Raw genomic sequence first — 115,343 nt, 5'->3', positions numbered from 1 at the left:
CTTGAAAGAGTTTATGAAAAACTTATCGAATTTAAAAAAGCAAAAAATAGTAAACTTGTTATTATAAAAGATGGTAAAATAGTAAAAGTAAGTCCCGAGTAGCACTATGCCCAACATCGTTTAACAGCAAATAGCGGACATTGTGCTGAAAAGTGTTATTTTAGAGATTAATTAAAAAACAACAAAGCCGACAAGAACGCGTCCCCATTCCACGCCACTTGCCTTAACCAAGACCGTCAGACTGTCTAATAACCCCCTTCGCTTTTAATAACTTTGTTAATTTCTTCTATTATTGTTTTATAGCACAATGAGCTACTGTTGTATCTTCATGCCATGAGATTTATAGAAGGAAAAAATCGCAAACAATCCTCGTTGTTCCCTGTGTCCCTAGAGGACGCCATTAATCAGGAAAACGAGGTCAGGGCCGTAGATATCTTTGTAGATAGCTTGGATTTAGAAGACATGGGGTTTCGAGTAAATTTCCCAGAAGGAGGTCGTCCTGCTTACCACCCAGGTGTGTTGCTCAAGTTATTTATCTATGGATATTTGAACCGACTGCGTTCCTCCCGAAATTTGGAGCGCGAATGCAAACGAAATATCGAATTGATGTGGCTCCTTGGGCAACTCTCCCCAGACCATAACACCATTGCCAACTTTAGAAAGGACAATCCTGAGGCTATAAAGAAAGTTTTTCGTGCCACAGTAGCACTGGCCAAACACTTCAATCTCATTGGAGGGAAACTTATTGCAGGGGATGGCACCAAGCTAAGAGCCCAGAACAGCAAAAAGAACAACTTCAATAAAAAGAAGATCGACCGTCACCTTCGATATATCGATAACAAGCTTCAGGAATATAACCAAGCGCTAGAACAAGCCGATGGTACTGTAGAAAAAGAAAATATCCATGAGCAGATGGATACCCAGAACAAGCGCAAGGATACGTATCATAAACTCGAGCAGGAATTGGATCAAACCCAAGAAGACCAGATCTCAACCTCGGACAACGAGAGCAGACATATGGTCTTGAGGGGCAACATTACAGAGGTAGTCTATAATGTCCAGTCCACCGTAGATGCCAAGCACTGCATCCCCATTGATTATGAAGTCACCAACAATAATGATAAAAAAGCGATGGGAGCCATGATCAGAAGAGCAAAATCCATTATAGGGAACAATGATTTCACCGCTCTTTTTGACAAAGGATATCATACTGGATCTGAATTGGAAATTGCCCAGGGTTTAGGGATCAAAACCCTGGTTGCTATTCCTGCCCCCGGTTCCAATGCACCGGATCCCCTGTACAATGTTAAAAATTTTACCTACGATACGGGGAACGATCACTACATATGTCCCCAAGGTAATTTTCTGAAAACCAACGGCACCTTTTACGTCAACCACCGAGGGAAATCAAACGAGTCAAGGTTCAAACAGTATAAAACAAGAGCTTGTAAGGGATGCCCGGTGCGGGAGTTATGCACCACGGCCAAAAACGGGAGGCTCCTGGCTAGGAACCTATACACTCCTGTTTATGAAGAAAACAAAAGAAATATGGAAGCTGATCCTGAATTGTACAGACGCAGGCAGGCTATTGTAGAACATCCCTTTGGAACCATGAAAAGGCAATGGGGATTTGATCATATCCTTTCTAAAAAAGGCAAGAAAAGGGCTTCTGCAGATGTTGGGTTTATTTTCATTGCCTACAATCTCAGACGAATTTTGAACTTGATTGGCAAAAAGGCATGGAAGGAGTTATTGAACACCTTATGTGCTTGTTTTTATACCTTTATAAGAGCGTATAAAGTCATATTAAAGCTAATACCCATCTTTAATTTCAACATCTCTGATTCGCGTTTTATTCCTCAGCATACCATAAAAAGCCTTATTTTAGTCACAAATCGGTAAATAACCTAAGTTATTAGACAGACTGCCGTTGGCAGTAATCCCCCTACTAAAAAATCGAGTTGAGTTTTTCTGCTAACGGGCGTATCTTTGTTTCGGCTCCTTGTTAAGGCCGGTTTCAGCATTGGTGTTTAAAAAGCCCGACCGCAATCAAGGTTTGAATGTAAAAAGTAATAGGTCATCATTACTTGCGTTTGAGTTTAGTGGCGATACTTTCATAGTAATCCCGATTGGAATAATTTCAAAATCAGTAGTTACATTTCTTGGAGCTTATTTTATAATCTTTAAAAACAAACTATTATGAAAAAAAAGCAGATTTCACTAGAAGTGGTCAATCCCAATGCGGCAGGTATTGATATTGGAAGTAGAAGCCATTGGGTTGCTGTTGGCCAAAATGCCCAGGACGTAAAAGAATTTGGTGTTTACAGCCAAGACCATCAAGAGCTTTGTGAGTGGCTCAAAAAGCACAAGGTCACGACCATTGCCATGGAAAGCACTGGAACTTACTGGCAAAATTTATTTTCTTCATTAGTCGTCTTTGGTTTTGATGTCATTTTGGTGAATGGCCGTCAAACAAAAAACATAAAAGGAAAAAAAACAGATATTTTAGATTGCCAATGGATACAAAAACTGCACACTCTAGGATTGCTCAGCAGTAGTTTTTTGCCCGATAGCACAACAGCAGTTATCAGGACCTACTCTCGCCATAGACAAAACATTTTAAAACAATCTGCCAGTGCGATCTTAAAAATGCAAAAATACCTGAGATTGATGAACATGAGACTGGATGTGGTGGTAAAAGACATCGTAGGGCTTACGGGAACAAAAATTATCACGGCATTTATCGGTGGCGAAAAATCAGGAAAAGTATTGGCTCAGAACAGACATTATAATTGCCGAAAATCGGAAGATGAAATTTCCAGAGCATTACAATATAATGGCCGTGAAGATTATTACTTTGCCCTAAAACAAGAATGGGAAACCTATTTGCACCTTCAAAAACAAATAGACCAAGTAGATATTCAAATTAAAAAACACCTCGAAGAAGTCATCAATAATGACGATGATAAAAAACAGCACATTGCAAGTAAAAAACCATACAAAAGAAAAAACAAGAACACCATTAGAAATGCCGATATGAACCAGCTCTCCTATCAGTATTTTGAAGGAGTGGATTTAATGGCAATTGAAGGTGTGAACGACGCAACACTAATGGCCTTTATAAGCGAAATAGGTTTAGAGGGAATCAACAAATTTGAATCAGCAAAGCAATTTACCTCCTGGCTCAGGCTTGCCCCAAACAATAAAATCAGTGGAGGAAGGGTATTGAGCCATCACTTGCCAAAAGGAAGCAATCGTTTAAAAGTAGCCCTCAGGCAAGCCGCAAATACAATTGGAAATTTAAAGGATGGGCATTTATCCGATTTTTTCAGAAGAATAAACTACAAAAAAGGACGGGCAACCGCCATAAGTGCCACAGCACGAAAACTAGCAGTCATTATTTGGAATATGCTCACAAGAGGAATTCCTTATCACCCACCAACAGAATATCTGTTCCTTGACCAAAAAAGAAAACTAAAACTGGTCAATAGAATTAAAAGGAATATTGCTAAATTTGACATTAAACCCGAAGATATCGGATTAACTAAAATACTGAATATCAGTACTTAATATTTGACGTTAGTTGGAAGCAAAATTTAGAAAAATTCGTTTTTTACGTAATTAATTAATATATTTGTACGTAAAACAAATGTGATGGATAAAAAATTGACATTAAGTTTAAATGACAATATTATAGAAACTGCAAAACATTACGCAAAATCTCATAATATTAGCCTATCAAAATTAATCGAATCCTATTTAGGTTCTCTGACTAAAAAAGAAAATAAAAAAGAAACCCAAATAACACCGCTGGTTAAAAGTCTTAGTGGAGTTATTTCAATTGATGATGATTTTGATGTGAAAGATGACTACACTCAATATTTAATGGAAAAATATAAATGAAAAGAATATTGATTGATACAAACATCGTAATAGATCTACTTTCAAAAAGAAAGGAATTTTATGATGATGCTGCAACTTTATTTTCTCTAGCGGATAAAAAAGAACTTAAACTGACAATTTCTTCCTTAACATTTGCAAATACCAATTATATTCTCACGAAATTAAACTCAGCCAAAGAAGCTAGAGAGATTTTGAGAAAATTTAAGGTTCTTGTTGAGTTATTGAGTTTAGATGATAAAATTACAGAATTAGCATTAAGTGATGAAAGTTTTCCAGATTTTGAAGATGGATTACAATACTATTCTGCGATTGAAAATGAAATTGATATTATAATTACACGAAATAAAAAAGATTTTAAAAATTCGAAATTACCAATATTAACAACAAAAGAATATTTAGCTACGATATAATTTTGCCAGTGGCTAACATCGTTTACCAGCAAATAGCGGGCATTCTGGTGAAAAGTGTTATTTTAGAGACCAAGTAAAATAAAATAAAAAAAACCGACAAGAAAGCGTCCCTACTCCACGCTACTTGCATTAAACAAGACCGTCAGACTGTCTAATAACCTACCAAAATACAGAAAGTATTCGGGTAGGTATCTTTAAAAAAAATGAAATACGCCGTTCTACGGTAAGTGAATTTAGTTTTTAGGCAGACTGCCGTTACCTGCAAGCTTTCAACAAAAATTCCAGTATGAAGAATATTTTTTTTGCCCTCTTATTTATAATTCTGACAGTAAGCTATAAAGAAGAAAAAACAAATTCAATAGTCGTAAAAGAAGAAAAGAAGTTCAACCAAGATTTGGCTAATGAATTAGAAGAAATACGTCAAACTGACCAATTTGCAGCTGACATAGCTCGTGATGAATATGAAAATTTATCTGAACAAGAGTGGAAAACAATGCAGGATAGCATTCACCTTGAAAATCAAAAACGCATAAAATAAATTTCTGACCAATATGGTTTCGTAGGATATGATTTGGTGGGAGAACGTGGTTCTCAAAGTTTTTGGTTAGTCGTTCAACACGCTGATAATAATCCAGAATTTCAGAAAAAGGTCTTGGAAAAAATGAAAATCCAAGTTTTAAATGAAAATGCGGATCCAGTTAGTTTCGGACTGTTAACTGATAGAGTAAAATTAAATACCGGACAAAAACAAGTCTATGGAAGTCAGGTTACTTATAATTGGGAAATTTGTCAAGCAATACCGAGGGATTTGGCCGATAGGGAAAATGTTAATAAAAGGAGAAGCGAGATTGGTTTAGAACCTATTGAAGAGTATCTAAACAGATTGTCTGAAATGCATTACAAAATGAATGAAACGATATTTAAAAAAAATGGTTTGAACGGACCTACACTTTATAAAACGGAATAATTTTATAATTTTAGTATAACGCCACCAGGTAACATCGGTTAAGCGCAAATAGCGGTCATTCCAGTGAAAAGTGTTATTTTAGAGACCAAGTAACAAACAACAAAGCCGACAAAGACGTGTCCCTACCCCACGCCACTTGCGTTAAACAAGACCGTCAGACTGTCTAAAAACCCCTTGCTTTCTTAATAACTATGTTGATTTCTTATTTGCTGAGCTGTTTCCTATTGTTAGGCTTAACCGTATCTTTTAGGTATGAAATTCATTATACCCAAAGACCGTAAACAAGCCAGCCTGTTCCCAGTTTCCCTGGATGAAGCCATTGACCAAGAAAACGAAGTCCGAGCCATTGATGTGTTCGTTGATGGCCTCGATCTTGAAAAGATGGGCTTCAAGGTACATTTCCCCGAAGGCGGAAGGCCGGCCTATCATCCAGCAACGCTCCTGAAATTGTTCCTATATGGATATATGAACCGCCTGCGTTCTTCCAGGATCCTCGAGCGCGAGTGCAAACGAAATATGGAGATGATGTGGCTCCTTGGCCAACTTGCCCCCGACCACAACACCATTGCCAATTTCAGAAAAAACAACCCCAAGGCCATCAAACACGTGTTCCGCGCCACGGTGGAACTGGCCATGAACTTCAAACTGATCGGCGGTAGGATCATTGCCGGGGACAGTACCAAACTGCGTGCACAGAACAGTAAAAAGAACAATTTCAACGAAAAGAAGATAAAACGCCACCTGGAATATATCGACAACAAACTCGATCAGTACAACCAGGACCTGGCAAAGGCCGATGGGGAGACTGAAAAACAAGAGGTCCAAAAAGAAATACGAAAGCATGCCCAGCGAAGGGAAAATTATACAAAGCTCAAAAAACAACTGGAGCAGACCGGGGAAGAACAAATTTCAACTTCCGATGGGGAAAGCCGCCATATGGTCCTGCGGGGGAACATTACCGAGGTGGCCTATAACGTACAGTCCACTGTGGACGGCCTGCACTGCATCCCTATTGATTACCAGGTCACCAACCGAAATGACTCCAAGGCCATGGGCGATATGATAAGAAGGTCCAAGGCCATACTCAGGAACAATACCTTTACAGCACTCTTTGACAAAGGCTACCACACAGGATCGGAACTCGAAACCGCTCAAAAGCTCGGTATCAAAACAATGGTGGCCATTCCCGCGCCCGCATCCACGGCACCACACCCGGATTACAACCTACAGAATTTCATTTACGACCAACAACAGGACCAGTATACCTGCCCACAGGGACACGCCCTGAAGACCAACGGCAACTTTTATACAAACCATCAAGGCAAGCCCAACCAAAGTAAGTTCAAACAATACAAAACAAAGGCCTGTAAGGGGTGCCCCGTGCGAGACCTGTGCACCAGGGCAAAAAATGGAAGGCTCCTTGCCCGGAATGTCTTTGCGCCATTCTACGAGGAGAACCGAAAAAACATGGAACAAGAAAAAGAACTCTACCGCCGCAGGCAGGCCATTGTGGAACACCCATTTGGAACCATGAAAAGGCAATGGGGGTTTGACCATATCCTTACCAAAAAAGGAAAGAAAAGGGCCTCTGCAGATGTAGGCTTCATCTTTATTGCCTACAACCTCAAAAGGATCATTAACCTGATAGGCCATAAAGCCCTACAAGAAGGTAGCAATACCTTGTTTGATAAAATTTTGGGCTTAATAGCGCGATTTTACCGCTTTTTAAGAACTAGTTTCCTTTTCCAATATAACGCAAAGTTTTGCTGGCACCATGCCATACAGCCTTAAAAAACGTATTTTAGGACAATAAAACCATTGTCAACCATGTTTTTAGACAGACTGCCGTTGCCCACAAGCAAACTATTAGATAAAATAAAATTTCTAGTCTGAGGCAACCTTTTCTTAATTTATAACGTCTTTATTAAAAAGAAGCATTCAATTTTAAATAAGCCCCATTTACAATGAAATTTTATCATTCCATTTTATTTTTTCTTTCTGTAGTTTATTTACAAGCTCAGGAATTAAAAACCCTTCCGCTATCTGCACCTGAAACTGAGAATCTAGATGATCTTAAATTCTTGGATGAAGAACTGAAAGATAAGCGTTTGGTGTCGCTCGGAGAACTAACGCATATGTATGGGAATATCTTCGAAATGAAAATACGAGTTATAAAGTATTTACATCAAGAATTAGGTTATTCAACCATAGCAATAGAAGCTCCAATCTACGATCTTTACAAGCTTAATTTAAACACCAGATTTGATCCAATCACTTTTAATGAATCCATATTTGGGGTATGGTCTAATTCTTCTGAGTTTCAAGAGCTTGTTTCATATATCGAAAAAAATGATATTAATGTGATTGGGTTTGACTCCCAAGTAATGAATACTGAGTCTTTTCTTACAGACTTATTTGATTACTGTGAAGATAAAAATATAAAGATTCAGTTGGACGAAGAAGATTTTGCCATTGTTACAGAAAACCTTCTCGATAATTATACTTATGAATCATTTGATATAAAGTTCCCTGAATTTGAGAAGGAATTAAAAACAATTCAGAAAAAAATTAATAAACTAAAGGATTCAGAGGAAAATTACTACTGGGCTCAGTTTATGAAAGGACTTTTATCTTCTGCAAGAGATGCATACCACAATGAAAAAGAAATTTTAAGTACCTATTTTGTTGACAAAAGTCTTAATTATAGAGATGAGCAGATGGCTGATAATTTACTAAGTTATATGTCTAGAAATCCTTCAGAGAAAATTATAGCTTGGGCAGACAATATCCATATTATAAATAACATGAAAAGTGAAACAAATTCTATTATGAAGGAGTTTGTGCCGATGGGTTCAATATTAAAAAAACACCTTAAAGATGATGTATATAGTCTTGCAACCGTTCATGCAAATGACTCAATTTTTCAACAAAAAGAATGGCATAAGACACCGATTCAAAAACCCTCATTCGAACATGATTTAGATTCTTTGAATTCACCCTTTCTATTCGTAAGTTCTAACCAAGAAGCAATGAAAACAATTAAATCTCATAGATTATTGAGTTTTATTGACTTTACAGAAAGCAGATTAGATGAGCTTCATGATGGTTACATTTTTATTAAGAATGCAACCATATCCAATTCAAAATTTATTAATAGAATAGAAGAAAAAAAGAGCACGCCCAAAGACACAGTACTAGCAACTATTAAACTAAAAAAAGATCTATTTTTTCTATCTGGAAAAATTATTGATACCCAGACAAACATTTCTATACCGTATGCGAATTTGATCATGAAGAAGGAAGAAATCTATCGAGTTTCAGGTGAAGATGGAGCATTTAACATACCTGTATTAAATAAAGATGTTCTTAATAATTCTTCTATTTCAATTTCTTCTATGGGTTATGAAACTCAAGTAATACCATTAAAAGATTTACCTTCTAAAATCTATTTAAGGCCAAGTATGGATGAGCTTGAGTCGGTTGTTATAATTGCAAATAGAACAGCCAAATCGGTTTTAAAACAAGCAGTTAAGCAATTAGAAAACAACCACCCAATCGTTCCTTTCAATTATTATAGATATTCTAATTATTTACTAAACAAGGATGATGAGTATTTAATTGATCTAGATATAATTACCAAGGAATACGACCAAGGTTATCGCCAACAAAATAGACTGACCCAACGAGTGGAGCAAATTAAATGGAATAAACAATCTAAAAGAACAAATTTAAAATCAGTAAGACGAATATATCAATATCGCCAAAATCCTATAAGATATTCCAACATTTTACATCGTAGAAAATATAAAAAGTTTAATTTGAGTTTCAATAAATCCAATAAACTAGAAGATGAAGGATTATATATAATATCCTTCAATACAGATAGAAATAATTGGAATTATACCAATCGTGGATATCCTACAACTTATTCTGGTAAAGTTTATATAGATAAAGTTGATTTTGCAATTGTAAAAGTTGTAGAAAATTGGGAAACTACTTTAAACAACGATGATATTGAAAAACATTATAGATTGAAGCAATATGAAAACAAAAATCAGTTAGTAATTAAAGAAGAATACATAGCAAATTTTGCTAAAGATAGTGACCAAAAATATTACGCAACCAACTATTTTCAACGCAAATTTATTGAAACCAAAGATTCTGAAAACCTTAGAGAAAATGTAGTTATAGAATTAAAGTCCTCCATATTTGACCTAAAAAAAGAAAATATAGAAATTATAGATTACGATCATTATCAAAATAACGAAGTATTACTTAATCGAGTAAAATTTAATGAAACGTTCTGGAGAACATTTAAAAATGAATTTTATCAGAATTAAATAAAGACTAAAAATAATGATCCTTAGATTTTAAGAGTCGAGTAGGTAAAGGGGAATTGCACCCCTAAACCTCTCTCAGAACCGTACGTGATGCTCTCACATCATACGGCTCTTCTTAACAAGTCTAAGGCGTAAAACCATATTGCCAATGCACAAATAGATTGGGAAACTGCTTGGCAGTCTCCTGTAACCATTTGTAGGCAAAGAACCAATGTTTACGCCTAAATCGCCGATATTTGTTGCGTACCCATTTAGCCAGTCGCATATTCAAAAAGCGGAACACATAATGTAGTTCGCTCATTCGCACCTTGCCGTAATAATGAATCCACCCTCGTACTTTGTTCGCTATAATGCCTGCCAAATCGGGCAGGCGCAAGTGAACCATACGGTGCAGTTTCATCTTGAACAAGGTTTGATTGATTCGCTTTTGACTTTGGCGGCTGATGGCGGGCGTGAAACCCAAATGAAAGTTCCCGTAGTAGCCCTTTACCATTCTTGGTTTGAATGTAAAACCTAAAAAACTGAAGGTTACATAGTGGACCTTGAACGGTGGGTGCTTCTTTTGGTTGCGCTTGCAATAAACAATATTGCTCTTGCCTTTCTTTATCTGCAACTTGCATTGCTCAAATCTGGCTTTTACCGCTTCCAAAGTCCGCAGGGCTTGTTTGAAGTTTGCACAATGGATGATAATATCATCTGCATATCGTTCAAACTTTACTTCGGGATGGTGCTGTTCAATCCATTTGTCAAAAACAACGTCTAGGAAAATGTTTGCCAATAATGGGCTTATAACACCTCCCTGTGGTGTGCCTTTGCTACGGGGATGAACACTCCCATCTTTCTTTTGGACACTGGCTTTTAACCAACGTGTCACGTACAAGTGAATGTGCTTCTCTTTGGTAAAGTGACCCAATGCTTTGAGCATTAAATCGTGGTCTATCTCATCAAAAAAACTCTTGATGTCCAAATCTATTGCCCAATCCATCGCCATACAGTTTTCCCTGCATTGCTTTATGGCTTGGTGCGCCGATTTGTTCGGTCGATAGCCAAAGGAACTTTTGCTGAACCGCTTATCTGCAAGCTGCTCCAGCTCCTCTCTAATTACCATTTGAGCCGTTCGGTCTTGTACCGTCGGGATGCCCAGTTTCCGTATCCTGCCATCTGCTTTGGGTATTTCTACTTCGCGAACGGGCTTGGGAAAGTAACTTCCACTCGCTAACCTGTTCCATACGGGATAAAGGTATTTCATAGGGCGAGCGGACACTTCGGAAATCGATACTTTATCGACACCCGATGCACCCTTGTTACTGCGTACCTTCTTAAAGGCTTCCATTACCTGTCGCTTATCTATCGGTTGCGACTTTTGTTTCTCTTTGAAAATCATCCTAATCTACATTAGTTGTAATACAAGTTAAAACTGTTAAGTCAGCCCCTTCGCTCCCATCCCATTACAGGATGCTCATCGCTACTACGGGATAATCCGTCACTAATGGCACGTATGGCTAATTTCTTCCTTGCCCTTCGGGGTTGTGGAATTTTCGCACCTGCCATTAGCTTCTCCTGTTCCGTAATTGAGCCGTAAGTAAAGCTCCTGCCCTCTTTATGCCGATTGCCACTTGACCAGTAAATAGGTTACTCCCGTCAAGTCCTGTCTCTCGGGACCGCCCATCCCTCGATTTTGACAATACTAAAGTTGTTTACGACACTTCTACAAGGGTTCACTCACATCTCGTTCAGCTTCTTTACCCCCACCATAGCAAACTACATTACCCTACAAGTGGCAGTAGCGCCTTTGACCTTATCGCTCAAGACCAACCCGTGAAAGGTAAGCCCCATAAGGCGGTTTGACCGGTATGCCTAAACATCCCAGCCGAGAGACCAATCCCCAAAATCTTCTTGCGTGTTTCCACCCGAAACAAATGCCGGGGTCGTTTCCAGAAAATTATGAGACTCTCATCTCAATTACAGTTTTGTTGCTCCTCAATTTTACTTAAATTGTATCCCGAAGCAACACAGGACACACAACCTCTCTACAACATCGTTTAACAGCAAATAGCGGGCATTCTGCTGAAAAGTGTTATTTTAGAGACCAAGTAAAAAGCAACAAAGCCGACAAATTCGCGTCCTTACTCCACGCCACTTGCGTTAAACAAGACCGTTGTAATGCATTAAACAAAAAAACTTAATAGCTATGAAAAATTTAATAAAATCATATCCAATTAAGCTATTTAATTCTCACATTTAGTATCAGCTGGTTTTGTTGGTTTTTTCCTATGATTTTTGACATTTTAAAAGATATGTTTTTTGGTATTATTTTAGTTGGCTTACTTGGACCTCCCATCTCCTCCTTTATAGCATTACACAGTATCTCCCGTGCAAAAATTAAAATTAATTCTAAAAGATTATTTTGGTTTTTTCATTCTAACGGTTAGCCTGCTAATTTGGAAATTTAATATCGTGGGAAATGGTGGAAATGATTTCAACGGCTTCTACCCAAAATTAAGCGATTTCGGTTTTCTCGGCATACTATTGCCACTATTGTGCTGTCTGTTTTTAGCGCTCAATGCCAGTAATGCGCTTAATAAAAATTTTAAAGAAAATTACATAAAAATATTACTTTTCGAAAAAGCGAAAATCAAATGGTATGTTATTGCTCTCTTATTTTTTCCGCTCTTATATAGTTCAAGTTTTATCATTGGAAAATTACTGGAATTTGAAACAACAGAAAACTTATTCACTTTTAATATTACCATGGTTAATAGTTTCCTATTAGTCTTATTAGTTGCGGGTGGTTCCGCAGAATTTGGCTGGAGAGGTTTTTTACAAAAGGAACTTCAAAAAAAATATAACCCACTATTGACCGCATCGGAAATTGCCTTTTTTTGGGCTCTTTGGAATTTACCTTTGCATTATAATGGTATATATTCTACTGAAGGCTTCTTCCATTTCTTGCCCAGATTTATAACTACGTTCCAACTGTCTATCTTGTTCACGTGGTTATATAACAAATATGGATTTTCCATTTTGGCGGCTATGATTTTATACAGTATGACATATACTGCCCTTGATACTATCGGAAGGTCACATATACCTGTAATCGTATTAGGAATTCTGATGATGTTCATTTTCATATTTGATAATAAAATGTGGAAACGAAAAAATTATGCTGATGAAATTTATTCGAATGATTTCAAAAAGTCGAGTAGGTAAAGGGGATTTCACCCCTAGACCTCTCACATTTCAGGATGAAAAAATTCCTGTTCAGGTTTATGATATTACCAAGCAATTGGGCAACAGCGAGCCGACAAAGAATATTGCCCGTCTATGGCCCCATACATTATAAAACCAAGTACAACAAACCACGTTCAACAAATTTAAAAAACAAAAAAAACCTAAGGACCAAGGGATCCCTATGTCTAAAAAGTTAAAAACAGGGACTCTGAACAGTTGAAGGCCAAAATCTTTTAATTGAAAATCAAGATTCCTACATGAAAAAGATCAAACTGGCAATCACAAAAATGAAATCCAACAAAATCCCAACAAAATAAACGCGATTATTCAAGACCTACGGATTTTAGGGGCTATCGGAAGACACAAAAGAAAAGGCCCTTTTTTCAAAATATTTTGTAGCAAAGCTGAAAACCAGTTTTGTTTGTAAAAATTTCTTATTTTAGAGTAACAAAATAAATTGTTTCTTGTTAACCATAAAAGTATCAACTCATGAAAAAAATCATAATTTTACTCGTTTTCATTTTCTTTTCATTAGGAATTAGCGCCCAAAATTCTATTGGAGCTTGGGAAAGGGTTCATATTTTGGAAAATGGTGAAAAAGTTAAAAGTGTCGTAATTATTTCTGAAGGATATCAGGTAATGAGCACTTTCAAAAATAACACAGGGGAATTTGTAAGCACTAACGGTGGGACATGGAGATTGATTGATGATACAATCACTGAAATTGTGGAATTCGATACAAGTAATCCTGAGAGGGTTGGAATGGAAGTGAACTTTAAGGTTTTTATAACCGACTCTCTTATGCGAATGGAAGATGGGAATATAGTTTTTAATAGAATAGATCACGGAGATCCTGGAAAATTACAAGGCGCTTGGTTAATGTCTGGTAGGATAAAAGATGGGGAAACGCAATTTCGAGATACGAGCGGGCCAAGAAAAACAATGAAAATTTTATCGGGGACTCGTTTTCAATGGATCGCCTATAACACGGAGACCAAACAGTTTATGGGAACCGGCGGGGGAACATACACTACGGTCGATGGAGAATATACTGAAAATATAGAATTCTTTTCTAGGGATAATTCTAGAGCGGGCTCCATCTTAAAGTTCAATTATAATTTAATAGATGGAAATTGGCATCACTCGGGTTTATCAAGTAAAGGAGATCCAATCCATGAAATATGGAGTCTCAGGGAATAATAATGTTGTTTTTAAGCAAAAAAACCGTAATAAAACAAACCCTTTTACTCCTAAACTCAAGGAAATTTTAACCAAGAACTCAATTAAAATGGGGTGGAATCCAGTTTGGATTTTAAGATTTGAAGGTTAAAAAGTAGAAGCTAGTTTGACTAAAATGTATTTAGAAAAATATGTAGTGTTACCAGGTCTTGCAAACAAGATTTAAAACAAAAACGGTTTAGGCACGTGCCTACACCGTTTTTGTATATGTTTAATATTATTTTACAACTATTTAGTATAGGGTATTCTTCAAGACACTTTTCTCATTAAAATATTAATAAGGTCCTGAGCATCTGAACCTAAAGTACCTTTTATTTTTTTATTGTAGTTTACTACCAATTCATTATCTGATGTATTAGTGAAATCCATGTTCATGGTAGCAGCACTAGTAGCAAACATCCCTCCCATAAACACTGCGAGCCCTATCGCCGCGGCATTGGACATTGGTTTTGAAGTTTCAAAATTTCTGGTTGTTATAGTTTCAGCCCCAAGGATTCCATAAGATATCAGAACAGATTTTTAATGATTCCAGACATCCGAATATTTATCTGGACAGAAAACCTGCTCATCTGGTCTTGGCAGATCAACCCTGAACAAGATATTAAACTAGGGAGTTTTGTTAAATGTTCTTAATTACAAATAAATTCCACAGGTATGCATCAAAAATTAACATTTATTTAATTATATTGACACAAATATAAATTTATTAACACCTGTTTGAACTATATGTATTAAAAATTCAATACATTGCTTCAACCTCTTGTGAGATTTGTTATATGAATCATTATAAAGGTTGCCCCAAACCCAATTTACCCTAGCCTATGCGAAAAAAGAATATTTCTTTTAGCACCTATAAAAAGCTTATTGTTTTAACTGTAATACTAACCGGTCTATTTTCGGTTTTATTCATTTCCCTTTATTACTATATAAATAGGCATGAATCCCAAGTTAACAATGATGCCAAAGAACAATTGGACAATCAAGTTAATATCCTTTTTGAACTTAAATCGGAACCCTTGCTTTCCACCATCATGGATTACACTTTTTGGGATGATTTTGTTGATTTTTTCAATAATCCAGATGCAGAATGGTTTGATGGATCTGTGGCTACGGTAATTGATTTTTATGATATAGATTATGTGGCAGTATATAACTTAGATAAGGAATTGATTAGAAGCCAATCTACCAGTAATATCGCTTCAGAAAACTATATTCCCCCATCTGTATTTCCATTAATTAATAAAAATAGATTCCTGAAATTCTTTATACTGCTTCCCGAAGGAGTGATGGAAGTTATGGGGGCCACGGTACATCCTTCCAACGATCCTGAAAAAACAAAAACTGAACCTTCCGGTTACTTCGTAATTAGCCGACTTTTGGATAAGGAATACCTTAAAAATTTAGAGCAAATTAGCGGTGCAACCGTATATTTATCACAAAACGACCCCGCTACCAACAAGGTTGGCCACCATGAGGCAATTACTGCTACGATCCCTTTATTTAATTGGGACCATAAACAAATTACAAGAATTGTTTTTTCGAGGCCAATCAATATCCATTCTGATATCATCAAGAACATATTATATCTTACTATTATCATATTTTTTGTCAACCTCTTAGTAATCCTATTCTTTTTTAAAAAATGGATATATAAACCCTTGTCTTTAATAAAAAGAATTCTCGGAAAAAAAGATAAAAAAGCACTTAAAGAGTTAAAGAAAATACCTGGGGAATTTGGCCATATTGGGGAGTTATTTGATAAAAACAATAAACAAAATGAAGCGCTTATAAAAGCGAAGAACAAAGCTGAGGAGGGGGACAGATTAAAAATGGCATTTTTAACCAACCTGTCCCACGAAATTAGAACTCCAATGAATGCGGTTTTAGGCTTTTCAGATTTGCTTAAAGACCCTGGTATATCTAAAAAAGAGCGCTTGGATTATATAGAAATCATAGGAAAGAGCGGGGAAAATCTAGTGCTAATTATAGACGATCTTATAGAAATGTCTAAAATTGATTCAGACCAAATAGCACCTAATTATGCTCCCGTAAATTTACAAGATACTCTTAGGGAAATTTATGATTCGGTAAAAATCACCATCGACAAAAACAAGCAGGTTGATTTTCAACTGGACCTTCCCAAAATCCCGTTTGAAAAAGAGGTGATGGTGGATATTACAAAGCTTAAACAGATTATCACCAATTTGCTTACCAATGCTATAAAATTTACAGATCATGGTTTTATAAAGTTTGGCTATACGGTTGATACTTTAAAAAATAAACTGGTTTTTACCGTAGAAGATTCAGGGCAAGGAATTCATCAAGACGATCAGAAGTTGATTTTTGATCGGTTCAGCAAGTTAGAACATAAATCTTCAGAATTTAAAAGCGGATTGGGATTGGGATTGGCCATTTCCAAAGCCTATGTGGAGATGATGGGGGGAGATTTGAGTTTACAATCCGAATTTAAAAAAGGATCCACTTTCACCTTTACATTACCGCTGCGGTTTGACAAATTAAATGGAAATGTCCCTGAAATATCCCATGTTAATTTTGTTGAAAGCAATAAAAAATCAATTGGTTCAATTCTAGTGGCTGAAGATGACAATATCAATTTTTTATTGGTTAATAAACTTATAAAATCCAAAAACCACAATGTTATTCGAGCAGCAAATGGCCTTGAGGCAGTAGAGATATGCTTGAACACACCGGAAATCGATATGGTTTTGATGGATATAAAAATGCCCGGGATGAACGGTTTTGAAGCCACAAAAAAAATTAAAACAAGTAGACCAGACTTGCCCATAATAGCCCATACTGCGTTTGTTTCTGAAGAAATAAAGGCAGAAATCAAAGAAGCAGGTTTTTATGGATATCTTAAAAAACCTTTACAAAAAGAACTCCTGTTTAATATTATAAATGAAATTTTATTGCGCATCCCCAAAAATTAAGCCCACAAATCCCTATGAAAAACACCCTGCTATTTCTAGTTACATTTAATTTTATTGAATTACTAAATGCACAAAAGCAAGAGAGTGCTATAGACACCAATAAAGTTGAAAGACAATCAAGTTTTAGCGCTCAAATAGATATCCTCAATCAATACATTTGGAGGGGGCAATCCTATGGTGGCAAGTATGTTGCTGTTCAACCTGGAGTCACTTATACAATTACCGAAAACTTGAGCATTGGAGCTTGGGCAACCACCAATTTTCAAGGTCCCTATTACGAGACTGACGAACTAACCCCACGTGCCTATCAAGAGTTTGATCTAGGAATTAGTTACGCACTAAATAATTTTATTTCTATTGAGTTTTGGGATTATTACTATCCTTCCATAGAAAAATTTGAAGGGGAAAACACCAATTTCTTTAATTTTCGTGACGATGCTGTACAAACGATCGATGCTATTTTAGTGCTGGATTTTTCTGAAATCTGGCTACCATTGGAAGCCTCCATTAGCACTTTCGTTGCCGGGAACGACTATAGATATAATGCCAATGAGGAAAATCCGAAACAAAACTTTACAACCTATGTAGAGCTAAACTATTATTTTGAGGATGTGCTGGCAGAAATTGAAGTAAACCCTTTTGCAGGAGCCGTTCTCAACAATAAAGCTGAATATTATGAATATGCAGATTTCGATAAGGTTTCTTTTATTAACCTAGGAGTCGCACTAGCAAGGGAATTCAATTTAAACAATGATTTCAACGTTCCACTCAATTTAAAATATATCTATAATGCAGCATCAGAAAACACTGAAATATTTGGGCGAAATTTTGTAGTAGCCGGAATTTCTTTAGTCTATAACTAATTTCCTGTTTGTCCAGTTTCGTGTCAGCAATTATTTTAACCAGCTATATTCCGCTTTTTCGTTAATCTGTCCCGATAACTACTTGGTTTAGTACAAGAAAATAAATAGGACCATTGATCACACATTCCCGAAACGTTGATTTCGAAAATTCCGAAAAATTATTTGTGAATTCGTGACAATGTGCCCAAAATCAATAAAACCGCGAATACTATTTACATGCTAACCTATTAGCTTATAGAATATGGCTTTCCACATTTTAAAGAATAAAATCCTTAGATTTGATTTTATAAAAGTTAAAATGCCTAATTGTTAATATTGAAATCCGATTCTTTATATTAGACACTTGCTAATTTGTATTTTTGCACAAACTCCCTTGAGAATTTATGGCCAAGAAAAAAGCCTCGACCAGAAAAACTAAAAATACGAAGATCAAAAAGCCTGGATTTAAATTTTCCAGGCAACAAAAAGTGGTTTTGGGCAGCTTTCTAATGCTATTGGGAATTGCCCTACTTATTGCGTTTATTTCCTTTTTATTTAATTGGCAGGCAGATCAAAGTACACTTCAGGATTTTAGCAATCGGGAGCTGGTAGCTAAAAATTGGATGAGCAAGTTTGGTGCAAGCATCAGTGATTTCTTTATTTTTAATGGTTTTGGACTTGCAGCATTTATACTAGCTGGTTTGGTAACACTTACCGGGGTTTATCTTTTCTTTGATTTTAAACTGAAAAATCTTTTTAAGTTTTGGTTTTGGGGATTGTTAATGATGATCTGGTGGGCAGTATTTTTCGGTTTTTTTGCTGAAAAGAACGCCATGTTGGGCGGCCGGGTTGGGTTTGAAATCAATGACTACCTACAAGATTATATAGGTTTAATAGGAACCTCCCTCTTGCTAACATTTATACTAATTGCTTATTTGGTTTTTAGGTTAAAGATTACTCCTGAATTAATAGCTTCATTCGTAAATTCGAAAAAGCAAGAAATAAAAGAAGATTTTGAAACTTCAGGTACTCCTATAAATAAGACACACGAGGAAGAAGATTGGATATCCAAAGTGATTCCGAAAAATGAAACTTCAACTATACAAGATAAATCCACTCCTACCCCATTAACTATCAATACTCCTCCTGCTTCCAAAAAAGTTGCTATAGATGAAGACGTGCAAATGGAAATTGAAACAGTGGAGGAGGAAGAAGTTGAAGACACGCTAAGCAGTAAATTGGTTAAAGATTTTGGGGAATTCGATCCAACTTTAGAGCTTAAAAATTACAAATGGCCTACCATAGATTTACTGAAAGATTACAATGCCGGAGGTGGTGGGATCACCGTAGATCAGGAAGAGCTGGAAGCTAATAAAAACACCATTGTTTCTACGCTTAAGAATTACAAGATCGAGATAGCCCACATAAAAGCAACGGTAGGGCCAACGGTTACCTTATACGAAATAGTTCCCGAAGCGGGAATTCGTATCTCCAAGATCAAAAACCTGGAAGATGATATTGCACTTTCCCTTGCGGCCCTCGGAATTCGAATTATCGCACCTATTCCAGGAAAAGGAACCATTGGTATTGAAGTACCAAATAAAAATGCCACGATTGTTTCAATGCGCTCTGTGATCGCTTCCCCTAAATTCCAAAATGCCGAAATGGAACTGCCAATGGCATTGGGAAAATCCATTTCCAATGAAACCTTTGTGGTGGATCTTGCCAAAATGCCCCACTTATTGATGGCTGGAGCCACGGGGCAAGGAAAATCTGTTGGGCTGAACGCTATTTTAACCTCCCTGCTCTACTGCAAGCATCCGGCAGAAGTGAAGTTTGTCTTGGTAGATCCAAAGAAAGTAGAACTTACCCTCTTCAATAAAATTGAACGTCATTACCTTGCAAAGCTCCCGGGATCGGAAGATGCCATTATCACAGATAATTCCAAGGTAATTGCTACGCTTAATTCGTTATGTATAGAAATGGACGATCGTTACAATCTTCTAAAAGATGCGATGGTCCGAAATATCAAAGAATACAACGTAAAATTCAAGTCACGAAAACTAAACCCGGAGAACGGACATAAATTTCTTCCATATATCGTCCTGGTTATCGATGAATTCGCCGATCTTATTATGACAGCGGGAAAAGAAGTGGAAACGCCTATCGCCAGGTTAGCACAATTGGCCCGTGCCATTGGGATCCACTTGATTATCGCTACCCAGCGACCTTCTGTAAACGTTATCACAGGGATTATAAAAGCCAATTTCCCAGCTAGAATTGCATTTAGGGTAACTTCTAAAATAGATTCCAGAACTATTTTGGATAGTCAAGGAGCCGATCAGTTAATTGGTCGGGGAGATATGTTGTTTACACAAGGGAATGATCTGGTTCGTATTCAATGTGCTTTTGTGGATACTCCAGAAGTTGATAAAATCACAGAATTTATTGGTTCTCAAAAAGCCTATCCCGATGCCCATTTACTCCCGGAATATGAGGATGCAGAGAGTGGCACAGGACTTGATATAGATGTAAGCGAGCGAGATAAATTGTTCCGGGAAGCCGCAGAAGTTATAGTAATTGCGCAACAAGGTTCTGCTTCTTTATTACAACGAAAATTGAAGCTGGGCTATAACCGTGCAGGAAGAATTATAGATCAATTAGAAGCTGCCGGGGTTGTAGGCCCTTTTGAAGGAAGTAAAGCCCGCCAGGTTTTGGTGACAGATCTCGTCTCTTTAGACCAACTATTAAACGATTGAGACACAACATTAAAAAATTAAAAATGAAAAGATTAAGTATTGTAATGATTGCCTTGTTCAGCGTTTTCGCTATGAATGCACAGGAATCTGCAAAAGCAAAAAAATTATTGAGCGAAGTATCCTCTAAGGTAAAAGCCTATGACAACATGGTGATCGACTTTAAATATTCTTTAGAAAATACCGCAGAGAGCGTAAGTCAAGAAACCCGGGGTGATGTTAGTATTAATGGCAATAAGTATGTTTTGAATTTAATGGGGACCACCCAATTATTCGATGGCAAGAAAATTTACACCATTATCCCAGAAGATCAAGAAATCAACATTTCGAATTACGTGGAGGAAGATGACAATAACATTACGCCTTCTAAAATGTTCTCTTTTTACGAAGAAGGGTATACTTACAAATGGGATATTACCCAAGATGTGAAAGGTAGGCAAATCCAATATGTTAAGTTAACCCCAATGGACAGCAAGGCCGATGTGAAGAACATTTTACTGGGTATAGATAGTCAAACCAAGCATATCTATAATTTAATTCAAACGCAGGATAACGGAACAAAGATCACCATTACAGTAAAAAGTTTCAAAACCAATCAGCCCTTGGCAAAAGGCTTGTTCACTTTTAATGAAGGACGATATAAAGATTTTTATATCAATAGATTAGATTAAGTTGAAAATACTGGACCGGTACATATTGGTAAGTTACCTAAAAACATTTTTTGTTGTTTTTATCATTCTAATGTTCATTTTTGTGCTTCAAACCATTTGGTTGTACATAGGTGAACTCGCCGGAAAAGATTTGGACGCAGGAATTATTCTAAAATTCCTGCTTTATTTTTCCCCAAAACTAGTGCCCTTGGTGCTACCGCTTACCATTTTGCTTACTTCCATTATGACCTTTGGAAGTTTTGCTGAAAATTATGAATTTGCCGCCATGAAATCTTCAGGGATCTCCCTGCAAAGAGCGATGAAAGGTCTTACCGTTTTTATTGTTTTTATAAGCTTTGTTGCGTTCTTCTTTTCCAACAATGTAATTCCTGCTGCCGAATTTAAATCCATCAATCTTAGAAAAAATATTGCGCAGTTAAAGCCAACAATGGCAATTTCTGAAGGGGTTTTTAACGACATTCAAGATTTTAACATCAAGGTAGATGAAAAAACCGGTGACAACGACCAGTATCTAAAGAATGTAATTATCCATCAAAAATCTGCAAGAGGTGGAAATCTCACAGTTATAAAAGCTACTGAAGGAGAATTGGTAGGAAGCACAAATTCTGAAGTGCTCTCCCTTATTTTAAAAGACGGCAATTATTATGATGAAATTCCGCAGAAGGATCCTTCTAAACGGAAGAACAAACCTTTCGCTAAAAGTTATTTCAAGGAATATATAATCAATATAGATCTTTCCAATTTCAATGATGTAGATCTGGATGATGAGAACTACAGAAACTCCCAAAATATGCTGAAGATCGGAGAGCTTTCACAGAGTATAGATTCCTTCTCCACTTCCTACAATCAAGAATTGAATAAGTTTGCCGAGGTTATTTATAGCCGAACTGGTGCAACCTATTTTGCATCCAATTACAAGGCTAAAGATTCCATTGCCAATTTTGATGACTCCATCCTCGAATTATACAATAACAAGAACGCATTGCAAATAGTAGATCTTTCTCTAGGATCTGTGAATGCAGCCCTCTCCAATGTTACCATTAAAAAACAGGAATTCAAGAACAGCACAAGACAACTCAATAAATTTGAGATCGCCCTGCACGAAAAATATGTACTGGGGGTAGCATGTATTGTCTTGTTCTTTGTTGGTGCCCCACTAGGTGCAATAATAAGAAAAGGTGGGATGGGACTGCCAATGGTAGTTGCCATTTTAATTTTCCTTACCTATCACTTTATCGGAATTTTTGCTAAAAACAGCGCGGAAGATGGAAGTATGAGTCCGTTTCTGGCTTCATGGCTTTCAACCTTAATCATGTTGCCATTAGGGATCTTTTTCACATATAGGGCAACTACAGATCAAGGTCTTTTAGCATTTGGCAACTTCACGGCTCCACTTAATCGACTTATTAAAAAACTCTTCAGGAGTAAGACGGAAACAAAATAGATTAAATATCTTTGCAGCCTGAACAAGAAACCAATATTATGCCGCAAGCAATCCAAAACGAACACCAATTAAAATTACATTCTATCCAAGAAGCCATAGATGACATCCGGGCGGGCAAGGTTATTATTGTTGTAGATGATATAGATAGGGAGAATGAAGGGGATTTTCTTGCCGCAACAGAAGCTGTAACGCCAGAAATGATCAATTTTATGGCCACTCATGGTCGCGGGCTTATTTGTGCTCCCATTACTGAAGAGCATTGTAAGGAATTGAAGTTGGATATGATGGTTGGGAATAATACCGACCCCTTGGAAACTGCATTTACCATTTCCGTAGATCTTAAAGGAAATGGAGTGACCACGGGAATATCTGCATCCGATAGGGCAAAAACTATTAAAGCATTGATAGATCCAGCTACCAAACCTATCGATCTTAGTAGGCCTGGACACGTTTTCCCTTTAAAAGCTAAAGAAGGTGGCGTATTAAGAAGGACGGGGCATACCGAAGCCGCTATAGATTTTGCTAGGTTAGCAGGATTTCAGCCGGCAGGAGTGATCGTGGAAATCATGAATGAAGATGGTACTATGGCTAGATTGCCCCAACTTATTGAGGTTGCCAATAAATTTGATCTTAAACTGGTTTCCATCGAGGACCTTGTGGCCTATAGGATGCAACATGATTCCTTGATAGAAAAAAAAGAGGATTTTGATATCCAGACCCGTTTTGGAACTTTTAGGTTAAGGGCCTATAAACAAACCACAAATAATCAAGTACATATTGCGCTTACCAAAGGAGTTTGGAAAACCAATGAAGAAATTTTGGTACGTGTTAACTCTACGCTAATCAATAACGACATTTTAGGCACGCTTACCAATAATGCCGATAAGAAATTGGACGATATGTTCAAGGCGGTAAATGATGAGGGGCGCGGGGCCATTGTATTTATTAATCCTGCAAACCAATCACTTAATTTATTAAATAGGCTTTCAGAGTTAAAAGACCGTCAGAAAAAAGGAGAGGTTAAAGCCCCACCGATTAAAATGGACTATAAAGATTTTGGTATAGGGGCACAAATTTTGCACGATCTGGAGATCCATAAAATCAAATTATTATCCAACTCCCAACAAACAAAACGTGTGGGGATGATAGGCTATGGATTGGAGATCATGGAATATGTAACTTATTGAATAGTTTCTTTACTGTTTAATAGAATTTCAGGAGAATCGGATTCGGGCAATGGTTTGACGCAGGTATGGTTTTTAAGAATATGTTTCTGATACTATTTTTGGCTGTTAGAACTCATTTTAAAAATAACAATAAAGGCCAGTAGATAGCTGCATAGGGTTTTTATCGTTTATTTTATTGGTTTTCAAAAAGTTATAATATCTCGCTTTGTCTGTTCGAGATCCGTGATAAAAAAATTATCCAGCGTAGGAAATTGACTTGTTTTTATATAAGCTGATGGGATGCTGAAACAAGTTCAGCATGACGACAATTCCGCATCGTTACCCTGAACTGGTTTCAGGGTCTTGGATCCACAAATAAATAAAAACACGTCAATGGTAGCGCAGTCGAGAACTTTTTAGCTTAAAAAGGAGGTTTCTCCCGAGGCATCGGGACGCTCAACCTGACATCCCTACTACACGTTATAATTTTGGCATGAACATACTTACTGACCTCTAAATAATAAATTAAATCTCATGATGTTTATTAGTTAGTTCCAGTCAAGTCTTTGTTCTTGTCTCTAGCAGAGAAGCGATCTTTAATCTTTAACCGGAATACTAAAAAATTGGTTTATTCCAGTTCTATAATAATATCTGAAATTGGTCTTCGTACCTTTTTAAATTCAGAAAACATATCATCCTTTGCCCTATATCCAACTGGCAACACCAATACCGATTTAAGGTTCAATTTATCCAAACCAAGGATTTCATCGTATTTATCAGGTTCAAAACCTTCCATTGGGCATGCATCTATAGCTTCGGTTGCAGAGACAGTAAGCAAGGTTCCCATGGCTAAAAATGCCTGATTTGTAGCCCAAGAAGTAATTTCATCTATATGTTTATTCTTGAAATCGTCTATCAAGAAATCTTTAAATGGAGAAAGGACCTCGTTAGGCGTAGCACGGACCTTCTGAACATATTTGAAGTAGTTCTCTATAAATTCCCTACCTATTTCACGTTCAATGCAAATTACCAACACATGGGAGGCAGATGCCACTTGTTGCTGGTTCATAGAATAGGACACCAGTTTTTGCTGAAGCTCTTTATTATGGACAATTACCATTTTAATAGGTTGCAAGCCGTAAGAAGTGGCAGTTAAATTAAAGGCATGCTTTAAAATCTCTATTTTATCTTCTGAAAGGAGCCTGTTTTCATCAAATTTTTTAGTGGCATACCTCCACTTTAAAGCTTCAATATTGTTCATTTCTTGTTCAACTATTAAGAATACAAATTTAGGCATAAGTATTTGCAAGAGAAAACAACTCCACTTGTAATTCATTTTCTTTAAAAAGATGCGTGGTAGAAAGCAATTCTAACTAAGTTAAAAATACTACTTTTACATACTACTGGTTATCATCAAATGCTACACACGAAATAGATGGATAGGTTTAAGAAATTTTTAATTTATTTTTTAATTGTACTGGGAGGTGGTATTGCTTTTATTTGGGGGCTTAGCACGTATGTTGTTAAAACAACATCAGATGAAATTTATTCCAATATCTCTGACCTGCCTGTTTCCAATACCATCATTGTTCTTGGAGCCAGTGTGCATTCCAATGGACAATTATCTCCAATATTAAAGGATCGTGTAGATACCGCACTAGAGATTTACAGGGCAGGTAGGGGAAGGCAGTTTCTTTTAAGTGGTGACAATAGGCGAAATGATTACGATGAAGTAAGTGCCATGAAGAATTACCTATTGGAGAGAGAAGTGCCAGAGAATTTGATATTTACAGACCCTGCAGGCTTGGACACCTATGACAGTATGTATAGATCGGACCTTATTTATAAGATTCCAAATGCTATTGTTGTTACCCAAAAATTCCATCTTCCAAGGGCGCTTTTCATTGCGGAAAGCTTGGGCTTGAATTATATTGGATTTCCTGCCAAGGAGAACCATTATGATACAGATAAAAGTTTGATACGACGCGAAAAGCTCGCCAACCTTAAAGCAGTTTTGGAAATTCTAACTAAACAAACACCTAAAAACATGGGTGAAGAAAATCCTGTAAACCGCTATTAGATCCTTCTAATTTTTTGTTATTATTGCTATAGATTTTAATCCATAATTTAAATCTTCGAATATGTTGCAATGGTTATTACATATAATTATAGATGCCGGTGTATTGTTGCTTGCCGCAAGATTTATGAGCAAGGTGGAGTTAAAAGGTTTTAAATCGGCATTGATCGTCGCATTGATTATAGGAGTATTAAGTTTTCTTTTAAGCTGGTTGCTAACTTCCATATTAAATATCGCAACCCTTGGTATATTCTATTTTTTAGGATTAGGATTTATTACCAGGGTAATTGCGTACGCTATTATTATTGAACTTGCAGATCAATTAAGCAAAGATTTTAAAACAGTAGGGTTCCTTGCTTCCCTTTGGTTAGCAATTATTCTAGCAGTAGTAGGCACTATAGTAGATGCAGTTTTATTTTAGTTGTCTATCCCTAAAGAGTTAGAATTGATCTTATCTTAGCTTTAATCACCAGTATAAAAACTATATTTGAAGTTTTTTAAAACCAACTATGATAAAATTGATTGTTACTGATATGGATGGGACTTTGCTCAACGATGAGCATCAAATACATCCAGATTTTTGGGATATTGAAAAGGAACTAACCAACAAGGGAATTATGTTCTCTGTAGCCAGTGGAAGGCAATTTTATAATCTGGAAAGTAAATTTGAAAGAATTAAGGACCGTATGCTTTTTTTTGCTGAAAATGGTACTTACGTTGTTTATAAAGGAAAAGAGATCTATTTGAATCCCTTACGAAGAGAAGATGCAAATAAATTCATTGAAATTGGCAGGAACCTTGACGATACCAATTTGGTACTTTGTGGCAAAAACTCAGCTTATATAGAAACTGAAGACGAAGATTTTTTTAAAGAGATCAATAAATATTACCAGCGTTTAGAAATTGTAGAAGATCTTGCCAAGGTAGATGATACCATTTTGAAAGTAACGCTTTGCAATTTTAATGGTGTAGAAGAAAATACATTTCCGCATTTCCAAGATTATAAAAATGATTTTAAAATAGCCATTGCGGCAAGTGTGTTTATAGACATTACTTCCCTTTCAGCAAACAAAGGCAATGCTATTAAAGGGATACAGCAAGAATTGAATATTACTCCCGCAGAAACCTTGGTCTTTGGAGATTATTTAAATGATCTGGAAATGATGCAGAATGCGACGTTTAGTTATGCCATGAAAAATGCACACCCCGAAATTAAAAATGCCAGTAAGTTTGTAACTAGCTTCGATAACAATGAAAATGGGGTGCTTCGAACTATTGAAGAATTAGGGCTTCTTAAAACTTAGATATTAAAATAGTTCCTTAATTATAAGTAACTATTGTTCCTTCCTCTAAAGACAAATCTTTTTCCAAATCATTAGGTTTAATAGATTTTATATATTCGTTGTATTTAGCCACGTAATCTTTTAGTGTATTCATCTCTTCGTCTATCAGGTTATTGTTTAGCCTGTCTATAGCCAATTGTAGCCATGGAACTTCACTCTTATAATCGTATGTGCCAAATACCATAAACGGAGTTCCCTTTTTAATAATATCTCTACCATTCGAAGTCAATTCCCACTGATCGGCCCAATCGTAAATATAATTGGCATCATCCATATACAACCTAACACAGGCATGGCTAGCAGGATATCCCGGCAACGCGTATTGATGCACTCCCACCCCTTCGAAATTCATAAAATTAAAATAATACGGCAATATCCACTCCTTATTAACGGTGCTTATTTTTCTCTTTGCTTTATAATTTCCATAATGTAATCCATTTGGGGTTGGAGTAGATTGTTTGCCAGAACTCACAGGTCCCCATTTTACAAGCGCTCCATTTTCATATAGTGCAAACCCCTGTATACGTTGAGAGATTAAAACCGTTTTCGGTATATCACAAATTAACTCAAGGTTTTTTGGAAAAGGCGAATAATTAAAAATATCTTCGAACAAGGTATCTGGAACAATAAGGTTTTTTCCTTTTCCAACTTTCCTTGCCTCAATCCTGTTAAGCGCATAAATTACTTTTAGATGAGCCTCAGAATATCTATTCTTAAAACTATCCAATTCTACCGAAGTTTTTAACGAATCTATTTTATAATTTATAACCAAAGGTGGCTCCAACTTTTCTTTGGGAAGCGCTATTGTACTATCTATTTCAGCATTTTTTTTAATATCCTTATCAAGGCTTTTACCAGATTTGTTGGTACACGAACCTGCAAAAAACATAATAGACAGTAAGGATATAAAAAATAAAAATGTGCTGTTAAATTGGGGGTTCATTGGTTTTGGATATATGGGGTTCATTAGAATTACGAAACAAATTTCGCAGTATGGAGTTAAAAAACCCTGTTGTTTTAGTATAGTTTAACAAGAATTAAACCCTAATTAATAATTGCCTGTAATTATTTAATAAAATAGGAATAGTTCAATTCAGGCAATTTTTTCTGATGCCCATTTTATGGCATTTACAACTCTTATTGGCTATTTTCAGTTTTTCGTTTTACTTAAACCTGTAATAAAAAATTACCTAATGCAGAAAATTAATATTTTCAAAAAACCCATCAAAGTAACTTAATGCAGCATTTCAACATGTCGGCAAAAAATCTTGAAACATTCTTATGCTTCACAATTCAGGGCACGATAAAAGACAGGTATATCATTGCACAAACCCCATTAAAATTAAATTTTATTAAAAAAACCTGTTAAAACGTAAATAGTCTAAAAATAATCCTATATTTGCACAAATTAAATTTATATATAATGAATAGAGGTACCGTAAAATTCTTTAACGACACTAAAGGATTTGGATTTATCACAGACGAAGAGTCAAACAAAGAATATTTTGTACATGCAAATGGTCTTGTTGATGAAATTAGAGAAAACGACGAAGTTACGTTTGATCTAGAAGAAGGAAGAAAAGGATTAAATGCAGTAAATGTAAAACAAGCTTAGGCTTCGTTTATAGTATACTATACTTATGACAATTTTAAAGCTTCGCACAATGTGCGAAGCTTTTTTATATTTTAAACTTTTCTAAAATTATTTTTGGAACGATTTTAGAACATTATCTTTAAACCACTTAAATTTATAAAATACTTTGTTCAATTTTAAAGCTAAATTCATTGGTATTGTATTCTTAACTTTCTTGCAACCCAATGCCTATAGCTTCTCCGCTCTAACTATGAAAGATCTAAATACTTTTGAAATTACCAATAAGATCATTCCTAAATCCATTGCCGACGAAGTACATGTGGCACTTTCTCACTATCCAGAATTAAAAGATACTCCAATTGAATTCAGGTTCAAAGAAAAGATAAAAAAGTCTTTTATGCAGGCACAGCCCAAGTTTTCTGGAATTTTCAAAAACAAAAAAAATAGATCTTATTTTGTTATGATAAGCGAAAATTTTCATATTGAAAATGAATCATTCGCTATTTCAGAAGTGCCTTCAGATGTTCTTATAGGTTGGATAGGTCACGAACTGGGACATATCATGGATTATCAGGAACGCAGCGGTTTTAACCTTATCCAATTCGGCATAGGCTACCTTACTTCCCATAAGTTCATTAAAGTGGCTGAAAGAGCTGCCGATACCTTTGCGGTAAGCCATGGAATGGGAAATTACATCCTTGCTACCAAAGATTTCATCCTAAACCACGCGCATCTTTCTACCGTTTACAAGGATCGCATTAGAAAGTTGTATTTATCGCCCGAAGAGATTCTCTTGCTAGTAGATGAATTAAAGGAATAGCAGGTTCTTAATTTATAAACCTCCAATAAATTCTTCCCACTGTCCAAACTTCTCTTCGTTCATTACCCGTTCCATTTTTACTTGTCCACCCTTCTTTTTATTAAGGGCGTTCCATTCGTAGAAATGATTTGGAGGGATGGTAGTCACCTTCACCCCTTTTAAGGCCTTAGATCTAGCTACTTTATAATTTTTATTGGCATTTTTAAGAGAGCTGTCCAAGGCTTCGGCCAGCTCATCATTATTTAGTTTTGCCTCTGTTCCCAAATACCAAGAATGATGAAATTCTCCATCAATTCGAACTGCTGCCAATGTAAATTCCGGGATTTCTATATCGTATTTCTTTTCCAGTTCTCGGATCGCATCGTTCATTTTATTGACAGATAATTGTGAACCAACAACATTCAAGAAAAATTTTGTTCTTCCTGTAATCTTGATTTCATGCCTACCAACATCAGTAAATTTAATGGTATCGCCAATTAAATATCTCCAAGCACCAGAAACAGTACTAATAAGCAGGATATAATCCACTTCCTCTTCTACATCTTTTAACTGAACTACAGGTGCGTTATCTGTTATAGAACCATCCTCTTTTACATATTCAGCCTTAAAAGGGACAAATTCAAAATAGATCCCATTATCCAACACCAACTTCATTGAATGGGTTTCTGGACGTTGTTGATATGCCATAAATCCTTCTGAAGCCAAATAGGTGTCTATTACAGTAACTGGATGGGCCAACAATGCATTGAAGCTTTTTTCATAGGGCTCAAAGGCTACGCCACCAGAAGTGTATACTTGAAAATTAGGCCAAATATCGTGGATGTTGTCAAGGTTATGGGTTTCTATCACTTTTTTGAACATCAATTCAATCCAAGAAGGAATACCCGAGATCGCTCCAATATCCCATGTTTTGGCATTTTTCGCAATCATTTCCACACGTTCATCCCAGTCTTCAATTTTCGCTATGTCTTCTCCAGGTTTATAGTAACCTTTAAACCAGAACGGGATATTAGCAGCAGAGATCCCACTTATCTCACCTTCTTCATGATCCCCTTCCTTTTGCAGATCTGTGGAACTCCCCAACATCATGATCTCCTTTTCAAAAAAATCTGTGGGAAGGTTAAAATTAGTTAAAGCTCCCACTTGTTTTATTCCAGAAGTTCTTATGGCTTCCACCATGTCCTCCGAAACCGGAATACGCTTGCTTGTCTTACCAGTTGTCCCAGAACTTAAAGCAAAATAGGGTGGTTTCCCCGGCCAAACCACATCGGTCTCCCCATCGCGCATTTTAGACCACCATTCTTTATTTATTTTATTATAGTCAAAATTCGGAATTTGCGCCGCATAGACAGCACGAATATCTTCTGATTCTAAAATTTCTTCGAATTTGTAATGCTTCCCAAAAGCAGTATCCTTTGCTTTGTTCAATAAACCTTTCAACACATCTAGTTGGGCTTCGTCGGCATTTGGTTCAGAAACTATTTTATCCCTTAAATCTATTAAACCCTTGATAATTGAACCTATAATTGCCATAATGCTTTATTTTTTACTTGAAATTTATAATTTTTGAAGCTAGGCAAAAGTGAAAAATAGCCTTAAAATAATAGTCATAATTATATAATTTTTAACCTTTGGAAGGGGTGTTAGCTGGAAGAACTCATTAAGGCAATACAGCTTTCTGCACATTTTTCGCCATCTATGGCAGCGGAAATTATGCCCCCGGCAAATCCTGCTCCTTCACCACAGGGAAATAAACCTTTAATCTGTATATGTTCCAAGGTTTTTGGGTCCCTTGGAATTCTTACAGGAGAAGATGTTCGTGATTCTGGGGCATGTATTATGGCCTCATTGGTATAATACCCCCGCATCGTCTTTCCAAATTCTTTAAAACCCTGTTGAAGGGTGGAATGAATGAATTCAGGGAAAACATTTTTTAGATCTGCGGAAGTAATTCCAGGTTTATAAGAAGTTTCCGGTAAATTTGATGAAATTCTACCTTCTACAAAATCCACCATTTTTTGTGCAGGAACACGTTGTGTTTCACCACCATGCAACCAAGCAGTTTGCTCTATACTTTTTTGAAACTCCATTGCGGCCAGTGGAGAACCTCCAAATTGCTTAAAATCACTTAATCTTAATTCTACAACAATTCCAGAATTTGCAGTAGCTTGATCCCGCTTACTTGGGGACCAACCATTGGTAACCACTTCCCCGGGACTTGTGGCACATGGTGCAATAACCCCACCGGGGCACATACAAAAAGAGTACATTCCTCTTCCCCCTATTTGCTTCACAATACTGTATGGGGAAGGAGGTAGAAATTCTCCTCTATCGTCACATTTATATTGAATTTTATCTATTAATTGCTGTGGATGTTCAATTCGTACTCCCAAAGCAAACGGCTTTGCTTCGATTTTAATTCCTTTTTGAAATAACAATTCAAAAATGTCCCTCGCAGAATGCCCTGTGGCTAAAATGACATTTTTGGTATTAAAATGTTCCCCTTTAAAGGTTTTAATTCCCTTTATCGAATTATTTTCAATAATAATATCGGTTACTCTTGTTTCGAAAAGCACTTCCCCGCCCATCTCGATGATCTTTTCCCGCATACCAGCGATAATTGCAGGTAGTTTATTTGTCCCGATATGTGGATGCGCATCTACCAAGATTTCCTTGGTAGCCCCGAAAGCAACTAGGAGCTTAAGAATCCTATTTACATCCCCCCTTTTTTTAGATCGGGTATATAATTTACCATCACTATAGGTTCCGGCACCACCTTCTCCAAAACAATAGTTGGAATCTTCATTGACAATATGCTCTATATTTAATGCCTTTAGGTCTCTTCTCCTACTGCGAACATCCTTTCCCCTCTCAATAATTATAGGTTTTTTACCTAATTCTATACAGCGGAGTGCAGCAAAAAGCCCTGCGGGTCCAGCGCCAATTATAAATACTTCTTCTTGATCTTTTACATTGGGATATTGGGGAAGCTCAAAAGGGTTTTCTTTTTTATCCTCATTTACATACACCTCCACTTTTAAATTGATCTTCACCGATTGCTGTCTTGCATCTATAGATCTTTTTAGTATTTCAACATGTTTGATCTTTTTAGTAGATATTCCGGAGTTTTTGGACACTTCTCTTAATAAGAGTTCTGGTTTGGCCGCTGCTTCCGGGCTTACCCGTAAATGATACTCGTATTTCATGGATTTAAATATGCCGCAAATTTAAGTATTTAAAAATTCAGAATAAGTGCTTGGCATTTTTAAGTTTTCAGCGTAGCTCCTAATATAACAAAACAGATTCAGCGCCATTTCAAATATAAATACGGCACTGAATCTGTCTAAATCAACCTATAATTAGCTAAAAATTATGAAGATATTTTTTACTGAAAAAAGAAAATAATTATTGAATTAGTGCTTATAATTATCCCATGTTTTCCTGTAACAATTCAGTCAATACCTCTTTAAAGACAGTAACTGGCTGTGCTCCGGTAACCGCACTTTTTTGATTAAAAACTATTGTGGGTACCGAGGTTACTCCTAAACTTTTCCAATACGCTTCTTTAGATTGAACCTGATTTCTTGCATCATCACTTTCTAATCGTGCCATCGCCCCATCTACATTTAGACCAACCTCTTGCAAGGCAAGCTTTAGAATTTCTTTATCGGAAACATCTTTTCGCTCACTAAAGAAGAATTCTGCTAGGCGCGTTTGTAAATCTGTTTGTTTGCCATTTTCCTTGGCATATTCCAGCAAAACATGGGCATCTCTTGTGTTTACCATTCTCATATCGTCGAAATAGTCAAATTCAAAGCCTAATTCAGCTCCAACTTTCTTCATATGCTCTTGGGATCGTTTTTGATCTTCTAGACTAGCGCCATACTTATTTGCAATATGCTCTTGCACATTCTCCCCTTCCTCCGGCATGTTTGGATTAAGTTCAAAGGGATGCCACTCGATTTCCACTTTATCTTGAATTCCCATTTCAGAAATGGCTTTTTCCAAACGTTTGTAGCCAATGGTGCACCAAGGGCAAACCACATCTGATACTATATCTATTTTGATTTTATCTTTCATATTAATCTTTTAATTTTATTTTCTTCGGAATCAAAATCACCTTACAATCTCACTAATTTGAAGCTCTGCTTCAACATTCGTATAATTAGGAACATCTGCCGAAAATTTTTCAGCATGAGGTCCAAAAGACGATTGAAATGATTCTATAGAATCAAATGTTAAATGGGCGACTGCTACATATGGAGCAAGTTCCCCCGGTTTTCTCCCACCAATACCTATGTTGAACTCAATACCTTTTAGTGCATCCCCTAAGGCTTCGGCGATCATTGGTAAATGGGATTTTTTATAATATTCTGAATCGAATTTTGTCTTTGGTCCATTAGGATACATTACGCTTACTTTAATCATATTTATTTTATTAAAAATTATGCTATTAATTATCTATTCTGAATAGTCTACCCTCACAACAATATTATAAAAGTTCTGATAAACCGCCTTTTTATTTTGTGTAGCTGTTTCATCTGGAGACTAATAAAAAGTTACAGTTTTAATAGCTATCACAAAGCCTCCCGAAAGTATTCCAGAAGGCTTATTAGTAAATTACAATTTTAATTATTAGACAGTTGCATTCTCCTTTTTCCATGCGAATTTTTGGAATGGCGCATCTATGGGCGTTTGAGCAATATGGTTTGTATAGTTACTGATTGTTTTTTGAGATAGTCCCAATATGATCTCAAGAACTTGTCTTTCACCATATCCAGCTGTATAAAATGCTTGGATATCACTGTCGTTTACATTTCCTCTATTGCGCACAATAGACAAGGTCATATCCCTTAATGCTTCTAATTTTGGGTTTTCCAGAGGCATACTATTTCGCAAAGCTTCCGTGATATTTTCCTCTACTTTCATCATTGCTGCAATACCGGTATGTGCCGGTACACAATAATGACATTCGTGTTCTACATTAATAGTTTGCCATACAACCGTTAATTCTTCATTATTAAAAGAGGAGTCAACAAATAGTTGATGTATAGTTTGGTAAGCCTCCAGTATGCCCGGAGCGCCAGCTAAAACCCCATGTAATCCTGGCACCATACCATATGCTTTTTGGGAGTTTTCTAATAATGCCTTGCTACCTTCTGGTGCAGATTCGATTGTGTGAACTTTTAATGTACTCATAGTTTTAAATATTTAATTAATACGTGTTTATAATTTCTAAGCAAAAGCTTAGTTTTGAATGAAAAAAAAGTTTATAAAATTTTTATTCTGATGCTACCAATTTTCTGCTAAGTCCTGGAAATATGAATTCAGACTTCCTTTTCGGAATTTCTCATACAACAAATGCATTTCTTTAATTGAAAGAACGCTTAGGAACTCAGGGTGGTTATTCTCAAGGAGTTTTTGAAATTCCTTATAATCCCTTGCAGTAATCGCAGCTTTTCTTAATGTTTTGGTGAGCTCCATTTTAGTGAAAGTTTTTCCGTCAAAATTAAAATCAGCCTTGGATTTCTTCGAATTCTTTAAAAAATCCCGATACTTAAACTCCTCATTTAAAATCACATCTGATGTGAAATGTGTGAGTTCACTGTAGTTTGCGGCCTTATGCGCTGTTCTTGGGTTAGAAGTCAAAACTACCGCATAGTCCTGGGCATGGAGCAATACTGAATTTACTAATAAAGTAAAAGTTAGAATTAAAGTTTTCATATCATTAAATTTTAAAATTATAGCCATCATATATCTAAGCAATCGCTTAGTTTATTGGCAAAAAAAAGTTATATCCTATTAAATGTCATTTCAATGTAATCTTCAAGCTGGGTCTCATTTTGAATTCTGGAACCTAATGAAAGCCCTAGCATAGATGTAGTTAAAAAATTAGCTTCTTTCACTATTGTTTCTTCAGATCTATTTTTATCTTGTTTTAAATTATTGATAAATAAGGATCTAATCTCCTCCGTGAATTTCATCAATTCCATCATAAGTTCTGGTTCAGCCTTAGTCGCCAATTCACTTACAGTATTACATACAAGACAGCCTTTTCTCACTTCATTTTCTTTAGTGAACTCCAAAAAGTCATAGAAGAATTGCTTAATCCCTACAATTCCATTATTGGAATTCTTCAATAAATTTCTAATATTGTTTAACTCATTCTTATATGCTTTAATGCTTTCAACAAAAACCCCATGCTTACTTCCAAAACTTGAATAAATAGAAAATTGGTTAATTCCCATTTCTTTTTCCAACATACGTACCGAAGTTGCTTCATAGCCATTCCTCCAAAAAAGCTTCATCGCCTTTTGAATAACATCTTCTTCTTTATATTGTTTGGTTCTTGCCATTGTTCTTAATTACAAAGCAAAACTAGGCAATCGCTTAGTTATAAAAAAACATTTAACTTTTATTTCTTACTAAAAAAATTCAAAAGTGAAAATGAATTAGATATTAAATGATTGTCCTGTTAAACACTTAAAGTAGGTTTTTGTCCCCTTGAGCGCAGTCGAAAGGTCAAACAAAAAGTCCCAACTGCGCTCGTCGTGACAATTTTCATTCTAATGTACTTATTAGGTCATTTACCTGATAAGCATAGATATTAGTTATTTCCAAAACAATCTACTTTTTCTTTTTAGAATTTCGATATGCTTAATTTTCTGGGAACCAATTTTGGGATGCCCTGCCACCTCTTTCAATAAAGTTCATTTCTAACTGCAATTTCTAGGCGCATGCGTAATGGAAAATTTTATTTTACACATTAAATATAGTGGCAAATTTAGTGGCTTTTAATATGGAACAATTTTGCAATCGTATTCTTATATCGATCATTCACTTTACCAAAAAATTTGAATTTAACTAAAAGTTATAAAAATAAAATGGAGCCTAATTTTATAATATTGTATATTCCTTCCCGCTAATGTATTAACCCCAAAATCTCAAATTAAAAATGAACAACACTACCTCTCGTTACCCAATGGTTTCTTACGATGATGCTTCACCAGAAGTACAGGCTATTTACGACGATACTAAGAAAACCTTACAACTCCCTTTTGTGCTAAATTGGTTTAAATGCCAAGGCGACAATGCTACTTTGTTGAATGGAAATTGGAACAAGCTAAAATCCACCCTTATGGAAGGTGAAGTTCCTAACGTGTTAAAACAGTTGATTATATATAACGTATCCAAGGAGAGAGGTTGTAATTATTGTTCCCACGCCCACGGGATTTTTGCCGATAGTATGAGTAGCATGATAAGTGAAGCTGAAGGTTTTAAAGCTACAGAAAATTTAGATTCTCCAAGTATGCCAGTTAGCTACAGAACTGCCGTAAATGTAATTACCAAAGCGGCCTTGGATCACAAGAACATAGGAGATTCAGATTTTGAAGAATTGGAAAATGCTGGTTTCAATAAAAAAGAGATTCAGGAATTAATGGCACAGGCAGATCTGGTTAATATGCTAAACACCATAGCAGATGTCTCCGGGATTAAAATTGATAATGAGTTATTGGAAACTTTGGAATAACAACTTCTATATTCATGCAAGATGTTTCTAAAAATTCCGCCCAGCTTTATAGGATCACTTATGAGGCTTACTCGAAGTTTGCTAACAAAATAAGTAGATGCCAGACTCTAAAAGAAGTTGGTGAAGTATCGAAAACTCATTTAAAATATCTTTTAAATTATCACATAATTCGTCTTTCCATAGAACAGGGGGATAAATATCTGTTTTTCTCTATAACAAAAAGTGGGGTAGATTATGATTTTGAAGAAAAATCTGAAATGTTGGGTCATGAAAAGGACTTATTGGAAAAAGAGATCCCAATATATACCAATAATGTCCCAATGGAATGGTTGAAAAGGAATATGGACACTTCCTTGCTAGAAAAACCTGAAATGTGGGCTTGGCTGTTTAATAATAACGGAAGAAAGGTTACTGTCACCTTAATTTCTGATAAAAACAAGGCCTTTACTGTTGCCGATCTTGAAATCTTAAAACTTGCGGTGGATTGTTTTGAAGCTAAATTCCATGAGATTTATTTGGCTAAAATGCTATATGCAAAGAATAAATCGCTTCTTGAGGCACTGGAAACTATAAGATCAAAAAATAGTGAGATCCAGAATATTGTCAATAATCAAAAACAAATTATTGAGCAAAGAACAAGTGAAATTGTCGAGAAAAATAAGAAATTATTGCATATTTCAGTATTAAACGCACATAATATCAGGGAGCCTTTATCCAGAATTCAAGGATTAATTGGGCTTTTTCCTCATTTCACAAATGAAGAAATTAGACAAGACTTAATTCCAAAAATTGAAACTTCAGCAGAAGAAATGGATAGAGAACTTCAAGCGGCAATAAAAATGGCAACCCAAGAATTGAAAATCTTGAAAATTGAAAACGAATGAATTCAATTATACTCGTGGACGATCAATCCATCACAAATTTCATTACTCGAAAATTATTGGAAATTGAAGATGTTCAAATTCCTGTAAAAGATTTCACTAATCCGGTAGAAGCCTTGGAACTGATTCTACAACAAAAAGAACAAAAAAACATTATTATTCTTGATCTCAACATGCCCGAGATGAGTGGGTGGGAGTTTTTAGATAAACTGGTAGAAAATAATCACACTCCCACAATTATAATTCTTACCTCTAGCACCAGCGATCTAGATCGAGATAAAGCTTCTCAATATAATTTTGTAAAAGATTATATTATTAAACCGCTCAATCAAAATAAGGTTTCCGAATTATGTGTGAAGCATTGTAAGTAAGTGATCTTTCTACTTACATTTGGAACATGGAGATAAAACCCGATAAAAAAGCACTTATAGAACTAGCCTATGCGAAAATGTATTTTGGAAAATACAAAGGCCTGTTCCTTTCGGAGATCCCAGAATATTACCTTATTTGGTACCGCCAAAAAGGTTTTCCAGAAGGAACGTTGGGAGATCAACTACAACAAGTAACCGAATTAAAGGTGAACGGGATGGAAAGCATTCTTCGCAATATTAGATTGAGATACCCTAATAACTAGTCCATTTCAGGTGTTTACCTAAGGTTTTCCGGTCTCAAATATTAGGTTTAAAATTGAATGCTTTTTTCTATTCTTCTTTGTAATTTAGCGCCCTGAATAAAGCAACACAACAAATACGTACAAAATGGCCGAAACCAAGTATATTTTTGTCACCGGCGGGGTTTCATCTTCTTTGGGAAAAGGAATTATCGCTGCTTCTTTGGCAAAACTATTACAAGCTCGTGGCTTTAAAACCACCATTCAGAAATTAGATCCTTACATAAATGTAGATCCTGGAACTTTGAACCCTTACGAACATGGCGAATGCTATGTGACAGAAGATGGTGCCGAAACCGACTTGGATCTTGGTCATTATGAGCGTTTTTTAAACGTAAAAACCTCACAGGCAAATAATGTAACTACCGGTAGAATTTACCAAAGCGTTATAGAAAAAGAACGCCGTGGCGAATTCTTGGGGAAGACGGTACAAGTTGTGCCACATATCACCAACGAAATCAAAGAACGTATCCAGATCCTTGGAAAAAGTGGGGAATATGATATTGTAATCACCGAGATAGGTGGTACGGTTGGAGATATAGAATCCTTGCCATATATAGAAGCTGTTAGACAACTTAAATGGGAGCTGGGAGATGATAATGCCTTGGTAATTCATCTAACCTTGGTGCCATACCTTGCTGCTGCCGGAGAACTTAAAACAAAGCCCACTCAACACAGTGTTAAAACCCTGATGGAGAGTGGGATAAAAGCTGATATCCTTGTGTGTAGAACAGAGCACGAGCTGTCAGACGAAATCCGAAGAAAACTTGCCATTTTCTGTAATGTTCGCCAAGAAGCGGTTATTCAATCTATAGATGCTTCAACTATTTACGACGTTCCCAACCTTATGTTGGAAGAAGGTTTGGATACGGTTGTGCTTAAAAAATTGATGTTGCCAGATGATACCATTCCAAATTTGGAACGTTGGAACCAGTTTTTACAACGCCATAAGAACCCCAAGTACGAAGTTAAAATAGGGCTTATTGGCAAGTATGTAGAACTTCAGGATTCATATAAATCCATATTGGAATCCTTTATTCACGCAGGTGCTGCAAATGAAGTGAAGGTGATCGTAGAAAGTATTCATTCAGAATTTATCAACGAGAACACCATCAAGAACAAGATCGCACATTTGGATGGAATTTTGGTAGCTCCAGGTTTCGGGGAGCGGGGAGTTGAAGGTAAAATTGATGCAGTGCGCTATGCCCGGGAAAATAATATTCCTTTCTTGGGGATTTGCCTTGGGATGCAAATGGCGGTTATAGAATTTGCGAGAAATGTGCTTCAGCTAAAAAATGCCAACTCTACAGAGATGGATCATGAAACCAAACATCCTGTTATAGATATTATGGAAGCGCAGAAACAAGTGACACATAAAGGGGGAACCATGAGATTGGGTGCTTGGAATTGTGAACTTTCTAAAGGTTCCCTTGTTAAGGATATTTACAAGTCTGATGTGATTTCAGAAAGACATAGACATAGGTATGAATACAACAACAAATACCAAAACGAATTGGAAAATGCCGGGTTAAAGAGCACAGGGATAAATCCTGAAACCGGTTTGGTGGAGATCGTGGAATTAGAAGGTCATCCTTGGTATGTTGGGGTGCAATATCACCCAGAATACAAGAGCACCGTAGCGAATCCTCATCCCCTATTTGTTGGTTTTGTGAAAGCTGCCGTAACCCATTCAAAACAAAAAAACAGTGTCAAATTGACACAAAATCAATAAACGGTCATTTTTTTGACTATCAATAACTCTAAGTGATAGAGAACGCTTGGTTTACTTTATAATTTAACATGGAAGAAAAAAAATTTGACGTACAATCCTTAATTGGGTTTTTCCTTATTGGTGGTCTTTTAATTTGGATGTTGTACAACAATTCCTTTGAAAATAGCGACACTGAAGATAAAAAGGATACCATAGAGCAGGTTGAGACTGTACCTCAAGAAGCTACTACTCCGCAAAAAGAAGTTGCTAGCCATGAGATGGATTCTATGGCACGAGCCAGAGTGCAGGAGTCATTGGGTACTTTTGGTTATTCGGCTACCTTGCCTTCAGCTACCAATAAGACTACTAAGCTTTCCAACGATATATTAGATCTAAGCATAGACAATAAAGGGGGTTATATTTCTGAAGCGAGAATTACCAAGTTTAAAACCTACGATTCTATACCGGTTTACCTAATTAAAGATGGAAATGCCTCTTTAAACTTAAGTTTCACAACTTCGGATGGACGAGTGATCAATACAAAAGACATGTATTTTGAGCCTTCCCTTACAGAAAGCGGAAACAATCAGGTGCTTTCCATGAAACTTAAGGTTTCAGAATCCGAATATCTGGAATATGTGTATGTGATGAAACCGGGAGAATATATGTTGGATTTCAGCATTCGTTCCCAAGGTTTAAGGGACGTTATAAATAGCTCCAATGATGTAAACCTTAACTGGAACTTAAAAGGATATCGCCATTCAAAAAGTATCTCTTATGAAAATAGATATACCGAGTTGGCTTGGGAATATGAAGATGGTGAGGATGATTATTTAGGTCAAGGGGAAATGAAAGATGATGAAGCAGACGATGTAACCTGGATTGCCTTTAAACAACACTTCTTTTCATCCATTTTGTTAACGGACACCCCTTTTGCCAAAGGAAAATTTGTTTCTAAGAACTTGGTAGAAGATGAAGAAATAGATACCATATATACCAAAGAATTTGCTACTAGCCTTCCCCTGGAATTAAAAGGCGGAGAGCTTAATTATAATATGAATTGGTACTACGGGCCAACAGATTATAAAATTCTAAACGATTACGATAGAAACTTAGATGAAGTTGTACCCTTGGGGTGGGGTATTTTTGGATGGATCAATAAATATGTATTTATTCCATTTTTCGCCTTTTTATCTGGGGTACTACCTAGTTACGGGCTTGCCATTATTGTGATGACCATTGTGGTAAGAATTGTGCTTTCCCCAGTGACTTATAAATCTTACCTGTCTCAGGCTAAAATGAAAATTTTACGCCCGGAAATGAACGAGATCAATGAGAAATATAAGGACAATGCCATGAAAAAGCAGCAGGAAACCATGAAACTGCAAAGTAAGGCAGGAGCGAGTCCTTTAAGCGGATGTTTGCCGGCCTTAATGCAGATTCCCGTCTTCTATGCCCTCTTTCAGTTCTTCCCGAGCGCTTTTCAATTAAGACAAAAGGGATTCCTATGGGCAGATGACCTATCTAGTTACGATACCATTGCAGAATTGCCGTTTACCATTCCATTTTATGGGGACCACGTAAGTTTGTTCCCTATATTGGCTTCTATCGCTATCTTCATCTACATGATGATGACGACTGGGCAAACCATGCAGAACAACCAGCAACCGGGAATGCCGAACATGAAATTTATCATGTACTTATCACCTATCATGATGTTGTTCTTTTTTAACAACTATGCCAGTGGACTTTCATTGTACTATTTTACATCTAATTTAATTACGATCGGGATCATGTTGGTTATTAAGTATGTAATTATAGATGAAGAAAAGATCCATGCCAAAATTCAGGAGAACAAAAAGAAACCTAAAAAGCAAGGTAAGTTTGCCAGAAAAATGCAGGAAATGATGGAGCAGGCAGAACAACAGAAAAATGCGAAGAAATAGTTTTTCAGTTGTTAGTTGACGGTTGTGAGTTTGAGTTATCAGTCCAGTTTTGAATTTTGAATTTTGGATTTTGAATTTTATCAATTATAAATGAAACCTTATATTTACAATCCAAATAAAAACCTATTTATATGAAAAAGATCTTTTTGCTATTTTTTAGCCTAGCATTATTAACATCTTGTAGCAGTGATGACGATGAACGAAACGCAGGAGACGATAAAATCCTTGGAAAGTGGTTTGTCGCTGAAATTAACAATACTGGAGCATTAAACATTGAAGAAAACGATTGCAATAGACAATCATTTATCGATTTTAAATCTAATTTTAAAGCAGATTCTGCCTTATATGCTGAAGATGGCGGGGAATGCAATGTAAATACTTCTGAAAATGACGATTGGAGTATTGTAGGTGAATCCAAATACCGCTTTGTAATTCCTTTCGAAGGAATTGGTGCTCAATCTGGAAGAGTAGATTTTAATGAAGATTTTACTAAATTTACATTCTATCCAGACTTATTTCTGGGTCAAAACACCAATATTGTTTTCGAAAAAAGATAATTTTTTCAATAGATAAAATCAAGAGAGGGTAGTTTTTACTACCCTTTTTTATTTCGTAATTTTGCCTCCGGTAATTCGACAATTCTAGGACTTAATAAATCTCGGACTTACCGAAGTGATTGATGTTATAATATGAAAAAAGTAGTTGTAGGCTTATCAGGGGGTGTAGATTCCAGTGTGACCGCATATTTGTTGCAGCAAGAGGGGTATGAAGTGATTGGTTTGTTTATGAAGAATTGGCACGATGACACCGTAACAATTTCTGATGAATGCCCATGGTTGGACGATAGCAACGATGCCATGATGGTTGCTGAAAAACTGGGAATTCCATTTCAAACGGTGGATCTAAGCGAGGAATATAAGGAACGGATTGTAGATTATATGTTTCGGGAATATGAACTGGGTAGAACCCCCAACCCCGATGTGCTTTGTAATAGGGAAATAAAATTTGATGTCTTCATGAAGATCGCGCTTTCTTTGGGAGCCGATTATGTAGCAACAGGACATTACTGTAGAAAAGGGATTATTGAGAAAGACGGGGAAACCATCTACCAGCTTTTGGCAGGAAAAGATGATAATAAAGACCAGTCTTATTTTTTGTGTCAGCTTACCCAGGAACAGCTTTCTAAAACCTTGTTCCCAATCGGGGAACTTTTAAAGCCCGAAGTTCGTAAAATTGCCGCGGAACAAGATTTGATCACTGCCGATAAAAAAGACTCTCAGGGACTTTGTTTTATTGGAAAGGTGAGATTGCCAGAATTTCTTCAGCAGAAACTGAAAGCAAAAGAAGGCGTAATTGTGGAAATAGATTCCCAGAGAGAACAATATCAAGAGCTACCAGATAACTTCAGCTCTAAAACTGAAGAATTGGAACAACTTTCAAGGAAATTCCAATATGAATTAACAGACGGAAAAGTTGTTGGAAAGCATCAGGGTGCACACTATTTCACTAAAGGACAAAGAAAAGGCCTGGCAGTTGGTGGAACCCCGGAACCTTTATTTGTGATAGATACAGATGTAGATGAGAACATCATCTATACCGGTCAAGGAAAAGAACATCCAGGATTGTTTAGAAAAGCCCTTTTTGTATCGAACAAGGAAGTTCATTGGGTGCGTAAAGATCTGGCAATTGCGCCAGATACCGAATTAAAAGTACAGGGAAGAATTAGATATAGGCAAGAATTACAGGAAGCTACTTTGCATCAAACCGAAAATGGCCTTTATGTGGTTTTCGAAAAAGCACAATCTGCTATTACCGAAGGACAATTCGTTGCTTGGTATCTGGAAGATGAGTTAGTAGGCTCTGGAGTGATTTCTTAAATTAACAAGAAATACAATCCTTTTACAGGGATTGCCACGAATGCACGAATGTAAAATTATTATATTCGTGGCTTTTAAATAAAGTCAAATGTATATCTGTAAAGTATCATAAAGTGTTATATAACGTCATTCTGAACTTGTTTCAGAATCCAACTACACTAAGAATCAATAGAGTAGCTTGAGACCCTGAAATAATCCCGAAAGCTTTCGGGACAGGGTGACGAAACAACTATAGGATAAAAAACGGATATACGAATGGTTTTAATATATATCCGTAATAAAATAATAAAATTACGTCATTCTGAACTTGTTTCAGAATCCAACTACACTAAGAATCAATAGAGTAGCTTGAGACCCTGAAATAATCCCGAAAGCTTTCGGGACAGGGTGACGAAACAACTGTAGGATAAAAAACGTATATACGAATGGTTTTAATATATATCCGTAATAAAATAATAAAATTACGTCATTCTGAACTTGTTTCAGAATCCAATTACACTAAGAATCAATAGAGTAGCTTAAGACCCTGAAATAATCCCGAAAGCTTTCGGGACAGGGTGACGAAACAACTATAGGATAAAAAACGTATATACAAATGGTTTTAATATGTATCCGTAATAAAATAATAAAATTACGTCATTCTGAACTTGTTTCAGAATCCAACTACACTAAGAATCAATAGAGTAGCTTGAGACCCTGAAATAATCCCGAAAGCTTTCGGGACAGGGTGACGAAACAACTATAGGCTAAAAAACGTATATACAAACAAAGCGAAACATAGTCTAGATATTCCTAGAATTTGAATAACATTGAACCATAAAATATGCAGAATAGAATTACCCAACTCTTCAATATAAAATACCCTTTAATTCAGGCAGGAATGATCTGGGCAAGTGGATGGAAACTGGCAAGCGCAGTAAGCAACAATGGCGGATTGGGAATAATCGGGGCAGGTTCTATGTACCCGGAAATCCTTAGAGAACATATCCAGAAATGCAAAAAAGCCACCAACAAGTCATTTGCCGTTAATGTGCCTATGTTGTACCCAGATATAGATAAGATCATCAAGATCATTATTGAAGAAGGGGTTCAAATTGTTTTTACCTCTGCAGGAAATCCTAAAACCTGGACCAAACACCTACAAGATCATGGCATCAAAGTAGTTCACGTAGTAAGCAGTGTAAAATTCGCATTAAAATCTCAAGAAGCAGGAGTAGATGCTGTAGTTGCCGAAGGTTTTGAAGCAGGAGGGCATAATGGTAGGGATGAGACCACAACTTTCACCCTGATCCCAATGGTCAAAGAGCAACTGGAAATCCCACTTATCGCCGCCGGAGGAATTGCAACTGGTAGAGGAATGCTTGCCGCAATGGTTCTAGGAGCAGATGGCGTGCAAATTGGTTCTCGCTTCGTGGCAAGTAATGAAGCGTCTTCTCATCCAAATTTCAAAAATAAAGTGGTGGAAGCCAAAGAAGGGGATACGCAATTAACTTTAAAAGAACTTGCACCCGTTCGCATGCTGAAAAACAAATTTTTTAATGAGATACAAGCTTTGTATCAGACTGCTCCCACAAAAGAAGAACTGATTAGCTTACTGGGACGCGCCCGTGCCAAAAAAGGGATGTTCGAAGGGGATCTGGATGATGGCGAATTAGAAATAGGCCAGATTTCAGGATTGATACATGATATAAAACCAGCAGGAGAAATTATTCAGGAGATTATTTCAGAATTTGAAACCGCTAAGCAAGAGGTAGCTAGCTTTTAAGAGCTAAAGTCTTCAAACTTATTCAACTCCTCTTCAACAAAATGCCGCCATCCAAGTTCTGCTTCTTCGTTTAAACTGTGATTGGTCTCCTTATCGAAGGCGTTTTGCATAGCACTACGCTCCTTATCTATTTTCTCATAGAATGTATTCAGATAATCCCGGGAATCTTTATTGAGTTTAGTTCCATCTACACTAGCCAATATTTTTCTCAATTTTCGGGCATGTAGTTCTGATATATCGAAGTGAAGCTGTTCATGCTTCAGCAAATACCCGTTTTTTGAAGCTGGCTGCACCCAACTTTGTGCTGGATAAAAAAAGGCTTCCACTTTATAGTCCAGCTCCATTCTCTGCACCGTTCCTTTTAAGCCCCACGAGTAAGAAAGACCTGTATTGGTATTAGCATGAAAAAGTGTTTTTTCAAGAGGTACTCCCTGAAAATCTTCCCATGACAAAAGAGTTGCTTCGCTCCAATAAATTTTTAAATCCCCAGTTTGTGCAAAAGCAGGTCCCGAAATAGTTAAAAACAATATGGAGTAAAAAATCTTCAACAATTAATAGTTAAAAGTGATGTTTTTAATGATATCTGGATGAATACTTTGGATCACCGGGCATGTTCTAGCAGAATTCTCCAGCAAGGTTTTATCCCTATCGGTTAATTCTCCTTTTACATTTACAAGAACATCTATTTTAGAGATTCTTCTGGGATTAGCCTCCATGTGTTTGGTAACCTCTGCAAAAGTTCCTTTTATATCCAGCTCATGCTCATTGGCTTTAATTCCCATGATTGTAAGCATGCACGAGGCCAAGGCAGTAGCTACGGTATCTGTTGGAGAAAATGCTTCTCCCTTTCCATTATTGTCCAAAGGGGCATCGGTAATAAATTTATTGCTGCTCTGGATATGCTCACATTCTGTTCGGAGATCCCCTTTATAAATCACTTTTGAAGTCATGGTTTTTTATTTGGCAATGCTAAGGCTAAGATCTTTATTCATCTGCATAATATAGATCGCATCATTATAAAAACCGCCATTGGTTTTAGGCTTATAAAGGAATTTATTCTCAACATATTCTGTGATAATATTGGCATTTACAGATTCTTCTATAGTTCCCATTGCTGCAAGTCTTAGTAAGACATCCAACGTAAGGTCATAGCCACGAACGGTATATTTATTTGGAACATATCCATATTTAGCTTTATAGGCATCTACAAAACTATCGGCTACAGATTCGTCAAATTCTTTATATTCCGAAGGAAAATGGAACGTCAGTTCTCCTAAATGTTCATTATTGACTACATCACTTTCAAAAGTGTTGTTTTTATAGGTAGTAAACAGCGTAATCCTATTATTTCTTGCCAATCTATTTAATGCTGAAGTTGCACTTCCAAGCAAAGCAATATTTTCAGATTCCAAGATCACCCAGTTTTCACGGGATTTATCCAGTACAGATGCTAAAGTACCTTCTGTAATATTATTTGATTGTGGGTTTAGGATTCGTGCACTAGGCAAGGAACCCACTAATTTTGCTTTTATAGCAGAAGAAGCTCCATCTGCCACTATAATTACATTCTTTCCTTGAGAATTATTCTGAAGGTAAACGATCATTGCCTCCCGCAACATATCATCACTTGGCCGGGATTGGTATAAATTCGGGATCGCCCTTAACTCCCTATTGGTCATCGGTGAGATCACAGGCACCCTTAATTTCATCAAACTGGATGCAGCTTCCTCTGATGTTGCTTGCAAAAGCGGGCCAATAACCGCATCTACATTTCTAAAATCGTTGGCAGCAATCGTTTGTGACACTTTTCCCGAGCTATTCTGAGTATCATAAACACGAAGGTTTGTAGAGATCCCCAATTCCTTAGCTCGTTCTATTGCCATTAAAGCACCACTATAAAAGTCTAAAGAGATACGCAATACTCGATCCTTTTTAATTAGCTCTTTAGCATTGGAAATAGAATCGTTATTAATTTTGCTGAGGTTATAAGGAAGCATCAAAACCAGGTTCTTTGTATCGTAGTTTTTGATGTTTTTGGAAAGATCCATTTTAGACATTTCTGAAGCTGGCAATGGGTTTTCGCCTAAATCCGCTATATCCTCCAATTTATTTCCTTTAGCATCTTTGGTTGGCACTTTAAGGATCATCCCCCATTTTAACCCATCTTTTAAGGCTGGATTCAAGGCGATTAAAGAATCGTCGTCTATTTGAAACCTTCTGGTAAGACCATACATGGTCTCCTGTGGTTGCACTTCGTAAAACTCATAGGCATCATTGGTTATAATTACAGGCTGATCCAGTACATCTGTATTCACCCTAATCATTGTTCCCGGCTGTAAAACTCCAGCCCTTGGATTAAGTTCATCCAATTCCTTTACGGTCATCCCATATTTGCGGGCGATCCCATATTTGGTTTCTTTGGGAAGAATAATATGTTCCCTTGTTTGCCCCGTTTGTGCAGAAGGTTTTGTTTGAGCACTAGATCTGGAATTGGTACCATCTGGATTTCTCTCCTCAATTATAACTTTCCCGGGAGCCGGTCTTTCTTTTCTTTCAGAAATTATCACTTTTCCGGGAGCAGTTTCTTCAATTACAAATACCGGAATTTGGATGGTTTCCCCATTCTGTAGTTCTTTTGAATATAATTGCTTGTTGTATTTCTTGATATCTTCCACACTCACTCCATATTGCTTGGAGAGACTATATAAAGTTTCTTTTTTCTGAACTTTATGCGAATTAAAACTCACAGCTTTTTTTACAGCGGTTTCACTTTGTTCCAAAGACATAGGAATTACCAACTTTGCATTTACTTGCAAACCTTCCTTGGCTTCAGGATTTAGTTTAAGCAGTGTTTCTTGGCTTATATCGTATTTTTTGGAGATACTGTATACGGTTTCCCCAGCGGCAACGGTATGATATTGATATGCCTGACCAAAGGCATTAGTGGTAAGAACTTGAAAGAACAAGCAAATAATAATTACAAACCTCATCTGTTATTTTTTTTCTGATATTAAATTAATGCCGAATTATTATTCCCATTCTATCGTTGCAGGCGGTTTAGAACTTATATCGTACACTACTCTATTAACGCCTTTTACCTTATTTATTATGGTATTGGATATTTTTTGTAGGAATTCATAGGGTAAATTCACCCAATCTGCTGTCATTCCATCGGTAGATTCTACCGCTCGTAAGGCTACTACTTTTTCATAGGTTCGCTCATCCCCCATTACCCCAACAGAATTCACGGGTAACAATATCGCTCCCGCTTGCCAGACCTTATCGTACAACATCCATTCTTTCAAACCATTTATAAAAATAGCATCTACTTCCTGAAGGATCTTTACTTTTTCTGCGGTTACGTCTCCTAAGATCCGTATTGCCAATCCAGGACCAGGAAACGGATGTCTTCCCAATAATTCTTTTGCAATCCCAAGTTCTGCTCCTACCCTTCTCACCTCATCCTTAAATAAAGAACGCAACGGCTCCACAATCTTAAGCTTCATAAAATCTGGTAAACCACCAACATTATGATGTGATTTTATGGTTGCTGAAGGTCCTCCGGTAGCCGAAACAGATTCTATTACATCTGGATAAATAGTTCCCTGCGCTAAAAATTTCACACCTTGGATCTGGTGTGCCTCATCATCAAAAACTTCAATAAAGGCATTCCCGATCTTTTTTCTTTTCCCTTCAGGATCACTTATCCCAGCCAAGGCATCCAAGAAACGTGCCGAAGCATCTACTCCTTTCACATTCAAGCCCATATCCTTGTACTGATGGAGAACGCTATCGAATTCATCTTTTCTTAACAAACCATTATTAACAAAGATACAATACAGGTTTTTTCCAATGGCTTTGTGCAATAACACGGCAGCAACCGAAGAATCTACTCCCCCGCTCAGGCCAAGAACCACTTTATCGTTTCCTATCTTTTCTTTTAATTCTGAAACCGTGATATCCACAAAAGCTTCAGGTGTCCAACTTTGCTCCACTCCAGCAATTTTTACCAGAAAATTCTCTAAGAGTTGCTTTCCGTCTGAGGTATGATAGACTTCGGGGTGAAATTGAATACCAAATGTTTCTTCGCCATCAATTTTATAGGCCGCATTCAGCACATCGGTAGTACTCGCCAAACGCACAGCCTTTGTGGGCAATTCTTTAATCGTATCACTATGGCTCATCCAAACTTGGGAATTCTCGGTAATGTCTTCAAACAAAACTTCCGCATCTTTAATTACAGAAAGATTTGCCCTTCCATATTCCCTGGTTTCTGAAGGCTCTACTTTTCCCCCGTGAAAATGAGCTAGATATTGAGCACCATAGCACACAGCCAATAAAGGCATTTTACCCCTGATTTCTGAAAGATCTGGGTGTGGTGCATCTTCTGCCCTTACAGAAAAAGGACTTCCAGAGAGGATAGCCGCTTTATAGCTGGAAAGGTCTTTTGGCGGCTTGTTGTATGGGTGGATTTCGCAGTAGATGTTGAGCTCTCTAACCCGTCTTGCAATTAGTTGTGTATACTGGGAACCAAAGTCTAAAATAAGTACGTTTTGTTGCATGCGCAAAAGTAAGAATTTGAACGAATAATGTCCTAGCAGAATTATTATTTTATATCTTTAAATCTATCCAATATAAACATTTATGAAATATCTGGTCGCTATCATATTCTCCATAGCCATTGTATTGGCTTCTTTCTTGTTGGGAAATGCATATATAAAGAGGGCGCAACCAGTTGGGGTGATCTCTGTGACCGGATCTGGAAGTGAGAATTTCACATCGGACCTTATCGTTTGGGAAGGGCGGTTTGTAAGGGTTTTTCCTGTTCTAAAACAAGCCTATGCCGATTTAAATTCAGATAAGGAAACCGTAAGAAAATATTTGATTGAAAAAGGGATTCCTTCAGAAAATATCGTGTTCAATTCTGTTCAGACCAATGAACAACGGGAAAATCAATATCAAAATGGAAACTATGTGGGTAGTGTTTTTAAGGGCTACGAGCTAATCCAATCTGTTAAAATTGAATCTACCAATGTGGAATTGATAGAATCTGTATCCCGGGAAATCACAGAATTGCTGAATAAAGGGGTACAATTCAACTCAACTCCCCCAAGATATTATTACACCAAATTAGCCGATCTTAAGATAGAAATGATTTCCAAAGCAACCGAAGATGCACGTTTGCGAGCAGAGAAAATTGCCGAGAACAGTGGCGGAAACCTAGGAGACCTCAATAATGCCAGTATGGGGGTTTTCCAAATCACTGGTCAAAATAGCGGAGAAGATTATAGCTGGAGCGGCGCTTATAATACTCAGGATAAAAAGAAAACCGCCTCTATTACCATGCGTTTGGAATATAAAATTGATTGATCTACTCTGGAGATGCTAGCACCTGTTCTAACGTAGCATGTAATTGGTCAAAAGGTACAAACCCTTGCGCAATCAAATAATAATTATCATCCTTCTTTAGAATTACAGAAGGAAATCCGGTAACACCAAAATTTGCAGCCAACTTAAAATCTTCCAAGGTTTTTTCCTTATAAAGCGGGTCCTCAAATTTTCTCTTGAAATCTTCAGGATCAAAATCATAGACTTTTAGATATGGAATATATGCTTCAACAGAATTCCAATCAAACCCATCAAAATAAACAGCTTCTTGGATAGTTGCAGCAAAATTGAGCGCTTCCTCGGGTTTTAGATCCTTCACTATAGACAATGCAATTGAAGGCGGGATAGAATCCAACATTCTATTGCCATCTTCCAAGACAGCCATGAATTTATCACCAAATTCAACACCGGTCCTCTCTGTAACGTTCTTATAGGCACCCTTCAAATAATCTCGAATTGCACTTACTGGTTGCTTTCTCTCACCCGATTGCATTCCTCCAGAAATCACCTGAAAATCGAACTGCTCATCATATAAGGATTTTAACTTTTTAATTACTGGAGAAAAGCCATAACACCAACTACAAAGTGGATCATATACGTAATATATTGTATCTTTAATCATCATTTTTTCTCTTTAAAAACAAAGATACATTTTCACATTTCAAATAGATTTAAGCTTATGTTAAACGACTTATTTCAAGAAGCATGGACAGCGTTAAAATTTGCTGCATCGGGGAAAGAGCATCCTTTTAATTATTGTAGCCTGGCCACAGCTGGAAAGAATGGTACTACTAGACAACGCACTGTTATTTTGCGTGGGGTTACCGAAGAGAAAAGTTTGTTGTTTTATACAGATTTTCGATCTACGAAGATCAAACAGTTAAAACAAAACCCTAAAGCCAATGGGTTGTTTTACGATCCCAAAAATCAGCTTCAACTTATAATTAAAGGGAATATTTTAATCCATACAGATGATGATGCTTGGGAAGAACATAAAGATAAAATAGACGGAAAGGCTATTAATTACTACAATACCCTATTGCCGCCAGGGAAGCCAATTAAAAATCCGTTTTCTGTTGAAAGGGGCAAAAAACTGCATTTTGGATTGTTGGAATTTAAACCAGTAAGAATGGAGTTTTTAAAAATAAAGCAAGACTCTAATCACCTACGGGCACGATTCAGGTTAGATGAAGGCATTTGGAAACAAACATTTTTGGTGCCCTAGATTTATAACATACTACACCCTGTTAAAGAGATTCCTCCTTCGTCGGAATGACAAATATGAAGGTCACTTCAAACGGAGACGAGAAGTCTTTACGATAAAAATGCAATGTCATTCTGAACGCAGTAAAGAATCTCATTGAAGCAACAAACCCTCTAATAAAACGAGATCCTTCCTTCGCCAGGATGACAGATCAATGCGATCCTGTCTCAATAGCTATCGGGATTCTCGAAAAATCTAAAAACAAAAAAAAACTCCTTAGTTTCCCAAGGAGTTAAAAAAGGGTGGAAGACCGGGTTCGAACCGGCGACCCTCGGTACCACAAACCGATGCTCTAACCAGCTGAGCTACAACCACCATTTATTCGCGGATGCAAATGTATATTTTTTCTATAATTCCTCAAAGAAAAAATGAAATTAAATTAGGTCAAAAATGGAATCTACTGCGGGATAGCGTTCTACGGTAAAACCTTCTGCATGCTCAGTTCCAATTAGACGCCCCAAGTCCCGCGCACGGTAGGTTATACTATCAAAAAAATTGTCGCTGGAGATAGGAGTATTGGGTTCTTTGCTCTCCCTATCAAAAAATTGCGTTTTATATGCTTTTACAGAATTCATCTTAACATCCATATATCCCGTAATATCTACCACAATATCTGGAGTTATATTTTTCCACTGAATATAATGATATACATGTTTTGGTCTCCATGGTTCCTGCCCTGCACCATCTTCACTTGTTTCTATTTTTCTAAGTCCGCTTAAAAAGCAAGCATCACTTACTAAACTGGAGCCTTTGCCATGGTCTATATGCCTATCGTTTATCGCATTGCAAAACACTATTTCGGGCTTATATTTTCTAAGGCTCCTTATTATTTCCAATTGGTGTGCTTCGTTATTGACAAAGAACCCATCCTTAAATTTTAAATTTTCCCTAATTTCCAAGCCTAATATTTTAGATGCATCTGCGGCCTCTTGGTCTCTGGTTTCAGCAGTACCGCGAGTACCCAATTCTCCACGCGTAAGGTCTATAACCCCAACTTTTTTTCCTCTTGCAACTTCCTTAGCAATTGTTCCGGCACAACTCAACTCAATATCATCGGGATGTGCTCCAAAAGCCAATAAATCTAATTTCATATAGTATATTCTCTAATTTATTTTTGTTTAAACTTTTACTTGTTTTAGTGAGGCAAATGCTTGCTCTAAATCGGCAATAAGATCTTCCTTTTCTTCAATCCCTACGGAAAAACGCATTAGTCCATCTTTTATTCCTTGCTTGGTACGTTCTTCAGGAGTTAATAATGCATGAGAAGTCAAGGTTGGTGAAAGGATAGTGGACTCCACTCCTGCCAAACTCATGGAAGGTTTGATCATTTTCAATTTTTTTTGAAATAAAGAAGCTTGTAAACCTTCTTTCAACTCAAAAGACAGCATTCCGCCGAAACCCCTCATTTGAGATTTTGCCAATTCATGATCTGGATGGGATTTTAATCCTGGGTAATATACGCGCTCTACATCTTCATGCTTTTCAAGATATTTAGCTATTTTTTTAGCGTTTTTATTTTGGGCTTTAACCCTCAAGCCCATGGTTTTTATGCTTCTTTCCAAAAGCCAAACAGTATAATCGCTTAAATTACCTCCCAAATTCTTGGCCAATTGAAAAATGGTGTCTATAAGCTCTTCTGAAGAAATAACAGTACCGGCCAAAATATCACTATGTCCGCCCATATATTTTGTAGCAGAATGGATAACCACATCAATCCCAAAATCGATTGGATTTTGATTTACGGGGGAAGCAAAAGTATTATCTATCATGCTCACCAAACCATGCTCCTTGGCAATTTTCGCTATTGCATTGAGATCTGTAATGGTAAGCAATGGGTTTGAAGGCGTTTCTATATAAATAACCTTTGTGTTCCCTTTGATCTCAGCTTTAAAACTTTCCGGTTTCGAATCTGTTGTAAACGAATAGGAGATTCCAAATTTTTCAAATTCTTCGACTACCAAATTACTGGTCCCGCCATAAAGGGTATTTTGCAGCACAACATGATCTCCATTATGTAAAAATGCCATTAAAGAGTTGCTCACTGCCGCCATCCCACTTCCAAAGATCAAAGCAGCTTCCCCATTTTCCAGGGCAGCCATCTTCTTGGCCAAAGCCACCTGGTTTGGAGTATTGAAATATCTTGGATATCGCTTTACCTCAACATCTTCAAAAGCATACGAGGTAGACATATACAATGGAGAAACGGCTCCTTTAAACTGAGTGTCTTCCAATTCGCCGGCATGAGTGCACCGAGTATTAATTCCGGGTTTCTTGTTGTTCATAAGCTGAGTTTGTTTTGTAAGCTAAAAATTTGCTCTAATGTAAAAAGAATTTATCTAAACTCATTTCAACAAAAGCCAATATCACCATTTATTCTTAGAAATAATAACCTGTGTTAATATATTGAGTTAAACTTAGTTTAAAGTCGTCCGTAGCCAGTATGCCACGGGTTGTATTTTGTATCTTCGAGTCCGTAAAAAATTAATGAAAAAGAAGATTATGAGCGAAGTTAAAGCATATGCAGCGTCATCTAAAACCGCAGAATTAGAGCCTTTTAGATTAAAAAGAAGGGATATCACCAAAGAAGATGTAGAAATTGATATTCTATATTGTGGGGTTTGCCATAGTGATATACATACCGTAAAAAACGATTGGAAAAACTCTCAATATCCTGTTGTTCCTGGACATGAAATTGTTGGACGTGTAACCAAAGTTGGTGAGAATGTTAAGAATTTTAAAGAAGGTGATCTTGTTGGGGTTGGTTGTATGGTAGATTCTTGCCAAACCTGTGATTCTTGTAAAGAGGATTTGGAACAATATTGTGAGAATGGCGCAACCTATACTTATAATAGTAAAGACAAGCATCTTGGGGACCATACATTTGGTGGATACTCAGAAAAGGTGGTTGTAGATAAAAAATTCGTGTTGAACGTTCCTGAAAATTTAGATATAGAAGCAGTAGCTCCACTTCTTTGTGCTGGAATTACAACCTTTAGCCCACTTAACCACTGGAATGTAAAAAAAGGAGATAAAGTTGGAGTAATTGGCCTTGGTGGATTAGGACATATGGGAATTAAGTTTGCTCATGCAATGGGCGCACATGTGACAATGATTACAACATCTCCAGGAAAAAGTGGTGATGCAAAAAAATTGGGAGCAGATGAAGTTTTGATCTCCAAAGATGAAAAGCAAATGAAAGACCACGCCAACTCGTTCGATTTTCTTTTGAACACTGTTCCCGTAGGACATGACGTAAACCCATATATTGGTTTATTAAAACGGGATGCAACCATGGTACTGGTGGGAGCGATAGAACCTTTGGATCCTATTCACGGTGGCGGACTAATTGCAAGTAGAAAAACTATTGCAGGATCGCTTATTGGAGGAATCAAGGAAACTCAGGAAATGTTGGATTTTTGTGGAAAACACAATATAGTTTCGGATGTGGAAATGATAGATATTCAGAATATAAATGAGGCTTTTGAAAGGGTTCAGAAATCTGATGTGAAATATCGATTTGTAATAGATATGAAATCGCTTAAGAGTAGTTAGATTTTCAAATAAATATTTTAAATGAGGTTGACTATTCGTTAACCTCATTTTTGTTTTTGCTAATTTTATCTACGTATTGTGTTTTATAGTTGATGCGTCACCCTGAGACCCGTGATAAAAAAATTTACCTAGAGTAGGTTTTTGACATAATTTTCGATTTTCTAATGAAATAGATGCTGAAACCCCCGAAGCTTCGGGGCAGCACGACGGCAATACCGCATCGTCACCCTGAACTTGTTTCAGGGTCTCAATTTAGAATATTGGTTTTTAGTATTAGGGTATCCTGAAATAATTCCGATAGCTATCGTAACAGGATGACCAGTTTACTACCTTTTACGCAGCCTCATTTTAATTAAACCCTGAATGAGGAGATTAAAGATCTGGATCTCAAGAGAGCAAAATCCATCTATTTCCAAAAGGTTCAATAAGTGCGTCGATATTTATGGAGCCCAAAAGATATTGGCACCACCTATTTTATAAGGTATCCTTTCAATTTCTTTAATGTAAAGCGAAAAACCTAAAGGCTTTTTTATCTTTACACTATGAAACTACTTTTTACAAACATTAAAGAACTGCTTCAGGTTAGAGAACCCTCTGTTTTAAAACTTTCCGGAAAAGAGATGAACATCCTTCCTACAATCAAGAATGCTTGGTTGTTAATAGAAGATGCTAAGATCTCCGATTATGGTAAAATGGATGATCTTTCTAACATTTCAGCAGATAAAACAATAGACCTCACCGGGAAGATGGTGATGCCTGCGTGGTGCGATTCCCATACCCATATTGTGTATGCAGGAAACAGGGAACAAGAATTTAGTCAGCGAATTAGCGGGCTTTCCTATGAAGAGATCGCCAACAATGGAGGGGGAATATTAAATTCTGCCAAAACATTGCAAAATACTTCCGAAGAGGATCTCTACGATCAATCTGCCAAAAGATTAGAGGAAGTAATTAAATTGGGTACCGGGGCCGTGGAGATTAAATCAGGATACGGACTCACAAAGGAAGCAGAATTAAAAATGCTTCGGGTAATCAAAAAATTACAGCAGCATTATAACCTACCCATAAAAGCCACTTTTTTAGGAGCTCATGCCCTACCCTTGGAATATAAAAATAAGAAGGGTGAATACATAGATTATGTGATCGATGAAATTCTTCCTGCGGTTGCAAAGGAAAATCTTGCAGACTATATCGATATTTTTTGTGAACTAGGATATTTTACGGTAGAAGACACCAATAAATTACTGAAAGCTGCTGCAAAATTCAATTTACATCCGAAAATACATGTGAATCAGTTCAACGCAATTGGAGGTGTACAGGCAGGAATTGAGAACAATGCATTAAGTGTAGACCATTTGGAAGAAATGAGAGCCGAAGATGTGGAGTCGCTAAAAAATTCCGGAACCATGCCGGTAGCTTTGCCCGGATGTTCACTATTCTTAAGTATTCCGTACACCCCGGCAAGAATGATCATAGATGCGGGACTGCCTTTGGCGCTTGCAACAGATTTTAATCCTGGAAGTGCCCCCAGCGGTAATATGAACCTGGTGGTGTCACTAGCCTGTATTAAAATGAAAATGACCCCGGAAGAAGCCATAAATGCAGCAACCATAAATGGTGCCTATGCAATGGACTTGAGTGAGAAAGTGGGAAGTATTACCAAAGGGAAGCTCGCCAATCTAATAATCACAAAGGCGATCCCATCATACACCTACATTCCGTATGCATTTGGTAGTAATCCCATTGAAGCAATTTATATTAATGGAAAATTGATGGAGTAATGGAAGGGGTTAAAATATATAATTTAAAAGACGTCCAGAAGATCATAAAAAGCCGTGAGGGTGAAATTAAATTTGGGGAGCGGGTTCAATTCATACAAGATCTCGAGGACCTAGCGACCATAGATGCCAAATATGTGCTTTTTGGCATTCCAGAAGATATTGGAATTCGGGGAAATTTAGGCAAAGCTGGAGCCGCCGGAGCATGGAAATGCTGTTTAAATTCTTTGCTTAATATTCAGGCAAATCAATATACCAAACCCGAAAAAGTGATTTTATTGGGGGAGGTGGATTGTAGCAATGCAATGCAAAAAGCTTCGAATATAGATGTTGCCGATCCTAATTATCATTTAAAATTAGGAGACCTCATTGGCAAAATAGATGAAGTAGTAAGTCGAATGGTCACTAAGATCATTTCAGCAGGAAAGATCCCTATAATAATTGGCGGTGGGCATAACAATGCCTACGGAAATATGAAAGGTACTTCTGAAGCCTTAAAAAAATCTGTGAATATTTTAAATATAGATGCCCATACCGATCTTAGAAAAACCGAATACAGGCATAGTGGAAATGGCTTTAGCTATGCCAGAAAAGAAAATTTTCTGGGGAAATATAGAATTTTTGGACTCCATCAAAATTATACACCTCAGTATATCTTTGAAAACATGCTTCATTCAGCAAATGATGGATTCCGTCTTTTTGAGCATTTAATTTTAATGCCTTCAGAAAAAATCGTGCAGGCCTTTAGAGAAGAATTGGAATTTGTTTCTCACGATAATTTTGGATTGGAACTGGATTGTGACGCGATAAAGGGCTTTCCAAGTAGTGCTCAAACCCCAAGTGGCTTTGCTATAAATATGATAAGAAATTTCATAAGCATTGCTTCCGAAGAAGAACACATCAACTATTTGCATATTTGTGAAGCTGCACCTACCGAAGCTACAGAGAATAAAGTAGGAAAGGCTTTAAGTTACTTTATAACAGATTTTATTAGATAATGGAAATTGTATCATACGCCCAAAAATACGCAGAGGACTTCAAAAATCTTAATATCGCATGGCTCGAAAAATATTTTTGGGTAGAGCCGCATGATAAAGATGTGTTGGGGAATCCCAAAAAATATATAATTGCACCGGGAGGCACTATTTTCTTTGTAAAGGAAGATGAAGAAATTATTGCAACTGTCGCTTTGATGAAAATGGAAGATGATATTTTTGAGCTTACAAAAATGGCTGTAACCCCTGCTGCCCAAGGAAAGAAAATTGGACAACAATTAATGGAACACAGCATTGATTTTGCGAAGCAGAAAAAATGGAAGAAACTTATAATCTATTCCAACAGAAAACTTGAAAATGCCATTTATATTTATAAAAAATATGGTTTTAAAGAGATTCCTATCGAAGAAAACAATCCGTATTCCAGGGGGGATATTAAGATGGAGTTGAAGCTTTCATAAATCTTTATTAATTGCTAGAGATTCACTTATAGCTTTCTTAACTTTATGGAATAATCAATATGAAAGCCCCTTTTTGGGTTTTTTTTGGTTAAAAAAACCTATAATAACCAACTAAAAACCATTTAAAATGAAAAGATCGATAATTGCCGTATTTTGTATAGGGGTTTTATTCACCTCTTGTAAAAATGAAGGGAAAAAAGAAAATTTATCTGAAAATGAAACTGAGCCTACAGCTGAAGTAGATCCAGAAATGGAAACTTCAGATCTGGCTCTAGAGATTGTACCTATTTCTCACGCCACTGCAGTTATAAAGTGGGGAGAGGTCGTGATCTATACAGATCCTGTAGGAGGTGCTGACATTTTTAAAGGAAAAGACGCTCCTAGCTTTGTTTTGGTTACAGATATCCATGGAGATCACATGGATGCCAAAACTTTGGAAACTCTTAAATTGGGGGCTACTAAGGTAATTGTTCCTCAAGCCGTTAAAGATAAATTACCAAAAGAAATGGAGGCTAATTTAGTGGTGATGAACAATGGCGACACTCAGGAAATTATGGGATTCTCCATTAAAGCCGTTCCAATGTACAATTTACCAGAGGCTGAAGATGCAAAACACACCAAGGGAAGAGGTAACGGATATATAGTTGAAAAGGATGGGCAACGTCTATACATTTCGGGGGATACTGAAGATATCCCAGAAATGAGAGCCTTGGAGAACATCGATGTGGCATTAGTTTGTATGAACTTACCGTACACAATGACAGTAGAAGATGCAGCAGATGGGGTTTTAGCTTTTGCACCTAAGAAAGTTTACCCATACCATTACAGAGGAAAAGATGGACTTTCAGACGTTTCGAAATTCAAGGAATTGGTAAACAAAGGAAACAAGGAGATTGAAGTAGTGCAATTGAACTGGTATCCAGAAATGAAGTAAGATTAACAACTAAAAATATCTGGTCTTTCCTTGAAAATAGGTGAATAGACTATAGATTATTATTGACCATAAGAAAAGGATGAAAAAAGCAACGACCCAGTTGTTCTTTTTCATCCTTTTCGGGTTTTTAAGAGCCACTAGCCTAGCTTCAAGAATTACTTGCTTTGGAATCAATTTGATGGATGCGGTTATCAAAAGTGGAACCAGAATAAGGTCATCTAAAATTCCCAAGACAGGGATGAAATCTGGAATAAGATCGATGGGACTTAATAAATACCCAACTGTTAATCCAATAAGCAATTTTGCCGTCCACGGAGTTCGAGGATCGCTATAGGCAATGGATAAAACCTGTATCTCCTGCTTAAGTTTCTCAACTTTTAATTTAAGTTTATTCAGGAAATTCAATTTTTATTCTTTGGATAATTTCTGAAAGACCCCATTGGTCCAGCCAAATCCATCTTGCGTAGGATATTCCCCTCCCCCGCTTTCCTTAGACAAATCCTCCACATTATATTTTTCGAGCATCTTAAATGTTTTTTTATATACTTCCCTGTTTAATTTAATCCATCGCCCCTTTATGTCATTTGCCAGCACAGGATAACCGTAGTTCCTTAAACCTTTAATGGCCATCCATTGCAATGGCGCCCAGCCATTGGGCGCATCCCATTGCTGTCCGGTATGGTTGGGGGTTGTAACCAATCCACCGGGTTTTAAGAAAATTTCCTTTATTTTTCCCTGCACCAGCTCCGCCTGGTTTTCTTCAGCTATATTGAAAAACAAGGGATAAACCCCCGCAAGGGAAAGAATTTCAGTTTGAGAATTCTTTTTAAAATTATAATCCATGAAAAACCCATTTTCAGTATTCCAGCAATATTTTAAGATCGCTTCTTTACGCGCATTAGCTTTAGAATTAAATATTTCAGCTTTTACAGGATCACCTCCCAATAGATAACTCTTGGATAAAGTCATCTCTAGATTGTACAACAACGAGTTTAAATCTACAGGAACGATATCTGTGGTGTGGATAGTAGCAAGTTTGTACTCCCCATCTACTTTATTAAGCCATCTGCTCGAGAAATCCCATCCCGATTCTGCTCCTGCCCGTAAATTCCTATAAATATCCTCTCGTTTAAGATTAGGAAAATCTGAAAGTGCCTTATCGGCAGTGGCAACATCTTCACGGTAACTCTCTGGGCGTGGGGTATTTTTAGTGTCCCAATACCTATTTAGGATCGATCCATCGGGCATCATAACTACTCGCAAGTAATCTTGCCTACTTGAATTAATGTCTTCCTTTCCCTTCATCCAAAAATTATATTCCTTTTCCAGAGGTTCTAAATATTCCGAATAAATAGAATCGGATTTGTTGGCCGCAAGAATTTCTACCATAAGGGAATAAAAAGGAGGTTGCGACCTGCCTAAGTAATAGGTGCGATTGCCATTGGGAATAAAGCCTTTTTCATTAATGAGATAAGAAAAATTATCTATCATGTTTTCAATGGTCTCCAGCTCATTGTCTTCAGCTAAACCGAGGATGGTAAAATAACTATCCCAGTAATATACCTCTCTAAACCTTCCACCAGGAACTATATAAGGTTCTGGCAAGGGAATAAGGGTCCCCGATATTTTTTTATCTGCCGGACGTTTTAAAACGCCCCATAGTTTTGAAATGTGGATATTTATAGAGGAAGAATCTGTTACATACGTCGATGAACCAGTAGGTAGCTCAAAATTATTTTCCACAAATTTCTTAAGGGAGGCAGAAGATTTGTCCTTTAAGGCCGCATATTTATTTCTTATTATAGCTACATCATATAAGGGAACGGCATCTACAAAAGTTTTACTGTCCTCAAAAATATTTTCATCGGTTTGTACATCATAGAAGAGTGGCCCGTAAAGTTCATCTGGGGGCAATATCGTAGGGTTTTTCTCTTCAATAATATTGCTAGCAGAGCAGCCGGAAAGCACTACAAAAATCAAAGAGGTGAAAAAAATATTGAAACAAGACAAATTGATTTTCATAATTGAGATGTTAATGACCACTAATTAATATAACAGAAGATCTTGATTAAAATGAAGCGCAGCTAATATAGCAGATTATTAGTCAACTTATAATTCCATCCCTAAAAACTGTTTTTTTTTGATCCGATGATATTTGCAGAACAATAAAGAGAACCTCCCTTTTGGGAAAATCCTATTTATAAAATAATATAACTGGAATTTATGCGAAAAGTGGAAGATCCTGCATCATATCCAGAACTTCGGCTTCAATCTTAATCAGCTCAGCTTCATCCTCAAAATTGGTGATCACACGATCTATAAGATCTACGATCTTGGCCATATCATCTTCTTTAAGTCCGCGTGTTGTTACAGCAGGAGTTCCAATACGAATCCCAGAGGTAACAAAAGGAGACTTATCATCAAAAGGCACCATATTCTTGTTCACCGTGATCTCTGCCATTCCCAAAGCTTCTTCAGCCTGTTTTCCAGTAATATTTTTATTTCTAAGATCTATTAACATCATGTGGTTATCTGTTCCGCCAGAGATCACATGATAATCTTTAGCTACAAATGCAGCTGCCAAGGCTTTTGCATTTTTCTTAACCTGTACCATATAATGAAGAAACTCATCTGTGAGGGCCTCACCGAATGCTACTGCCTTTGCTGCGATAATATGCTCTAAAGGCCCGCCTTGGTTTCCTGGAAACACTCCACTATCCAATAAAGCCGACATTTTCTTAAGATTCCCATTTTTCAATTTCAATCCAAATGGATTATCGAAGTCTTTCCCCATCATGATAATTCCACCTCGTGGTCCACGTAAGGTTTTATGGGTTGTAGAAGTTACCACATGGCAATGTGGTAAAGGATCTCCTAAAAGTCCTTTGGCTATAAGACCGGCAGGATGAGCGATATCTGCAAATAAAATTGCGCCAACACTATCGGCTATTTCACGAAATCTTTTATAATCTATTTCCCTTGAATATGCAGAAGCTCCTGCGATAATCATTTTAGGTTTTTCCCTTTCAGCGATCTCTGCAACTGCATCGTAATCTATCAATCCAGTTTCCTTTACAACTCCGTAAAACACTGGCTGGTATAGCCTCCCAGAAAAGTTTACAGGAGATCCATGCGTTAAATGTCCTCCATGAGAAAGATCGAAACCAAGAAATTTATCTCCTGGCTGCATACAAGCATGAAAAACCGCTGTATTTGCTTGAGAACCTGAATGGGGTTGCACATTGGCATACTCCGCATTAAAAAGTTCCTTTAAACGTTCTATGGCTAGTGTTTCTACCTCATCTACGATCTCACAACCTCCATAATATCTCTTTCCTGGATATCCTTCAGCATATTTATTTGTTAGTATAGAACCGGCTGCTTCAAGCACCTGATCGCTCACAAAATTCTCACTAGCAATTAGTTCTAAACCATTCAGTTGACGGTTTCTTTCAGCTTCTATCAGATCAAAAATTTGTGTATCTTGTTGCATGTTAATTTTTTACGTTAAATATTCCTCAAAAGTAATAATTCCAATCGGTTAATTGCTGGAAAATAATAACTTTGAAATTAATACATTTAAAAATAAAACAAAATAATATATGCCTATATCAGCAAATGATCCTAATAGAAAAACCTGGCTGGACATTCCAAGTAACACCGATTTTCCAATTCAAAATATTCCGTTCGGAGTTTTTTTAACAAGAGACGATATGGTTACAATTGGAACCAGAATTGGTGACTACGCCATTGATCTGGGTGCCCTACATCAATTAGGATATTTTGACGAAATCCCTCTTACCGATGATATTTTTCTTCAAGATACTTTAAACGACTTTATATCTGATGGTAAAAAAACCTGGCGTTTGGTGAGAAACCGAATCGCTGATATTTTTGATGCCAAAAATCCAAAATTAAAAGACAACCAAGATCATCGAAATACAGTGCTTTTCACTTTAGATGAAATTGAAATGCAATTACCGGTACAGGTAGGAGATTATACCGATTTCTATTCTAGTAAAGAACATGCTACCAATGTGGGGACCATGTTCCGTGACCCAGATAATGCACTTTTACCAAACTGGTTGCATATCCCTGTAGGTTACCACGGAAGAAGTTCTTCTATAATTCCCAGTGGTATCCCAGTACATAGACCGCAAGGTCAAACTTTACCGGCAGGGGCTACAGAACCCATTTTTGGCCCTTCCAGATTGGTGGATTTCGAATTGGAAATGGCATTTATTACAACAGATGGAAACCCATTGGGAGAGTCAATTCCCATAGACGAAGCTGAAGATTATATCTTTGGAATGGTCTTGTTTAATGACTGGAGTGCAAGAGACATTCAGAAATGGGAATACGTGCCGCTAGGGCCCTTCTTGGCGAAGAATTTTGCCTCTTCAATTTCACCTTGGATCGTAACCCTGGACGCCTTAGAGCCTTTTAGGACTAAAAGCCCGGAACCGGAAAAGGAATTACTTCCTTACCTTCAATTTAAAGGAAAGAAAAGTTTCAATATTCATTTAGAGGTTGCAATACAGCCTGAAGATAAAGAAGAGACAACGATCTCTAAATCCAATTTCAAATATATGTATTGGAACATGAGTCAGCAACTGGCTCATCATACTGTGAATGGATGCCCAATTAATTCTGGAGACATGATGGGTTCTGGAACTATTTCCGGGCCAACCCCCGATTCTTATGGATCCATGCTGGAACTTTCATGGAAAGGTGAAAAACCTGTGAAATTAAGTGATGGAACTGAGCGGAAATTTATTGAAGATAACGATACGGTTATTATGCGTGGGTACTGTGAAGGAAAAGACAGAAGAATAGGTTTTGGAGAGGTAAGCACTAAGCTTTTACCGGTTTACGAACCCCAAACGAAGAAAAAATAATCTCTTACAACCATAAAAAATGGCTATCCAATACTAATTGGATAGCCATTTTTCTTTCAGATCGATTAACCCTACTTACCTTTTGGTATTTTGAGAATTTTTCTTTTGTCCTCCTGTTTGAGGATTAGACTTAGTTCCCGGTTTCTGAGTTGATTTTTGATCTTTCTTTTGAGGATCTTTTTGATTTTCCATGATACTATATTTAAATGGTTAATAAATAATAGTATGAAGATACGTGTGTAAATTCTTACTTAATAAAGCTTTATAACAACTTTAACCTCCCCTATTAAATAATTACAAATAAAAATTTTAAGAAATATACGTGTTAAAATCAAAAGCCAAACAAGACCACCAGGCATGAATTAAAAAAATCGAGATAAACCTGGGAGATGTAAATCCACAAGGTCAGATTACACTGTTTTCAATTTCTCTATAGTGATCGCACTATGGGAAGCATCATAAACAGCTTTTCCATCTTTGATCATAATCAATTGTGGACTCTCATGAGGGACATTAAACCTGGAAGCAATCTTATTGGAAATATCCCTGTATCTCAAAAGATCCAAGAAATATAATTTAATTGAATCTGGATCTAGATTATAATTTTGCTCAAATTGTCTTAAAACCATTCTACTAATCCCACAAGATGTAGAATGTTTTAAAATTGCAATTGGCTGGTTAAAAGAATCTTTGGCTATTTCCTCTAAGGTCTCAATTTGAGTTAGTTGAATCCAAGGCACAGATTTATTCTCTGGATTATTGTCATTATTTTCAGACTTGAACATTCTATCAAAAAATCCCATATATTATAATTTTAGTGTGCAAAAATAGGATTTCAGGCAATAAAACCATCTATCCCGGAATAAAAGTTTAGATAAAAGAACTTAAAAATAAAAATCTAAATGCGTAACTTATAGTTTAGCACAACAGGCAAAATGTCTGCCCAAACTCAATGATAACAGTCATTTTGACAGCTCCATTCTGTTGGTATATGCTTTGATATTCATGTTTTGTATTTAAAACTAAAACTAATGAACTTAAACAACTTTACCATAAAATCACAAGAGGCCATTCAGCAAGCACAACAACTTGCTCAGGAATTGGGTCATCAGCAAATAGAAAATGAACATATCTTCAAAGGCATTACCTTGGTCGATGAAAATGTAACTCCCTTTCTGCTCAAAAAATTAAATATCAATATTGGGCTTTTTACCCAAATACTGGATAAGACTTTAGAAAATTTCCCAAAAGTAACCGGGGGAGACATAATGCTCTCAAGAACTGCTTCTTCAACTTTAAATGACGCAAGTAGCATCGCCGGTAAAATGAAAGATGAATATGTTTCTATTGAACATCTAATATTGGCAATATTCAAATCTTCCAGTAAGGTTGCTCAGATCTTGAAAGATCAGGGCGCTTCAGAAAAAAGTCTTAGAGCGGCTATAGATGAATTGCGTAAAGGAGATCGAGTAACTTCTAAAAGCGCTGAGGAAACCTATAACTCACTTAACAAATACGCTAAAAACCTCAATAAGTTAGCTGAAGAAGGGAAACTGGATCCTGTTATTGGACGTGATGAAGAAATTAGGAGGGTACTCCAAATTCTATCCAGAAGAACAAAAAACAATCCGATGCTGGTTGGTGAACCCGGGGTTGGGAAAACCGCAATTGCGGAAGGACTAGCCCATAGGATCATAGATGGGGATATTCCAGAAAATTTAAAGAACAAACAAATATTTTCCCTAGATATGGGAGCGCTGATCGCTGGAGCCAAATATAAAGGAGAATTTGAAGAGCGCTTAAAAGCAGTAATAAAAGAAGTTACCGAAAGCGAAGGAGATATCGTATTATTTATCGATGAGATCCACACGCTTGTTGGTGCCGGTGGCGGACAAGGAGCAATGGATGCCGCAAATATTTTAAAGCCGGCCTTAGCTCGTGGAGAGTTAAGAGCCATTGGTGCCACTACCTTGGATGAATATCAGAAATATTTCGAAAAGGACAAAGCTTTGGAAAGACGTTTCCAAAAAGTGATAGTAGATGAGCCAGATACAGAAAGTGCTATCTCTATTCTTCGTGGGATCAAAGAAAAATATGAAACTCATCATAAAGTGCGTATCAAAGATGAGGCTATTATCGCAGCTGTAGAACTTTCGCAACGCTATATCACCAATAGGTTTTTACCAGATAAGGCGATAGATCTTATGGATGAAGCCGCATCAAAAATTAGGATGGAGATCAATTCCAAGCCGGAAGAATTAGATGTGCTGGATAGAAAAGTAACCCAATTAGAAATTGAGATCGAAGCTATCAAGCGGGAGAACGATGAGTCCAAGTTAAAAATTTTAACTGCCGATCTTGCCAACCTTAAGGAAGAGCGCAACGAATTGAATGCACGATGGAAGAACGAAAAAGAGGTTGTAGATAATATTCAATCGGCTAAATCTGATATCGAGCAATTTAAACTGGAAGCCGAAAGGGCAGAACGTGAAGGCGACTACGGAAAAGTGGCAGAAATTAGATATGGCAAAATTAAAGAAGCACAAGAGCGGTTAGAAGAACTACAGAAACAAGTAGAAAACAATCAGGATAGCAAAACGCTAATAAAAGAGGAAGTAACTTACGAGGATATCGCTGAAGTTGTTGCAAAATGGACCGGAGTGCCTGTTACTAAAATGTTGCAAAGTGATCGTGAAAAATTGCTGAAGCTAGAAGATGAATTGCACAAGCGTGTAGTTGGGCAGGAAGAGGCGATCCAAGCTGTGAGTGATGCTGTAAGAAGAAGTCGCGCCGGATTACAAGACCAAAAGAAGCCAATTGGGACCTTCTTGTTTTTGGGTACCACTGGAGTTGGTAAAACCGAGCTGGCGAAGGCTCTTGCAGAATATCTTTTTGATGACGAGTCTGCTATGACCAGAATAGATATGAGCGAATATCAAGAACGTCATGCGGTTAGTAGATTGGTAGGAGCACCTCCGGGATATATAGGTTACGAAGAAGGCGGCCAACTTACCGAAGCTGTTCGTAGAAAACCTTATTCTGTCATCCTATTGGATGAAATTGAAAAAGCACATCCCGATACTTTTAATATTTTATTGCAAGTGTTGGATGAAGGCAGGCTTACAGACAATAAAGGAAGATTGGCCGATTTCAAGAATGCTATTATTATAATGACATCCAACATGGGTTCTCCTATTATTCAGGAGAAATTTGAAACAGTAAAAGATCTTGACACTGCCATGGAAAGTGCAAAAGTAGAAGTACTTGGGTTATTAAAACAAACGGTTCGCCCAGAATTCATCAATAGAATAGATGATATTGTTCTATTTGCACCATTAAACAAGAAGGACATTCTAAAGATCGTAGGCCTACAGTTGAATGGACTTAAAAAAATGCTTTTAAAGCAAGGTATTGTGCTGGATGCTACAAAAGAAGCATTGGCATATCTTTCAAGACTAGGTTTCGACCCTCAATATGGGGCACGACCTGTAAAGAGGGTATTGCAAAGAGAGGTGCTGAACAAACTTTCTAAAGAAATCCTTTCGGGAAGAGTTAAAACAGATAGCATCATATTATTGGATGAATTCGATGACACACTGGTTTTCAGGAATCAGGAAGAACTAGCAAACAAAGACCAATAAAGAAAGGCTGCTTAATAAAATAAGCAGCCTTTTTCAATAAGTGGCGATTTATTGTCTACCACCTATCTATTTCGTCTTTTAATTCTTCTTTCGTTTTACCTGTTTTGTCTTGCAGGCGCCCCATCATTTCGTCAAACTTTCCTTCAGAATAAGTTACGTCATCGTCAGTAAGTTTGCCGTATTTTTGCTTAAAATCCCCTTTAATTCGTTTCCATTTTCCTTCTAATTGGTCATTATTCATAATTTTCATTTTTATGGTTAATAATATTTAAATGTACATTTTACAAACCGCGAATTCTCTCAACAAACTCCTATTATTATCTTAAGGATTTGTTATTTTTACCCTTTACCTAAGTCCATGAAAAGAGTATTACTGTTTGCAATTGCCGCTGTATTTCTTACTTCTTGCGGTACATCCAAAAAATTGAATTCTAAGAATATCGAACTCCGATATTTGGATGACTATATTATTGATGCAAATATCGAAATTGAAGGAACTAAAGTTGGTGGCCTTTCTGGAATAGATTATCAAAACGGTGTTTATTATATAGTTTGCGATCACCCCGGAAATCCAAGAATTTATACTTCGGAAATAAGGATCAAGGGGAATAAAATCGATACCATACTCATTTCTGATGTGATAAAGTTAAATAGGGCTGCAGGATTTTTAAAAGTGAATACGCTGGACCTGGAATCTATAAGAATAGAAAATGAAAATATAGTCTTAACCAGTGAAGGCGCTATTTCTAAAAATCAGAAGCCTTCAATTTTTTATATAGATTCCAATGGGGAGTTCCTTAAGAATTTTGAATTGCCAGATTATTTTACTTCAACAGGAAGCCAACAACCACGGAATAACGGTGTTTTTGAGGGCCTTACCAAAGACCTTCAAAATGAAGGCTTTTGGGTAGGGATGGAACTTCCGCTTACAAAAGATGGCTCTAAACCTAAATTATTTCCTACCAACTCCCCTATAAGAATAACACATTTTAATAAAGAATCGGGAAAAGCCGATGAGCAATTTGTTATTTCCCTGGAGAATATTTCCAAGGTCCCATGGAAATACTTTGCTGTAAATGGACTTACAGAATTGATCCAATATGCACCTCATAAATTCCTGGTATTGGAAAGGGCTTTTTCTGCAGGGCATGGTAGTTATGGAAATACCGTTCGGATTTTTGATATAAATGCTGAAAACGCCACCAATACCTTGGATTTCGAAAACCTGCGAAAAGAAAAATACACAAAAGCCACCAAGGAGTTGGTATTCGATTTTAAATCTGTAAAAAAGAAATTAACTGATGGGATTATTGATAATATTGAAGGAATGACCTTTGGCCCAGATCTTCCAAATGGGAACAAAACCTTAATTCTAATTTCAGACAATAATTTTAATACTTTGGGAAAACAATTGAATCAAGTAATATTAATGGAAGTCATCTTTAAACAATAAAACATGAAAAGTTTTGCTTTAATACTCACTATTGTACTCTCTACCTTCAGCATAAACAAGGCTAATAAAATTGAAAATAAGGAGACATCTTCATTGGAAAATCATAATGAAGTAACCACCTATTATTTAATTCGGCATGCAGAAAAAGACCGAAGTGATACTACTAAAAAAGATCCTTTATTGACTGATCAAGGAACGGAAAGGGCAGAAAATTGGGCGAAGGTCTTTAAAGATGTTCCTTTCGACATGGTTTACAGCACCAATTATCACAGAACCAAAGCCACGGCACAACCTACTGCTTCTTCAAAAGATTTGGAGCTTAATATATATGATCCCCACAAAATTTATGATGCAGAATTTCAGAAAGAAACCAAAGGCAAAACGGTTTTAGTGGTGGGACATAGCAATACCACGCCAGAATTTGCAAATGCTATTTTAAAAGAAAAAAAATATGAGCATCTTTCGGATAATGAAAATGGGGCTTTGTTTATTGTAACAGTGAATTTAGATGGTTCTGCAAGCTCTCAGGTTTTATATATTAACTAAATACCACTTTTAGCTAACTTCGCTTTTTAAGCTAGCAAAGCCAACGTACAATTATAGTATCTTTGAAGTCTAAAATAAAATTATGCTTTTTGAAGATTTACCTTTATCCCAAACCATTCAGCAGGGAATATCCGAAATAGGACACACCACTCCTACTCCAATCCAAGAAAAGGTAATTCCTGAAATATTAAGAAGGAACGATGTTATTGCTTGTGCGCAAACAGGAACCGGGAAAACAGGTGCTTTTGCTATTCCGCTGCTACAACTTTTGATTAAGCGGGTGGAAGATCCAAAAATAAAAGACACTCTATCTGTATTAATTGTAAGCCCAACCAGAGAATTGGCCGTGCAAATTGCAGAGAATATTAAAGACTATTCAAAATTCACCAATATAAAATCCGGAGTAGTTTTTGGTGGTGCTTCCATGCAACCACAAATCAACTTCTTAAAAGATGGCTTACATATTCTGGTAGCTACTCCCGGAAGACTATTGGACCTAAGAAAACAAGGTTACATCAATCTTGAAGAAGTGGAAATTTTGGTTCTCGATGAAGCAGATCTTATGCTGGATATGGGCTTTATAGATGAAGTCCAAAAAATAATCAGGCTTGCTCCCAATTTGGTGCAAAGGCTTATGTTTTCAGCAACTATTCCACCAAAAGTTCAGGATCTGGCCAAATCTTTATTGCAAGACCCTGAGAAAATTGAGCTGACCGTAAATTCTTCTGCCGCACCCTCTATAGAGCAAAAGCTATATATGGTTCCAAAGCGGGATAAAGTAGAACTACTGCTTTATGTAATGCGTAATGTGGTTAAAAACAAATCTGTCTTGATCTTTAGGAGAACCAAGTTTGGAGTTGAAAAAGCTTTGCAATCTCTTGTGAAAAATGGCTTTAAAGCCGATGAACTTCACGGAGATAAAAGTCAGTCTGATAGAACTTCGGCGTTGGAAAGATTTAAAAGCAAAGAAGTAAATATATTGGTTGCAACAGATCTTGCAGCACGTGGATTAGATATCGATTCCTTGGATTTTGTGATCAATTTTGACATCCCGAGTATGTCAGAGGTTTATGTACATCGAATTGGGCGTACCGGGCGTGCAGGCAGTGTGGGAACCTCAATTTCTTTTTGTAGTGCAGATGAAAAAAAATACATAAAATTCATTGAAACATTGATCGGGAATAAAATTCCTGTAGAGACGGAACATCCTTATCCTTTAGAGAAAGATGCTGAACCTATCGTTCACAAAAAGAAAGGCAGCAAGCATAAAAAAGGGAGAAAAGGAAGTGGTTCTAAAGCCAATAAAAAACGCTGGTATAAATAATATCATTTTTTGTCATTTCGACCGAAGGGAGAAATCTTTATTTCGTATTTAAAAGCTGTATAAATCTTGGTCGAACTGAGCATGTCGAAGTTTGACGGCCAGAATTACCAAGATTAAATTCTTTTTTGAAAGAGATTTCTCGGTCGTTCAAAAACTCCTTCGAAATGACAACAAAAAAAGTTTTTAGCTTTCAGTAAGAAAAGTGGGTTGACCAATCTCCGTTGTTTTTGCGGTTTTGATCCTGATACTACTTTCAACGATTTTACCCTCCAGTTTAAAGATTCAGAAAACAGGGTTAGTGTGCAGAATCCCAGAGAAGATTATTTTTATATAGCAAAATCGGGTACCTCCGATTATACGCTATCTGAGGACACCCTAAAAATAAATGGTTCAGATGACTTCAAATATACAATTGATGGGGATATTCTCATTTTAACAAGAGTAGACGATCCACAAATTGCAGATGACGAATTGGAATTGACTTACAGGAACATAGAGTAATACTAGTTTGAATTATAAAATAAAACCTCCGAAGAAAGATCTTCGGAGATTTTTTATGCTTAAAATAATCTGCAAATTGATAAAATGGTCATCCTGAGCGTAGGAAATTGACGTATGATGGTTCTTAGCAGATTTATCGTTTTTAAGAACTTCTTTTTTGCCGTGTAGTGCTTCCCCAGCGTAAAATTTTCGAAGCCTTGGAGAAAATTTAGCTGGGGGAGCACGGTTCTAATTATGCGGTAGCATAATTGTAAACACCTACAAAAAAGTGTCCTTTTTTTGGTTCCGTTTTTTTGGACAAACAAAAAAATCAACAACCATTAAAATTAATCAAAGCTTTATAGACCAAAGGGAGTGTTTTACAAATTCTTGGAATTGCCGCAATGAGAACAAAAAGCGTATTAAAAAATAGCTAAGGAATTAGATACTATAATTAGCTATAAATAAGCAACTTATAAAAATACGTCAATGGTAATTCATTTCAGGATCTCTAAAATCTTATATAGTTATAATTAATTAAAAGCTGAAACTCCCGAACCGTCGGGACAGCTTGACGAAAATATAAAATTTTGACAGTCATTTATCGAGTCAATTTTTTGTATTTGATACGCTTCGGCATCAAATCTCCACCCAAACGTTTCTTTTTGTTCTCTTCATAATCTGAGAAACCCCCTTCAAAGAAATAAACCTGCGAATTACCTTCAAAAGCTAGGATATGCGTACATATTCTATCCAAGAACCATCTATCGTGAGAAATCACCACCGCACAGCCCGCAAAGTTATCTAAACCTTCTTCCAGCGCACGCAGGGTATTTACATCCAAGTCATTCGTTGGCTCATCCAATAACAACACGTTTCCTTCTTCTTTAAGAGTCATGGCAAGGTGCAAACGGTTACGTTCCCCTCCGGAAAGCATGCTCACTTTTTTGTTCTGTTCTCCTCCCCCAAAATTGAATCGGCTTAAATAGGCTCTGGAATTCACTTGTTTTCCCCCCATATTAATAAGCTCCTGCCCGTCGCTGAAATTTTGCCAAATCGTTTTTTCGGGATCCATATTGGAATGGCTTTGATCTACATATGCGATCTTTACCGTATCTCCTACTTCAAAACTTCCCTGATCTGGAGCTATCTCACCCATGATCATTTTAAAAATAGTGGTCTTACCTGCACCGTTAGGCCCAATAACTCCAACAATTCCAGCCTGTGGTAAGGTGAAATTAAAATCTTCATAAAGCAGTTTATCATCAAAAGCCTTGCTTACTCCTTTAGCTTCAATAACGTTTGTTCCCAAACGGGGACCATTAGGAATATAGATCTCCAATTGCTCGTCCATCTTTTTCTGATCCTGACTCAACAATTTATCGTAATTGTTCAATCTCGCTTTTTGCTTGGTCTGCCTTCCTTTTGGGGACATACGGGACCATTCCAATTCCCGTTCTAATGTTTTTTGACGCTTGCTTGCTGTTTTTTGCTCCTGTGCCAAACGTTTGGATTTTTGATCTAACCAAGAAGAATAGTTCCCTTTCCAAGGAATTCCTTCACCTCGATCCAGTTCCAGTATCCACCCGGCTACATTGTCAAGGAAGTACCTATCGTGAGTTACAGCGATCACGGTTCCTTTGTATTGAGCTAAATGATGTTCCAACCAATGTACAGATTCGGCATCCAAATGGTTGGTTGGCTCATCCAATAATAACACATCTGGCTCTTGTAATAACAATCTACATAAAGCAACTCTTCTGCGCTCCCCTCCAGATAATACTCCAATTTTCTTGTCCGAGTCTGGAGTACGAAGTGCATCCATTGCAATTTCCAGTTTGGTATCTAATTCCCAAGCATTAGAAGCATCGATCTCATCTTGTAGAGCTGCCTGCTTATCCATGAGTTTTTGCATTTTATCTGCATCCTCATAAACCTCAGGAAGGCCAAACATATCGTTTATCTTATTGTATTCATCAAGAATTGCCACAGTTGCAGCCACCCCTTCTTTTACAACCTCTAAAACCGTTTTTTCATCATCAAGATCTGGTTCTTGCTCCAGCATACCAACGGTATACCCGGGAGCGAAGACCACATCTCCTTGATAGTTCTTTTCCACCCCTGCAATGATCTTCAACAATGTTGATTTTCCAGATCCGTTCAATCCTAAAATCCCTATTTTAGCCCCATAGAAGAAACTTAAATAAATATTCTTTAGTACTGGTGTATTTGCTCCCGGGAAGGTCTTTGTTAACCCAGACATGGAGAAAATCACCTTATTATCATCTGCCATTTTTAATGTTTTTATTATTACAATCTAATAAATCCTATTTAAACTGTCACTGTCTCATTCATCAATAGTATAGTGACACTTTAAAATTTTAGATTTTTGAAAGTACAAATATCCTAAATTTTAATCGCATCCCAGCATTGCAAACCTGAATTATGCGGGATACAAACCTAAACTTCTTAAAACAATCATCAATTGACCGGTGTGATACGAATTATGCTCGATTACCAGGAAAATTTCTCTTAGTACAATGTGCTTAGTTTGTAAATTCACAGGACGAAAAATGTCATTTTTTGGCTCTAGTAAAAATTCGATTAATTCTTGCTGTTCTTTAAAAAACTTCGATTTTAATGATTCCCACACTTCAGAAGATTCAATACTGTTATTCTTGGGCCAATAATCTTGTGGCCACTGCTTATGCTTGTAATTATCATTTTTGATATAATCCAATATGTCTCTCTGAGCGAATCTTATATGATAGAATATCTCATAGAAGGAATATGGAAGATTTTCAGGACGTTCACATAATTTTTCAAATGAAATAAATTTTAACAAATTATCGATTGGCATAAAAGCTTCCCCACCCTTAATATGCTTAACTAATTGATTTCTAATTTCTTTCATGTCTTAAACTTTGATTTTTCACGGAATCGCAAAACTATATCATTACAAATAACCATATTTCAGGAGGCATTTTAAAACATTTTCAGCTTTAAAAATTACATCGATTTTGTATTTTAGCCAAGATACTGATACTAGAATAAAATCCCGAAATTATTCTTGGGTTATCATTATCTCTTTAACCACTAATATTCGGGCAATATAATACTACAATTCCTATGGATCTTAACTTCAATAAAAATGAAGATCATAATAAACTTTTACTTTCTACATTAAGACAAAAGCTTGCACAAGTTAAGCTTGGAGGAGGAGAAAAACGCATCGAAAAACATCATGCCAAGGGAAAAATGACTGCCAGAGAGCGTGTTAATTATCTTTTAGATGATTCTGAAGCTGCTATAGAGCTTGGAGCCTTTGTAGGAGATGAGATGTATGAAGAGCATGGCGGATGCCCTAGTGGTGGAGTAGTTATTAAAATAGGACATGTTTCCGGAAAACAATGTATTGTTGTTGCAAACGATGCAACCGTAAAAGCCGGAGCTTGGTTTCCTATCACTGCAAAAAAGAATTTAAGGGCTCAGGAGATTGCTATCGAAAACAGGCTTCCAATCATTTATTTGGTGGACAGCGCGGGGGTATATTTACCAATGCAAGATGAAATTTTTCCGGACAAAGAACACTTCGGAAGAATTTTCAGAAATAATGCAGTAATGAGTAGTATGGGAATAACCCAAATCTCAGCCGTAATGGGAAGTTGTGTTGCCGGTGGTGCTTACTTACCAATTATGAGTGATGAAGCTATAATAGTTGAAAAAACCGGAAGTATTTTCTTAGCAGGAAGCTACTTGGTAAAAGCTGCTATAGGAGAATCTATAGATAATGAAACTCTTGGGGGTGCTACCACACATTCTGAAATAAGTGGAGTAACAGATTATAAAGCCAAAGACGATAAAGATGCCTTGGACAAGATCAAGAACATCATGGATAAAATTGGGGATTACGATAAGGCTGGATATAGTAGGAAGCCTACTGTAAAACCGAAGGAAGATCCAAATGAGATCTTCGGAATTTTACCAAGAAAGCGCAACGATCAATATGACATGCGGGAGATCATCTCGAGATTGGTAGATGATTCCGAATTTGAAGAATATAAGAAGGAATATGGGCAAACAATTATTACCGGATACGCCAGAATAGATGGGTGGGCAGTTGGAATTGTTGCCAATCAGCGTAAAATTGTAAAAACCAAGACCGGAGAAATGCAGTTTGGCGGGGTTATTTATTCAGATTCTGCCGATAAAGCCACTCGTTTTATAGCAAACTGTAACCAGAAGAAAATTCCTTTGGTGTTTTTACAAGATGTTACCGGATTCATGGTTGGAAGTAAAAGTGAGCATGGCGGAATTATAAAAGATGGAGCCAAAATGGTGAGTGCAGTAAGTAACTCTGTAGTGCCTAAATTCACAATCATCATTGGAAACTCCTATGGTGCCGGGAATTACGCGATGTGCGGAAAAGCATACGATCCTAGATTTATAGTGGCATGGCCAAGTGCCGAGCTTGCCGTAATGGGAGGAACTCAAGCTGCAAAGGTATTGGCTCAAATTGAAACAGCTTCCATGGCCAAAAAAGGGGAAAAAGTAGATGCCGACAAAGAAAAAGAAGTATTCGATAAAATAAAAGCCAGATACGACAAACAAACTTCTCCATACTATGCAGCCGCCAGACTATGGACAGATGCTATTATAAATCCGTTAGATACCAGAAAATGGATCTCTACAGGGATTGAAGCTGCGAACCACGCTCCTATTACCAAAGATTTTAATTTAGGAGTAATCCAGACCTGATTTTAATGAAAAATATCTTTTTATTATTGGCTGCTGTTTTATTTACAAGTATTTCGGTAAATGGTCAAGTACTTAGTAACAAGCAAAAACAATATACCGAAGCAGATTCCCTTCGAGGATCGCTGAGGCCGGAACGTGCATACGATGTTTTGAAATATCATTTGCAAGTTCAAATTGATCCAGAAGAGCGATTTATCTCAGGTTTTAATACGATTACATTTAAGGCTGAAGAAGATTTGCCTGTTATGCAGATAGATCTTTTCGAAAACATGCAGATAGACTCAATATTGCATGGGAATCATCAGCTAGCCTATACCAGAAAATTTAATGCTGTTTTTGTTGAATTCGAAGAAGCCTTAGGATCTGAAGCAACAGACTCCATTCAGGTGTTTTATTCTGGGAATCCTATAGTTGCAAAAAATGCGCCCTGGGATGGTGGTTTTGTTTTTAAAAAGGATGAAGAAGGAAATCCGTGGATTGGAGTAGCCGTTCAGGGAACCGGAGCCAGTCTTTGGTATCCCAATAAAGATCATCAAAGTGATGAGCCGGAAGAAACCTTGATTGAAATTGCAGTACCAAACGGGCTGACCAATGTTTCCAATGGACGATTTATTGGTAAAACAGATTTACAAAATGGGTACACTCGCTGGAGTTATAAGGTGAATAATCCTATAAATAACTACGACATCGTTTTCAACATAGCCAATTATGTTCATTTTCAAGATACCTATCAAGATCTGGATCTGGATTTTTATGTGTTGCCTTATAACCTCGAAAAAGCTAAAAAACAGTTCGCAGAGGTTAAACCAATGATGGAATGTTTTTATGAAAAGTTCGGGGAATATCCTTTTAAAGAGGATGGGTTCAAGCTGGTGGAAACTCCTTATTTGGGCATGGAACATCAAAGTGCCGTAGCTTATGGTAACTACTACAAAATGGGCTATTTAGGCCGTGATCTCTCTGGAACAGGAATTGGCTTAAGATGGGATTTCATTATCATCCATGAATCTGGACACGAGTGGTTTGGGAACAGCATCACAGCTAATGACATTGCCGATATGTGGATCCATGAAGGTTTCACTACCTATTCTGAAGCAGTTTATATTGAATGTAGGTGGGGAAAAGAAGATGCTTTAAAATATTTGGAAGGGCTTAGAAAGAACATTGGCAACCAGTCACCTATAATTGGAGACTATGGAGTGAACAGTGAAGGTTCCAGAGATATGTATCCTAAAGGTGCTAATCTCTTAAATACTATTAGAAGTATTTATGACAATGATGAACTTTGGTGGAAAACCTTAAAAGATTACACCAGTACCTACAAGCATCAAACAATTGACACGAAAACGGTTGAAGATTTCTTTAATGTTCCAATAGCAACAGAGCTTCAACCGGTTTTTGACCAATATTTAAGATACGCTAACATTCCGGTATTGGAATTCAAAAAAACTGGCAAACGAATCCATTATCGTTGGAATACAGATGTCTCTAACTTCAGGATGCCTGTTGATATTTTTATACATGAAAAAGAAATTAGGATTGCTCCTTCAAATACTTGGATCGAATTTTCGAAGGAAGTAGAAGATCTCGATGATATTCAAGTCAACGAAAAAGAGTTCTATATAGAAACAAAATTTATAAAATAACAGAGATCACTAGATAAACACATATCTAAATAAGATGATTATCCTGTTAATAACCAGTATTTTAATCTTTACCACAATGTCGGTTCGAGATCCGTGATAAAAAAATTATCCAGCGTAGGAAATTGACGTGTTTTTTATATAAGCTGATGGGATGCTGAAACAAGTTCAGCATGACGACAATTCCGCATCGTCACCCTGAACTGGTTTCAGGGTCTTGGATTCACAAATAAATAAAAACACGTCAATGGTAGCGGAGTCGAGAACTCTTCGTTCTCTAAATAAAGGTTTTGACTTACGCTCAATCTGACAGATAGCGACATTGATAAACTTTTCAATAGGTAACTATCTACTGACCTCTATAAAATAAATTGAATCAATATTTATCAAAGCCTCCATGTTAAATTAAAAACTTGGAGGCTTTCTTCTGTAGAAATTCAATTTTTATTTTCATAAAGTCACTAATTATCAGTAACTTAACTGTTAAATTTTGAGTTATGACAACAATAAAATCTCTTAATAAGTGGGCAAATGCGCATACTTATTATTCACTGGACATTTTAAGGGTTGCACTGGGAGTTTTCTTTTTTATAAAAGGACTTCAATTTATTTCTCAAAGTCAGATGCTTATGGAGCTATTCAAGCCACTTCGCGATTTTGGAGGAGCGATGATCGTTATTCACTACGTAGCGCCAGCACATTTAGTGGGAGGCCTTATGATAGCCTTTGGTTTGCTTACACGTTGGGCATTGATTGCACAACTTCCAATACTTATTGGCGCGATCTTAATCAACTTTATTGGGGCAATGAATCCTGGGAATTTAGTACTTGCAATCGCAATATTATTGCTTACCTGTTTTTTTATAATCTATGGTTCTGGAAAGCATTCCGCAGATTATTATTTAAAGATGGGATATTAATTGGAGGGAATTAAAAGCAATTCTGTTTGGCGCCCATTAACATAACGAAAGTTACCTTCTCCCCAAAATCCGGCTTCTTCCAGCATAATGCGAAGCTTCTTGTTCCATTCTGGAAGAGTTACCGTGGTATTAAGCTCTATAGCATAAACAGTATTAGGGTATAGCAGGTAATCTCCAGTTCCGGGAACACCTCCTTGAGAATCCCACATGCCAATAGTTGGCCCAGCAGAATGCCCATAAAGTCCCAAAGGATGTGTATAGATGGAAGGATCAAGTCCTACAGATTTAGCCTCGATCAAAGATCTTTTTAAAATTTCGTTCCCTGAGTCACCGGTTTTAAAATTATTCGTAAGTATATCCTGAAGTTGGTTTCCCTTTTTTAAAGCTGCCTGTAAGAATTTAGGTGCTTCGGTTTCACCTGTTTTTAAAACATAAGCATGTTGCTGGCAATCTGAATTTAGCCTTAAATATGATATGCCGAAGTCGCAATGCAATAAATCTCCCGGCTGGATCACCGTTTCTCCATACCCATTTGAAAAAGCATCGATATGATCTTTTAAATCATCTTCTTTTCTCTGAATATCCACCGTGGGATGAAACCAAGTTTCCAAGCCCAACTCTGTTACTTTTTGGCGCATCCACCAAACCACTTCTTCAGATGTTGTTTTTCCAGGGCTTATCACTTTCCTGCTAAAAGCTTCAGCAATAATTGCATGTGTTATTTCCACCAACCCTTCATATAGCTCCATTTCCATAGGAGTTCTGGTTTCTATCCAGCCAATTGCAAGATCTTCAGCAGATACTATTTTTGGTTTCAGCTCACTTGGTAAGTTTGCAAGAAATTCTTCATGATCCGTTTTTACCAAGCCATCGGCAATTGCAAAATTTTTAGAAAAATTCAATCCAATTTTAGAAGGGTTCTTTTCAGCAATTAGATCTACAAGCGCTTTCCATTGATCTGGTTCTTTTTCTTTATCCCAAACCGAAGTAATATTATCGCCAATATTGTATCTGGCTACCGCCAATCGTTCAACACGATTCGAGCCGTTTGGTTTATAAAAAACTAAAATAGTACGCCTTCTGGCATTTAACCAAGTGGACGGCAACATTGTTTTTAAAACAGGATCTTCGTTGTATTCCCTGGAAATCAATACCCACATGTCTATTCCCGCCCTCTCCATTAAATCTGGCAATAAATTTTCGAATTTATCCTGAAGTATGTCATCTATAACTTCTGCCCTGTTTTTTTCTGAAAGGATTTGTGCGTTGAGCGAAAAACCAACACATAGGAAAAGGATTAAGTATTTGTACATAAAAACAATTGTTGAAAATTAGAAAGGGAAGTTACTTCATTTTACTTCGAAGAGTATTCTTTCTATGGATCTTCCCATTGGGAGTTTCCTCGAATTTCTGGATCAGGTAGATTTTCTTCGGAACTTCGTACTTATGAAGCTCTTTTAAAGATTGCACCTTCACTTGAAGTTCTGAAAGCAATTCTTCAGAAAAATATGCTTCTACAAACAACACCAATTTCTCGCCAAGCGCATCATCCGGCATCCCAATAAAGAAAAACCGGCCATTGATCACCTCGCTCAATTTATTTTCAATTTCTTCTGGAAACAATTTTATTCCACCAGAATTTACCACATTATCGTACCTGCCCTTCCAATAGAACTGCTTATAGGTTTTAATTTCTACTACATCGTTAGTAATTAGAACGTCATCTGAAATTAAAGGTGCCTTTATTACCAAACATTCCCTAGCATCTACTGAAATATGCACATTTGGCATTAGTTTAAAAGGAGAAGTTTTTTTCTTTTTACCATTTAATCGTTTCGCCGCAATATGTGAAACGGTTTCTGTCATTCCAAAAGTTTCATAAACCTTGGTGTTCAAACCCTGAACCATTTTCTGTAAGTTCGGGGAAACCGCTCCTCCCCCAACAATTAATTTCTTGATAAGGTGCAATCTACTTATAGAATTATCCAATTGAAACGGGGTCATGGCGCAAAAATCGTAGGTTTTATAGAGATTATCCAGCGGGTTTGAAGAAGGTGGAACCAAATCTAGTTCCCAGCCCAACACCATTGCGCGCACCAACATCATTTTTCCCGCTATATATTTTGCAGGTAAACACATTAAGGCAGTGGAACCTGCCGGTAGTTCAAAAAATTTACCTGTAGCTAAGGCAGAATTGATCATGTGTTCTTTCCTTACCTTTATTTTTTTTGATCCACCGGTAGAACCAGAAGTTTTTACTTCAATAAATTTAGAAGATTTTACCCAATCTAAAAGAAATTCTCCAACCTCTCCTTCATGTGGCTCTCCTTCTTTAATGAAGTTATAGGCCACTTTCGCCAAATCTTCATTGGAAAAATGCAACTTGTTGATCTTAAAATCTTTATGAGTATCTGGAATACTGAATTTTTCAAGCATTAAACCTGTTTTTTAACAAATTAGTTAATATTAATGTTTAAATTTAACAAAAATATTTATGGATTTTCTATATTTTGAATATAATTATCAACAACTGGAGCTTCTACCCTTCCTGTTAATTTCTCCTTCCAATTGCTCCATCCATATTTCTTGGCCATTATAAACAAAAACAAGGGATAGACTACGAAAATTGGGATTAACACATCTACTCCCGCTGTTGGATCTGATATATCCTTTAATAAGGAATCCGTTTGAAATGCAGTCCAATCTGCAGTGACCAGAACCACTGTTAATAAGTTATTACCAGCATGAAAACCCAAAGCCAACTCCAAACCTTCATCCATCAGCGTCATAATACCCAATAGAAAACCTGTACCAATATAGTAGATCATGATAATATTTCCCATTTTTGTCACCTCTGGATTAAAGAAATGCAGGCCACCAAATACGACTGATGTCAATATCAACGGAAACCATTTATTCTTAACCAACACCCCAATTCCTTGCATTAAATAGCCTCGGAATAGATATTCCTCGAAACTGGTTTGCAATGGGATCATGATCAAAGCGATGATGAGCATTATAAAAAATGGCCCCGACTGGAAATTCACTATATAATCCTGAGGATTGGAAAAATAATCGAAAGCTGTCACCGAAACTGAAAAAATTGCCACCAACCCAAATCCGAAGAAAAACCTTCCCCAATCTACTTTTTTGCGAGATGTGGTAACCGTCCCAATAGGTTGATAATGGATAAATTTTACCACAAAGAACAAGGCAAACAGCCCTACTGCAAAAGTAAGTAGCAATAAAAACAGGTTTAAATTGGGGTCCAATATCTTCAATATTTCATTTTCCTCCATTCCAACGATATCCATCCCACCTTCCATAAACATGGCGACTGCCAATGGAATTTGCCCGAGGATTACTGCTAAGATTATTATGGAGAGCCCCAATAAATATCTCCAAAAACTATGTTGGTAATTAAATGCTTGCTGTATAAACATGTATAAATTATAAATTAAAACCCCAAGGGGTTTCAGGGTTGTACGTAATAGTTCCGTTTTTCACTTCTAACGGGGACTCAAAATTGTTGGTATAAAGGCCACCGGTTCCAAGACCTTGTGGCAATTGGGACTTTTTCGTGTATGTCCATTGGCTTATGGCGTTTAAACCCACATTGCTTTCCAAAGCACTTGTTGCCCACCAATCTATATTCATTTCATTTGCCAATTGCAACCATTCCTCTGTGCCCCGATACCCACCAATTAAGCTCGGCTTAAAAATAATGTATTGAGGATTTATTGTTTGTAGTAGTTTTCTCTTATATGTTACACCAGTAACACCAATTAGTTCTTCATCCAGGGCGATTGGGACAGGAGCAACCTCGCACAATCTAGCCATTTCATCAAGTTGTCCCTGCTTTATTGGCTGCTCTATACTATGGATGTTGAATTTACTAAGCCGTTCTAACTTTATAAAGGCTTCTTCCGGAGAAAAAGCACCGTTAGCATCTACCCTTATTTCTATTTCTTCCGAAGAAAACCCGGATCTTATAAATTTAAGTAGATCTAATTCGGCATTGAAATCGATCGCACCAATTTTCAGCTTAATGCATTTAAATCCATTTTTGATCTTATCGAGAATTTGCTCCTTCATAAAAGATTTTTCACCCATCCAAACCAAACCATTTATTGGGATGGAATCATGTCCCTTGGTAAATCCTGAAGGGTGCAATAAAAAAGGAGTTGAAGCTTCCAAAGATCTAAAGGCCATTTCCACTCCAAATTGCAGCGAGGGAAACTCCAAAAGTTGCCCCCAAAGTGCTTCTGCACCTAGGGAGATATTTTCACACACCCAGGCCAATTTCTTTTCATAATCCGGTTTATCATCTATGCTAAGAGACCTTAAGAGTCCGCACTCTCCAATACCCGTTTTGCCTTCAGAATTTATAATTATAAACCAGGTTTCCTTAGTGGTAAGAACACCCCGGGAAGTTCCACTTGGGCGTTTAAATTCAAGAAGATGTCTGCGATAAGTTGCTTTCATTAAGAATTAAAGAATTTCAAAATTAAAGCTCGATACTTTCACCTATTTCCAAAAGCATAAGATCTTTCCCTTTTTCATAAAATTTACGCTTTGCTTCCTCGTGGTCTATTTCTATGTATCCAAAAGTATCGTAATGGCAACCTATTATTTTATCACATTCAACAAAATCACTGGCTAGTATAGCTTCTTCTACTCCCATTGTAAAATTATCCCCAATGGGCAAAATTGCCAGGTCCAGCGTAGTACTTAATGGAATAAGCTTCATATCCATAGTTAAAGCAGTATCTCCTGCGATATAAATATTCTTATGCTCCCCTTCTATCACAAATCCTCCGGGTTGTCCCCCATAGGAACCATCTGGGAAAGAACTGGTATGGATGGCATTTACATATTTCACTTTTCCAAATTCAAAATCCCAAGAGCCCCCATGATTCATAGGATGCACTTCGAAACCTTTATCCTCATAATGGGTTGCGATCTCAAAATTGCTAACAATTACGGCTCCCGTATTTTTTGCAATAGCCTCGGCATCCAGAATATGATCCTGATGCGCATGCGTAAGCAAGATAAAGTCTGCTTTTAAATCTTGGATATTTATTACATCTTTGGAAAGTTTATTTCCTGTAATAAATGGATCTACTATAATACTGCTATCACCTATTTTAATTCCGAAGGAATTTTGACCGTAAAAAGTTATAATCATTGGAAAGACATTGAATTTCAATAAAACTGTATATCCGCTAATATGCCTAAAAGGCACAATGGAACTAAAAATGCCACGTCGAGCGCAGTCGAGACGTCTTTGTTTAACCCTTCGACTCCGCTCAGGGAGACAAAACCTATTTTTAGGTGTTTAAACGGATAAGCATAAAAATAAACATTGAAAAGGGATTAAACCTCAACCCGATGTTAAATTTTAATTCCTGTTAAATAATTAAACCAATCCCAAACAAAACAGCTATTGCAAAGGTTGTTAAAGCCAATACTTTAAGTTCTGGATCTAGTTTTTGGGGATCCTCATTTTGTACCACTCTCTTTAAGTGAAGGACCAAAGGAATAAAGGCAATTATATAGATGAAATTATTGAGCTCTTTGGACATTAACACACTAAATATAATAAGGGAAAATATAGCACCCAGAATCAAGGAATAATGATAATTTTTAGCCCATTTCTGCCCCATTTTTACCACTAGCGTGATTTTTCCAGATTTTTCATCGGAAATTCTATCCCTCATATTATTAAGGTTCAGTACTCCCGCACTTAGCATTCCTATAGCGGTTGCGGGCAATAAAGCAATCCAATATATCTCACGGGCATAAAGAAAATAGGTCCCCAAAACGGCCACCAGCCCAAAGAATATAAATACAAAAACATCTCCCAAACCCCTGTAGCCATAAGCATTGGTACCAACGGTGTATTTAATTGCTGCCACAATAGCACTTACCCCCAATAGAAAAAAGATAATAGCATACCAAAAATGTTCCTGTCCAAAAGCTGAATAAATTAAAAGCACCGCCATGAACAAGGTTAATATTGCCGTAAGTACAATTCCCTGTTTCATCTCCTTTTCAGTAATCATACCGCCCTGCAAAGCTCTAGTAGGGCCAACTCTATCCTGATTGTCGGTTCCTTTGACCCCATCCCCATAATCGTTGGCGAAATTGGATAAGATTTGGAGTCCCAGTGTGGTTCCCAATGCCAGGCTAAAAATCACTATATTAAAATACCCCTGATGAACCGCAATGGTTGTCCCTACAATAATTCCACTTATCGATAAAGGTAAAGTTCTAAGTCTTGCTGCATCTATCCACGTTTTAAATCCCCTCATTTAATTCATTATTTTTACAACCAATTCCTTTAATAGATCGCCAGCAGGCATATTTGCAGCACCAACTCCTTTGCTTTTCACATCTGTTTCCCGCAAATAGGTAATGATCTGGCTCACCTTTTTCATTGGATAATTCCTGGCTGCCAAAACATAATCTGCCACAAAATAAGGATTCACCTTTAGTACCTTGGCAACGTTGGCCTTGGATTTATCGGCTGTGCCGTGATATTGCAATATTTGGGAGAAATATCCAAACAATAAGGATACTGTTACTACCATAGGGTTGTCCTTGGTGTTTTGTGCGAAGTAATTTATAATTCTATGCGCTTTAACAGAATCGCGCATTCCAATAGCCTTTCTGAGTTCAAAATTATTGAAATCCTTACTTATCCCAATATTTTCTTCAATGAGCTCGGGAGTAATATTGGTGCCTTTTGGGGCTATTAATTGTAATTTTTGCAGTTCATTATCGATCTTGCTTAAATCGGTTCCCAAAAATTCCACCAGCATTTGGGATGCTTTTGGAGAAATGGCATATCCGCTAGCTTTTAGTGTTTTCTGAATCCAATCTGATACCTGATTCTCATACAGCCTTTTACTTTCAAAGATCACCCCGGCTTTAGCCACCGACTTATATAGCTTTTTTCGTTTATCGATTTTTTTGTACTTGTAACATACCACCAAAGTTGTTGTAGGTTGTGGATTATCGGAGTATGCTTCTAATTTCTCAATAGTTCTGGAAAGGTCCTGTGCCTCTTTTACAATAATCACCTGCCTCTGGGCCATCATAGGATATCGCTTGGAATTACTAATTATTTCATCAACTGTAGTGTCCCGCCCGTACATCACCATTTGATTAAAACCCTTTTCCTCCTCCGGCATAAGATGAGCTTCTATATATTTGGCAATCTTATCTATATAGTAGGACTCTTCGCCCATTAAAAAATAGATGGGTTTTACCTGTCCGTTTTTAATTGAAGTAACTATTTGAATTGCGTCTTCCATAAGGGTGTAAGGCAGTTTGGCGTACTTAATTGAAGTTTTTTTACTTCAAAAGGTATTAATTATACAAGATCACTTAGGTTCCAACCCGAGATTAAATTGAAAAATTCCTGAGCTATAACTTTATAATTTTGTTTATTTGAACTGATGCAAAAATTGAATTTTCCGCAATATACATTTCGCTTCAAAAATAGCGAAAATAAAATAGCCGTTTTCGATGAGATCAGGAAAAAATTTATAATCCTTACTCCTGAAGAATGGGTGAGATTACATACCGTTCAGTATCTAATTTCAGAAAAAAAATACCCCAAAAGCCTTATTAATGTTGAAAAACAACTCAAAATAGGAAAGCGAATTAAAAGGTACGATGTAGTAGTTTATAATTCAAAAGGGGATATCCATATAATTGTGGAATGCAAAGCACCTTCCATAAAGATCACCCAGGACACCTTCGATCAAATTGCCAGATATAATATGAGTTTGGATGCCACCTACCTTATGGTCACCAATGGCTTGGACCATCATTTTTGTCAATTGGATTACGAACTGGAAAAGTATCAGTTTTTACAATCCCTCCCAGAATATCAATTGTAGGCCCCCGTGCTTTAACCTAAAATTTATTCTGTTTACTTTTGACGTCAGGGAATAAAAAATCAGAATATAGAATGAGTCAGACTGTTGCGGTAGTAATATTGAATTGGAATGGACTGGCTCTTTTAAAAGAGTTCCTGCCAGCGGTTGTTGAATATTCGAAAGAAGCCAATCTCTATGTGGCGGACAATGCTTCTACCGATATGTCTGTTTCTTATGTTGAAGCCAATTTTCCTGAAGTAGGGATCATTCAAAACAAAGTGAATGGTGGTTATGCAAAAGGTTATAATGATGCTTTAGCTGGATTAACTGAAGATATTTTTATTCTGTTGAATAGTGATGTAAAAGTCACGCCCAACTGGATTCCTCCCATTAAAGCTATTTTTAAAAATGACAAAAAGGTAGCTGCGGTACAACCAAAAATCTTGGATTATAAAAGACCAACCCATTTTGAATATGCAGGGGCCGCCGGGGGTTTTATAGATAAGTTTGGCTATCCTTATTGTCGGGGAAGGATTTTTGATAATTTGGAAAAAGATTTGGGACAATATGATGACGAAATGGAGGTCTTTTGGGCAAGTGGGGCGTGTTTGGCTATAAAACGGGATCAATATTACGAAGTTGGCAAATTAGATGAAGATTATTTCTCTCACCAGGAAGAAATAGATATCTGCTGGAGGCTTCATAACTATGGGCACAAGGTGGTTTACACCCCAAATTCTGTGGTGTATCACGTAGGCGGTGCAACTTTAAGTAGCATGAACCCAAAAAAGACATTTTTCAATTTCAGAAATAGCCTATTTAACCTGATTAAGAATGTGCCTTCCAATAAAATTATCTTGGTGCTTCTTTTGCGAATGGTTTTGGATGGCGTGGCAGCAATTAAATTTTTATTCGAATTTAAATTCAGTCACTTCACTGCTGTTTTTCAAGCACATATGAGCTTTTACAAGCATTTAAATATTCTTTTAAAAAAGCGTAAAAAACTTCCCAAGAAAGATAATTATTATTCAAAAATTTCCGTTGTTTACCGGAATTATGGATTGGGTCAAAAAAAATTTTCCGATTTATAATGTTTCAAGGCAAAAACTAGTTTATGGGCACTAATTTTGATAGCTTTGAAAAAATCTAACAAATAAAATTTACAACAAATTATGAAGAAAATCATGTTACTTACGGCAACAGCCGCTTTATTACTTTCTTCTTGTGTGTCACAGAAGAAATACGCTGAACTCGAAACTTTACAACAAGAGACAAAGGATCAATTAAACACTGCGACCGTTAAATTGAATTCTTGTTTGGATGAAAAAGAAAGTTTAAACGCACAAATTAAAACCCTTAATAATCAGAATTCTGCATTATTGAACAATGTTGGAAACTTAGCAACTCTTTCCACAAAAGAAGCTTCTAACCTTGAAAAATCATTGGAGAGCATCAAAGAAAAGGATATGAAGATCCAGCGTATGCAGGATGCAATTAGCAAAAAAGATTCTGTTACTTTGGCCTTGGTTACCAGCCTTAAAGGTGTTCTTGGAAACATGAGCGATGAGGATATTAGCATTAATGTCGAAAAAGGTGTGGTTTACGTTTCTATCTCGGATAAATTGTTGTTCGACAGTGGAAGGTATAATATTACCTCTCGTGCAAAAGAAGTACTAGGAAAAGTTGCAACTGTGGTAAAAAACAAGCCGGAAATCGAATTTATGGTGGAAGGACATACAGATAGCAAACCTATTAAAACTGCAATGTTCGAAGATAACTGGGACTTAAGTGTTAAACGTGCAACTTCTGTTGTTAGGGTATTACAAGACGAGTTTGGTGTACCACCAGAAAGAATGACCGCTGCGGGTAGAAGTTACTATGTGCCCTTGGCTTCCAACGACTCTGAAGATGGACGTTCTAAGAATAGACGTACACGAATCGTGATCTTGCCTAAATTAGACCAATTCTACAATCTTATAGAGCAAGGAATGAAAGAAGCTAAATAAGCTAAACCTTCTTTAAAAATTAAAAGCCCCGATGCGGGGCTTTTTTTATTTACAAATATAATTATTTCCTAAAAAGCTACATAAGCTCCAAACTCCCCTTTCCTTCTCTGATCACTTCTGGCTCATCTCCGGTAAGATCTATTATCGTAGAAGCTACATTATCTCCATAGCCGCCATCGATTACAAGATCCACCAGATTATGCCACTTTTCGAGAATCAATTCAGGATCTGTTGTGTACTCAATAACCTCATCCTCATCTTTTATAGATGTTGAAACTATAGGATTCCCTAGTTCCCTTACAATCGCCCGACAAATATTATTATCTGGCACCCTAATCCCCACAGTTTTCTTTTTCTTGAAGACATTTGGAAGATTGTTGTTTCCCGGAAGGATAAAAGTAAATGGCCCAGGTAAATTGCGCTTTAGAATTTTAAAAGTTGGGGAGTCTATTTGCTTTACATAGTCTGATAGATTACTTAGGTCTTCGCAAATAAATGAAAAATTAGCCTTCTCCAATTTCACTTGTTTTATTTGTGCTATACGCTCTAAAGCACTTGTATTTGTAATATCGCAACCCATTCCATAAACCGTATCTGTTGGGTAAATTATCAAACCTCCTTTCCTTAGCACATCAACAACTTTCTTGATGTCTTTTGGATTTGGGTTCTCGTCGTAAATTTTTATTAGGTTGGCCATTATAATTTCATTTTAATATTTTGCTTAAAACAATAACTAATTTAAGAAAGCAGCTTCAGTTTAGCGAATCTCAACAACAGTTTTTTAACACCGCCATTTTCAAAATTGATCTCCGCTTTTTTATCCTGTCCAATACCATCGATATTCAGCACTTTTCCCTTTCCAAAACGAATATGTTCAACTTCGTTTCCTGCTTCCAGTTTCACGCTGTCCTTTATCGAAGCTGTAGGATAATTTGCAGTAGTTGGCCTAAGCTTTCTGAGTTTCTTTAACTGCTCCTCATTTGGTTTATGAGCTGGGGGTGGGGTTCCTAATTTTGGTTTTGATTGCCTTAGCTTGCTTTTATCTACATCTCCAAAAATATCGATATCCATCAAGGGCTTATATTTATAATCATCCTGCGGAATCATATAATCCATATAGGCTTCATCTATTTCCTCAATAAACCTACTTGGTTCTGCATCTACCAATTTGCCCCATCTATATCGGGATTGTGTATAAGTTAAATATGCTTGCTTTTCAGCCCTGGTTAATGCCACATAAAACAATCTTCGTTCTTCTTCCAATTCAGAACGCGTGTTCATACTCATTGCAGAAGGAAAAAGGTCTTCTTCCATTCCTACTATATATACAAACGGAAATTCCAGTCCTTTTGCCAAATGTATGGTCATAAGTGCCACATGGTCCTCGTTGGTTTCCTTGTCCATATCTGTTGCCAAGGCCACATCTTCCAAGAATTCCGCTAAAGAACCTGTAACATCTGCTATCTCCTGCTGTCCTTCCACAAAATCCCTGATCCCGTTAAGGAGTTCTTCAATATTTTCGATTTTTGCTATTCCTTCTGGAGTTCCATCTTTTTTAAGCTCTTGAATGAGCCCGGTTTTCCGAGCTACCGTATCTGCAACCACAAATGCATCTGCATTTTCAGTAAGGATCTTGAAACTCTTGATCATATTCGCGAAGTTCGCCAGCTTGTTCCTGGTTCCCGAATTTATCTTGAGATCCAAATGATCCAGATTTTCGATGATCTCAAAAATGGATTTACCATATTGATTGGCGGCAATGGTCAATTTATCGATGGTAGTAGAACCTATTCCTCTAGCAGGAAAATTAATGATCCTCTTTAATGCTTCCTCATCATTTGGGTTTACCAACAATCTTAAATAAGACAAGACATCCTTGATCTCTTTGCGTTGATAAAAAGAGAGTCCGCCATAAATTCTATAAGGGATTTCCCTTTTACGCAGTGCGTCCTCCATAGCCCTGCTCTGGGCATTGGTTCTATACAAGATTGCAAAATCCCCATTGTTCATTTGCTTTTGCATCTTGTTCTCGAAAATAGAGCTCGCTACATACCGCCCTTCATCTCCATCGGTCAGCAACCGGTTTACAATAATCTTTGGCCCATCGTCATTTGCGGTCCAAACCACTTTATCCAGTTTGGTTTTATTCTTTTCTATGATGGAATTGGCCGCATTTACAATGTTCTTGGTGGAACGGTAATTTTGCTCCAAACGGTACATTTGTACATTATCGTAATCCTTCTGAAAATTCAGGATATTGTTGATGTTCGCTCCGCGAAAGGCATAAATACTTTGCGCATCATCCCCCACCACACATATATTCTGAAATTTATCTGAAAGCGCTTTTACAATAAGGTATTGGGAATGGTTGGTGTCTTGGTACTCATCTACCAAAATATAACGAAAACGATTCTGATATTTCTGAAGTACTTCCGGAAACCTGTTCAATAGCTCATTGGTTTTCAGCAATAAATCATCAAAATCCATGGCGCCTGCTTTAAAACAGCGATCTACATAGTTTTTATAGATTTCCCCAAGCCTGGGTTTCTTGGACATCGCATCAGCCTCACGCAACTCAGGATTCTGAAAATAGGCTTTAACAGTGATCAAGCTATTTTTATAGGAAGATATTCTCGAGTATACCTGCTTGTATTTATAGATATCCTTGTCCAGCCCCATCTCTTTGATAATTGCTGAAATAAGGCGCTGTGAATCTTGGGTATCGTAAATGGTGAAATTTGAAGGATAGCCTAATTTATCGGCCTCGAAACGCAACATTTTGGCAAATATAGAGTGAAAAGTTCCCATCCATAAATTCTTTGCCTCACTACTTCCAACAATCTGGGAGATCCTTTTTTTCATTTCCCTCGCTGCCTTGTTGGTAAAAGTTAGCGAAAGAATATTAAAGGGATCTACTCCCTTGCTCATCAAATAAGCGATCCTGTAGGTCAGCACCCTCGTTTTCCCAGATCCTGCTCCCGCAATCACTATCATTGCACCATCTTTCTGAAGAACGGGAGCCTTTTGGGCATCGTTTAATTCTGCTAAATAAGATTCCAAATTTATACTTTCTTTTAAGCTGTGAATTTAACCAATTAAGATGTACTTTAAAACTCCTTTTGGTCTTACTTTTAAACAAAAAGGCTGCAAATTATGACGTGCCTATTATTTTAAATATATTTAGCTTCGGAAAAAAACTGTATATCCGTAAAGTGTCATAAATTGATAAAGTACGTCATTCTGTCCCGATCGTTCGGGAGTTTCAGAATTTTAGAACAATAAATTGAGACCCTGAAATAAATTCAGGGTGACGAAAGAAGTTTATGTCTAAAAGAGGATATACAAAAAAAATTACCAATTTTAATATTATAAACAAAATGATAAGAAGCCTTTTTATTCTAATAAGCCTTGCTATTTCTACCGCATCTTTTGCTCAAGAAGCACATTCCGGGGAGGTGATCAAGGAATACGGAAAAATCTATGAAGTTTCCAATCCTGACTTTAAAACAGATACTACTGCGCAATTCAAAGTGGTTTTTGATGTGGCCAAAAATTTTGATAATCCTTCCCAACCAAACAAGCTTATAGAAACGGCAGCCAGGTTTATAAATATGCACAGGGCTGCCGGTATACCTGCTAAAAACATTCAGGTTGCATTGGTAATTCATGGAGGGGCTTATCCTGAAATATTAAAGGACGAATTCTACAACGAGAAATTTCCTGAAATCTCTGTAAATCCGAATGCCGAATTAATTTCACTTTTGGCAAATCAAGGAGTCCAGGTGATTTTATGTGGTCAAACTGCTGCTCATAGAAAAATCACAAAATCTGAAGTATTACCGGAAGTTCAAATAGCGCTTTCTGCAATGACGGCCTTGGTACAGCTTCAAAATAAAGGCTATCGCCTTATTAATTTTTAAATTTAAGCACACACCTATGAAATATACCTTTTTCTGTTTGTCTTTCTTGTTTGCAACAGGAACTCAAGCCCAAATGACACCCGATATGGAATCTCAAATTAACGAGATTGAACCAAAAGTGATAGAATGGAGAAGGGATTTTCATGAACATCCAGAACTTTCAAACCGGGAATTTAAAACTGCTGAAAAAATAGCAAAACATCTTGAGAGCCTAGGACTAGAAGTACAAACCGGAGTTGCAAAAACTGGGGTCGTTGGTATTTTAAAAGGGAATAATCCAGGAAAAGTAGTTGCTTTAAGAGCCGATATCGATGCCCTACCGGTAACCGAAATAAATGAGTTGCCTTTTAAATCTGAAGTTACCACAGAATTTTTAGGAACCAGTACTGGGGTTATGCACGCCTGCGGTCATGATACCCACACCGCAATTTTAATGGGAGTTGCCGAAATACTTTCCAAAAATAAAGATAAGATAAACGGTACGGTAAAATTCATTTTTCAACCAGCAGAAGAAGGTCCACCCCCGGGAGAAAAAGGAGGAGCTTCGGTAATGATTGAAGAAGGAGTGCTTAAAAACCCAGACGTAGATGCTATTTTTGGGTTACATATAAATTCTAGTACCCCTGTTGGGACCATTCGGTACAAACCAGAAGGCACCATGGCAGCGGTAGAACGTTTTGTAATTAATGTACAAGGAAAGCAAACCCACGGTTCTGCCCCTTGGAGCGGTACCGATCCAATCCTGATTTCAGCAAAAATCATAGACGGTTTACAAACTATAATAAGTCGGGATTCCAAACTGGTGGACGGCGCAGCAGTGATCACGGTTGGTAAAATAACCAGTGGTGTGCGGTTTAATATAATCCCAGAATCTGCGGAATTAATTGGAACCATAAGAACCTTGGATGCCGATATGAAGGCTAAAATCCTAAAAAGAATGAGCGAAATGGTACCTGCAATTGCTAAGGCTTATGGCGGGGATGCTAGCATAGAATTTCAGAATAATACGGCTATCACTTATAACGATCCTGCTTTAACAGAAAAAATGCTGCCTACCTTACAAAATATTGCGGGAAAAAATAAAGTGGAATTGGTTAAAGCTACAACCGGGGGAGAAGATTTTTCATTCTTTCAGGAAGTGGTGCCTGGATTTTACTTCTTTTTGGGAGGACAAACTCCAGGGGCCACAGATGCTGCACCGCACCACACTCCAGACTTTTTTATCGATGAAAGCGGCATGTTGTTGGGGGTAAAAGTAATGTCCCAATTGGCACTTGATTATTTACACAATTAAGATGAATGATCTATTAGATATACTTGGAAGTATACCTTGGTGGGCTTGGGTTCTAATTTTCCTAGTCCTTGTAACCATAAAGGATATCTTCTTCAGTAAAGAACATATTATAAAACACAACTTTCCGGTGGTGGGCCATTTGCGCTATTTCTTGGAAAGCATAGGTCCTGAACTAAGGCAGTATATTGTTGCCAGTGACAGGGAAGAGCTTCCTTTTAATAGAAATGAACGCGGATGGATCTACGCCTCGGCTAAAAACGAGAATAATTATGAAAGCTTTGGTACCGATGAGGATATCTATAGGACCAATTATATTTTCATAAATAATTCCATGCTTGCCTATAAACTGGAAAAATCACATCCTAATTTTGAACATCCTTATTTTATTGCCTGTGCCAAGGTAATGGGTTCTTTCAATAAAACGAGAAGGCCTTATAGACCTACATCCATCATCAATGTTTCTGCCATTAGTTTTGGATCGCTCTATGCCAAGGCTGTAGAATCCCTAAATAAAGGTTGTTTATTGGCCAATGCATACCATAATACGGGAAAAGGTGGACTTTCCCCTTATCACAAAATGGGAGCAGATGTGGTGTTTCATTTTGGGACAGGATATTTTGGGGTTCGTGGAGATGACGGGAATTTTTCCATGGACAAGCTATTAAAATTGGTTAAGGAGAATCCACAGGTAAGAGCCATTGAGGTTAAGTTATCTCAAGGAGCCAAACCGGGAAAAGGGGGTGTGCTGCCAGCTTCTAAGATCACTCAAGAAATTGCTGAAATACGCCATGTGCCTCTAGGAAAAGACATCCTATCCCCACCAACTCATTCTGCTTTTATCAACGTAGCTGAAATGGTGGATTTTATTGAAGAAATTGCAGAAGCTACAGGCTTACCAGTGGGAATAAAATCGGCTATTGGACATTTAAAACAATGGGAGGAATTGGCACAAATAATGAAGGAAACCAATCGTGGACCGGATTTTATTACCGTAGACGGTGGCGAAGGTGGTACTGGAGCCGCTCCCCCAAGTTTCGCAGATCATGTTTCCCTGCCTTTTATAAATGCATTTACAAATTTGTACAATGTTTTTCTGAAGCAAGGAATTACAGAAAGAATTGTATTTATTGCTAGTGGTAAGCTCGGTTTTCCCGATAAAGCCGCGATGGCCTTAGCGATGGGAGCAGATTGCATTAATGTGGCCCGGGAAGCGATGATAAGTATTGGTTGTATCCAAGCACAAGCTTGCCATAACAACACCTGCCCAACAGGAATCACCACCCATAATAGATGGTTACAAGCGGGAATCAATGTTAAGGATAAGGCAGATAGGGTGAATTTCTATTTTACAAAATTCAAAAAGGAACTGCTGGAGATTACCCCTGCTTGCGGTTATGAACATCCTTCACAATTTACAATGGACGATGTAGATATTAATTTAAGTGATAAGAATATAACAAAAACCCTAGCTTCAACGTTTAAGTACCAAAAAACCAGGGTGCCATTTACCTCTGTACAGGCACATATGGACTGTCCATATCTGGGTGGAACATACTCCAAAGGAAAAGAAGTAAAAACCAAAGAAGCAGAAACCGAAGAAACCTCTGTATACAACACAAATTAACTATGACCGACATCAATCTCCTACAACTTTTATTTTATCTACTACCGGCCGTAATTATTGGTTTGATCTCTTTTTATTTTTTTCAAATGCATACTTCCAATGAAGAAAAAAGAAGACTGTATCAACTAAGGATAGAAAATCAAAAAATCGCTCTCCCCATTAAATTACAGGCTTTTGAGAGAATGGCCTTGTTTCTGGAAAGAATTTCCATGGGAAAATTATTGCTCCGGATAAAACCAAAATCCAATGATTTGGGTGCATACGAGGATATGTTGGTACAAACCATAGATCAGGAATTCGATCATAATCTAGCGCAACAGATCTATCTTTCTTCAGAATGTTGGAATGTTATTAGAACATCTAAAAATGCCACTATTGGCATTATTCGGAAAACAGCAAAAAAGGATAGTGTGACCAATGCCGATGAATTGAGACAAAATATTTTAAGCGCCTTGATGGATCAAGTACCACCTACAGAAGCGGCTTTGGATTATATTAAAAAAGAAGTGCGAAATACAATTTAACCCCTCAGGGAGGGCTTAATTATTGAATGGTAGGGTCTAGGATAAATTGCGTTTAAAGAATCTTCTTAAAAGACAAGGTTTGCTCATTTTTCTTTTGAATACCGCGCTCCATGGCATAATCGAAACCTTGTTGCCACCAAGAAGTCATCGCTTTTTTATTAAAAACCAAGGAATTCTCGGTTAATTGAACAGGGGTGTAATAAGTGTTCAATTTTACCTGTTTGTTCATAGCGGCAAGTTTTCCTTCCACCACATCGTGGTATTCTACCTGATCCAGTAAAAATCCGAAGAGGTTTATCATCAATGAAAAAGGATTTTTACCAAGCACTTTGTTGTACTCCATATTCTCGGCCTCCAAAATAATCGCATCTACTTCGGTTGCGCCGCGTTTTATAGCTTCCCTAATAGGCACAACGCAGCCCAAACCCCCATCGGCATACTCATAACCATTTTTGGTAGCAAGGCTCATAAAGGGAATATAGTTGCAAGAGATCCAGATCCAATCGCAAAAATCATCGTAAGAAAACTCCTGGATAGATTTATATTCCACCCTGTTTTTGGACAGATTGGATACCGTAACAACCACATCTTTTGCTTTGTTTTTTACTGAATTAAAATTTTCTTCAGAAAAATGCTTTTTAATGTGTTTTCGCAAATTCTTGCTTTCTCCAAACGTTCGCTTCTTTTTGGCAAACTGTAGAAACATATTGAAATAATTGATGGTCACATATTCCCGACCATCTTTCTTTTTTACCACAAATGGATTTATGCTAAAGATCTTTTTTTGATTAACATTCGTGTAGATATCATATACTTTTTTAATGTTGCCATCTGCTAAATGGGGAATTAGCAAACTACCCGTAGAGGTTCCAAGAAACAAGTCATATTTCTTGCCTTCTTCTTCCATTAAATATTGGGCTACCCCCCCGGCGAAAGCTCCTTTACTTCCGCCACCTGAAATTACCAATGCTCGCATTAAGGTTCAATTTGGTTCAATTCTTCATTTTTGTATTTGGCAAAACTAAAGCCACTCTCCCACCAACGTTCCATCTTTACCTTATCAAAAATAAGGGAATTTGTGGTTAACACCGTGGGAGTATAATAGAAATTTATAATCACGTCTTTGTTGGCTGCCGCGAACTTTCCGATCCTTATATTCTGATTTTCGATTCTATCCAGCATAAAACCAAATAAATTGGTGATGAGCGAAAACACGTTTTTTGATGGCAATCTATTAAAATAGGTTACTTCTGTTTGAAGGATGATCGCATCAATTTCTGTAGCGCCTCGTTTAATTGCTTCTTCTATTGGTACCATAGATCCAAAACCCCCATCGGCATATTCACATCCATTCTTTTGGACCAAGCTCATAAACGGCACATAATTGCAAGAGATCCAAATCCACTCGCAAAAATCCTCATAACTGTATTCATGTATGGATTTATATTCTATTTCATTCAACGAGATATTGGAAACTGTTACCACAATCTCCTTATTGCTGGCTTTAAGCTCTTCAAAATCTTTTCTGGAAACTGTGTCCATGATCAATTTTTTAAGGTTGCCACTCTCCCCAAAAGTTTTCTTGCCCCTCCAAAAATTACGAAGGACATTAAAATGATCTATAGAAATTTGATCTTGCCCATGTATTCTTTTAATTAAAAATGGCCTATTGCTAAAGATGCTGTTTTGAGTAACTGTGGTATAAACCTCCTTGATCTTCTGGGTCTTGTTCAGCGCTAAATGAGAAATCAATAGACTACCTGTGGAAGTACCCAAAAAGAGGTCGTAGTCATTGCCCATTTCTTCAATTAAATACTGTGCGACCCCTCCCGCAAAAGCTCCTTTACTGCCACCTCCAGAAATTACCAATGCCCGCATTAGTTTTGTAATCTTTTGGTTAGAAATTCTAAGTCTGGATTTTCCATAACAGTACTTAAAGCTACATATTTTGTGCGGTATTCTTCTTCTTTCAACAATTTATCCAATAAACTTCTACAATAATTTCTAAAGCTATATGTATGGTGTTGCGCTCCTTCCAAAAGGTCCAATAAATTCTGCTCAGTAAAAGCATTTATTTGGTACAGATATCCAAAGGCGTTTTGCCTTAGGCCAAAAGGTAGCGTTTCACTCGTATATCCCGATAATTCTTCAAAATAGGCTGGTTTTTTTTCTGGATCTATTTCCGGGCTTACCAAATTAATGACCAACCACAACAGTCTTACATTCTTGTTTTGAAAGCCGTGAATGCCTTGGGTACTATTTAAAAACCTCAAGGTTTCTTCAGGAAATTGAAGCCATGATTTCAAAAGTGCATTTTCTTTTGTGATATAAGAGTCATCTTCTAACAGCTCTATAAATTCTGATTTTAATGCTGAAGGAATCGAATCTATACTCACGGCCACGGCTTGCCTAAGCATCACATTATTTGTTTCCAGCGCTTTTTTATAAAGCGGGACTGTCTCCTGAAGGCTCTCCCCAGACAACTGAAAAACAGTTTCTTGTCCTATGTATTCGTTCACAGGAAAATCCAGGGCTTTTTCTAAATATTCTTTTTTATTTAAAATTGAAGTTTCCCTCAAAGAAGCCAGTTCCATATATTTTGTGATAAATCCAGATCTCTTTAAGGAAACCAATGCTTCGGTACCTTGAAAAGCACTTTGTTGCAACCAATCTTGTTTCCAGGCAGAAATATCGATTTTTGATACTTCCTCTACTGCTCGTACAAAATCTTCAGTAGTTACATTGGAATATGCATTTTCTATGAGATAACTTTTAATCGCTTTCCTAAAATTATCTTCCCCAATCAATTCTTTTAAAATATGCAATGCCCAAGCCCCTTTCTGATAAAACGTGAGGGAACTCGCCTTCGGGTCTAACAAAGACTCTCCTTTCCCGGAATCGCTTAATTCTTTCAACTGTTCTGCAGATTCGTATAATTTCCAGTAAAAATAATCTTCTCCAAAAATCCCTTTTTCGGCCATCCATGCATAATACGTTGCGAAACCTTCGTGCAACCAATGGTGTTTTCCATTGGTTTCCGTAACCATATTACCAAACCACTGGTGGACAAGTTCATGGGCATTCACAAAAACATAGTTCTGATCTACGAAAGCCGTAGAATCAATTACCAAAGCATCTGAAAAGATGGTTGTTCCCGTATTTTCCATCCCCGCAAATAGGAAATCCTGAACGGGAACCTGTTTGTAGTTTTCCCATGGATAGGGCACTCCTATTTCTTCTTCAAAAAAATCGAAGATTTCTTTAGTATGTCTATAGGTGGGTTCTGCCTTAAGGGAATCCTTAGGTTCAAAATATAAATGAATGGGAACAGCAGTTTTAGATTGCAGAGTGAGTTTATCATATTTACCCGCAGCAACAGCCACCAAGTAACTGCTCATAGGTTTCTCCATCTTAAATTTCCATTGGGTAATGGAATCGTTGAGCGCGGTTTTTTTTGCTAATCCTCCATTCGAAATAACCTGATACCCCTTATTAAAATTGATTGTGAGGTTGAAAATCAATTTTTCGGTCATATCGTCAAAACTTGGTAACCAATTGGAATTATCCCTCCCTTGTCCTTGCGTCCACACTTGTTTACTCCCGTTTGAATTGTTGGGAGCGTCCCAATTGATAAAATACATAGCTTGTTTTGGTTTGGCAGTATACTTTAAATGAAGCTGGTATTCTTTTTTAGGTGAAAAAGCAGATTTTATCCAGATTCTAGAGCTATCGTTAGTGTATGGCACTTTTTTACCATTTAGCAGCACTTCAGAAAACTGCATGTTCTTGGCATCGATAAAAATAGAATCTTGCGGATCGAGTATTTTAAAACGATAAACTACCTTTCCTTCTACACTTTTCTTCTGCGGAAGAATACTTACTTCAGCATCCATTTGTAGAAAATCGACTTTATTGGTTTGCTCCAATGAACCATCATATTGTGCATATCCAACAACATAGAATGCTAAAGAAAACAATAGGAATAGTTGTTTCATGAATTGGGACTTCAATAGGGAAGCAAAATACAAAATCCATTTATTATATTAGAAATCTTCCCATTAGAATCTAAGCAAGTTTTCATAATACAATAAAGTTCTTTAAATAGGTTTCAGGTTCCAGTAAAACCCCGCAGAATTAAACCTTGAATGCGGGATTAAAAAAGGAATTTAATATCTTCGTTTCATGAATGCCAATTTGCTACAAACCCCCATCGATTATTTAAAAGGAGTTGGCCCCAACCGGGCAGAGCTGCTTCGCAAGGAACTTGGCATTCACACCTACCAAGATCTCATCAACTTCTTTCCCAATAGGTATTTGGATAAAACCACCTATTATAAAATCAACCAACTTCAGCAGAATTCCGCTGAAGTACAGGTTATAGGGAAAATTGTTGGTCTTAGGACCATAGAACAAAAAAGGGGGAAACGACTTGTTGCCGATTTTGTGAATGAAACCGGAAAAATGGAACTGGTTTGGTTTAGGGGTCAAAAATGGATTCGGGAAAACCTAAAGATCAACACTCCTTATGTAATCTTTGGAAAAACAAATTGGTTTAACGGGCTATTTAGCATGCCCCACCCAGAAATGGAATTACTGGAAGAACATGAAAAAAGTTTACGAACTGCAATGCAACCTGTATATCCTTCTTCAGAAAAACTCACCAATAAAGGAATTACAAATAGGGTGATCAATAAATTAATGCAACAATTATTTATTGAAACCAAAGGAAAATTTTATGACACCTTACCACAAAATATTCACGAAGATCTTAAATTAATTTCCAGGGCAGAAGCACTTTTTAATGTTCATTTCCCAAAGAGCCAGGAGCTATTATCCAGGGCACAATTTCGATTAAAATTCGAAGAATTATTTTATGTTCAGCTTCAACTTTTGGTTAAAAACATGCTCCATAAAAAAAGGATTAAGGGTTATGTTTTTGATACCATCGGGGATAATTTTGAAACCTTTTATAAAGAACATTTACCCTTTGAATTAACAGGTGCCCAAAAGAAGGTGATCAAGGAAATTAGGAGCGATCTTGGGAGTGGGGCACAAATGAATCGGCTTTTACAGGGAGATGTGGGCTCCGGAAAAACCATAGTAGCGCTCATGTCAATGTTAATAGCACTTGACAACGGATTCCAAGCTTGCTTAATGGCTCCTACTGAAATTTTGTCAGTACAACACTATTCTGATTTAGTTGAATTATGTAAAGAACTGAACACCAGTATAGAACTATTAACTGGCTCAACCAAAGCTTCAAAGAGGAGGGAAATTCATGAAAAACTTGAAAACGGGGAATTAGATATCCTTGTCGGCACTCACGCCCTGCTCGAAGATAAGGTAAAATTCAAAAATTTAGGCCTTGCAATTATAGATGAGCAACACCGGTTTGGAGTAGAACAACGATCTAAATTATGGAAAAAAAATGAGCTTCCTTCACACATTTTAGTGATGACTGCCACGCCAATTCCAAGAACCCTTGCGATGAGTTTATATGGCGATCTTGACGTCTCTGTTATAGATGAACTTCCCCCTGGAAGAAGGTCCATAAAAACAGTTCATAGATTCGATAGTAATCGTCTAAAAGTTTTTAGATTCATAAGAGATGAAATTGAAAAAGGGCGGCAAATTTATATCGTGTACCCATTAATTCAGGAGTCCGAAAAAATGGATTATAAAGATTTGATGGATGGCTACGAAAGTATCTCAAGGGAATTTCCAATGCCCAAATATCAGATCTCCATTGTGCATGGGCAAATGAAACCTGCCGACAAGAATTACGAAATGGATCGCTTTATAAATGGGGATACTCAAATAATGGTGGCTACCACCGTAATAGAAGTTGGTGTGAACGTGCCTAATGCGAGTGTGATGATAATAGAAAGCGCCGAGCGCTTTGGGCTTTCTCAACTGCATCAACTTCGTGGGCGCGTGGGACGAGGTGCAGAGCAGAGTTATTGCATACTGATGTCTGGACATAAACTTTCCGAGGACAGCAAAACCCGGCTTCAAACTATGGTGAGCACCAATGATGGCTTTGAATTGGCCGAAGTAGATTTAAAGCTCAGAGGTCCCGGTGACCTTATGGGAACCCAGCAAAGCGGAGTTCTAAATCTAAAGATCGCAGATATTGTAAAGGACAATCAGATCCTTAAGACTGCACGGGACTATGCTAAAAAATTATTAACTGAAGATCCAAACCTGGAACTGCCCGAACATAAAATGGTAAAATACACCTACCAACAAGTCACTAAGCACAAAAATATTTGGAATTATATAAGTTAAATCCTGCCAAACCCGTTCTTGTTTACTGATTATTAGTTATTTGAAAGTTATTTCGTAACTTTAAGCCCTTGCGCAACTCCTAAAAAGGCATTCGCCATTCCTATTCTAATTAATTTTAAGATCCTCAATCTTAAGTTTTGAATTCAATATTCCTCCCAAAAATATTTTAATACTAACATTAAATTAAAATTATGAGAGCACATTTAAACCTTAAGGGGTTTATAGGCGTATTGCTTATAAGCCTGGGTCCATTAGTTCTAGGACAAGAAAAATCTGAACCAAATTTATCAGATAAGTTACATACAGAATACAAGGCAAATGGTATAGACCAGAGCCTTAACATGTATGATAAATTAAATGACGACAAAAGTTATAACGGTTTTGAAGAACCTTAATGCTGGAAGACCAGGATCTGGATGCTGCAAAAAAAGTATTTGAAGCTCAAATTGCAGAATATAGCAAAGAAGCTAATCCTTACGATTCCTATGCAGATCTTTTGTTAGAAATGGGAAATAAGGAAGAAGCTAAAAAAAACCTGAAAAAGTCTGTTGAACTAGCAGAAAAAGGAACTACAGATCTTGATGAGCAAATTTTCAATCAGGGAAACAATCCTGTTGGAAAAAGAATAGTAGTTTATGATGCCATGGAAGATAGATATGATATGGCTTTTATCAACCCTACAGATCCTCTAGGAATAAATGTTTCATATATAAAAGTTAAGGACCTTGGCAACAACAAGGTCGAGTTAATGGAAACTTATGTAGATAGAAAAGGGAAGGATCGTAAAGTACGTCACGAGGTCATGAAGAATTCCAATAATTCCATAGAATGGGTAGTGTTTCAGCAAGAAGATGGCTCAGATAAATGGGGAAAAGCAACTGTACAGAACTATAATAAATCTATGTAAGCTCAGGAATCCAAATTGACAATTCTAATGGAGGCAATTTTGTCTCCATTATTTTTTGCCATAAAACCCGTTAAAAAACAATTTTGTAATTATGCCAATACCTTTGGTAATAGTATCTTTGCAGCTTGAAAAACCTATTCGATGAAAATTTCATATAACTGGCTTAAACAATTTATTAAACTTCCTAAGAACCCTGAAGAAACAGGATATTTACTTACAGACCTAGGTTTGGAAGTAGAAGGAATTAGCAGTTTCCAAAGTATCAAGGGAGGATTGGAAGGTATTGTGACAGGGCATGTGGTGAGTTGTCTTCCCCATCCTAACGCAGATAGATTACAACTTTGTAAAATAGATGTTGGGAATGGAGAAGCCTTGCAAATAGTATGTGGCGCACCAAATATTGAGGCGGGTCAAAATGTACCGGTTGCAACCATTGGGACGACGTTATATGATGATAAAGGTGAAGCTTGGGAGATCAAGAAAGGGAAAATTAGAGGAGAAGCCAGTTACGGAATGGTTTGTTCTGAGAGTGAACTAGGGCTAGGTAGCAGTCACGATGGAATCATGGTTTTAAAAGAAGACCTAAAACCTGGTATACCAGTAACAAAGATCTTCGAAATAGAAAATGATCAAGTTTTTGAAATAGGACTCACTCCAAACCGAGCCGATGCTATGAGCCACTGGGGTGTGGCACGAGATTTAAAAGCGGGTTACCAACAGCAGGATCTAAGTCTGGAATTGATCACCCCTTCGGTGAGTGGTTTTCATGTAGACAATAGAAGTTTAAAAATTCCAATAAATGTAGAAGATTCCCATTTAGCACCCAGGTATTGTGGTGTTACAATGTCCGGTATTCAAGTAGATGAATCTCCGGAATGGCTTCAAAATAGGCTAAAAGCTATAGGAATTAACCCTAAGAATAATATTATAGATGCCACAAATTATGTAATGCACGAGCTAGGACAGCCGTTACATGCTTTTGATGCCGATAAGATCACCGGAAAAGAAATCCATGTTAAGACCTTAAAAACAGGAACAAAATTCATCACATTAGATGAAGTTGAAAGGGAACTTCATGAAGAAGATTTAATGATTTGTGATACAGAAAAGCCTTTGTGCATAGCGGGTGTTTTTGGAGGGATAAATAGTGGGATTTCAGAAAATACGAGCAAATTATTTATAGAAAGCGCCTATTTTAATCCTGTAAGCGTACGAAAGTCAGCTAAACGACACGGATTGAATACAGACGCCTCTTTTAGATTTGAGCGGGGGATAGATCCCAGCATCACCGAGTATGCGTTAAAACGTGTGGCCATATTAATTAAAGGAATTGCCGGTGGTGAAATCACCAGCGAGATAGATGATCTTTATTTTAAAAAGTTTGAGGATTTTCAAGTGTTTCTAACTTTTGAAAAAGTGAATAAATTAATAGGACAAAATTTAGCTGAAGAGACTATCAAATCTATATTGGCATCCCTGGAAATTCGCGTAAACAATGTAACCGAAACAGGAATGGGCCTTACCATTCCTTCTTACAGGGTAGATGTGCAAAGGCAATCTGATGTTATTGAAGAGATCCTACGAGTGTATGGATACAACAATATCGAATCTGGGACCAAGTTGAATGCCTCTATAGCAAATTCAGGGAAATTTGAGGATTACAAGCTTCAAAATATAATTGCCAATCAGTTGGTTGGTCAAGGTTTCTTTGAAACTATGGCGAATTCTTTAACCACGCCCAATTATATAAAATTATCTGAGCAGTTAAAAGAAGAACAAAATGTGGCAATGCTTAATCCGTTAAGTCAGGACCTTTCAGTTATGAGACAATCCTTACTTTTCTCTGGATTAGAAGCGGTGAATTACAACATCAATAGAAAACAGGCAGATTTAAAGTTATTTGAATTTGGCAAAACCTATCATAATTATGAAAGCGGAAGAATTGAGAACAAGCACCTTAGTCTTTTTGTTACGGGGAACAAGTTTTCTGAGAGTTGGATAACAGGTACAAGCAACGGAAATTTCTTTTATACAAAAGGAACTATCGAACGTATTCTGGAAAGGCTCGGGATCAATTCGATTAAAACAGGTGAGGTGAAATCTGATATTTTTTCTGAAGGAATTTCTATAAGCTCAGGGAAAACGAAATTGGTGGAATTTGGAGTGGTCAAGAAATCCATACTTAAACATTTCGGGATTCAACAGGAGGTCTTATTTGCAGATTTTAACTGGGACCTGGTACAAGAAACCGCAAAAAACCAGAAAACAAAATTCAATGCCATTCCCAAATTTCCTGCCATTCGTAGGGATTTTGCGTTGTTGATTGACAATTCTGTCAACTATAAACAAATTGAAGATATTGCCAAGCAAACAGAAAAACGTTTATTACAATCGGTGAATTTGTTTGATGTGTATCAGGGAGATCATCTACCAGAAGGCAAAAAAAGTTATGCGGTAAGTTTTAAATTTCAGGATGAAAACAATACGCTTACAGATAAGCAAGTAGATAAGATCATGAATAAACTTCAACAACGCTTCGAGAAAGAATTACAAGCCGAGTTGAGATAAACTTCTACAATGATTTAATATATGAGCATCCATTTCTAAATTGAAATGGATGCTTTTTTTATTGATTAAACTTAGTTTCATTCATTATTATAAAACTAGGGCATACCCTTTTTTACCAGAATTTTTTTGAAAGTCACATCGAGCGTAGTCGAGATGTTATTTTTTGACCCTTCGACTCCACTTTTTGGGCGAGAGTTCACATCAAAAACCCCGAAATCCTAGGATTTACGGGGTTTTTCATTTTATATGATATCGTTTAATGGCATACAATATCATATAAAAGGGGACTAATACGGGACCCTTTATGAACACTACAAAAACGGTCCCTTTTAGCGGTTTAATACATTGATTTGCAGTGAATTGTAAAGGTTAAAGTTTTTTATAATAAGTTTTCTTTTTACTAAATTGAGAGAATAATTCGGGACTTAATTTAAACAAACTATGGAAACTTCAATTTATCTTCGATTTTACATTAAAAAAAGTAAGCTTAACAAGAAAGGCCTAACCCCAATTTTAATGAGGGTTACAATGGATAGTAAGCGTTCAGAAATCAACATTGGGCGCAGTGTAGATCCTGAAAAGTGGAAGATAAGGACAAATCCAAAATGACTTTAGAGGTCTTTAAGCAACACAATGAACAAATGGATAGGCTTTCCGGTAAAAGATATTTCTAAAAGCACGGCTAAGCGTTACTGGACATGTTACAATCATGTAGAGCAGTTTATCAACGAAAATTATAAGGCGGAAGATTACCGCATGAAGGATATCGACCACCAGTTTATCTCTAAATTTGAATACTTCCTTAAAACCAAAAGGGAATGCAATCATAATTCAGCATTGAAATATGTAAACAATTTTAAAAAGATCATTCGTATTGCATTGGCAAATAAACTGACATAGTACGCTCTTCCAGCGTTAACGATTCAATACTTTGATAAATGCCCTTTGCTTTATCTTGTTCGCTCAATGCTACGGCCCTGTTTGATTTAAGGGCCATTATAAAATCTGAATTGCAGTCTTGTGCGATACAGCTCATATTCTCTGACGATGAAAACCAGCTGTCTGCCAAAACATACTTAAAACCTATGTTGTGGTTTGCTTGTACCACCATGCGGCGCATCATTTCGTTCTTGGTTTCCTTGTTTTTAAAAGTAGGTTTCCTTTTTTTGTTTAAAACGGCTACATCTTTCTTTACAAACTCAACACCTACAGGGAGGCCAATATCATACTTGGGACTATAATAATAGGAACTCACAAAATTTACACCTTTAACGTTTTTACCGCTACAATGGTCGTAGTGCCAATTTATTAAAGGATTGGTTTTTGTGTGTTTTTTGGGCTCAATGGAATCGTCAATAATCAACAACCCTTCTGATGACCTAATTTCGTGAACCATAGCTTTAGTTTCCAACCACAAGGTTCTTGAGTCTATTTTACTGGATAGCAGCAACCGCGTTATTTGCTCATGACCAACACTATTACCCGTCATTAATGACAAACCGGTCGCTGTAATATAAGTCGGTGTAACCAACAAATAACCAGTATATAAGTCTAAAAGGTTATTAACATTCATAAATGGAATTTAATACTTTTGTGCGTAACATCAGTTAATAATAGCATTTTGATTATCCGTAAACTATGATAAACTTATAAAGACGCCATTCCGAACGCAGTGAAGAATCCCTTAACAAAGTAATTCAATACAAAAGTTGAGACCCTGAAATAAATTCAGCGTGACGAGATTACTATAATGACAAAAAACGGATAAACATTTCACAGTTAAGATTAATGACCCTGTAAGAGTTAACTAACTTTTACAGGGTCATTAACTTTTGGTACTCGCAACAACAAAAATACCCCAGTAACAAAAAACACGATTAAAAACAATATGGCATTTCGAACACTTCCTGTTAATTGCGCTACAATTCCGTACATCGACATCCCTATTACAATCCCAATCTTTTCAGAAACATCGTAAAAACTAAAATAACTTGCCGTATCCAACGTGTTCTCGGGAATCATTTTGGAATACGTAGAACGGGATAAGGCTTGAATTCCACCCATTACAAGGCCTACGGCTGCCGCAGCAACATAAAACTCCTGTGGGGTGATTATGAAATAGGCATAAATACATATAAGGATCCAGAAAATATTTAAATATATAAGGGTTTTAATATTTCCTATTTTTATGGCTATTCGGGATGTTAAGGTTGCTCCAGCAATAGCAACCAATTGTATCAATAAAATACTTACTATTAGACCAGTTGTTGTATCCTGCTCTCCCCAATCCAATTCTTCGATCCCAAAATAAGTTGCAATCAGCATAATGGTTTGAACCGCCATACTGTAGGTGAAAAATGCCAATAAATATCTACTCAATCTTACCTGATGCTTAAGTGCAAACCAGATTTTATTTATTTCTTTAAACCCATTAAAAAGAACGTTCCTTGTAAGCTTTTCCTTCTTATTCCCTTTGGGTAAATACTTGTAGGTATATTGGCTAAATCCAATCCACCAAACCCCTGTTAATACAAAGGATAATCTAGTAGGTAAACCTGGATCTTCAAATCCAAACCAATCGTATTTCATTATCAATATCAAACAAATGATCAATAGAATAACACTTCCAATATATCCCAAGGAAAAACCTTTCGCACTAATTTTATCTTGCTGCTCTGGAAAGGCGATATCTGGTAAATATGAATTATAAAACACCAAACTGGACCAGAAGCCAATAAGAGCGAAAAAATAGCACAATAGTCCAAACCAAAGGAAATCCAGGCTAAACCAAAAAAGTCCAATACAAGATACAGCTCCCAAATAGCAGAAAAACTTCAAAAAGGACTTTTTATTCCCTACATAATCTGAGATCCCAGATAAAAAAGGACTGAAAATAGAAACCACCAAAAAGGCCAAAGCAGTAACATAACTAATCAGGGAATCGTTATTGAAATTAAATCCCATAAATCTTATGGTATCGTCTACGATTTTACCATTGCTATCTTTTACGATGGTGATAGCACCATAAAATATGGGAAAGATTGCGGAAGCGATCACCAAACTGTAAACAGAGTTGGCCCAATCATAAAATGCCCAAGCATTTAATAATTTCTTACTTCCTTTAGGAGGATATTTCATTTTTTAAAAATAAAAAAAAAGCCGCTCTAAGAGAACGGCTTTCAAAAAAGTTATAATAAAGATCCTATTTAAACGAAGTTACTCCATATTTTTTTGCTTCCGCCCTAGCTTCTGGAGCCCATTTAGTAAGATTGTTAATCCTGGTTTGAGAGGATGGGTGGGTACTTAAAAATTCTGGTGGAGCTTTACCATCACTCTGTGCGGCCATTCTTCTCCATAAATCTGCAGCTTCATCTGGGTTATATCCTGCAATAGCCATCAATGTTAATCCAATTCTATCTGCTTCCGTTTCATTGCTTCTGCTAAACGGCAACATTACCCCCACTTGCGAACCTAATCCGTAAGCTTGCGCAAAAATTTGCTGGGTTTGTTGGCTTCTTCCACTTACTGCTACACTACCAGCAACTGCACCCAATTGTTGTAATTGTGCGGCACTCATACGTTGTGCGCCATGATCTGCCAAAGCATGTGCAACCTCATGAGCCATTACTACGGCCAAGCCGGTTTCATCTCCAGCTACTGGTAAAATACCCGTATAGGCTACTACCTTTCCTCCTGGCATCGCCCAAGCGTTCACAGCCTCATCATCTACTAAATTAAATTCCCAAGCAAAATCCTTTAAATATCCTTGGTATCCATTCGCATTTAAATATCTCTCGGATGCAGTTACTATTTTCTGACCTACATTTTTTACCATATTTGCTTCAGAAGTTCCGGTAACTACCTTGTTTTCAGATAAAAACTGATCGTACTGCGCAAATGCGGCAGGAAAAATTTGTTCGTTGGATACAAAATTCAAATTCTTTTTTCCAGTAAAGGGGTTGGTTTTACAACCAAGCATTACCATCACAGCAAAAACTGCTATAAATAAATTTTTAATTCTCATGATTTTTGGTTTTAGGTTGATAAAAATACAAAACAACAGTCTCAATTAAAGAAGGTTTATGTTTGCTTTAACAATTACATATTTTCAAAAATGATACCATTAATAAAATCACCTCCTTTATTCATTCTAAATTTTAGATCCCTAAATTTTAATTAACTTCGCTTTCCCAATTAATTTTATGTCTCAAACAATAGAAAAAAAGAAACCGGTGCAAGTTTTACTCGCACCGAAATACCTTTTGGTAACTGGTAAGGTTTTAACTGCCATCTCACCATTTATAGCAAGCCGTTTTGCAGCAAGGCTTTTCCTAACTCCGTTTAAATATAAATTACCTGAAAGGGAAAAAGAAATGGATCTAAACTCCATTAAAGAAACTATCACCGTTCCTTCCATAAATAGGGATATTGTAGTATATCATTATGGGGAATCCAAAAATAAAATTTTGTTGATTCATGGCTGGAGCGGTACTGGGACGCAAATGGCAGCTATCGCCAAAGAGCTTGTTCAAAAAGGGTTTAGTACCGTAAGTTTCGATGCCCCGGCCCATGGAAATGCACCAGGAAAAATTAGCATGATGCCCTTTTTTATTGAATCTATCCATCACCTAGATAAATTATATGGGCCTTTTCATGCCGGCATAGGTCATTCATTGGGCGGTATGTCCATTTTAAGAGCAGTAAAAAATGGCATTTCCCTAAACAAATTGATAATTATAGGGACAGCCAACAGCGTTACCCATATTACAAAGGACTTTGCAAAAAATATGCAGCTGAATGAAAAAGTGGCTATAAAAATGAAAGCCTATTTCGATTCAAAATTCGGGGAGGATATGGATAATTATTCCGGGGCATTTTCTGCGGAAGCAGTAAAAATACCTACATTGGTGATCCATGATGAAGACGATGTAGATGTCCATGTGAGTTCTGCTCACGAAATAGCCAACAATCTAAGCAAGAGTCAGTTATATATCACCCAAGGATTAGGACACCGAAAGATTTTAGGGGATCCTGAAGTAATTAACAAAATAACAACATTCATAGCGGTATAATCTTTGTAGTTTTAACAATAAAAAACATGAAAAATCTATTTTTTGCATTTTTAGCAATTGTAGCTGTTAGCTGTAATAGCAGTGCTCAAAAAAACAAATCTGAAGCAAATTCAAAAAAAGATGTAGCTGCTACTTTTGAAGTATCAAAAACAGATGCTGAATGGAAAGGGATTTTAACTCCTGCACAATACCACATATTGAGGGAAGCAGGGACAGAAAGGCCTTTTTCCAGCGAATTGAACGATATTAAAAAGCCAGGAACATTCGTATGTGCTGCCGATGGTACTGAATTGTATAAAACAGCACATAAATTTGATAGCGGAACGGGATGGCCAAGTTTTGATAGAGCCATCGAAGGCGGAATTGCCATGGGATCGGATGCCAAATTGGGCTACTCCAGAGATGAAATTCATTGTGCAACTTGTGGAGGGCATTTAGGGCATTTATTCAATGATGGCCCACAGGGAACCACCGGAAAAAGACATTGCATCAACGGAGATGCGATGAAGTTTATTCCTGAAACAAAATAAGAATATTTAAAATGAAAAAGTATACTATAGAAAAATCGGAAGAAGAATGGAAGCAAGAACTTTCTGAAGAACAATACAGGGTGCTTAGGCAGAAAGGAACCGAAACTCCAAATTCCGGGAAATACAATCTTCATTTCGAGCATGGGGAATATCAATGTGCGGCCTGCAAAACAAAACTCTTTGAAAGCAACCATAAATTTGAAAGCGGTTGCGGATGGCCAAGTTTCGATGATGCCATAGAAGGAACTATAGAATATGTGCAGGACAAAACATTTGGAATGCTAAGAACAGAGGTTCTTTGCGCCAATTGTGGAAGTCATTTAGGTCATGTATTTAATGATGGCCCTACCCCCACGGGTCAAAGATTTTGTGTAAATTCAGCAAGTATAGATTTTAATAAAAAACCATAACCTTAAAAATCAAATTATGAAAAAATCAGCTACTCTTATTATATGTGCTTTTTTTGCACTCGTCTCGTGTTCCGATGATAGCGTACAAGGACCTCCTGGACCTCCTGGGCCCTCTGGAGAAAATGGTTTTATTGGAACCGCAATTGATTTGACTGGAGATTTTACAGCTGCTAATTCCTATACACTTGAATTATTTTTTAATGATCCTGAAATAAATTTAGAGGTACTTGAATCGGATGCTGTATTAGTATACGTAAAAGCCTCCGATGGGGAAGACTCTAACGGAAATCCCGTTGAAATATATAATCCTCTACCTCAAACATACTTCTTAAGCAATAAAACTGTTCAATATAATTTTGACTTCACTTACGAAGATGTATATATATTTATAGACGGGATCAATACAGATGGTACACCCTTAGATTTCGCTGCATTAGCTCCAGCTTTTAGATTGAATCAAAAATTCAGGATTATTGTTTTACCAGCAAATTTCGCTCAGACTAGGCAACAGTTAGATTTAAATAATATGAATGCCGTAATGAAGGCATTGAATATTAGGGAAGCAGATGTTATTAAAGCAAATTAGGCTCTCCTATAATAGGATATATTTTCTATGGCTCTTTCTAACTGAAAGAGCCATTTTTAATCCCTCATTGAGGGTTTAATTCCTCGATGCTTGCCTCGCAATTTTTAAAAATATTTTCCAAAACATACCTCGCGGGCTTGCCCCAAGATTCTTGATTTTACTGTATAACCGCTTTTGTCCCTATTACTGTTTTTTTAACCAGCAACTTCTATTTTTTTATCATGCTGAACGTGTTTCGGCATCTAATTAAGTATAGAGGAGAACCTAAAACTCCCGCTGCGAACAATATTTTCAAAATTTTATTCTAAGAAAATGGATATACATTTATTATTAATCAGTAGTGTCCGGTAAAAAAATCCTAAATTTGGGTGAGCCTGGAAACAACGCAGATTTAGACGGTTTTCAATAGTTGGGGCTTACTATTGCCGCACAGAATTATTTTTTCTGTTTGAAGAACCAGTACAGATCAAAACATTCATTTTTCACATAGTTAAAATCCAGTCTTTGTTCTTGTTTCTTTGAGCAAAGCGGTCTTTAATCTTTAACCAGACGTCAATGATTATTAATATTTAAAATTTCACTAATTCCAATCCTTTCAATTTAGGCTTAGATTCCTTAAATTCGCTACTTCTAAAAATGTCATAAAAATTTCGAAATATGAGTAAATACGATATCATTGTTCTAGGAAGTGGCCCAGGAGGTTACGTTACCGCAATTCGCGCTTCACAACTTGGTTTTAAAACCGCAATCATCGAAAAGGAAAGCCTTGGGGGGGTATGCTTAAATTGGGGGTGTATTCCAACAAAAGCATTGCTTAAAAGTGCTCAGGTATTCGATTATTTAAAACATGCCGAGGACTACGGACTTAGCCTTGAAAAACCCGATAAAGATTTTAGTGCTGTAGTAAAACGCAGTAGGGATGTGGCCGATAGTATGAGCAAAGGAGTTCAGTTCTTAATGAAGAAGAACAAAATTGATGTTATTGAAGGTTTTGGAAAACTTAAAGTTGGAAAAAAAGTTCAGGTTACAGATAAGGATAATAAGACCAAAGACGTTGAAGCAGACCATATAATCGTGGCAACCGGCGCCAGATCCAGGGAATTGCCAAATCTTAAACAAGATGGTAAAAAAGTAATTGGGTATCGAGAAGCAATGACTTTAAAGACACAACCAAAATCCATGATCGTGGTGGGTTCTGGAGCAATTGGAGTTGAATTTGCCCATTTTTACAATGCCATGGGCACAGAAGTGACTTTGGTGGAATTCCTTCCCAATTTAGTGCCTTTGGAAGACGAAGAAATATCCAAACAGTTTGAAAGAAGTGTAAAGAAAGCCGGAATCAAGGTAATGACGAATTCTTCTGTAGAGAGTGTGGATACTTCAGGAAAAATAATAAAAGCCAAAGTTAAGACCAAAAAAGGCGAAGAAACTTTAGAAGCAGAGATCGTACTTTCCGCAGTTGGTATAAAAACCAATATTGAAAATATAGGTTTGGAAGAACTGGGCATTAAGACCGATAGAGATAAAATCGTTGTAAACGAGTGGTACCAAACAA

At 36.9% G+C, this 115,343-nt stretch carries 106 protein-coding genes and 1 tRNA gene (2 of these 107 running past the window's edge); 65 read left to right on the top strand and 42 right to left on the bottom strand.

The window, feature by feature from the left end; translation table 11 throughout:
• From JM83_RS19205 to JM83_RS15270, 9 genes are all read left to right on the top strand, one after another.
• Positions 1-102, top strand: partial view of a hypothetical protein gene (locus JM83_RS19205; protein ID WP_186435015.1) — the 3' portion only. Its footprint begins 51 nt before the window's first position; only the last 102 of its 153 coding nucleotides appear in the window; its start codon lies off the left edge, out of view; the stop codon is at positions 100-102.
• A gap of 231 nt (positions 103-333) precedes the next feature.
• Positions 334-1,902 (top strand): IS1182 family transposase, encoded by a 1,569-nt coding sequence (locus JM83_RS15305; protein WP_144962840.1) that lies wholly within the window; start codon positions 334-336, stop codon positions 1,900-1,902.
• A 297-nt stretch (positions 1,903-2,199) separates the two neighbouring features.
• Positions 2,200-3,570, top strand: a complete 1,371-nt coding sequence (locus JM83_RS15300; RefSeq protein ID WP_144960762.1) for an IS110 family transposase — start codon at positions 2,200-2,202, stop codon at positions 3,568-3,570.
• An 84-nt stretch (positions 3,571-3,654) separates the two neighbouring features.
• Positions 3,655-3,903: a DUF6364 family protein gene (locus JM83_RS15295; RefSeq protein ID WP_144963007.1), complete on the top strand. Its 249-nt coding sequence runs from the start codon at positions 3,655-3,657 to the stop codon at positions 3,901-3,903.
• Positions 3,900-4,313, top strand: coding sequence for a type II toxin-antitoxin system VapC family toxin (locus tag JM83_RS15290; RefSeq protein ID WP_144963006.1), 414 nt, complete (start codon positions 3,900-3,902; stop codon positions 4,311-4,313). Before JM83_RS15295 ends, JM83_RS15290 begins: the two co-directional genes overlap by 4 nt.
• Before the next feature lie 286 nt (positions 4,314-4,599).
• Positions 4,600-4,851, top strand: a complete 252-nt coding sequence (locus tag JM83_RS15285; protein ID WP_144963005.1) for a hypothetical protein — start codon at positions 4,600-4,602, stop codon at positions 4,849-4,851.
• Positions 4,852-5,280 (top strand): DUF6624 domain-containing protein, encoded by a 429-nt coding sequence (locus tag JM83_RS15280; protein ID WP_315897864.1) that lies wholly within the window; start codon positions 4,852-4,854, stop codon positions 5,278-5,280.
• A gap of 252 nt (positions 5,281-5,532) precedes the next feature.
• Positions 5,533-7,071, top strand: coding sequence for an IS1182 family transposase (locus JM83_RS15275; RefSeq protein ID WP_144960757.1), 1,539 nt, complete (start codon positions 5,533-5,535; stop codon positions 7,069-7,071).
• Between the two features lie 173 nt (positions 7,072-7,244).
• Complete coding sequence (locus JM83_RS15270; RefSeq protein ID WP_144963003.1) at positions 7,245-9,620, top strand: erythromycin esterase family protein; 2,376 nt, start codon at positions 7,245-7,247, stop codon at positions 9,618-9,620.
• A 124-nt stretch (positions 9,621-9,744) separates the two neighbouring features.
• Here JM83_RS15270 and ltrA read toward each other — a convergent pair whose 3' ends face one another.
• A complete protein-coding gene (gene ltrA, locus JM83_RS15265; protein ID WP_144960768.1) occupies positions 9,745-11,004 on the bottom strand; it encodes a group II intron reverse transcriptase/maturase in 1,260 nt (419 codons plus the stop codon).
• A 41-nt stretch (positions 11,005-11,045) separates the two neighbouring features.
• Positions 11,046-11,171, bottom strand: coding sequence for a hypothetical protein (locus tag JM83_RS19570; RefSeq protein WP_261376330.1), 126 nt, complete (start codon positions 11,169-11,171; stop codon positions 11,046-11,048).
• Positions 11,172-11,993: 822 nt separating this feature from the next.
• On the opposite strand from JM83_RS19570, the gene JM83_RS15260 reads away from it, so the two are divergent.
• Both JM83_RS15260 and JM83_RS15255 read left to right on the top strand, forming a co-directional pair.
• Positions 11,994-12,830, top strand: a complete 837-nt coding sequence (locus JM83_RS15260) for a CPBP family intramembrane glutamic endopeptidase (protein WP_144963002.1) — start codon at positions 11,994-11,996, stop codon at positions 12,828-12,830.
• A 510-nt stretch (positions 12,831-13,340) separates the two neighbouring features.
• Entirely contained in the window at positions 13,341-14,051 is a 711-nt protein-coding gene (locus tag JM83_RS15255) for a membrane or secreted protein (RefSeq protein ID WP_144963001.1), read from the top strand.
• 288 nt (positions 14,052-14,339) lie between these two features.
• On the opposite strand, the gene JM83_RS15250 is transcribed toward JM83_RS15255, so the two are convergent.
• Entirely contained in the window at positions 14,340-14,534 is a 195-nt protein-coding gene (locus tag JM83_RS15250; RefSeq protein ID WP_144963000.1) for a hypothetical protein, read from the bottom strand.
• Between the two features lie 377 nt (positions 14,535-14,911).
• Between JM83_RS15250 and JM83_RS15245 the strand changes: the two genes are divergently transcribed.
• The 6 genes from JM83_RS15245 (at position 14,912) to ribB (ending at position 23,941) form a co-directional block, all read left to right on the top strand.
• Positions 14,912-17,041: an ATP-binding protein gene (locus JM83_RS15245; RefSeq protein WP_144962999.1), complete on the top strand. Its 2,130-nt coding sequence runs from the start codon at positions 14,912-14,914 to the stop codon at positions 17,039-17,041.
• Between the two features lie 14 nt (positions 17,042-17,055).
• Positions 17,056-17,904 (top strand): TorF family putative porin, encoded by an 849-nt coding sequence (locus JM83_RS15240; protein WP_144962998.1) that lies wholly within the window; start codon positions 17,056-17,058, stop codon positions 17,902-17,904.
• A 383-nt stretch (positions 17,905-18,287) separates the two neighbouring features.
• On the top strand, positions 18,288-20,642 hold the full coding sequence (locus JM83_RS15235; protein WP_144962997.1) for a DNA translocase FtsK: 2,355 nt from the start codon (positions 18,288-18,290) through the stop codon (positions 20,640-20,642).
• A gap of 23 nt (positions 20,643-20,665) precedes the next feature.
• Positions 20,666-21,310 carry a LolA family protein gene (locus JM83_RS15230; RefSeq protein WP_144962996.1) on the top strand — a complete coding sequence of 215 codons (645 nt, stop codon included), beginning with the start codon at positions 20,666-20,668 and terminating at the stop codon, positions 21,308-21,310.
• Between the two features lies 1 nt (position 21,311).
• Complete coding sequence (locus tag JM83_RS15225) at positions 21,312-22,754, top strand: LptF/LptG family permease (RefSeq protein ID WP_186435014.1); 1,443 nt, start codon at positions 21,312-21,314, stop codon at positions 22,752-22,754.
• A gap of 38 nt (positions 22,755-22,792) precedes the next feature.
• A complete protein-coding gene (ribB, locus tag JM83_RS15220; RefSeq protein WP_144962995.1) occupies positions 22,793-23,941 on the top strand; it encodes a 3,4-dihydroxy-2-butanone-4-phosphate synthase in 1,149 nt (382 codons plus the stop codon).
• A gap of 607 nt (positions 23,942-24,548) precedes the next feature.
• Here ribB and JM83_RS15215 read toward each other — a convergent pair.
• Entirely contained in the window at positions 24,549-25,181 is a 633-nt protein-coding gene (locus JM83_RS15215) for an NAD(P)H-dependent oxidoreductase (protein WP_144963809.1), read from the bottom strand.
• Between the two features lie 174 nt (positions 25,182-25,355).
• Between JM83_RS15215 and JM83_RS15210 the strand changes: the two genes are divergently transcribed.
• The 3 genes from JM83_RS15210 (at position 25,356) to JM83_RS15200 (ending at position 27,301) form a co-directional block, all read left to right on the top strand.
• Positions 25,356-26,000, top strand: coding sequence for a vancomycin high temperature exclusion protein (locus JM83_RS15210; protein ID WP_144962994.1), 645 nt, complete (start codon positions 25,356-25,358; stop codon positions 25,998-26,000).
• 61 nt (positions 26,001-26,061) lie between these two features.
• Complete coding sequence (locus tag JM83_RS15205) at positions 26,062-26,418, top strand: phage holin family protein (RefSeq protein ID WP_144962993.1); 357 nt, start codon at positions 26,062-26,064, stop codon at positions 26,416-26,418.
• A gap of 88 nt (positions 26,419-26,506) precedes the next feature.
• Positions 26,507-27,301: an HAD family hydrolase gene (locus JM83_RS15200; protein WP_144962992.1), complete on the top strand. Its 795-nt coding sequence runs from the start codon at positions 26,507-26,509 to the stop codon at positions 27,299-27,301.
• Positions 27,302-27,317: 16 nt separating this feature from the next.
• On the opposite strand, the gene JM83_RS15195 is transcribed toward JM83_RS15200, so the two are convergent.
• Complete coding sequence (locus JM83_RS15195; RefSeq protein ID WP_261376627.1) at positions 27,318-28,229, bottom strand: L,D-transpeptidase; 912 nt, start codon at positions 28,227-28,229, stop codon at positions 27,318-27,320.
• A 534-nt stretch (positions 28,230-28,763) separates the two neighbouring features.
• Between JM83_RS15195 and JM83_RS15190 the strand changes: the two genes are divergently transcribed.
• The gene (locus JM83_RS15190) at positions 28,764-28,955 is read left to right on the top strand and encodes a cold-shock protein (RefSeq protein ID WP_010229690.1); all 192 of its coding nucleotides are present in this window, start codon (positions 28,764-28,766) and stop codon (positions 28,953-28,955) included.
• Between the two features lie 229 nt (positions 28,956-29,184).
• Positions 29,185-29,754: a hypothetical protein gene (locus tag JM83_RS15185; RefSeq protein WP_222430237.1), complete on the top strand. Its 570-nt coding sequence runs from the start codon at positions 29,185-29,187 to the stop codon at positions 29,752-29,754.
• A gap of 12 nt (positions 29,755-29,766) precedes the next feature.
• On the opposite strand, the gene JM83_RS15180 is transcribed toward JM83_RS15185, so the two are convergent.
• The 7 genes from JM83_RS15180 to JM83_RS15150 all read right to left on the bottom strand — a co-directional run bounded on the left by JM83_RS15180 (position 29,767) and on the right by JM83_RS15150 (position 36,110).
• A complete protein-coding gene (locus tag JM83_RS15180; RefSeq protein WP_144962989.1) occupies positions 29,767-31,287 on the bottom strand; it encodes a GH3 auxin-responsive promoter family protein in 1,521 nt (506 codons plus the stop codon).
• 110 nt (positions 31,288-31,397) lie between these two features.
• Complete coding sequence (locus JM83_RS15175) at positions 31,398-32,960, bottom strand: NAD(P)/FAD-dependent oxidoreductase (RefSeq protein WP_144962988.1); 1,563 nt, start codon at positions 32,958-32,960, stop codon at positions 31,398-31,400.
• Between the two features lie 220 nt (positions 32,961-33,180).
• On the bottom strand, positions 33,181-33,834 hold the full coding sequence (locus JM83_RS15170; protein WP_144962987.1) for a DsbA family protein: 654 nt from the start codon (positions 33,832-33,834) through the stop codon (positions 33,181-33,183).
• A 36-nt stretch (positions 33,835-33,870) separates the two neighbouring features.
• Positions 33,871-34,182, bottom strand: a complete 312-nt coding sequence (locus tag JM83_RS15165; RefSeq protein WP_144962986.1) for an EthD family reductase — start codon at positions 34,180-34,182, stop codon at positions 33,871-33,873.
• A 207-nt stretch (positions 34,183-34,389) separates the two neighbouring features.
• A complete protein-coding gene (locus JM83_RS15160; protein WP_144962985.1) occupies positions 34,390-34,953 on the bottom strand; it encodes a carboxymuconolactone decarboxylase family protein in 564 nt (187 codons plus the stop codon).
• Between the two features lie 93 nt (positions 34,954-35,046).
• Complete coding sequence (locus tag JM83_RS15155) at positions 35,047-35,478, bottom strand: hypothetical protein (protein ID WP_144962984.1); 432 nt, start codon at positions 35,476-35,478, stop codon at positions 35,047-35,049.
• Positions 35,479-35,546: 68 nt separating this feature from the next.
• Positions 35,547-36,110: a TetR/AcrR family transcriptional regulator gene (locus JM83_RS15150; protein ID WP_144962983.1), complete on the bottom strand. Its 564-nt coding sequence runs from the start codon at positions 36,108-36,110 to the stop codon at positions 35,547-35,549.
• Positions 36,111-36,709: 599 nt separating this feature from the next.
• Between JM83_RS15150 and JM83_RS15145 the strand changes: the two genes are divergently transcribed.
• The 9 genes from JM83_RS15145 (at position 36,710) to JM83_RS15105 (ending at position 46,135) form a co-directional block, all read left to right on the top strand.
• On the top strand, positions 36,710-37,285 hold the full coding sequence (locus JM83_RS15145; protein ID WP_144962982.1) for a carboxymuconolactone decarboxylase family protein: 576 nt from the start codon (positions 36,710-36,712) through the stop codon (positions 37,283-37,285).
• A 14-nt stretch (positions 37,286-37,299) separates the two neighbouring features.
• Positions 37,300-38,169, top strand: a complete 870-nt coding sequence (locus JM83_RS15140) for a histidine kinase (protein WP_261376598.1) — start codon at positions 37,300-37,302, stop codon at positions 38,167-38,169.
• Positions 38,166-38,537, top strand: coding sequence for a two-component system response regulator (locus JM83_RS15135; RefSeq protein WP_144962981.1), 372 nt, complete (start codon positions 38,166-38,168; stop codon positions 38,535-38,537). The genes JM83_RS15140 and JM83_RS15135 overlap by 4 nt, the downstream gene beginning before the upstream one ends.
• Positions 38,538-38,563: 26 nt before the next feature.
• Entirely contained in the window at positions 38,564-38,800 is a 237-nt protein-coding gene (locus JM83_RS15130) for a DUF3820 family protein (RefSeq protein ID WP_186435013.1), read from the top strand.
• Between the two features lie 124 nt (positions 38,801-38,924).
• A complete protein-coding gene (locus tag JM83_RS15125) occupies positions 38,925-40,568 on the top strand; it encodes a CTP synthase (protein WP_144962980.1) in 1,644 nt (547 codons plus the stop codon).
• A 68-nt stretch (positions 40,569-40,636) separates the two neighbouring features.
• Positions 40,637-42,493, top strand: a complete 1,857-nt coding sequence (gene yidC / locus JM83_RS15120) for a membrane protein insertase YidC (protein WP_144962979.1) — start codon at positions 40,637-40,639, stop codon at positions 42,491-42,493.
• 131 nt (positions 42,494-42,624) lie between these two features.
• Positions 42,625-43,050: a lipocalin family protein gene (locus tag JM83_RS15115; protein ID WP_144962978.1), complete on the top strand. Its 426-nt coding sequence runs from the start codon at positions 42,625-42,627 to the stop codon at positions 43,048-43,050.
• A gap of 132 nt (positions 43,051-43,182) precedes the next feature.
• A complete protein-coding gene (mnmA, locus tag JM83_RS15110) occupies positions 43,183-44,370 on the top strand; it encodes a tRNA 2-thiouridine(34) synthase MnmA (RefSeq protein ID WP_144962977.1) in 1,188 nt (395 codons plus the stop codon).
• A gap of 823 nt (positions 44,371-45,193) precedes the next feature.
• The gene (locus JM83_RS15105; protein WP_144962976.1) at positions 45,194-46,135 is read left to right on the top strand and encodes an NAD(P)H-dependent flavin oxidoreductase; all 942 of its coding nucleotides are present in this window, start codon (positions 45,194-45,196) and stop codon (positions 46,133-46,135) included.
• Here the strand turns inward: JM83_RS15105 and JM83_RS15100 are convergent.
• Genes JM83_RS15100 through guaA form a run of 4 tightly spaced genes read right to left on the bottom strand, consistent with a single transcriptional unit; the run spans position 46,132 to position 50,697 of the window.
• Positions 46,132-46,683 carry a DUF922 domain-containing protein gene (locus JM83_RS15100; RefSeq protein ID WP_144962975.1) on the bottom strand — a complete coding sequence of 184 codons (552 nt, stop codon included), beginning with the start codon at positions 46,681-46,683 and terminating at the stop codon, positions 46,132-46,134. The genes JM83_RS15105 and JM83_RS15100 overlap by 4 nt on opposite strands.
• Positions 46,684-46,686: 3 nt before the next feature.
• Positions 46,687-47,085, bottom strand: a complete 399-nt coding sequence (locus JM83_RS15095) for an OsmC family protein (RefSeq protein ID WP_144962974.1) — start codon at positions 47,083-47,085, stop codon at positions 46,687-46,689.
• Between the two features lie 6 nt (positions 47,086-47,091).
• Complete coding sequence (locus tag JM83_RS15090) at positions 47,092-49,125, bottom strand: LysM peptidoglycan-binding domain-containing protein (RefSeq protein WP_144962973.1); 2,034 nt, start codon at positions 49,123-49,125, stop codon at positions 47,092-47,094.
• 39 nt (positions 49,126-49,164) lie between these two features.
• Positions 49,165-50,697 carry a glutamine-hydrolyzing GMP synthase gene (gene guaA, locus JM83_RS15085; protein ID WP_144962972.1) on the bottom strand — a complete coding sequence of 511 codons (1,533 nt, stop codon included), beginning with the start codon at positions 50,695-50,697 and terminating at the stop codon, positions 49,165-49,167.
• 82 nt (positions 50,698-50,779) lie between these two features.
• On the opposite strand from guaA, the gene JM83_RS15080 reads away from it, so the two are divergent.
• Positions 50,780-51,505 carry an SIMPL domain-containing protein gene (locus JM83_RS15080; protein ID WP_144962971.1) on the top strand — a complete coding sequence of 242 codons (726 nt, stop codon included), beginning with the start codon at positions 50,780-50,782 and terminating at the stop codon, positions 51,503-51,505.
• A 1-nt stretch (position 51,506) separates the two neighbouring features.
• On the opposite strand, the gene JM83_RS15075 is transcribed toward JM83_RS15080, so the two are convergent.
• A complete protein-coding gene (locus JM83_RS15075) occupies positions 51,507-52,148 on the bottom strand; it encodes a DsbA family protein (RefSeq protein ID WP_144962970.1) in 642 nt (213 codons plus the stop codon).
• A 54-nt stretch (positions 52,149-52,202) separates the two neighbouring features.
• On the opposite strand from JM83_RS15075, the gene JM83_RS15070 reads away from it, so the two are divergent.
• A complete protein-coding gene (locus JM83_RS15070; RefSeq protein ID WP_144962969.1) occupies positions 52,203-52,748 on the top strand; it encodes a pyridoxamine 5'-phosphate oxidase family protein in 546 nt (181 codons plus the stop codon).
• A gap of 279 nt (positions 52,749-53,027) precedes the next feature.
• On the opposite strand, the gene JM83_RS15065 is transcribed toward JM83_RS15070, so the two are convergent.
• The 3 genes from JM83_RS15065 to JM83_RS15055 all read right to left on the bottom strand — a co-directional run bounded on the left by JM83_RS15065 (position 53,028) and on the right by JM83_RS15055 (position 55,069).
• Positions 53,028-53,103 (bottom strand) — tRNA-His (locus JM83_RS15065).
• A 58-nt stretch (positions 53,104-53,161) separates the two neighbouring features.
• Positions 53,162-53,878: a bacillithiol biosynthesis deacetylase BshB1 gene (gene bshB1, locus JM83_RS15060; protein WP_144962968.1), complete on the bottom strand. Its 717-nt coding sequence runs from the start codon at positions 53,876-53,878 to the stop codon at positions 53,162-53,164.
• Positions 53,879-53,905: 27 nt separating this feature from the next.
• On the bottom strand, positions 53,906-55,069 hold the full coding sequence (locus JM83_RS15055) for a trans-sulfuration enzyme family protein (RefSeq protein WP_144962967.1): 1,164 nt from the start codon (positions 55,067-55,069) through the stop codon (positions 53,906-53,908).
• A gap of 217 nt (positions 55,070-55,286) precedes the next feature.
• Here JM83_RS15055 and JM83_RS15050 point away from each other — a divergent pair, with 217 nt between their 5' ends.
• From JM83_RS15050 to JM83_RS15025, 5 genes are all read left to right on the top strand, one after another.
• On the top strand, positions 55,287-56,339 hold the full coding sequence (locus tag JM83_RS15050; protein ID WP_144963803.1) for an NAD(P)-dependent alcohol dehydrogenase: 1,053 nt from the start codon (positions 55,287-55,289) through the stop codon (positions 56,337-56,339).
• Positions 56,340-56,881: 542 nt separating this feature from the next.
• Entirely contained in the window at positions 56,882-58,120 is a 1,239-nt protein-coding gene (gene hutI, locus JM83_RS15040) for an imidazolonepropionase (protein ID WP_144962966.1), read from the top strand.
• Positions 58,120-59,115, top strand: a complete 996-nt coding sequence (locus tag JM83_RS15035) for an arginase family protein (protein ID WP_144962965.1) — start codon at positions 58,120-58,122, stop codon at positions 59,113-59,115. Before hutI ends, JM83_RS15035 begins: the two co-directional genes overlap by 1 nt.
• The gene (locus tag JM83_RS15030) at positions 59,115-59,573 is read left to right on the top strand and encodes a GNAT family N-acetyltransferase (protein WP_144962964.1); all 459 of its coding nucleotides are present in this window, start codon (positions 59,115-59,117) and stop codon (positions 59,571-59,573) included. The genes JM83_RS15035 and JM83_RS15030 overlap by 1 nt, the downstream gene beginning before the upstream one ends.
• Before the next feature lie 127 nt (positions 59,574-59,700).
• A complete protein-coding gene (locus tag JM83_RS15025; protein ID WP_186435012.1) occupies positions 59,701-60,507 on the top strand; it encodes an MBL fold metallo-hydrolase in 807 nt (268 codons plus the stop codon).
• Between the two features lie 9 nt (positions 60,508-60,516).
• Here JM83_RS15025 and JM83_RS15020 read toward each other — a convergent pair whose 3' ends face one another.
• The 3 genes from JM83_RS15020 to glyA all read right to left on the bottom strand — a co-directional run bounded on the left by JM83_RS15020 (position 60,517) and on the right by glyA (position 64,000).
• Complete coding sequence (locus tag JM83_RS15020) at positions 60,517-60,912, bottom strand: YkvA family protein (RefSeq protein ID WP_144962963.1); 396 nt, start codon at positions 60,910-60,912, stop codon at positions 60,517-60,519.
• A 3-nt stretch (positions 60,913-60,915) separates the two neighbouring features.
• Positions 60,916-62,529: an alpha,alpha-trehalase TreA gene (gene treA, locus JM83_RS15015; protein ID WP_144962962.1), complete on the bottom strand. Its 1,614-nt coding sequence runs from the start codon at positions 62,527-62,529 to the stop codon at positions 60,916-60,918.
• Positions 62,530-62,728: 199 nt separating this feature from the next.
• Positions 62,729-64,000, bottom strand: a complete 1,272-nt coding sequence (gene glyA, locus JM83_RS15010) for a serine hydroxymethyltransferase (protein ID WP_144962961.1) — start codon at positions 63,998-64,000, stop codon at positions 62,729-62,731.
• Between the two features lie 109 nt (positions 64,001-64,109).
• On the opposite strand from glyA, the gene fahA reads away from it, so the two are divergent.
• Positions 64,110-65,405, top strand: a complete 1,296-nt coding sequence (fahA, locus tag JM83_RS15005; RefSeq protein ID WP_144962960.1) for a fumarylacetoacetase — start codon at positions 64,110-64,112, stop codon at positions 65,403-65,405.
• 410 nt (positions 65,406-65,815) lie between these two features.
• On the opposite strand, the gene ytxJ is transcribed toward fahA, so the two are convergent.
• Complete coding sequence (ytxJ, locus tag JM83_RS15000; RefSeq protein ID WP_144962959.1) at positions 65,816-66,208, bottom strand: bacillithiol system redox-active protein YtxJ; 393 nt, start codon at positions 66,206-66,208, stop codon at positions 65,816-65,818.
• Between the two features lie 228 nt (positions 66,209-66,436).
• Between ytxJ and clpB the strand changes: the two genes are divergently transcribed.
• Entirely contained in the window at positions 66,437-69,046 is a 2,610-nt protein-coding gene (gene clpB / locus JM83_RS14995; protein WP_144962958.1) for an ATP-dependent chaperone ClpB, read from the top strand.
• A gap of 55 nt (positions 69,047-69,101) precedes the next feature.
• Here the strand turns inward: clpB and JM83_RS14990 are convergent, their stop codons facing one another.
• Entirely contained in the window at positions 69,102-69,287 is a 186-nt protein-coding gene (locus tag JM83_RS14990; RefSeq protein ID WP_144962957.1) for a CsbD family protein, read from the bottom strand.
• Positions 69,288-69,404: 117 nt separating this feature from the next.
• On the opposite strand from JM83_RS14990, the gene JM83_RS14985 reads away from it, so the two are divergent.
• The 4 genes from JM83_RS14985 (at position 69,405) to JM83_RS14970 (ending at position 72,870) form a co-directional block, all read left to right on the top strand.
• The gene (locus JM83_RS14985) at positions 69,405-70,499 is read left to right on the top strand and encodes an esterase-like activity of phytase family protein (protein WP_144962956.1); all 1,095 of its coding nucleotides are present in this window, start codon (positions 69,405-69,407) and stop codon (positions 70,497-70,499) included.
• Positions 70,500-70,502: 3 nt separating this feature from the next.
• A complete protein-coding gene (locus JM83_RS14980) occupies positions 70,503-71,045 on the top strand; it encodes a SixA phosphatase family protein (RefSeq protein ID WP_144962955.1) in 543 nt (180 codons plus the stop codon).
• An 82-nt stretch (positions 71,046-71,127) separates the two neighbouring features.
• Positions 71,128-72,369, top strand: coding sequence for a DEAD/DEAH box helicase (locus JM83_RS14975; protein WP_144962954.1), 1,242 nt, complete (start codon positions 71,128-71,130; stop codon positions 72,367-72,369).
• Positions 72,370-72,576: 207 nt separating this feature from the next.
• On the top strand, positions 72,577-72,870 hold the full coding sequence (locus JM83_RS14970; protein ID WP_144962953.1) for a hypothetical protein: 294 nt from the start codon (positions 72,577-72,579) through the stop codon (positions 72,868-72,870).
• 580 nt (positions 72,871-73,450) lie between these two features.
• On the opposite strand, the gene ettA is transcribed toward JM83_RS14970, so the two are convergent.
• Together ettA and JM83_RS14960 are read right to left on the bottom strand one after the other, a co-directional pair.
• A complete protein-coding gene (gene ettA / locus JM83_RS14965) occupies positions 73,451-75,142 on the bottom strand; it encodes an energy-dependent translational throttle protein EttA (protein WP_144962952.1) in 1,692 nt (563 codons plus the stop codon).
• A gap of 150 nt (positions 75,143-75,292) precedes the next feature.
• Positions 75,293-75,763, bottom strand: coding sequence for a DinB family protein (locus JM83_RS14960; RefSeq protein WP_144962951.1), 471 nt, complete (start codon positions 75,761-75,763; stop codon positions 75,293-75,295).
• Between the two features lie 215 nt (positions 75,764-75,978).
• On the opposite strand from JM83_RS14960, the gene JM83_RS14955 reads away from it, so the two are divergent.
• The 3 genes from JM83_RS14955 to JM83_RS14945 all read left to right on the top strand — a co-directional run bounded on the left by JM83_RS14955 (position 75,979) and on the right by JM83_RS14945 (position 80,170).
• Positions 75,979-77,607: an acyl-CoA carboxylase subunit beta gene (locus JM83_RS14955; protein ID WP_144962950.1), complete on the top strand. Its 1,629-nt coding sequence runs from the start codon at positions 75,979-75,981 to the stop codon at positions 77,605-77,607.
• Positions 77,608-77,612: 5 nt separating this feature from the next.
• The gene (locus JM83_RS14950; RefSeq protein WP_144962949.1) at positions 77,613-79,253 is read left to right on the top strand and encodes a M1 family metallopeptidase; all 1,641 of its coding nucleotides are present in this window, start codon (positions 77,613-77,615) and stop codon (positions 79,251-79,253) included.
• Positions 79,254-79,747: 494 nt separating this feature from the next.
• Entirely contained in the window at positions 79,748-80,170 is a 423-nt protein-coding gene (locus tag JM83_RS14945) for a DoxX family protein (RefSeq protein WP_144962948.1), read from the top strand.
• Here JM83_RS14945 and JM83_RS14940 read toward each other — a convergent pair.
• The 7 genes from JM83_RS14940 to holA all read right to left on the bottom strand — a co-directional run bounded on the left by JM83_RS14940 (position 80,167) and on the right by holA (position 87,489).
• A complete protein-coding gene (locus JM83_RS14940; protein WP_144962947.1) occupies positions 80,167-81,483 on the bottom strand; it encodes a M24 family metallopeptidase in 1,317 nt (438 codons plus the stop codon). The genes JM83_RS14945 and JM83_RS14940 overlap by 4 nt on opposite strands.
• Before the next feature lie 31 nt (positions 81,484-81,514).
• Positions 81,515-82,606, bottom strand: a complete 1,092-nt coding sequence (locus JM83_RS14935) for an AMP-binding protein (protein ID WP_144962946.1) — start codon at positions 82,604-82,606, stop codon at positions 81,515-81,517.
• A 56-nt stretch (positions 82,607-82,662) separates the two neighbouring features.
• Positions 82,663-83,613 (bottom strand): CPBP family intramembrane glutamic endopeptidase, encoded by a 951-nt coding sequence (locus JM83_RS14930; protein ID WP_144962945.1) that lies wholly within the window; start codon positions 83,611-83,613, stop codon positions 82,663-82,665.
• 7 nt (positions 83,614-83,620) lie between these two features.
• Positions 83,621-84,655, bottom strand: a complete 1,035-nt coding sequence (locus JM83_RS14925; protein ID WP_144962944.1) for an o-succinylbenzoate synthase — start codon at positions 84,653-84,655, stop codon at positions 83,621-83,623.
• 22 nt (positions 84,656-84,677) lie between these two features.
• Positions 84,678-85,358: a metal-dependent hydrolase gene (locus JM83_RS14920; protein WP_144962943.1), complete on the bottom strand. Its 681-nt coding sequence runs from the start codon at positions 85,356-85,358 to the stop codon at positions 84,678-84,680.
• A 223-nt stretch (positions 85,359-85,581) separates the two neighbouring features.
• The gene (locus JM83_RS14915; protein ID WP_144962942.1) at positions 85,582-86,484 is read right to left on the bottom strand and encodes a 1,4-dihydroxy-2-naphthoate polyprenyltransferase; all 903 of its coding nucleotides are present in this window, start codon (positions 86,482-86,484) and stop codon (positions 85,582-85,584) included.
• Positions 86,485-87,489 carry a DNA polymerase III subunit delta gene (gene holA, locus JM83_RS14910; RefSeq protein WP_144962941.1) on the bottom strand — a complete coding sequence of 335 codons (1,005 nt, stop codon included), beginning with the start codon at positions 87,487-87,489 and terminating at the stop codon, positions 86,485-86,487.
• A gap of 144 nt (positions 87,490-87,633) precedes the next feature.
• Here holA and JM83_RS14905 point away from each other — a divergent pair, with 144 nt between their 5' ends.
• From JM83_RS14905 to JM83_RS14895, 3 genes are all read left to right on the top strand, one after another.
• Positions 87,634-88,080, top strand: coding sequence for a type I restriction enzyme HsdR N-terminal domain-containing protein (locus tag JM83_RS14905; RefSeq protein WP_144962940.1), 447 nt, complete (start codon positions 87,634-87,636; stop codon positions 88,078-88,080).
• A 71-nt stretch (positions 88,081-88,151) separates the two neighbouring features.
• A complete protein-coding gene (locus JM83_RS14900) occupies positions 88,152-89,150 on the top strand; it encodes a glycosyltransferase family 2 protein (RefSeq protein ID WP_186435011.1) in 999 nt (332 codons plus the stop codon).
• An 81-nt stretch (positions 89,151-89,231) separates the two neighbouring features.
• Positions 89,232-90,065 carry a flagellar motor protein MotB gene (locus JM83_RS14895; protein ID WP_144962938.1) on the top strand — a complete coding sequence of 278 codons (834 nt, stop codon included), beginning with the start codon at positions 89,232-89,234 and terminating at the stop codon, positions 90,063-90,065.
• Positions 90,066-90,141: 76 nt separating this feature from the next.
• Here JM83_RS14895 and JM83_RS14890 read toward each other — a convergent pair whose 3' ends face one another.
• Together JM83_RS14890 and JM83_RS14885 are read right to left on the bottom strand one after the other, a co-directional pair.
• A complete protein-coding gene (locus JM83_RS14890) occupies positions 90,142-90,762 on the bottom strand; it encodes an L-threonylcarbamoyladenylate synthase (protein WP_144962937.1) in 621 nt (206 codons plus the stop codon).
• Positions 90,763-90,803: 41 nt separating this feature from the next.
• Positions 90,804-93,125 (bottom strand): ATP-dependent helicase, encoded by a 2,322-nt coding sequence (locus JM83_RS14885; protein ID WP_144962936.1) that lies wholly within the window; start codon positions 93,123-93,125, stop codon positions 90,804-90,806.
• A 317-nt stretch (positions 93,126-93,442) separates the two neighbouring features.
• Between JM83_RS14885 and JM83_RS14880 the strand changes: the two genes are divergently transcribed.
• Genes JM83_RS14880 through JM83_RS14865 form a run of 4 tightly spaced genes read left to right on the top strand, consistent with a single transcriptional unit; the run spans position 93,443 to position 97,427 of the window.
• Positions 93,443-93,985 (top strand): DsrE family protein, encoded by a 543-nt coding sequence (locus JM83_RS14880; protein WP_261376496.1) that lies wholly within the window; start codon positions 93,443-93,445, stop codon positions 93,983-93,985.
• A gap of 16 nt (positions 93,986-94,001) precedes the next feature.
• The gene (locus tag JM83_RS14875; protein WP_144962934.1) at positions 94,002-95,279 is read left to right on the top strand and encodes an amidohydrolase; all 1,278 of its coding nucleotides are present in this window, start codon (positions 94,002-94,004) and stop codon (positions 95,277-95,279) included.
• Position 95,280: 1 nt separating this feature from the next.
• The gene (locus JM83_RS14870) at positions 95,281-96,903 is read left to right on the top strand and encodes an FMN-binding glutamate synthase family protein (protein ID WP_144962933.1); all 1,623 of its coding nucleotides are present in this window, start codon (positions 95,281-95,283) and stop codon (positions 96,901-96,903) included.
• A 2-nt stretch (positions 96,904-96,905) separates the two neighbouring features.
• On the top strand, positions 96,906-97,427 hold the full coding sequence (locus tag JM83_RS14865) for a hypothetical protein (RefSeq protein ID WP_144962932.1): 522 nt from the start codon (positions 96,906-96,908) through the stop codon (positions 97,425-97,427).
• A 52-nt stretch (positions 97,428-97,479) separates the two neighbouring features.
• Here JM83_RS14865 and JM83_RS14860 read toward each other — a convergent pair whose 3' ends face one another.
• The 3 genes from JM83_RS14860 to JM83_RS14850 are packed head-to-tail and all read right to left on the bottom strand — an operon-like array spanning position 97,480 to position 101,422.
• A complete protein-coding gene (locus JM83_RS14860; RefSeq protein ID WP_144962931.1) occupies positions 97,480-98,403 on the bottom strand; it encodes a patatin family protein in 924 nt (307 codons plus the stop codon).
• Positions 98,403-99,305, bottom strand: coding sequence for a patatin family protein (locus JM83_RS14855; protein ID WP_144962930.1), 903 nt, complete (start codon positions 99,303-99,305; stop codon positions 98,403-98,405). The genes JM83_RS14860 and JM83_RS14855 overlap by 1 nt, the downstream gene beginning before the upstream one ends.
• The gene (locus JM83_RS14850; RefSeq protein WP_144962929.1) at positions 99,305-101,422 is read right to left on the bottom strand and encodes a M1 family metallopeptidase; all 2,118 of its coding nucleotides are present in this window, start codon (positions 101,420-101,422) and stop codon (positions 99,305-99,307) included. Before JM83_RS14850 ends, JM83_RS14855 begins: the two co-directional genes overlap by 1 nt.
• A 187-nt stretch (positions 101,423-101,609) precedes the next feature.
• On the opposite strand from JM83_RS14850, the gene recG reads away from it, so the two are divergent.
• From recG to JM83_RS19560, 6 genes are all read left to right on the top strand, one after another.
• Positions 101,610-103,715: an ATP-dependent DNA helicase RecG gene (recG, locus tag JM83_RS14845; protein ID WP_144962928.1), complete on the top strand. Its 2,106-nt coding sequence runs from the start codon at positions 101,610-101,612 to the stop codon at positions 103,713-103,715.
• A gap of 191 nt (positions 103,716-103,906) precedes the next feature.
• Positions 103,907-104,110 (top strand): hypothetical protein, encoded by a 204-nt coding sequence (locus tag JM83_RS14840; protein ID WP_144962927.1) that lies wholly within the window; start codon positions 103,907-103,909, stop codon positions 104,108-104,110.
• Positions 104,110-104,622, top strand: a complete 513-nt coding sequence (locus JM83_RS14835) for a tetratricopeptide repeat protein (protein ID WP_144962926.1) — start codon at positions 104,110-104,112, stop codon at positions 104,620-104,622. Before JM83_RS14840 ends, JM83_RS14835 begins: the two co-directional genes overlap by 1 nt.
• 141 nt (positions 104,623-104,763) lie before the next feature.
• Positions 104,764-107,190: a phenylalanine--tRNA ligase subunit beta gene (gene pheT, locus JM83_RS14830; RefSeq protein WP_144962925.1), complete on the top strand. Its 2,427-nt coding sequence runs from the start codon at positions 104,764-104,766 to the stop codon at positions 107,188-107,190.
• A 441-nt stretch (positions 107,191-107,631) separates the two neighbouring features.
• Positions 107,632-107,799 carry an Arm DNA-binding domain-containing protein gene (locus JM83_RS19565; protein WP_261376495.1) on the top strand — a complete coding sequence of 56 codons (168 nt, stop codon included), beginning with the start codon at positions 107,632-107,634 and terminating at the stop codon, positions 107,797-107,799.
• A gap of 24 nt (positions 107,800-107,823) precedes the next feature.
• Entirely contained in the window at positions 107,824-108,090 is a 267-nt protein-coding gene (locus tag JM83_RS19560) for a phage integrase SAM-like domain-containing protein (protein ID WP_261376494.1), read from the top strand.
• Here the strand turns inward: JM83_RS19560 and JM83_RS14820 are convergent.
• From JM83_RS14820 to JM83_RS14810, 3 genes are all read right to left on the bottom strand, one after another.
• A complete protein-coding gene (locus tag JM83_RS14820; RefSeq protein ID WP_144962924.1) occupies positions 108,056-108,763 on the bottom strand; it encodes a transposase in 708 nt (235 codons plus the stop codon). The genes JM83_RS19560 and JM83_RS14820 overlap by 35 nt on opposite strands.
• Before the next feature lie 230 nt (positions 108,764-108,993).
• On the bottom strand, positions 108,994-110,328 hold the full coding sequence (locus JM83_RS14815) for an MFS transporter (RefSeq protein WP_144962923.1): 1,335 nt from the start codon (positions 110,326-110,328) through the stop codon (positions 108,994-108,996).
• Between the two features lie 64 nt (positions 110,329-110,392).
• On the bottom strand, positions 110,393-111,214 hold the full coding sequence (locus JM83_RS14810) for a M48 family metallopeptidase (protein WP_144962922.1): 822 nt from the start codon (positions 111,212-111,214) through the stop codon (positions 110,393-110,395).
• Between the two features lie 178 nt (positions 111,215-111,392).
• Here JM83_RS14810 and JM83_RS14805 point away from each other — a divergent pair, with 178 nt between their 5' ends.
• The 5 genes from JM83_RS14805 to lpdA form a co-directional block, all read left to right on the top strand.
• Positions 111,393-112,262: an alpha/beta hydrolase gene (locus tag JM83_RS14805; protein ID WP_144962921.1), complete on the top strand. Its 870-nt coding sequence runs from the start codon at positions 111,393-111,395 to the stop codon at positions 112,260-112,262.
• A 26-nt stretch (positions 112,263-112,288) separates the two neighbouring features.
• A complete protein-coding gene (gene msrB, locus JM83_RS14800; protein ID WP_144962920.1) occupies positions 112,289-112,792 on the top strand; it encodes a peptide-methionine (R)-S-oxide reductase MsrB in 504 nt (167 codons plus the stop codon).
• Positions 112,793-112,803: 11 nt separating this feature from the next.
• A complete protein-coding gene (gene msrB / locus JM83_RS14795) occupies positions 112,804-113,202 on the top strand; it encodes a peptide-methionine (R)-S-oxide reductase MsrB (protein ID WP_144962919.1) in 399 nt (132 codons plus the stop codon).
• A 16-nt stretch (positions 113,203-113,218) separates the two neighbouring features.
• A complete protein-coding gene (locus JM83_RS14790) occupies positions 113,219-113,788 on the top strand; it encodes a collagen-like protein (RefSeq protein ID WP_144962918.1) in 570 nt (189 codons plus the stop codon).
• Positions 113,789-114,445: 657 nt separating this feature from the next.
• Positions 114,446-115,343 carry the 5' portion of a dihydrolipoyl dehydrogenase gene (gene lpdA, locus JM83_RS14785; protein ID WP_144962917.1) on the top strand. Its footprint extends 494 nt past the window's final position, so the window shows 898 of its 1,392 coding nt (coding positions 1-898); the start codon lies at positions 114,446-114,448; its stop codon lies beyond the right edge, outside the window.

The organism is Gillisia sp. Hel_I_86 (genome assembly GCF_007827275.1).
In the GTDB taxonomy this organism is placed as follows: Bacteria; Bacteroidota; Bacteroidia; order Flavobacteriales; family Flavobacteriaceae; genus Gillisia.
This window is presented reverse-complemented; position numbering and strand designations above follow the sequence as displayed.

Excerpts from the sequence above, each read along its gene's own strand:
- JM83_RS14880 (WP_261376496.1), top strand. The coding sequence starts at position 93,443 with ATGATAAGAAGCCTTTTTATTCTAATAAGCCTTGCTATTTCTACCGCA.
- JM83_RS15245 (WP_144962999.1), top strand. The coding sequence starts at position 14,912 with ATGCGAAAAAAGAATATTTCTTTTAGCACCTATAAAAAGCTTATTGTT.
- JM83_RS15235 (WP_144962997.1), top strand. The coding sequence starts at position 18,288 with ATGGCCAAGAAAAAAGCCTCGACCAGAAAAACTAAAAATACGAAGATC.
- JM83_RS15080 (WP_144962971.1), top strand. The coding sequence starts at position 50,780 with ATGAAATATCTGGTCGCTATCATATTCTCCATAGCCATTGTATTGGCT.
- holA (WP_144962941.1), bottom strand. The coding sequence starts at position 87,489 with ATGGAAGACGCAATTCAAATAGTTACTTCAATTAAAAACGGACAGGTA.
- JM83_RS15200 (WP_144962992.1), top strand. The coding sequence starts at position 26,507 with ATGATAAAATTGATTGTTACTGATATGGATGGGACTTTGCTCAACGAT.
- JM83_RS15125 (WP_144962980.1), top strand. The coding sequence starts at position 38,925 with ATGGCCGAAACCAAGTATATTTTTGTCACCGGCGGGGTTTCATCTTCT.
- ribB (WP_144962995.1), top strand. The coding sequence starts at position 22,793 with ATGCCGCAAGCAATCCAAAACGAACACCAATTAAAATTACATTCTATC.
- JM83_RS15300 (WP_144960762.1), top strand. The coding sequence starts at position 2,200 with ATGAAAAAAAAGCAGATTTCACTAGAAGTGGTCAATCCCAATGCGGCA.
- JM83_RS14875 (WP_144962934.1), top strand. The coding sequence starts at position 94,002 with ATGAAATATACCTTTTTCTGTTTGTCTTTCTTGTTTGCAACAGGAACT.
- fahA (WP_144962960.1), top strand. The coding sequence starts at position 64,110 with ATGCCTATATCAGCAAATGATCCTAATAGAAAAACCTGGCTGGACATT.
- glyA (WP_144962961.1), bottom strand. The coding sequence starts at position 64,000 with ATGCAACAAGATACACAAATTTTTGATCTGATAGAAGCTGAAAGAAAC.
- JM83_RS15290 (WP_144963006.1), top strand. The coding sequence starts at position 3,900 with ATGAAAAGAATATTGATTGATACAAACATCGTAATAGATCTACTTTCA.
- JM83_RS15230 (WP_144962996.1), top strand. The coding sequence starts at position 20,666 with ATGAAAAGATTAAGTATTGTAATGATTGCCTTGTTCAGCGTTTTCGCT.
- JM83_RS14890 (WP_144962937.1), bottom strand. The coding sequence starts at position 90,762 with ATGGCCAACCTAATAAAAATTTACGACGAGAACCCAAATCCAAAAGAC.
- treA (WP_144962962.1), bottom strand. The coding sequence starts at position 62,529 with ATGAAAATCAATTTGTCTTGTTTCAATATTTTTTTCACCTCTTTGATT.
- JM83_RS15090 (WP_144962973.1), bottom strand. The coding sequence starts at position 49,125 with ATGAGGTTTGTAATTATTATTTGCTTGTTCTTTCAAGTTCTTACCACT.
- JM83_RS14790 (WP_144962918.1), top strand. The coding sequence starts at position 113,219 with ATGAAAAAATCAGCTACTCTTATTATATGTGCTTTTTTTGCACTCGTC.
- JM83_RS15195 (WP_261376627.1), bottom strand. The coding sequence starts at position 28,229 with ATGTTTTTTGCAGGTTCGTGTACCAACAAATCTGGTAAAAGCCTTGAT.
- JM83_RS14835 (WP_144962926.1), top strand. The coding sequence starts at position 104,110 with ATGCTGGAAGACCAGGATCTGGATGCTGCAAAAAAAGTATTTGAAGCT.
- JM83_RS14805 (WP_144962921.1), top strand. The coding sequence starts at position 111,393 with ATGTCTCAAACAATAGAAAAAAAGAAACCGGTGCAAGTTTTACTCGCA.
- JM83_RS15145 (WP_144962982.1), top strand. The coding sequence starts at position 36,710 with ATGAACAACACTACCTCTCGTTACCCAATGGTTTCTTACGATGATGCT.
- JM83_RS14920 (WP_144962943.1), bottom strand. The coding sequence starts at position 85,358 with ATGATTATAACTTTTTACGGTCAAAATTCCTTCGGAATTAAAATAGGT.
- hutI (WP_144962966.1), top strand. The coding sequence starts at position 56,882 with ATGAAACTACTTTTTACAAACATTAAAGAACTGCTTCAGGTTAGAGAA.
- JM83_RS15210 (WP_144962994.1), top strand. The coding sequence starts at position 25,356 with ATGGATAGGTTTAAGAAATTTTTAATTTATTTTTTAATTGTACTGGGA.
- JM83_RS14950 (WP_144962949.1), top strand. The coding sequence starts at position 77,613 with ATGAAAAATATCTTTTTATTATTGGCTGCTGTTTTATTTACAAGTATT.
- clpB (WP_144962958.1), top strand. The coding sequence starts at position 66,437 with ATGAACTTAAACAACTTTACCATAAAATCACAAGAGGCCATTCAGCAA.
- JM83_RS14895 (WP_144962938.1), top strand. The coding sequence starts at position 89,232 with ATGAAGAAAATCATGTTACTTACGGCAACAGCCGCTTTATTACTTTCT.
- JM83_RS15070 (WP_144962969.1), top strand. The coding sequence starts at position 52,203 with ATGTTAAACGACTTATTTCAAGAAGCATGGACAGCGTTAAAATTTGCT.
- JM83_RS15175 (WP_144962988.1), bottom strand. The coding sequence starts at position 32,960 with ATGAAATACGAGTATCATTTACGGGTAAGCCCGGAAGCAGCGGCCAAA.
- JM83_RS19565 (WP_261376495.1), top strand. The coding sequence starts at position 107,632 with ATGGAAACTTCAATTTATCTTCGATTTTACATTAAAAAAAGTAAGCTT.
- JM83_RS14940 (WP_144962947.1), bottom strand. The coding sequence starts at position 81,483 with ATGTACAAATACTTAATCCTTTTCCTATGTGTTGGTTTTTCGCTCAAC.
- yidC (WP_144962979.1), top strand. The coding sequence starts at position 40,637 with ATGGAAGAAAAAAAATTTGACGTACAATCCTTAATTGGGTTTTTCCTT.
- JM83_RS15115 (WP_144962978.1), top strand. The coding sequence starts at position 42,625 with ATGAAAAAGATCTTTTTGCTATTTTTTAGCCTAGCATTATTAACATCT.
- ytxJ (WP_144962959.1), bottom strand. The coding sequence starts at position 66,208 with ATGGGATTTTTTGATAGAATGTTCAAGTCTGAAAATAATGACAATAAT.
- JM83_RS15160 (WP_144962985.1), bottom strand. The coding sequence starts at position 34,953 with ATGAGTACATTAAAAGTTCACACAATCGAATCTGCACCAGAAGGTAGC.
- msrB (WP_144962919.1), top strand. The coding sequence starts at position 112,804 with ATGAAAAAGTATACTATAGAAAAATCGGAAGAAGAATGGAAGCAAGAA.
- JM83_RS14815 (WP_144962923.1), bottom strand. The coding sequence starts at position 110,328 with ATGAAATATCCTCCTAAAGGAAGTAAGAAATTATTAAATGCTTGGGCA.
- mnmA (WP_144962977.1), top strand. The coding sequence starts at position 43,183 with ATGAAAAAAGTAGTTGTAGGCTTATCAGGGGGTGTAGATTCCAGTGTG.
- pheT (WP_144962925.1), top strand. The coding sequence starts at position 104,764 with ATGAAAATTTCATATAACTGGCTTAAACAATTTATTAAACTTCCTAAG.
- JM83_RS15140 (WP_261376598.1), top strand. The coding sequence starts at position 37,300 with ATGCAAGATGTTTCTAAAAATTCCGCCCAGCTTTATAGGATCACTTAT.
- JM83_RS15030 (WP_144962964.1), top strand. The coding sequence starts at position 59,115 with ATGGAAATTGTATCATACGCCCAAAAATACGCAGAGGACTTCAAAAAT.
- JM83_RS14865 (WP_144962932.1), top strand. The coding sequence starts at position 96,906 with ATGACCGACATCAATCTCCTACAACTTTTATTTTATCTACTACCGGCC.
- JM83_RS14860 (WP_144962931.1), bottom strand. The coding sequence starts at position 98,403 with ATGCGAGCATTGGTAATTTCAGGTGGCGGAAGTAAAGGAGCTTTCGCC.
- JM83_RS15250 (WP_144963000.1), bottom strand. The coding sequence starts at position 14,534 with ATGTCCAATGCCGCGGCGATAGGGCTCGCAGTGTTTATGGGAGGGATG.
- JM83_RS14900 (WP_186435011.1), top strand. The coding sequence starts at position 88,152 with ATGAGTCAGACTGTTGCGGTAGTAATATTGAATTGGAATGGACTGGCT.
- JM83_RS14930 (WP_144962945.1), bottom strand. The coding sequence starts at position 83,613 with ATGTTTATACAGCAAGCATTTAATTACCAACATAGTTTTTGGAGATAT.
- ettA (WP_144962952.1), bottom strand. The coding sequence starts at position 75,142 with ATGGCAGATGATAATAAGGTGATTTTCTCCATGTCTGGGTTAACAAAG.
- JM83_RS14985 (WP_144962956.1), top strand. The coding sequence starts at position 69,405 with ATGAAAAGAGTATTACTGTTTGCAATTGCCGCTGTATTTCTTACTTCT.
- JM83_RS14855 (WP_144962930.1), bottom strand. The coding sequence starts at position 99,305 with ATGCGGGCATTGGTAATTTCTGGAGGTGGCAGTAAAGGAGCTTTTGCG.
- JM83_RS15305 (WP_144962840.1), top strand. The coding sequence starts at position 334 with ATGAGATTTATAGAAGGAAAAAATCGCAAACAATCCTCGTTGTTCCCT.
- JM83_RS15190 (WP_010229690.1), top strand. The coding sequence starts at position 28,764 with ATGAATAGAGGTACCGTAAAATTCTTTAACGACACTAAAGGATTTGGA.
- JM83_RS14960 (WP_144962951.1), bottom strand. The coding sequence starts at position 75,763 with ATGAAAGAAATTAGAAATCAATTAGTTAAGCATATTAAGGGTGGGGAA.
- JM83_RS15150 (WP_144962983.1), bottom strand. The coding sequence starts at position 36,110 with ATGGCAAGAACCAAACAATATAAAGAAGAAGATGTTATTCAAAAGGCG.
- JM83_RS15185 (WP_222430237.1), top strand. The coding sequence starts at position 29,185 with ATGAAAGATCTAAATACTTTTGAAATTACCAATAAGATCATTCCTAAA.
- JM83_RS15095 (WP_144962974.1), bottom strand. The coding sequence starts at position 47,085 with ATGACTTCAAAAGTGATTTATAAAGGGGATCTCCGAACAGAATGTGAG.
- JM83_RS14935 (WP_144962946.1), bottom strand. The coding sequence starts at position 82,606 with ATGCTTGAAAAATTCAGTATTCCAGATACTCATAAAGATTTTAAGATC.
- JM83_RS15275 (WP_144960757.1), top strand. The coding sequence starts at position 5,533 with ATGAAATTCATTATACCCAAAGACCGTAAACAAGCCAGCCTGTTCCCA.
- bshB1 (WP_144962968.1), bottom strand. The coding sequence starts at position 53,878 with ATGAAATTAGATTTATTGGCTTTTGGAGCACATCCCGATGATATTGAG.
- JM83_RS15055 (WP_144962967.1), bottom strand. The coding sequence starts at position 55,069 with ATGAACAACAAGAAACCCGGAATTAATACTCGGTGCACTCATGCCGGC.
- JM83_RS15075 (WP_144962970.1), bottom strand. The coding sequence starts at position 52,148 with ATGATGATTAAAGATACAATATATTACGTATATGATCCACTTTGTAGT.
- JM83_RS19560 (WP_261376494.1), top strand. The coding sequence starts at position 107,824 with ATGAACAAATGGATAGGCTTTCCGGTAAAAGATATTTCTAAAAGCACG.
- JM83_RS15035 (WP_144962965.1), top strand. The coding sequence starts at position 58,120 with ATGGAAGGGGTTAAAATATATAATTTAAAAGACGTCCAGAAGATCATA.
- JM83_RS14905 (WP_144962940.1), top strand. The coding sequence starts at position 87,634 with ATGCAAAAATTGAATTTTCCGCAATATACATTTCGCTTCAAAAATAGC.
- JM83_RS14870 (WP_144962933.1), top strand. The coding sequence starts at position 95,281 with ATGAATGATCTATTAGATATACTTGGAAGTATACCTTGGTGGGCTTGG.
- JM83_RS15130 (WP_186435013.1), top strand. The coding sequence starts at position 38,564 with ATGGAGATAAAACCCGATAAAAAAGCACTTATAGAACTAGCCTATGCG.
- JM83_RS14915 (WP_144962942.1), bottom strand. The coding sequence starts at position 86,484 with ATGAGGGGATTTAAAACGTGGATAGATGCAGCAAGACTTAGAACTTTA.
- JM83_RS14925 (WP_144962944.1), bottom strand. The coding sequence starts at position 84,655 with ATGAAAGCAACTTATCGCAGACATCTTCTTGAATTTAAACGCCCAAGT.
- JM83_RS14975 (WP_144962954.1), top strand. The coding sequence starts at position 71,128 with ATGCTTTTTGAAGATTTACCTTTATCCCAAACCATTCAGCAGGGAATA.
- JM83_RS15180 (WP_144962989.1), bottom strand. The coding sequence starts at position 31,287 with ATGGCAATTATAGGTTCAATTATCAAGGGTTTAATAGATTTAAGGGAT.
- JM83_RS14850 (WP_144962929.1), bottom strand. The coding sequence starts at position 101,422 with ATGAAACAACTATTCCTATTGTTTTCTTTAGCATTCTATGTTGTTGGA.
- JM83_RS15270 (WP_144963003.1), top strand. The coding sequence starts at position 7,245 with ATGAAATTTTATCATTCCATTTTATTTTTTCTTTCTGTAGTTTATTTA.
- JM83_RS15105 (WP_144962976.1), top strand. The coding sequence starts at position 45,194 with ATGCAGAATAGAATTACCCAACTCTTCAATATAAAATACCCTTTAATT.
- recG (WP_144962928.1), top strand. The coding sequence starts at position 101,610 with ATGAATGCCAATTTGCTACAAACCCCCATCGATTATTTAAAAGGAGTT.
- JM83_RS14840 (WP_144962927.1), top strand. The coding sequence starts at position 103,907 with ATGAGAGCACATTTAAACCTTAAGGGGTTTATAGGCGTATTGCTTATA.
- guaA (WP_144962972.1), bottom strand. The coding sequence starts at position 50,697 with ATGCAACAAAACGTACTTATTTTAGACTTTGGTTCCCAGTATACACAA.
- JM83_RS14955 (WP_144962950.1), top strand. The coding sequence starts at position 75,979 with ATGGATCTTAACTTCAATAAAAATGAAGATCATAATAAACTTTTACTT.
- JM83_RS14980 (WP_144962955.1), top strand. The coding sequence starts at position 70,503 with ATGAAAAGTTTTGCTTTAATACTCACTATTGTACTCTCTACCTTCAGC.
- msrB (WP_144962920.1), top strand. The coding sequence starts at position 112,289 with ATGAAAAATCTATTTTTTGCATTTTTAGCAATTGTAGCTGTTAGCTGT.
- ltrA (WP_144960768.1), bottom strand. The coding sequence starts at position 11,004 with ATGATTTTCAAAGAGAAACAAAAGTCGCAACCGATAGATAAGCGACAG.
- JM83_RS15025 (WP_186435012.1), top strand. The coding sequence starts at position 59,701 with ATGAAAAGATCGATAATTGCCGTATTTTGTATAGGGGTTTTATTCACC.
- JM83_RS15165 (WP_144962986.1), bottom strand. The coding sequence starts at position 34,182 with ATGATTAAAGTAAGCGTAATGTATCCTAATGGACCAAAGACAAAATTC.
- JM83_RS15170 (WP_144962987.1), bottom strand. The coding sequence starts at position 33,834 with ATGAAAGATAAAATCAAAATAGATATAGTATCAGATGTGGTTTGCCCT.
- JM83_RS15135 (WP_144962981.1), top strand. The coding sequence starts at position 38,166 with ATGAATTCAATTATACTCGTGGACGATCAATCCATCACAAATTTCATT.
- JM83_RS15050 (WP_144963803.1), top strand. The coding sequence starts at position 55,287 with ATGAGCGAAGTTAAAGCATATGCAGCGTCATCTAAAACCGCAGAATTA.
- JM83_RS15285 (WP_144963005.1), top strand. The coding sequence starts at position 4,600 with ATGAAGAATATTTTTTTTGCCCTCTTATTTATAATTCTGACAGTAAGC.
- JM83_RS14990 (WP_144962957.1), bottom strand. The coding sequence starts at position 69,287 with ATGAATAATGACCAATTAGAAGGAAAATGGAAACGAATTAAAGGGGAT.
- JM83_RS19570 (WP_261376330.1), bottom strand. The coding sequence starts at position 11,171 with ATGGCAGGTGCGAAAATTCCACAACCCCGAAGGGCAAGGAAGAAATTA.
- JM83_RS15255 (WP_144963001.1), top strand. The coding sequence starts at position 13,341 with ATGAAAAAAATCATAATTTTACTCGTTTTCATTTTCTTTTCATTAGGA.
- JM83_RS15155 (WP_144962984.1), bottom strand. The coding sequence starts at position 35,478 with ATGAAAACTTTAATTCTAACTTTTACTTTATTAGTAAATTCAGTATTG.
- JM83_RS14945 (WP_144962948.1), top strand. The coding sequence starts at position 79,748 with ATGACAACAATAAAATCTCTTAATAAGTGGGCAAATGCGCATACTTAT.
- JM83_RS15215 (WP_144963809.1), bottom strand. The coding sequence starts at position 25,181 with ATGAACAATATTGAAGCTTTAAAGTGGAGGTATGCCACTAAAAAATTT.
- JM83_RS14820 (WP_144962924.1), bottom strand. The coding sequence starts at position 108,763 with ATGAATGTTAATAACCTTTTAGACTTATATACTGGTTATTTGTTGGTT.
- JM83_RS15240 (WP_144962998.1), top strand. The coding sequence starts at position 17,056 with ATGAAAAACACCCTGCTATTTCTAGTTACATTTAATTTTATTGAATTA.
- JM83_RS15295 (WP_144963007.1), top strand. The coding sequence starts at position 3,655 with ATGGATAAAAAATTGACATTAAGTTTAAATGACAATATTATAGAAACT.
- JM83_RS14810 (WP_144962922.1), bottom strand. The coding sequence starts at position 111,214 with ATGAGAATTAAAAATTTATTTATAGCAGTTTTTGCTGTGATGGTAATG.
- JM83_RS15205 (WP_144962993.1), top strand. The coding sequence starts at position 26,062 with ATGTTGCAATGGTTATTACATATAATTATAGATGCCGGTGTATTGTTG.